Below are 115343 nucleotides of genomic sequence, written 5' to 3'. Positions count from 1 at the left end.
CAGCCATTGAACACGTTGGTGATGTATTGGCGATTTCCAGCGTGACCGGCGAAAACTATGTTGAAAAGCCCGGCCTGCATCGCACCTTACTGGGTGATGGCCTGGCAACATCGACTGCTGCTTTATTTGGCGGTCCACCAAACACCACGTATTCAGAAGTTACAGGTGCGGTTATGCTAACCAAAGCCTTTAATCCGGTGATTATGACGTTCGCAGCGGGTTTTGCTATTGTGCTGGCATTTATCGCTAAATTTGGCGCATTTTTGCAGACGATTCCGGCGCCGGTTATGGGGGGGATTCTGATTCTGTTGTTTGGTTCGATTGCTGCTGTGGGCCTGAATATTCTGGTTAAAGCGCGAGTGGATATGGGGCAGCAGCGTAACCTGGTGATCGTTTCCACGACGTTGGTGTTTGGTATCGGTGGTATGGCACTCGGAAACCTGGAAGGGCTGAGTCTGTGTGGCCTGGTGGCTATTGTGCTAAATCTGGTGCTTCCTCGAGGTGACGAAAGCGAAGACCTGCACGCTGAAGAAGAAATTGTAGAAGATATGGTGAAGTAACTTTTACTTCTGTAATTTTTAACATCGACCCCGGCTTAGCGCTGGGGTTTTTGTAGTTGCTCCGCCAGAAAGCGTTCAATCTCCTGCAACGTAGATAATCGGTGCTGCTCGGCACTGAGATGATGATCGCCACCTTCCAGTTCAAGATAACGCACGTCCTTGTCTTCATCTTCCAGTTCGTCTGCCATATTGCGACTGTGTTTCACTGGTACAACCCGATCTTTATCGCTGTGAATAAGCAATATCGGTATCTCGATATCTTCGGCAAAGTTAATCGGTGACGCTTGTTGTAGTTGTTTCTGATCGTGACCGAACTGTTTTCTTTCTATTTCTTTATTGGTGTATTTGCGTGCATCCCAATAAACCATCTCTAAATCAGAGACCCCGGCGATACTGATTGCACAACGATAGGTTTCCGGGTGTTTTACTGCGCCCATAAGAGCGGCATACCCGCCGTAGCTGCCCCCGAGAATACAAATTCGTGTGTTATCGGCATTGGCGTTCTCTACGAGCCAGTGGGCGGCGTCCTGCAAATCGTCTTGCATCGCCTGGCCCCATCCTTGTATCGCCTGGCGTTCGAAATCAAAGCCATAACCAGAGGAGCCGCGGAAATTTGGCTGAATAACGATATAGCCGCGGCTGGCAAGCATTTCAGACCAATAATCGTAACCTGAATAGTCTCGGGACATGGGGCCGCCATGGGGCAGTACCACCGCGGGCAAACGCTGGTCTGACTGGGTGTTAATAGGGCGGGTAACATAGGCCTCAATATTCAGACCATCACGCGCCTTAAAACGCACATGATGTTTGCCCGCATAATTCGTTTCATTAATTTGCGGATATCGTTCGGCAAGTTTTTTAATTTTTTTCTTTTTGCGATCACCGATATAGTAGCTTCCGGGATTGCTGTCTGAATTCGAACGCATAATGTAGAACCGCTCATCACGGGACGTATCGATGATGCTATTCGAGGCATTTGGAATAATCTTGTTCAGGCCACTTTGCAGTGTTTTATATTGTTTTTGCCAATAAATAACCGAACTCTCTGCAGAACTCTGACGAACGCCAACAACTTGTTGATTCTTTCCTGCATAAATCAATGAGCCATCAAAGTCATAATCCGGGTCAGAAAAAATTGGCTCAGATTGCTTTTCAGGTGCATCCATATTGACTTTAAATAATGCGTATTTCCCTTGGTAATCTGCCCTGATGTAAGCAATATTCGGCTCAGAGTCGAAGCCGATAAAGTCAATTTCCGGGTCTTCCAGCAGATTAAATCGCCAGATCGTTTTCCACTCCTCTTTTCCTGCGGGGCGATAAATATAAAAGGCTTCTGTACCTTTGATGGCAAACCCGAGTCGAACGTTGCCCTCGAGGTCGCTATACCACTCTTTTACATAAGATTTATGGTATTGAATCAAACGCTTCCTCTGGGTTTCGATATTGACTTTATACACTGCGGGTTTATTTGCATGTTTAAAATCCGCTTGGATCAATACATGTGCCGGGTCATCCGCCAGCACACTGATAATACCGTTGCTGAACTGTGGCAGGTGCTCAAAGCTCCGTGGCTTTAGCAGCGGAATGACTCCCTGATCTTTGCCGATAATATGTCTGAATAATCGCTTTTCAAGCGTCGCGACACCGTTACGATTTGAGGGATAAGAGATGCTCAATAGCAGGGTGTTGTTATTTGCCCAGAGATACCAGTCGAGTCTACTGGCGATATTGTCTGTCTTAACCACTGCGGTTAAATGATCATTTTCCATATGTTGTACTGCAAGAATCTGCTGGCCTGGTTGTCCGGCGAGAAAAGAAATAAAAGTGCCATCAGGGGATAATTGCGGTGCGCTAACGGCTGGGTACTGGGCATACACAGAAAGTGATAATGGCTGTGTCTGTTTGGCATAAGCCAGCGAACTGAGCAGACAAATAATCAGAACACTAAATTTGAACATGATGACAATCCCTGAATGATAGAATCTTCACTGATAAATATGTTTACAGGGCGCAAGGGTACTATTATTACAATCTGTTGATAAGAATAATTTTCAATAACCTGCATGCGCTACCATTCAGGGGTTGTGAAGCGACGGTTTAACCTCCATATATGGACAAACTAATACCGCTGGAGTTGGCATGCTGGGCTGGATCTTCTTTTTCTGCATTGTTGTTGTGATGTATCTGTTCTGGAACAAACAACAACAAGCACGGATATTAGCGTCTAACGTTGTGCGTAAACACTGTGAACTGCAGGGGCTGCAGTTGTTGGATGACACTCTTACTCTGGATGGTTATCAGCTTAAAAAACGTGGTGGTGGCTGGGCGCTGATGCGTTGTTATCATTTCGAGTTTTCCTCTACCGGGGATGAGCGTTATTCCGGCTCGATTTTGTTGGCTGGCCGCAGAGTTGAACAACTTGAGCTTGATACACACCGAATGCATTAACCGGATATCCAACGATGGAATATGAAATTCAGCATCAATCGGATGCAAAACGATTTGTTCTTATAAAAGATGGCAACGAGTGTGTACTTGATTACACACTGAACGGCGACCAGATTGATTTTACCCATACCTACGTGCCATTCCGCTTAAGAGGGCAGGGACTGGCAGAAATCCTGGTTGAGCAGGGAATAACCTGGGCGAAAGAGCAGGGCTATGAATTGCAGGCCAGCTGCTGGTATGTCAGCAAGTTTTTGTAGCAATTTATCAGCTCATACGACGGGTTACAGCTGGAAAAACTCCAGCATCCAGCGTCCCACTCGTTCCGCATCGGTTGGTTGTTCAAGAGTACTCATACCCTGCTGATAGGTCGGCTCACCAATCTTATCTTGTCGGCGTGGCAATAAGCGGGAAAGGTATTCTGCGTCGAACTCTGGATGCCCCTGAAACGCAAGCACGCGTTGATCAATATAGAAGGCAGCATTTTTACAGAATTCGCTTTCAGTCAGTCGTTTTGCCGTTGCTGGCAATGTTTCCACCTGATCCTGATGACTGTAGATCAGCCGAATATGAGATAAATCATCATTCAGCCACCCAGGGTGATTGATTACCTTGGTGGTGTGTACCCCCACGCCCCAACCTTTATCACTCTTTCTGGCAAAACCGCCGAGACTGTGTGCCAGAATCTGGTGACCAAAACAAATTCCGGCGATTTTCTCCCGGTGTTTGTATGCTCGTAAAATCCATGCTGAAAGCGGTGGAATCCATTCGAACAGGTCGTAAACTCCAGCTTTAGAGCCAGTAATTAAATAGGCGTCGCAGTCTCCCGGTGCAGGCAGTTCACCGTTTTGTACGTCATAGAACCGGTATTTTAGGCGACTCCCCAGAGAATCAAAAAAACGCTGAAACATCTTGCCATATGACTGATAGTCCTCCAGTAAATCATCGTACAGCGTATCGGTTTCCAGTATTCCCAGTCGTTTCATCTTCAGTCTCCTGTTTACGTTCCTTATCCGGAATGATCAGTGTCGGGTATCAGATGATGGTATTTGTGATGCTTTTACCAGTTTCTGAACGGACGGATCGTTACGCAGTGGTGTCAATATGCTCTCCAGTCCGTTGATACGTATTTCCAGAGCCAGACTCAATAACAAGCCCAGCCGTCCTTCTGGCATCCCCCGTTTATTCATCCACAATAAATATTCTTCGGGAATATCGATCAGTACTCGTCCCTGATACTTCCCATAAGGCATGGTGGTTGTAATCAAAGTAATCAGATCTTTTTTATCAAACATGTAAAAACCAATATGATTCAATCTGATGATATTCCATCGAATTGGCTGGCTTGGCAAGTTTTCCGATGAGCAAATGACTCATCATCCAATTGTCATTTTTTTATGATTATTACGTTAATTATCAAGCCGTTAGTGGATTCTGGTCTACACTTGCTGAAGTTAATTTTTAATCCGATTCCTAAGTATTTGCGATATGGATGGTAAGCCTCAACGTTTTGAAGATCTGAAACTGCTGCCGGGACAGGCATTACAGCTCGAGTTTGATGGTTATTCCAATGAACGCGATCGGGCATTGCTGGTTGGATATATGCCGGGGCGGTCCATCATTGTTTCCACGCCGGTAAAGAATGGTTCGCCACTGTCATTAAAAAACGGTATGTCGCTGGCTGTTCGCTTTTTTGCAACTCAGATTAACAGCGCCTGTGCATTTAAAACCGAAATCGTGCATGTTTCTCGTGCCCCTTTTGCTCATTTACATCTGGCAATACCAAAAGAACTTGTGCTGGGTGAAGTGCGCAGTTCCGTCAGGGCAAATGTAAAGCTTATTTGCTCAGTAATGTATGGCGCTGATTGCAACAACAAGACGGCGTCGAAAATCACTGATCTGAGTTTAGGCGGAGCGCGTCTGGAGTGTGCGTCGTTACCCGTCGAAGAAGGTCAGGAGCTCAGAATAACAGCACAGCTGACTGTGAGTGGCATCGACCGCATTATCACACTTATGGCGATTACCCGGTCCGTAAATGTTGAAGAAAAAACTGTATCTGTTGGGGTTCAGTTTACCGATATGAGCGATTCAGATCGAATTATGCTGCACGCTTATGTTTTATCGTACTTGAATAATTGAGCCGTTTTTCATGAAGTCTAATCAGCCCAATATCAATCTGCAGCACATCAGCTGGAACAAACAGGCCGTGACGGAGGTATTTGATGAACATCAGCGGTTAACGCCATTGCCCGATGAACTTAACTGCCAGCCTTTGGATCAATTACTGGAACGCTGCATCAAGGTGTTTCTGACCACGCGGTCTGAAGTGCTGGAAAGCGATCTCCGCAGTGCCATTTCACAGCTCAGCAGCCAGTTAGGGGCGAATTATGGTTTGTTGCTCATTTGTCCCGAAGAACATGCGGGAGAGCCTCTGACGATTCTCGGTGGCGTTCACCCGCCAACGGATTCGCAACGATGTGTTCACTCGCTGATAGGTAGTGCTGATCAATGGTGTCGGCTGATGAGCGAGCGCCGGGTGAAGGTCATCAATCGCCAACCGGATCTCGATCATTCTGAGCACTTCATTGTTGAAGCAATGGAGGCAGATACGGTGATTTCGGTGCCGATCACGGGACGAACTGAGGCGGCTGGCTGCTTATTTTTTTCCCTATCCGAGCGATGCGACATATCCGACAGTGAAGCATCGCTGTTATCCACATTTGCTCAGCTGTTCTTTTTGGTTCTGGATCGCAGCCGAATGGTTGAGCATCTGGAGCGACGCGAGCAATTACTGGAGCGAACTGAACGTTTGGCAAATATCGGTAGCTGGAGTGATGATGTTGTGAACAACAGCATTACCTTTACCAAACACGCCGCTGAGATTTTTGAAGTTGATCCGGATATTCAGAACATAACGCTGGATGATTATTTTAAGTTTGTGCATCCAGAGGATAAAGAACGCGTTGCCCGTGCATTGCAGCACAGCGTTAAAAGCGGCGAGCCTTCCGACATGATTTATCGGGTCATCACGGCTCAAGGTAATGAGAAGTACATTCACGGCCGGGGTGAGGTGCAACAGGATGATAATGGCAGGACCATTGCGCGCAGCGGTTCTGTACAGGATATCAGTGAGCAACAAGCGAAGGAGCGACGTTTAAATCAGTCGGCTGTTGTATTTGAGTCAACCATGGAAGGCATTGTCATCACCGATGCCCGATCCTGTATCGAAGCGGTGAATCCGGCTTTTTGCCAGATTACCGGTTATAAAGAGGAAGAGATTATCGGACGACCGATTTCAATCCTGAAATCGGGGCAATATGGCAGTGATTTCTACCGCAGTATGTACCGGGCTATTGATGAACAGGGCTATTGGCGAGGTGAAATCTGGAACCGTAAAAAGGGCGGGGAAATCTTTCCAGAATGGCTGACGATTACCGCTGTTCGTGATGATAATCATCGTGTCAGTCATTATGTCGGCGTATTCTCCGATATGTCGAAAATTAAGGAGTCGGAACAGCAGTTAGAGCATTTGTCTTATTACGACTCCATCACGAATTTACCCAATCGTGCATTATTACTCAGCCGCCTCGAAAATGCCGTGGATAAAGCGCGTGCCAGTCAGCGCAAAGTTGGCTTGATAGCCATTGACCTTGACCACTTCAAGCACATTAACGACAGTCTGGGGCATCCCGCTGGTGATCGTTTACTGCAGGATTTTGCCTATCGTTTGCGGCACCGGTTACGTGACACCGACACTGTTGCCAGATTGGGAGGCGATGATTTCATGGTGGTATTGGAGGATGTCGTTTCTCATGAGCAGGTGCAATCGGTCTCTGCCATTATTAAAGAGCTGCTTGAGAAACCATTCGATGCCGGGGTAGGTCAGGAACTCTACATCAGCGTTTCCATGGGAATCACCCTGTTCCCTGATCACGGTTCGTCGGTCACACAACTGCTGAGTAATGCCGATGTGGCGGTATTCAAAGCCAAACAGGAAGGCCGTAACCGATACCAGTTTTATACCAATGATATGACTCAGGCAGCAACCGACCGCCTTGAATTGGGTAATCAGTTGCGCAAAGCGCTGCAGCGAGATGATGAATTACAGCTCTACTATCAGCCTCAGATTTGCATGCACACGGGCCAGCTGATCGGTGCTGAAGCCTTAATGCGTTGGCATCATCCTGTTGAGGGGGTGATTTCACCGGGACGTTTTCTACCTGTTGCAGAAGATAACGGCTTAATGCCGGAGCTGGATGCCTGGGCACTGCGCTCGGCTTGTCGCACTCTCGCGTGTATCCAGTCTGATGACAATCATCCAATTTCGGTGGCGGTGAATATTACCCAGCCAACGTTCGTTGCCGGTGGGCTTGTGGAACTGTTGCAGCGTCTTCTTACTGAATACGCTATTGATGCCAGCTGGCTGGAGCTGGAGATTACGGAAGGCGCATTACTTGAGCCAACGCCTCAGGTTCTGGATACCATTGCCGGGCTGAAGTCGCTGGGTATCAGCCTGGCGATTGATGATTTTGGTACGGGGTATTCGTCGCTGGCTTATCTGCATCGTTATCAGGTGGATAAACTGAAGATTGATCGTAGTTTTGTGAATTCGATCGAAGAAGATGACGAGGGACGGGTGATCACCACTACCATTATCAGTCTGGCGAAGGGGCTGGGTTTGAAAGTACTGGCTGAAGGGGTTGAAACTGAGAGTCAGCTGATGTTTTTGCGCGATAATCAGTGTGAGAGTTATCAGGGATTTTATTTCAGCAGACCGGTGCCTGTTGCTGAGATGGCAGAATTAATGGGCCAGTAAACCTCTGGCCCATTACGATCACTCGTAGGTGCAGAAGTATGCGGTATCTGTCGCTACTTTCACCTGGAACGAGACATTGGCATCGAGATTAAAAGACTCGCCCTGACTAAAGGTCTGGAAGCTGTCGGCGCCGGGCAGTTTAACGTCCATGCTGCCAGATACAACGGTCATCACTTCTTTCTGGCTGGTACCAAACTCATAATCACCCGCTACCATCACGCCAACAGTGGCTGGAAGGGTTTCAGTTTGCAGGCCGATAGACTTTACTTTACCATCAAAATATTCGTTTACTTGCAGCATGTCTGTTGCTCCGGATAAATGAAAAGGGGGCGTATTATAGGGAGCTTGCGATGTTCTGTCTTGTATTATGCGCTAGCGAGTCGCAGCGGAATCTGAATTCTGAATTCTGAGCCTTGGCCGGGGGAACTGCAGACCATCAGCTGTCCACCGAGTCGCTCAGTGACCAAATCATAAATAATATGCGCGCCCAGTCCGCTGCCACCGTCGCTGCGACGGGTGGTGAAAAACGGCTCGAACATGTGCTGTAGTACGTCGCTGGTCATACCTTTGCCATCATCGCGATAGCCGATAATAGCTTGGTCTTTGAGTTTTCCGACGTCGATGATTATCTCGCCGCTTTGTTTTTCATCGTAGGCGTGTATCAGCGAATTCATAATCAGGTTGGTGAGTACCTGAGACAGAGCGCCTGGAAAGCTGGCAATGTGGATCCGCTCAGAGCAATTGACTGTAATCGTCACCGAACTGGTTTTGAAGTTAGGGCGCAACGAGGTCACAACGCTGTTGACGTAATCGCCCAGCTCAAAATCCCGATATTGTTCGCTGGCCTGATCGACGGCCACTTGTTTGAAGCGACTGATTAAATCGGCTGCACGTCTGAGATTATCAATGGTGATCTGGCTGCCCTCGTTGGCGAAGTCAACAAAGTCTGAAAATTCCTGTTTATCCAGCGTCTTGTTACGAAATGAGCTATTGATCTGATGCAATTGATCTTCGAGTGCTGTAACGGCGGTGACCGCGATTCCCAGGGGAGTATTTACCTCGTGGGCCAGGCCTGCGATCAACTCCCCAAGAGCTGCGTATTTTTCCATGTTGACCAGCTGCTTCTGAGTAAGTTTCAGCTGTTGCAGTGAGTTGATGGCTTCCTCTTTTTTGGCGTTCAGCTCTTCCGTCCGGAGCTGAACTTTTTCCTCGAGTGAGGCATTGAGTTGAGCGATTTCAGATTGACTATCAAGCAGCTCATCATTGGTTTCGGACAGCTGTTCGGTGTAGCGCTCGATTTGTTTGACCAGCGTATTGAAGGCTCCAACCAAGGGTTTGAATTCATTTTGAGTCTGATAATTCAGCGTATTCATCTGCATCTTGTGTGTCTCCGGGTTAACGCTTATCGAAGACTTGAGTAAAAACAGTATCTGGTCGAAGGGGCGAAATAGCAGTTCCAGCAGTAATGCGACGATGGCAACAAACATCACGGCGATCCCAATCCCGGTGGTCAGCGTATGTTGCGTTTGCTCGTCAACGATTTTTGCCAGGTCGCTATCCGGGACAATGACACCAAATACCAGTCCGGTATTGGTCAGCCCTGCGACAACTTGTTCCTTCTCACTATCTCCGCTGGAGAAGTGACTAATCTCTGAACGTTTCAAAGAGCCTAACTTGTCTTGCCACTGTCTCAACTTTTGATTGATTTGTATCGATTCCTGTTTGTTGTCAACGAGCAAAGAATCCGGACTACCTGGGTAGATCAAAAAAGTCTGGCTGTTGGGCGTGAGCTTCAGTTCGCTGAGATACCGGCGGATATCTTCCATCGACCAGTCCACGGTTGCCATTCCAATCGCCTGTTGCTGGTCGAACATCAGAGCATCAACGGTCGTCATCAGAGCTTCCGTAGCCGCTTCATCGAAGTAGGGTGGTGTCCAGAAGATATCCTGACCCAGGTTATGATTTTGTGATGCCTGATCAGGCAATGCCAACTGGTACCAGTCTTGTTTCGGGTAATTGTACTCATCGCTGTTAAGTTCCCAACTGAACATAACCTGACGTTGACTGCGATAGGCATAAGGTCCGAGTAATCGTATGTTGTTATCAAATTGATAGGGTTCGTACCAAATACCTCCACCAATTGCCTGCGGGAATGGCGTAAACGTATTGATCAGTAAATCGCTGAATTTCTTGTTTCTTTGTTCTTCAGTGAGGCGGTTGCGCTGCTGATAAATCAGTTCGCCAGCACGGGCAAGGCCGCGGGCGCTGCGCGACATTTCGGCGGCCAGGGCGTTGAAGTGATGCAAGGTGGAGGTGACGGAGCTGATGATTTGTTGTTGATTGTTTGCGAACACAGACTGACCAGCCTGGTGGCTGAATTGATAAACCAAGGCAACAAAACCAATCAGCTGAAGAGCGATAACACTCAGCAGAATTCGGGACTTAATACTCATCGATCTGCGGAATCTGCCTACAGTAAACTGATCTAAGATTAGCAGCTCCACCATTGAATTGCTTGTGAAGCTGGGAATTTGTTCCTGACTCGAGAGAATAGTGGGGCCATTACATGCTGACTCTAATGCTCTTCCCACTGTTGTAAGTAATGTTGAAGATTCCGTTGTGGATGACGTGGGTAATGCTCGTTCAGTAGGTCAATGTTGTTGACCCGATCGAGTCGAAAGCTGCGGTAAGCATCGCGACTCTCGCACCAGGCTAAAAATGTCCAGCGCTGACCCCAGAACAGCATACCCAGCGGCCAGACTGTTCGCTGGCTTTTGCTACCCTGAGCATCTTCATAATCCATGGTTACTTTTAACAGTCTTTCACAGGCATGGCGGATATTCAGATGCACCGTTTGCACCGGGTGTTCTTTCAGCACGGGCGGCACACAATACGGGCTGTTATCGGCGCGCATTAATTGCTGCTCAGGCAATACCGCGCGGATTTTCGCTTCTGCTCGTCTGGCTGCCTGTGCCAGCTCCTGATCAGTCCAGGCAGCGACCATGTGTGTGCCCAGTAAGATCGATTGCACTTCATCAAAGTCGAACATCAGTGGGGGTAACTGAAAGCCGGGCCTGAGACGGTAGCCAATTCCTGCTTCGCCTTCAACCGGAATGCCTGATACCACCAATGCCTGAATGTCGCGGTAAATGGTGCGGACTGATACTTCCATAAATTCCGCCAGCGTTTCGGCTGTTATCGCTGTCCGGCGGCTGCGCAGTAAGGTGACAAGTTGGAATAAGCGCTCTGATTTATTGGACATGATTCTGGCTCCGGAATTTCTCGCGCAAGTATGACGGATCTACTATGTCAGTGGATGTCAGTAGAGGAAATAGCTTAGCCAACATAAATTTACATAAATGGCGGGCGTTCGCAGGGTCTTTCAGGTATACTCGCCGCCCTTTTTGATTAACCCCAAGTCGGGCGTCGCCGTCATACAGGCAAGTCGGAATACCAAATACTGTTTATTAAGGGTGAGCGTAGACACGCTTTCACCCTCTGTTCAGTTGCAGATCCCTTGTGTGAGAGTGGAAACGGTTTAGCCCAGCTTCTTGAACACAGGTACAATATGACCGATTCAACCCCTACAGGCTTTGCGAGCCTGGGTTTACCTTTTCAGATTTTACGCAAACTGGAGGAGCTGGGCTATGAAGAGCCATCGCCAATCCAGGCCAGCAGTATCCCAACGCTGCTGGAAGGTCGTGATGTTTTAGGTATGGCCCAAACGGGGACCGGCAAAACGGCGGCGTTTTCTCTGCCGATTCTTGCCCGGACTCAACCGGATCTGAACGCTCCCCAGGTACTGGTATTAGCACCTACTCGTGAACTGGCTCAGCAGGTTGCTGAAGCTGTTAAGAGTTACTCCAAATATCTACCGGGTATTAATGTCTCTGCAATTTATGGCGGTACCGACTATGGTAGCCAGCTGCGTGAATTGAAGCGTGGTCCACAATGGGTAGTGGGCACGCCTGGTCGTGTGATGGATCATCTTCGTCGTGGCACGCTGAACCTATCGGATATCAAGGCCGTTGTGCTGGACGAAGCCGATGAAATGTTGCGCATGGGTTTCATCGATGACGTTAACTGGATTCTTGATCAGGCACCGAAGCAACGCCAGGTTGCGCTGTTTTCAGCAACTATGCCGCGAGAGATTCAGGCGGTCGCCGAAAAACACCTGACGGATCCGGTTCAGGTGAAAATCAAAGCAAAAACCACAACCAACGACAAAATTCGTCAACGTTACTGGTTCGTTGGCGGCGTGCATAAAAACGATGCGTTGTTGCGTATCAGCGAAGTGGAAGACTTCGACGCCATGATGGTGTTTGTGCGCACCAAACAGGCCACAGAAGAAGTGGCTGATTTCATGCAAGCCAATGGCTTCAAGTGCGCACCGCTGAACGGTGACATCCCCCAGCAGCTGCGTGAGAAAGCGGTTGAAAAGTTGAAAGCGGGTAAGTTGGATATTCTCGTTGCAACCGACGTTGCGGCCCGGGGTCTGGACGTTGAGCGTATCAGTCACGTAGTGAATTACGACATTCCTCAGGATACGGAATCTTACGTGCACCGTATTGGCCGTACAGGTCGTGCCGGGCGGGAAGGTGAAGCGATTGTATTTGTCCGTGGCCGCGAAAAGCGCATGTTGCGCGATATCGAAAAAGCCACTCGTCAGACCATCGAAGAGATGCCTCTGCCAACCGCGAAAGACGTTAATGCTAAACGCAAAGAGCGCTTTCAGGCCCGTATTGTGGATGCGATCCACTCAGATAAAAATCAGGTATTCCGAGACATCATTGAGTCTGTATTAACCGAAAACCCGGTTGAAACGTTGGACGTGGCTGCAGCAATCGCCAGCTTATTGCAAGGCAATAAGCCGTTGTTCCTGGATGAAAAAGCCGATAGCCGCATGATGGAACGTCGCGAGCGCGAACCACGCGAGAAGCGCGAGCGCGGTGATCGCAATGATCGTGATCGGTCGCCTCGGAGTAAGTCTTTGCCAGAAGAACAGGCGAAAGCTCTGAAGGGGCAGCCAGACGTTGAAATGCAGCGTTACATGGTTAACGTTGGTTATGACGATGGTCTGCGTCCGGGTAACCTGGTGGGTGCTGTTGCTAACGAAGCTGATCTGGAAAGCCGCTATATCGGTCATATTGAAATCCTGGAAAACTTCTCGGTGATTGACTTGCCGGCAGGTATGCCTGAGACAACCATGGCTGTGCTTAAGAAAGCACGTGTGTGTGGTCAAGCGCTGAACATGCGAGAGTATAAGGAGGCTGACGCGCCAAAAGGTGACGGAAAACGTAAGGATCGTGGTCCGAAGAAGCCTCATCGTGGTGGTAAGCCAGGCGAACGTGGCCGTTCTTCCGATCGTCAGAGCGAGCGCCGTGGTGGAGACCGTCGTGATAGTAAGCCTGGTGGTTTTAAGAAGCGTAAGCCCAGGGACCAATAACGTCCCTGATCGTTAAAAAAGGAGCCGGTTGGCTCCTTTTTTATTGTCTTCGAATGACTCAGTACTGACGATTAATCAGTTCGTTTGCTTTTTGAGCGGCACGTTTTGCGACAGAGGTACCCGGAAATTCATTGGAAATTTTACGGAAGTAAGAGAGTGCTTTACGGTTGTTACCATGGCGGTTGTATGGGCTCATATAAATCAGACCCAACTGGTAGAGTGCTTTTGCGCGCATTTCATCGGAAGAAGCGCGGTTATCATACAAGATCAGGTAAACCCCTTCTGCATCTTCCACGCGTTCATCCGTGATTGCACGCTCACTCATCGGCGTCAACTCGGCATCAAAGGGTGTTTCATCCCGAGCCAGCAGCTTCACCCTGTTGACCTGGGTCAATAGTTGTTTGGCGGTCAGTTGTACCGTTTCGTCGTGACGCCGTTGTAAAACCTGAAGACGTTTCTCCACGCGTGCCTTCAGACGTGAATCCGGGAATTCGATACGGTGCTGATTAAAATAAGCACGAGCCTTCTTGTCGTCGCGGAAGTCGTTGTAACGATTCATATAAATCAGGCCAATCTGATAGATCGCCAGAGATTTAATGTTGTTGCTGTAGTCCGGGTCGGCATAACCCTTCAGGTAGGTAGAGACTGCTGCGTCTGTTTTGCCTCGTGATATCGCCTGAACTGAAAATGTCAGCAGATCCGGCTCTTCAGCCAATGCTGCGGCGGCGCGTACTTTTATGTCTTCATCACGACGGGCAAGCTCATGGCCAACACCCTCTGCTACAAGAAGTGGTGTTGCGGCAGCGCAGCCGCCTAAAGCAGCGATAACACTAAGCAGTGCAATTAGTCGGATCATTATAGGTTCCCTGATCGATTTATTAATCTTTTGTGAAAATGCATGTCTAAGTGTAATTATCTGTAACGGGAATGAAAAGGTACGCTTGGGCCATACCGGAAAACTGTTGGATTTGAGTCTGTTGTCAGGTGGGGTATCAGACCAAGATCAGTATCTTGGCCTGAAGGATTGTATTTTTCCGTCAGATAAGGGTCATCGCAACGGCTGCCATCGCGCCAATTCCGCCACCAATCACTGCGCCGATGATCATGGCTTTCAGACTGGCTTGCTGTATCTGCTTTTGCAAATTTTGAGTTTGGCTGGCAATCAGTGCTTCATTTTCTGCTTTGTTCGTTCGAATAACGGTAACCAGATCGTCCGCTGCTTTTTTATTGACCTTATCGGCAACGGCCGCAGCAAGTCGCTGATTGAGCGGCAAGGTCGCCTTGTAGATCGTTTGCGGATCAAGCGATTGTTTCAACTCGGTTTGCAGGTTTTCATGTTGTTGGCGAACGTGAGACTGAATCTGCTCCAGCTGATGGAACTGAGCGCTTTGCAATTGTTGGGTTGAGCTGTCCAGTCCTGCAGCAATTTCTGCTTTCGCTTCTGTAATCGCCAGCTTCAGATGTTTCTGAACCAGCTTATCAACTTCAACCAGTGCGATTCCATCGGGCTGATTAGTTTCACGTTCATCATTGGCGGCCGGTTCATCGAGTGACTCGATAACCGCCATTACCGCCTCTTGATTGGCCGGTTTCGCCAGCACGCCTTCCGCTCCGTGAGAACGGGCAATATCGAAGTATTCCTCACCTTCTTTTGACGTGTACATAATGGTGGGTATGGTGGATGTCTTTGGGTTGGACTTGATCAGCTGAGTGGCTTCCAGGCCATCCATACCCGGCATCATATGGTCCATAAAGATGACATCAGGTTGTGACTTATCCAGAAACATGAGCGCGGCCTCAGCGCTTTCAACGGCTTCTGCTTTCACATTCATTCGCCCGAGCAGGCGCTGTAACATCATGCGAGCGGATTTGGAGTCGTCGACCACCAGAGCGTTTTTAATAGCCATTTCTGTTCCTGAAAATGTACTGATAACAGCAAAGTATAAGAACAATTCGAGTCAGACAGGTCAAGGGCCGATTCGGGTCAGCGGCAGTGGATGTGATGTTGGCCACAAACATGGATGTGGACAAAACCAGCGTGTTGGCAGGCGCAGTCCGTTCTCACCAACGTAACTACTCGCCGTCAGCAGATTATTATATAGTCGGGTTTCTATTTCCTACTCAAGAGAGTCAGATGCAGATTGTCCGTTCCCATGACCAACTCATTAAGACGGCTGCTTTCGCATCCATGGCGGTTGCCACTCTGCTGTTGTTGGTGAAGCTGGGCATATGGTGGTTAAGTGGTTCCACCAGTGTGTTGTCATCTATGCTCGACTCTCTGATGGATATCGTGGCATCGGTTATCAATTTCTTTGCAATACGGTATGCATTAATGCCAGCTGATGATGATCATCCGTTTGGGCATTCGAAGGCAGAGGGCATTGCTGCTCTGATACAAGCGGCTTTTATTGCAGGTTCAGTGACGATTCTGTTGTTACACGTTTCAGAGCGGCTCCTCAATCCCCAGCCTCTGCAGGCGTTACCCGAAAGTTTGGCCGTTATGCTGTTTTCGACATTGTTGACGCTGGTGCTTGTCGGTTATCAGCGCTGGGTGGTGAAACAAACCGGCTCGTTAGCGGTTAAGGCTGACTCGGAGCACTACGCCAGCGATATTCTTATCAATCTTGCGGTTGTGGTTGCCTTACTGGGTGCATATCTTGGTGTTGATTGGCTGGATCCGTGTATTGCTCTGTTAATTGCTCTGATTTTACTTCGCAGTGTCTACAGCATTGCCAAGCTGGCTTTGGGTGTACTGATGGACGAGGCATTGGCCGATGATCAGGAACGAGAGATTAAAGAAATCATTTTGTCGCAGCCCGGTGTGAAAGGGGTGCATGACTTAAAAACCCGGCAGGCTGGCAGTGTTCAGTTTATTCAGTTTCACCTCGAATTAGACGGGCAACAGCCCTTATTACAGGCGCATCAGGCGGGTGAAAAAGTGAATCTTGCCATCCAACAGTGCTTTCCGCGTGCAGAAATTTTAATTCATCAGGACCCGGTGTAGTTTTTAATATGACGTTAGTACGGCAAGGAACCGCTGCTGTTATCGGTGTGCTGATGAGCGCTTATGTTGCGGCCTTAACCGAGCCTGTTTATCTCGCACAAGATCTTGAGTTTGACCTTCCTACGGACCCGGAGGATGAGCTATCGAATGTCGAGGACATCCCTGTGTCCGAGGATGCGATGGATCGCTCTCGTGATTGGCTGGTGCGTTATCTTGATAGTATATCCGGAGATATCGATACGTTCTTTGTCGATACTTTTTTCAGTGAAGATATCACTACCGATGATGTCAAAGGCAGTCGTGCCAAGTTGTCGCTCTATACCCGGCGTGAGCTTGGTAAGCCGGTTGATTATAAATTCGGTATCAGCGTTAAAATGGTGTTTCCTAATACAAATGAGCGCTTGAATCTGCTGCTTGAATCGGATGAAGAAGCAGATGCCCGTGAGGCCGACCCGATTGAGAGTGTTGAAAATGTGGATTACACCGCGGCACTGCGTTTCATCATTAATGAATCGGATAAGTGGAAAACCAACGTTGATGCCGGAATTAAATGGGGTTTGCCACCGGATCCGTTTGTGCGTTTTCGTGCGCGTCGCTACAGCTATTTTTCCGAATGGGAAATGAAGATCACTCAGGTGGTGTCTTATTTCACTAAGGAAGGCTGGAGAGAAACAAGTCGGGTGCAGGGGAATTACCCGATTAATATCGAAAAACAGTTTCGTTTAAGTGCTCGGGCTGACTATTTACTGAACGATGATTATTTCACGCTGAGCTACGGAGCGGGTTTGTATCATCGCCTGAGTAAGAAAGCCGCACTGGGTTTTGTTGCCAGTGCTTCTGGCAATACGGAAAAAACAGCGACGTTCAACGCCTATGCAGCGGGGGTACGTTACCGCCGACAGATTTGGAAAAACTACGTATTTGCTGAGGTATCTCCGGAGTTTATCTGGACGTCGGAAACTGAATACGAGAGTACGCCGGTAATTATGTTCCGAATCGAAACCGTATTTTCAGAATGATAAACGCGCCTGATCAGGCGATTATTTTTCTGAAGGTCAGATTTATCCGGGCCAGGCTTTGTTTTTTCCGTTGTGGTAGCGCATGCTGCCAACGCTGTTGCATTCCGGCTTTCATCAACAACAAACTGCCATTGTTCAGCGGAATCTTAGTGTGCTGCCGGGTTTCACCGACTCTTCGCAGTGCAAAATCGCGACAATCGCCAAAACTTAACGACGCGATCACTGCCTCAGAACCCAGTTCAGGTTCGTCATCACTGTGCCAGCCCATATGATCCATGCCGGAGCGATACCAATTAGCCAACACGCTGTTAAATTTCACGTCGGAAATTTCATTAACTCTGTTCAGCAGTTGTTGGCAGGTTGTTGGCCATGGGAATGGAAAGAACGTTTTGCCTGAATAGCGATAACTGCAATGAGGATCTCCGATCCAACATTGCATACGTGGAATAAGGTGAGTTTTACCGTAAATACAAATCTCTTCTTGCTGCCAGTGAATTTCCTGGCGCAGCAATTGGTAGATCCGGTTAGCCTGAACAGCTGTGAACGCTGACGGGTAATAGGCCAGATCACCATCCAACAGATGCTGCGCCTGAGACTGCTTAATCCCAGGCACATCGTTATGATCAGGAGTCAAAGCGGCCAGCGAACAGTGGAGAGGTAAGGTAGCGCTCACCAGAGTCTGGCAAGATAACGACGATGGTTTTGTCCTTAAATGCCTCTTCTTCTGCCAGCCGAAGCGCAGCCTCCATCGCGGCACCGCATGAAATACCGGCCAGGATGCCCTCTTCAGCCATTAAGCGATGTGTCATTTCTATCGCTTCGTCGTTGCTGACGGTTTCAACGCGGTCAAGGATATCGATATCTAGGTTTTTCGGGATGAAATTCGCGCCGATCCCCTGGATTTTGTGTGGGGCTGGTTTAATCGTATCACCTTCACGAGTTTGGCTGATAATCGGTGAATCCGTCGGCTCAACGGCAACGGAAGTGATGGCTTTGTGCTGTTTGATGTAGCGCGAAACACCTGAAATGGTACCACCGGTACCAACACCCGCTACCACTACATCCACTTCACCATCGGTATCTTGCCAGATTTCCGGGCCGGTTGTTTTTTCATGAATTGCCGGATTTGCCGGGTTCTCAAACTGCTGCAGCATGATGCGTTGTTCCGGTGCTTCGGCCAGAAGCTCACCCGCTTTCTCGACGGCGCCGCGCATGCCTTTTGCACCTTCGGTTAATACCAGGTTTGCTCCCAGTGCTTGCATCACTTTGCGGCGTTCCAGGCTCATGGTTTCTGGCATAGCCAGAGTTACTTTATAGCCTCGTGCGGCGCCCACGAACGCAAGCGCAATACCGGTGTTACCGCTCGTTGGTTCAATGATTTCCATGCCGGGCTTCAGTTTTCCGTCCTGCTCGGCCTGCCAGATCATATTAGCGCCAATGCGACACTTTACAGATTGTGCCGGGTTGCGGTTCTCGAGTTTTGCGTAAACTCTGGGATGGTTGGTCAGTTTGCTGATACGCACCAATGGCGTGTTGCCGATGGATTGGCTGATGTCCTCGTAAACCTTCATAAATTCCTCAGTACTTTGTCGCGGATGTCATCTAGACTTAGTCAATGTCATCCTTTGTTGTCAGCTTGTGTGTATGATCTGGCACCGCATTTGGTCAGGGAGAGCCTGTGCTGAAATCCAGTCACCGGTCAGAAAAAAATAAAAGTGCTACCTTAAGGGCTGTTGAGGAACAGATCAACCGGCTGAATCAGGTTCTCAAGGCCAGTGCTCGTTCGTTGCGCTTCTCGTCAGACATCGAAAAACAATATCTGCGTCATCGTAATCGCGGTTTTCTTGATGCTGATATTAAAATTATTGCCGCAGGGTTGCTGGTCTATCTGGCCTTTGCCTGGTCAGACTTTTACATCGGTGGCGAGCATGCGTATAAGCTGTTGACGATTCGTTGCTGCATCACCGCCATTTTGTTTGCGGGGGTTATCTGGATTCCACGATCGCAGCTGGGGAGTTACATCATCCCGCTCACTGCTGTAGGTATTACCGTGGTGGGTGTATCGGTTATCTATTTTATTTATCTGCTCGAAGGCTTAGCCCGCTATGCCTATCACCTGGGGCTATTACCAATTCAAATGTTCGCCATGGTTTCCATGCGACTGAGCTACCGCAGCTTTTTGGTTACTTCGGTCTTTATGGTTCTGGTTTACATTCTGATTTACGGTCAGATCGATTTGTCGACAGACACCTCGGAAGCCGGTCGCATTATCATGTCGCTGCAGCCTTACTTTCTGACATTCTGGTTGGTGCTGGTGGTCATGGGAGGGTATTTAGCCTACGTCATGGAAGCTGCTTTCCGCAGTGACTATATAAAGAATCGTATTCTTGGTCTTGAGGCCGATCGTTTGCAGATTTTAACCCGTAAGTTGCAGTTACTATCAACTACAGACAGTATGACTCAAATCGCCAACCGCCGGCATTTTGAGCAGGTATTTGACTCCGAATGGCGTCGTTGTCAGAGGAATAATGAGTCGTTGGCACTGGTGATGATCGATGTCGATGCCTTTAAGGCGTACAACGATACTTATGGACACCAGAGGGGGGACGAGTGTTTACGACGAATTGCCGCCAGCATCTCAGATGGTTGTCGCCGTTCAACTGATTTATGTGCTCGGTACGGTGGTGAAGAATTTGTCATCCTGTTGCCACAGATGGAAGAGCAGGGCGCACTGGACCTGGCAAACAATGTACGCCAGGCGATTGAAGAACTGGCGATTGAGCATCGTAATAGTGAAATGGGGATCGTAACGATAAGCGCAGGTATCGCCTGCCAGAGACCACAGCCTCATGAACAGCCGGAAGATTTGATTCGCCTTGCCGACCAGCGCCTATATCAGGCAAAGAGTGCCGGTCGGAATGTTGTGCTGAATAACGAATAGAAGCCGCTGAGTCGTTGCCTCTATGCGTTATTCTTGGTCCGTTAGCTGGTTAATTCAGTCAGACTCTGATCTTTCGCTTGCCATAATTGTTGTACCCACTGTTGAAAACTCTGTCTGAACGCTTCGTCATTTTCATAGTCACCATGTCGCAATTCTTCGGGGATTGGTTTTTCTTCCACGAGCACAGTGCAGCGCTTCATCTTGCCTTGAAGAAAATCCCAGAATGTCGGAATGCCATCGGGGTAATGGATGGTGACGTCGATAATCGATTTAAATTGATCACCCATCGCGCTCATAGCAAAGGCCATTCCGCCACTTTTGGGTTTCAGTAGATATTTAAAAGGCGACTGCTGTTTTTCATGTTTGTGCTGGGTAAAGCGGGTGCCCTCAAGATAATTGACCACCGATGTGGGAATTTCTTTAAATTTTTCACAGGCCTGTCGGGTTGTCTCAAGGTCTTTACCACGCATCTCCGGGTGTTTTTCCAAATACGCTTTGCTGTAACGTTTCATAAATGGGAAATCCAGAGCCCACCATGCAGCTCCCATAATGGGTACCTTAATAAGCTCCTGTTTCAGAAAGAACTTGAGGAACGGCGCGCGGCCTTTTAGGGTATGTTGCAACAACAGAATGTCTACCCATGATTGGTGGTTGCTCACTACAAAATACCAACCGTGTTTGTCCAGGCCCTCGGGGAGTCGGATATCCCAGTCCATTTTTTGCGTCAGGCGCATCCAGCCGCTATTGCAATACACCCAGCAAATGGCGACGCCCGTCATCATTCGACTGATCACTTTGCGAATGGCAGAAACCCGGATGACTTTGCTCAATAACAATAACGCCATGAGCAGGGTTACCCAGAATAAAACGTTGATTAGCAATAACGTACTGGCAATGATGCCGGTTACAAGCGGTTGCATAACGCTGATTGTCCTTTCTTTATTGTTCTGTTTTTGTCTTTCTTTGCTGAGCCTGAATCGCGGTAAGCGCGATGGTGTAAACAATGTCTTCCACCAGAGCACCCCGTGATAAATCATTCACCGGCTTCGCCAAGCCCTGCAACATAGGCCCAATACTGATGACGTTGGCGCTGCGCTGCACAGCTTTGTAAGTTGTATTGCCGGTATTCAGATCGGGGAAGATTAACACAGTGGCCTGACCGGCTACAGCGCTGTCCGGCGCTTTCGATTTTGCCACGGATTTGGTTGTTGCTGCATCATATTGCAATGGACCATCAACCGTCAGTTGTGGTTGTGTCTGACGCACCAGTTCAGTTGCCTGGCGCACTTTTTCAACATCAGCACCGCTGCCGGACTGACCCGTGGAGTAGCTGAGCATCGCCACTTTTGGTGATATACCCATTGCTGTGGCCGATGCTGCACTTTGAATAGCAATGTCAGCCAGCTCGTGAGCGTTCGGATCGGGATTAACGGCACAATCGCCATACACCAGCACCTGATCTGGTAAGCCCATAAAGAATACGGAGGACACCAGTTTGGCACCCGGTGCTGTTTTAATCAGCTGCAGTGCGGGTCTGATGGTATTGGCGGTGGTGTGAACGGCACCACTGACCAGACCGTCTACATCGTCTTGTGCCAGCATCATGGTTCCCAACACCACTGTGTCTTCGAGCTGAGCGAGTGCCATCGGTTCCGTGAGCTGTTTGTGCTTTCTCAGTTCCACCATATGGGGCACGTAGTGCTCGCGAACATCGGAAGGATCGATGATTTGCAAGTCCTCAGGCAATTCAATTTCATGAGCGTGAGCAACCTGCTCAACTTTTTCGCGTTCAGCCAACAACACACAATCCGCTATGCCGCGACGTTGGCATATAGCTGCCGCCTGCACAGTCCTCGGTTCGTCACCCTCCGGTAACACGATGCGCTGTTTATCAGAACAGGCTTTGGCAACGATCTGGTAACGAAATGCCGCTGGCGATAGCCGACTTGGGTGAGGTGTACCGAGACGATCGAGCAGTAAGTCGCTGTTGAGATGATTGGTGACAGATTCCATGATCCGCTGAACTCTATCAACATCATCAATAGGAACGTGTGTGTCCATGCGGGACAATTGTTCAGCGGTTGTGAAAGTATCCAGTTCGGATTGTAAAATCGGTATGCCGGTTTTCAGAGCGTTTTGGCACAAGTCAATAATGCCCTGACTCGGCACCAAACCACTGGTCAGCAACAAGCCGGCTAACGGAGTACCATTGGTTGCGGCCATCGCGGCTGCAACGATAACGTCATCACGATCGCCCGGAGTTACCAGCAGGGTACCCGGTCGCAAAGTCTCAACCATATTGGGCAGGGTGCGAGCACAAAGCGCGGTACGTAATACGCGGCGTTTATCAAGGTCACCTTCGCTCAAAACTTTTGCTTTTAACGTACGGGCAATATCCAGCATGCGGGGACTCAGTAACTCAGCCTGCCATGGAATAACGCCTACAACCGGGCACCGCTCGGTACCCAGCTGCCAGCATTCCTCTTCACTGCACAGCGGGTGGGTGGTTACCTGAGTGGCAGTTTCAGCAGAGGGAATGCCAGACTGTAACGGAGCGCTACCAACTTTATTGATGATAGAACCCAATAGGTTTGCTTTATTACCGCCGTATATTCCGTATTGCAGTTTCAGATCCGAACTAATTTTGGCCGCGCTGCGGTCCTGGCCATTGGCAACCAACAGTACGTCAGCATTTAATGCTTTGGCCATCTCTGCGTTTAATTTGGCGGTATAGGGCTCCGACCGGTCCGGTGCCAATCCTTCTATCAGTACAACATCGCAGTCCTGAGCCACTTGATCATGCAGGGCAACAACGTCTTCCAGAACACGATCCAACAAGCCGTCACTGATGCGTTGTTGCACCAGATTCAGTTGCATCGGGTCTGGGGTTTGCAGGTGTAAAACAGTGCGAACCAGGTGAGTGGAACGCTCGCTGGAGGCATACGATGGCGCCACTGGTTTCACAAACCCCACTTTCAGGCCTCGCGCATCAAGGGCACGGATAAGGCCCAAGCTGATGGTAGTGAGGCCGCTTTCCAGGCCGGTTGGCGCTATTACAACATTAATCATGGTTCACCAGTTGGTAAGTGTCCTGAGCAATCATTCGTTCTTCATCGGTGGCAACCACCATCGCTAATGGTGATCCTGATACGGTAATTCTGCCTGCCTGATCACCATTGGCATTGTTTAAATCGTGATCGAGTCTGAAAGCGGCCGAGCGCCAGGCTGACAGAATGCGCTGGCGAACAACGTTGGCGTGTTCGCCGATGCCTCCAGTGAATACCATCGCATCAATACTTGGCAGTGAGGCGGCTAATCCAGCCAGCTGACGGGCAGCTCGGAAACAAAATACATCCACTGCGCGTTTAGCGTTGTGGTCTCCATCTGCTTCGGCTTGCAACAAGGTACGCATATCATTACTCAGGCCTGATAAACCTTTCAGGCCACTGTTGCGGTTGAGATCGCTGCTGACCTGTTCCAGTGTCTTTCCCTGATGATGCACCATGTAATCGATCATGCCGGGGTCGATATCGCCACTGCGCGAACCCATCACTAAGCCTTCCAGCGGCGTCAGCCCCATGGTGGTATCGACTGAACGCCCATTAGCAACAGCGCAAGCACTGCAGCCGTTCCCCAGGTGGGCAATGATCATATTTAGTTGGTTGGGGTCGCGATTTAACAGGCGAGCCGCCTCGGCACTGACATAGCGATAGCTGGTTCCGTGGAAGCCGTATCGTCGAACGCCGGCATTCTGGTACCAATCATAGGGCACCGCGTACAGATAGGCTTGTTCATCCATGGTCTGATGAAACGCAGTATCAAATACTGCAATATTGGGTAATTCCGGACGTAATTGCTGACACAGCTCGATACCTAACAAGTTCACTGGATTGTGCAGTGGCGCCAGATCCGATACCCGATGTAATTGGGCAATCGTGTCGGCGTCTAATAGCGTGCTCTCGCTGAACGTTTCACCACCGTGCACCACACGATGACCAATCCCCACCAGATGCTGAAGCTGGTTTTTGCACGTGTCTAAAAACGTAGATAGTGCCTCTTGGTGGGCACTGCCAGCGGGCAGCGAAATATGTTCGTTGATATCGCCTTTAATGGAGACAAGCGGTGATTGCTCGCCCAGCCTTTCTGCAAGGGCCTTGATGCTGGGTTGGCTTGCATTGGCATTTGGATAAAGGGCAAATTTAATTGAAGAACTACCACAATTAATGACGAGTACGGACTGATCCACTGATGGTCCCCAGATAAAACGTTGGCTGAAATTTCTTAATAGCAGAAGACTACTGATTTCCGGTTTTTGCAGCTATCGCTGCTCGAACCAAAACCGGGCTTAATGTAACAGCCTCAAGTCTGGTGGTAAATCAACACTGCCGTGTTCTCCCAGGTAAATATTTTACGGCATAAAATGCGAGGAGAGTGAATCATCACGGATGGTTGCCGGCTTCGCGCAGATTGATTTCCAGTCGCTGTAATATGGTATAGGCGCCGCGGCTGGCCGCCTCTGGAATCTTTCCCATTGAAAACTTAATTGCGTAAACGAAATCGCCATCTTGTTGTTCTGCCCGAATCACAGTCGCAGGCACCGATTGTAAACTGTGATCATCACTGGTCAGTGAGATCAGCAGGTCTTTACCTGTTTTCATTTTTATCGGAGAAACAATCGATACGCCGCCGAGAGAAAAATCCCGCGCAATAGCCTGATGCCTTTTTCCGGCGCGACCGAATAAATTCAGTTTACGTATTTCCAGTTTTAAGGGGGCGGCATCGTAGCGTTTGCGAAAGCGGCGTTCATTGTCAGCCATAAAACATTATCCCTGAGGTTGCTCTTTGTCCTGCGGTTCATCGTACTCGGCAAGCTTATTGTGGCGAATCATGGCACGAATTTCTTTAACGTATTCTTCACCGCGTTCGGAGTATTTTAGTAAACCTGCAGCCAGAGTCATACCGGTGCTATTGTTTTTGTCGTTCAACTCCTGCATTCGTAACTGGCGCAGCTCTGCGTAACTCGGATGACTGTTGAGGTTACGTATATAACTGACAACAGAACCATAGGGGCTATCGAATTTTGCCACCTCATGTGATGCGCCACTATTCCGTGACGTCGGAACCAGGCCGCAACCTTTACTAAAGCACCACTGACCGAACAGATTATTACCCTGTTTAGCGAAGCGAGAGGTACCCCAGGCGGACTCATTTGCCGCTTGTGCCAATACCAGTGATGGCGGAATAATATGCACTTTCTGGCTCAATTCCGTAAATTGCTGCGCCTTGTCACTCGCTTTGACCCGGTACTTCTTCAACAGTGCCTTCAGAGTCTTTTGCTCTGTTTCATCCAGCTCTGCTTTTTTACTCAATATCTCGATGGTGTTTCGTTCAAGCAACACATCTTTATTTGCCTGGGCGATCAGAGGTTTCAGAAAGCCAAAAAATGCGCGCTTTTTCTCTTTTACATCCTGAAAAGCAGCAAAGTCCGGTAGCTGCGGATTGGTGTGTGCAGTTGTTTTTGTTTCAGACTGAGGTGCGTTATCACACGCGGTTGAGGCCAGAAGTAACGACAATAGCGTCATTTTAATCAGAGACTGTTTCAGCATTTTTAGAATATGAAGTAGAGAGTGTGATCGCAGTATACCGGATTCGTTCATTAACCGCAGAGCTTCACATAGCACCGTTGTTTGATGCGGTTTTGGTGAGGCATTTAAGGGCGTGATAGCTTTGAATGAACGTATGTTTCTTATTAATTTGTTATTGTCTAGGCACTTTGTGTGTATTTTTATTAACAGCGCGCAAGTTTCGTGTATGCTGGCCGATAGCTGCAGAGGAACAGACAAAAAGAAATTCAACTATGTCTCAGCCAATTATTATCATTGCCGATCAGGCCCTGGCCGTTCAGGCTCAACTGGGCGACCTGTTGGCGGCAGAAGCGGACACCGTCAGTGTGATTCGCCAGGAGCAACTGGATTACTGGTTAAGCGAGCCGTCACACACCCCCGATTTATTAATTCTTCAGCGCGACTTCACTGAGGATATGCCAGCGCTGCTGAATCGTTGGCGCAGTCATCCGCAGACCCGTCATTGTGATGTTTTATTAATGGGTGAGGCTGACGAACGTTTTGAGGTCGAGGCTCTTCTTAGCGGTGCGGTCGACTACGTTCGTAAACCTATTAATCCGGTACTGGTATTGGCACGAGTGAAAGCTCAGTTGGGGCGCCGGCTCGAAGTTGCTCGGTTGGAGGCGTTGTCGACAACAGATAGTTTGACGAACATCGCCAACCGACGATATCTCGATCGGTTTCTTGCCGCAGAGTGGGGGCGTGCTCAGCGGGAAGCCGGTAATCTGGGGCTGATCATGATCGATATCGATCATTTCAAACAATACAACGATTTTTACGGGCATCCGGCAGGCGACGATGTATTGACTCGTGTTGCGGCCGCATTAAAAAGTTGTGCCCAGCGACCTCGCGATCTGGTTGCAAGGTACGGCGGCGAGGAGTTTGCCGTGGTGCTGCCGTCGATCCAGCTAGAAGGGTTAGAGGTCGTGGCGAAGCGCTTACAGCAGACAATCAATGACCTGAGGATAGAGCATCATGGCTCTTTGACGGCACCGCATCTTACATTGAGTCAGGGACTGGCCTGGAGTGAACCGAAGGCCGGGGAAGACTGGCATTTGTTGTTAGAGGCGGCGGATGAAGCACTCTACACAGCCAAATCGGCAGGGCGCGACCAATTCAGTGAAACCGTGGATCTGGCGGCTGTTCGTTTGCTGGTACCCGGTTGAGCGGTTGCTCAACTGTGCTGACCAGCCAGGTTAGATGCCATTTGGTTGAGTAGCTTGCGCAGTTTGACAGCGGTGCTGTGTCGATGCGTTATGCTGCTGGAAATTTGCTGAAACTCGATCAGTGTTTGTTGCAGCATCTCTTTGCTGGTTGTGATGACCTCATATTCGTAGTGATGATCCTGGATGCTGACTTTGGCCAACTCCATGTATTCTGCATTCAGAATCTGAATCAGGTTGAACACCTGATCTTTTTCCCGACAGCTGCTGGCTTCCCAATAACAATCCTCAAGCGTTTTCAACAGATCCCAAATCAGTGCGCTGGCTTGGGTGATGGTGATGAGACTCATACTTCCTCCGCGTTAGACAACCCTCCGTTTAAGGATAGCAGAGGGCTGATGGTACGGCTGAGTAATCAGGCCTTACGGCGTATGTATAACTTCTTACGCACCTTGGCGACCAGTTGGTCTTTCTCGTCAACAATGTTGACATCGTATACCGGCAGGAACTTCTCGCCTGAAGCCGTTTTTTGTTTAATCTCCTGCAGCATCTCATCTGTTAACAGAAAGTGAGCAAAGACGCGACCACGACCAGGGCGGACGAAATCGATTTCTGCGCTGGCGTCCCAGACAATGTACTCGCGGCCGAGATTATTCATCAGAAGTAACATGTAAAAGGGGTCGATCATTGAGAATAGGCTGCCGCCAAAATGGGTACCAACATAGTTACGGTTGTACCAGGTCAGGCGCATACTTACACGTGCTTCGCGGAAACCTTTATCGAGGTAGTCGACTTTAACTCCGGCACCCAGGTAAGGACCATAAATATTGATGATGCGACGAATGCCTGAGGCGGACGTTAGCCAGTCTTTGAATTTGTTAAACATACGTATTTCTGCGGTTACTGAATCGATTAAGTAAAAAAAAGCGCATCCCGGAACCGGGAAGCGCTTTGTATCAGATTTACAATCAGCTGTTAACTGTTTGGCTGAATTTCAGCCTTCAGTTTTAACAAAGTGTCGCAGATAGCGTTGGTTCATATCGTCTTTGCCCAGCAGAATCAGGGCGTCACAAACGTTGAAGTCTTTATCCAGAAATGGCTCGCCACAAACCTTAACGCCAATGCGTAAGTAGGCTTTTAACAATGGTGGTACCAGACTTTTACCATCCAGATCAACGCGCGTACTTGGCATCTGAATTTTTGGCTCTGCGCGCATATCTTCAGTGGTGAAGTGTTTTTCTCGCAGGTAGTCAATAACAGCGATGGCTTTAGAGTAGCCGTCTGCCAGTGAGATGCTGGCGCAGCCCATCAGGTAATCCATGTTATTGGCCGACATGTACTGAGCGATCCCCCCCCACAGTAAGCCGATTACTGCGCCGCTGCGATAGTCCGGAGCAACACAGGTACGACCAATTTCCATGTAACGTTTACCGGGCTTGATAATGTTCTTCAGATCGAATTCCGTTGCGGAATAAAAGCCACCGGTCTTTTCAGCCATCTCGTTGGTTAATATGCGACTGTAACCAACCACGCAGTTGTTATGGACGTCCTTTACGATCAGATGATGAACGGCATCGTCGAACGAATCTTTGTCGATTCCTTCTCCTGCGGTTGGCAGGTTGGCCCCCATGCCTTCTGCAAAAACACGATAACGAAGCTGCAGGGCCTGGCGGATTTCAGCCGGATCGGTAGTGATTCGGGCAACCAGTGGCGACTCACCGTGTTGCGCCTGTTGACTGGCGGTGGCTTGTTGCATAATCAGTCTCGTTTGATCATTTTGCGTGACACTAAATCAGGCGTGTGACAGTAGAGTTACAGAAGGGAAGTGACACGGGGGGTTAAAAATTTTGAACCTGAGACCCGACATTTGCTTTGAGCGCGCTATCCTAAGTGACAGGAGGGAGAGATGAAGCCACTGATTATTTTAATTTTATTGCTGAATAGCCTGTATTGTGTCGCTCAGCCATTTATCGGTACCAATCATGCCAGCCAGTTGATAGACGACGCGCTGAAAAGCAAAGATCTGAAATGGTTACCATTTCCAATGCCGTATTCAATTGTCCGCGCAGATAAAGGAAAGGATGCACGGTTTTTATCCGCCTTGTCCGACCATAAGTTACTGATGCGTAAAAAAGAAACACGAATGGCTACGGTCGAGGAGAACGGCAAACGCAAACGCAAGGTGCTTGTAAGCTGGATCTACGATTATCCGGCCTCAGATGGCGAGTCTCTGACGGACGAAGGCTTTTATTACGGTTATGGCCGTCTGAAGAACATTCTGGAATTGTCCAAGCCGTATCTTATTGGTGACTACTACTACGTTGAAGCGTATATCCAATGGTACGTGGATGACATGCAAGAATGGATCAAAGACTCGGCTTTTGACGACGCACGTACGTTACGTCGTTCGCGTGAATCGTTCCTTCGACCGTTCGAGAAACGGGTATTTCTGCAGTATGACGGCAACAGTTGGGCGTTTTGGGAGGGTAAGCCTGGTGAGCTGTAGCCAGACCGATTGTTCCTGAGTCGGTTGCTGAGACAGCTCAGAGCCAGGTTCGTATCCATAACCCGGGTGGTGTGGATACGCCCTGATCCTGGTGAATTACCCGGCCGTTTTGGTCCAACACATAATAGCTCGGGTAGCCTTGAACCCGGAACAGCTCAAGCGTGTTCGCGTCTCCGAGTAATACCTCTCCATCGAAACCCACGTCGTTGGTGAATTCCTCAACTTCCGCGCTTTCTTGCCAATCCTGAGCGATGGCGACCACACGCAGGTTTTTATCAGTCAGCAGATTGAGGCCTGGCATACTAATACGGCACATACTGCACCAGGGGGCAAAAAAGTAGACCAGTGTTTTCTCTTCGGCTGCTGGCCAGCTCAGTTCACCAGTCTCGACACTATTAAGCTGGGGTAAGGACAATTCGGGAATCTGGCTGCCATCGTCGAGTAAATGACTGCCCAGCCAGCTGCTGAGTGCAACAAAGCCGATTATCAGCAGACTCAGTTCTATCAGTCTGCCCAGCCATCTGCCGGTTTTGTCAGATGGCGCTGGAGAAGCGTTGTCTCTCTTGTTTAAGTAGCTCATTGCGTTGCAGATAATGATCGAATGCCATACAGGCGTTACGAACCACTAAACGTCCTCGGTCACTGATACGAATTCCGACATCATCCACCATCACAAGTTCATCGGCCAGCATCGGTTTTAACTCATTAATACTGCTACTGAGGTAGTCCCGGCTGTTGATATCGTATTTTTGATCCAGATCGTCAAATTGGATGTGCAAATGGCAGAGCAGTTCGGTAATCACCTCACGTCGAATTTTATCATCCTGATTTATACGGCGGTATTTTTGTGTGGGTAATTGACCTGCGGCAATAGCGCGTTCATATGCATCAACAGTAACCTGATTTTGCAGATAGTAATCGCCAATCTTGCTGATCGACGACACACCAAAGCCAATCAGATCACAATCACCGTGGGTGGTGTAACCCTGGAAGTTGCGGTGGAGGCTACCTCTGCTCTGCGCTACTGCCAGCTCATCATCCGGCTTAGCGAAGTGGTCCATACCGATGTAGTGGTAGCCAGCGCTGGATAACTTGGCAATGCAATGGCTAAGAATTTCAAGTTTCTGCTGGGCAGATGGCAGGTCATCGGTGTTAATGCGACGCTGCGGCTTGAAGCGCTCCGGAAGGTGGGCGTAGTTAAAGACCGATAAGCGGTCGGGACTGAGGTCTATGATGGTATCGAGCGTACGGTTAAAACTCGTCAGTGTCTGATGAGGTAAGCCGTAGATAAGATCCATGTTGATCGAGCGGAAACCGAGTTTTTGTGCTTCTTGTGTCACGGCGCGAATCATTCCCTCGGGTTGTACCCGGTTGACGGCAATCTGAACGCGTTCTTCCAGATCTTGCACGCCGAAGCTGATGCGGTTAAATCCAAGCTGGCGCAATACCGTTAAGGTTTTTGGCCGCAGTTCCCTGGGGTCAATTTCAATCGAATAATCCGCACCGCTGTCCGGACTGAAATCGAAATGTTGCTTGAGGAAGTTAATCAGTGTCTGTAATTGCTGGTCCGTTAAAAAAGTGGGAGTACCGCCACCAATATGCAATTGCTTAACCCGACGACGATTCCCCAGTAGTGCTTTTTTTGCAAGGATTTCCTGTTTGAGAAGCGCCAGATACGGAGAAGCCTTTTCGCGCCGCTTGGTTACCACCTTATTGCAGCCACAGTAATAACAAATGTGTGCACAGAATGGGATGTGGATGTACAGCGACAAAGGCTTTTCTTGATCTCGCTGAGCAAATGCCTGTTGTTCATGCCAGTCATCAGTGATGGGCAGGAATTCAACGGCGGTTGGGTATGAGGTATACCGTGGACCTGGGCGGTTGTAGCGTTGTATCAACAGCGGATCGCACGTCAAGGGTGAAGTCATAGTCATTTCCTCTATCCGGCTGGGTGGACGGTTTGAAGGGCCTTGGGTTGAATGACAAAGGAGTATGAATGTCTGATTTTTGGCCACCTTGTCCTGCGTCAATAGTGATACGGTTGTGGGGGGGGGATTTCAGACTATTGGTTATTTTTCAAAATTTTACGATCTTTTAGCATTCCCCGTGAAACCCGCTGCAGAGCGGTCTTTAATCCATGCCTTTCCTGTCGTTTACTAAACTTTGAATCAATTTGGCCGATAAGAAACTTGCTTTTGATAAAAATCGGTCGTTCTATGGCCGTATGTAAAGATAATTAAAATATTGTTCTGTTTTCGTGAGTTTTGCTGACAGGGCCTTAACAGGGGGAAGGTGAGATGCCAAAGAAACCGTTTACTACGGAAGAAATTGTCGCTCAACGTCAACGAATCATGGATAGCGCTTCCAGTGTGATGGCGGACGTTGGTTTTCATCATTTATCGATGCGCAAGCTGGCTTCGCAGCTGGGTATGACGGCAAGTAATATTTACAACTATTTTCCGAATAAAGAATCGCTGTTTATCCATACCCGCTGTCGTGGTTTCGAGTTGGCGTTTCTCGACATCAACGAGCAACTGCGCGTGGGTTACAGCCCGCAGCAGGGGTTGCTGAGCTTTGCCAGTAATCTGGTGGTTTTTGCCCAGCGTTTTCCTGGTTACTACCAATTGATGTTCCAACCGCCGCTATTGAGCCTGGAAGAATCCGATCTTGCGGATCAGGAAGTTCAATATCAGCTGGGCAGGTTGGTTGATGAATGGCAGCAGCATGCACAAACCTTGTTGGTTGATGCCATTCCAGAGCTGGTTGATCAGCCAGACTCGCGTCAGAAGCAAATGACTTTGTTGGTTGTGGCGTCATTACATGGTCTTATCGATACTTATCGTCATCGGGCATTACCAGCGCTGGTAGCGGAAACAGAACTGATTTCTAAAGACATGGTGGCTTCTCACGTGGCCAGTCTATTGGTGTCGTTGCGCTCGAATCTTGGGGTCCAAGCCGAGCCAGCAATCCTCAGCTAGTTTTGTTCAGCAAACCGACTTCTGCCCTCGGCCGGATCATTCCGTATCCGGCTTTCTCCCTTCAAGCTGATAAACAAATGCCAGGATCTCTGCGATTACCTGATACATGCTTTCGGGTATCTCATCACCCAGATCCAGTTGGCTTAGCCAGCGCAACAAGGACGCATTTTCGTATATCGGGACTTCATGTTGAAGCGCCAGACCGATAATTGCCTGGGCTAGTTCGTCCTCACCTTTGGCACTCACTGTTGGTGCCGAATGACCGTCATAACTCAGAGCAATTGCCTCACTGGAATTGAACAGGGTGTCGGGGATACCGGCTGTTTTCGCGTTGGGATCGTGTTGCATAAGAAGAACTCAGGTATGTAAATCCACCAGGCTGGTCTGAATTTGATTACGTTGCGCCTCTGCGAGGCGGCCATGCCGTGCATTCAGTGTTTCAACCTCAACACCCAGTTGCGACAGTTTACTGCGCAGAGGCTGAAGGTGTTTGCTCAGTTCTGCCAGGGTTGCGGCCTGCGTTGACCAGAAGGTAGCTGCCATTTTGGGCAGGGTCATGTCGACCTCAACATCTAACGGACCAAGTTGTGTCAGATCGAAATGAAGGTGAATGCGCCAGCGCTGTTTTCGCTCTTTCTGATCCGTTTTTTCTTCACCTGACTGCTCTTTGAATATCTGCATCCGAACTTCACTCAATTGCTGGTCCTGTCGCACCAGCAACGGGATATTCAACTGCCACTGATCTTGTGATTGCTGCAGACGTTGACTTTGTTCCAGTTCAATTTGAGCAAGCGCTCCCTGTAACAGGCGAAAACCTTCGGGTAATCGTTCTTGCAGGGTCGCCCCGAGTTGCTGCAGATTTTGCGTTGGCTCGTTGTTGGCTGTCCGGGTTGCGTTTATCTGATTCAGCCACATTTGCAGGCTTTTACTGAGAACGGCTTTCTGATCGCTGCTTTGCAGCTGCTGCAGTTGATCTGACATCAGGCTGAGACTGTTAGAAAAAACGGTACTGTCACTGTTACCGGTGACTTTAGCCGTTGCTGTTGTCACTGCCGACTCCAGTTTTTGCTTGGTTGCGGTCAGAAGGTCACTGACGCTCTGGCTAACTGAGGTATCCGCTCGTTGAAGACCGTCTGTACGGGTTGCCTGAGTTCCCGCGGCGCTACTTTGTGAGTCCGTTTGGGATGAGTCAGTGGTTGAAGATACGGTTGTCGCAGAGGTACCAACCGTTGCGGAACCTTGCTGCCACAGCTGTCTGAATAACGTTGTAGCCGATTGCGATGTCGCGGATTTCACTGGCTGAGCAGCCACACCCGAATCAGCCGCCGTTTTAGCGGTCTGATTAACCTCCTGTGCCACCTGAACCAGTAGCTTTGTCAGTTTGGCCTCATAGCTTAAGCCACTGTTCTGAATTTGCTGCAGGCTGCCATGGGCTTTGGTAGCGCTGGTTAGTTGTGTCAGGTACTGGTTGATTTGCTGCTTTACGTCGAGTGGAACATCGGGTTTGTTCAGTAGCTGTGTGATGGTTGGCAACAATCGAAGCAGAGGAGTAGTGCGGTTGCTTTGAGTTGTTCCGGCTTGCGTATTCGCGCTGATATCGGGCTGGCTGTTACTGGGGTTACCCTTTTCATACAACGTGGCTGTGGTGCTGGCTTTGCCCGCATGATGCAGGGTCAGCGGCAGTTTCTGCGCCAGCCATTGTTTCAGATCCTGAGTGTTGAGGTCTCTGGCCAGCTTAAGCGGCTGTCCTTTCTGTTCAGATTGCAATAGCAGGGCGGCGAGACGCTTAAGATTGGCTGCAATGTCGGCATTTGAGTGGTTGCTTGCGGTCTGAGCCGATTGGTGTGCGTTCAGCAGGGGAGTATTCGTAATGGTCTGCTGTGTTTTGCTGCCATCGACAGCGATGACCCGAATCTGTTTGATCGTTTCTCTGGCTGCGGTTTCTCTGGCTGTATTTTTCGCCTCAGTTTTTTCCGTCGGTGCGGACTCTCTGTCTGTCTGCTGGGTTTGGCTGCGCAGATTGTCGTCGCCGGTTTCAGTCACTTTCGATGATTTCTGGCTGGCGATGAGCAGTTGCAGTTTGAGTTCCGCATCTTCCGGCAATGGCTGCTCACTGAGTACTTTAAACTGTCGTCCATCGGCTTCCAGCGTGATCTTATACTGGCCATCGATAGGGCGCTCATCTCCCTTAACGACGCGCGCGGTGATCGCTTGCACACGCAGCTGTGGCGACTCTGGCTGGCTGCTCAGGCGTGCAGCATTCAGGGCGTTCAGTGAAATTAACGGCAGTGCATCGGACATAATTTTGACATCGGCCAAGGTTTACTCATCTTTACCCATGTTAGTTTGCGCGCCTTCGTCCATAAAGAGCGAATTTGTATATAATGCGCGCGCTTTACTCTTTTTGCGTTTTTGCGGCGCAAAATTGTCAACTTATTCTCAGCAAACGAGGGGTCAGTATGACCGCCCCAGCCAGCTACAATATCGATTTACAGACATGCCAGCTGTATTGCGAACGCGACGATCGTGTGCTGTTTGAGGGGCTCGATCTGCAACTGAATAACGGCGAATTATTGCAGCTGGTAGGACCCAATGGTGCCGGTAAAACCACACTATTGCGATTGCTGGCCGGACTCAACCGCGATTTCAGTGGTGAAGTGCGCTGGCAAGGTAACCATCTGGCTGATGTCTACAGTGAGTATGCCCAGCAGCGTCTCTACATGGGGCATCTCTCGGCGGTTAAAAAAGCCCTGTCTCCGCTTGAGAATCTTCGTTGGTTAACGGCTGCCTGGCAGTTGCCAGACGATGATTTGTGGCAGGCGCTGGATGAGGTGCAGCTTTACGGCTACGAGCAGACTCCGTGTCAGCAATTATCCGCTGGCCAGCAACGGCGTGTTGGTTTGGCCAGACTGGCATTGGCAGAGAAAGGTGTCGGCCCAATGCCGCTCTGGATTCTTGATGAACCCTTTACCGCGCTTGATAAAGCCGGTGTTGCCTGGCTTGAAGGCCGTCTTCAGCAGCATGTTGAGAGCCAGGGGAGTGTTTTGATTACCTCCCACCACGCGTTAGAAAATATTGCGTCCCTGCGTCAGTTAGAATTAGGGAGAATTTAGCGCATGAACATCAGGTGGCTGATATGAGTCTGGTTCTGGCAACGGTAAAACGCGATTTTCTGCTGGCCGCGCGTAATCCCGGTGAATGGCTGAATCCGTTGATGTTTTTCCTCATGGTCGCTGCGCTGTTTCCTTTGGCGGTTGATCCAGATCCTGAATTTTTAGGCAAGATTGCCGGTGGGGTAATCTGGGTTGCGGCGTTATTGGCCACCTTACTGTCACTGGATGCTCTGTTTAAGGCCGATGTTGAAGATGGCTCATTGGAGCAATGGCTTGCATCGGGAGAATCGCTGTACGCGATGGCATTGGGTAAAGCGCTGGTGCACTGGTGTATCAGTGGTTTGCCACTGACGATAATGGCGCCGCTGCTTGGACTGATGCTGAACCTGCCAGGTGATGCCTATTCTGCGCTGCTGGTCAGTCTTGCGGTCGGGACCCCGGTATTGAGTTTATTAGGTGCCGTTGGCGCCGCCTTGACCGCGGGTGTTCGCAGTGGTGGTTTGTTGCTCAGCCTGTTGATTTTACCGCTTTACATTCCGGTGCTGATATTTGCCGCCAGTGCGGTTTACCACGCTGGCATCGGTATGGCTTACAATGGGCAGGTTGGTTTTCTCGGGGCGATCCTGGCGCTGGCCATGTGCCTGTCCCCCTTTGCTGTTGCGGCGGCGTTAAAGCTGAATTTATCGCGTTAATGATTTACCGGATTGGATGAGATATGTGGCAGTGGCTGGTTCGTCTTTATCATCGCCTGGGTTCGCCCAAGTGGTTTTATGAAATTACCGAGAAGTGGATTCCGTGGTTATTAGCTGTTTCCGTGATTGGTGCTGCGGTTGGTCTGGTTTGGGGACTGGCTTATGCCCCGGCGGATTATCAGCAGGGTAACAGCTTCCGGATTATCTACATTCATGTTCCAGCAGCACTGCTGGCGCAGAGCGCTTATATGATGATGGCCGTTTCTGGCGCAGTGTTCCTGATATGGCGTATGAAAATGGCGGCCTGGGTTGCTAAAACCATTGCCCCCATTGGTGCCAGTTTCTGCCTGATCGCACTGCTTACCGGTGCGATCTGGGGTAAGCCAACCTGGGGGACCTGGTGGGTTTGGGACGCTCGATTAACCTCTATGTTGTTGCTGCTGTTCTTATATTTCGGGGCAATGGCAATTCAGCAAGCGATGGAATCTGCCGAAAGTGGTCACAAAGCGGCGGCTATTTTATCTCTGGTCGGGCTGGTGAATATTCCAATCATCAAATATTCGGTGGAGTGGTGGAATACGCTGCACCAACCGGCCACCCTGAAATTGACCGAAAAGCCGAGTATGGCAGTCGAGATGTTAATTCCCTTGTTGATTATGATTGTTGCCGTGTATGCATTTTTTGCGTTGCTGGTGGTGTTGCGAACCCGCAATGAAATTCTGCTGCATGAACGCAAGCGCAGCTGGGTTAAGAAGATTCTGGAGTCCTGATGCAGTTCGACAGTATTGCTGAATTTATTGCCATGGGTGGCCATGGTTTTTATGTCTGGTTGGCCTACGGTTTAACCGCAGCCATCATTCTGTTTAACGTTATGGCGCCCGTGATCGCCCGACGTAAATTAATAAAAGAACAGAGTCAGCGTTTACGACGTGAGCGCGGCCGCTCTGCAAAAAAAAGCCAGGTGGAGAGTAATGATGCACCCTCAGCGTAAAAAACGCTTAACCCTGATTATCTTTATGGTGTTGGGCATTGGCAGTGCCGTTGGTCTGTTGATGTATTCACTCAGTCAGAACATTAATTTATTTGTAACGCCTACCCAGATTGCCAACGGCGAAGCTCAGATTGGGCGCACCATACGCGCTGGGGGGCTGGTCGTTGAAGGCTCAGTAAAACGGGATGAGGACGGTCTGGGGGTGTTATTTAAAGTGACGGATGGTGCCGCTCAAGTACCGATTTTTTATGAAGGGATATTGCCGGATTTGTTCCGTGAGGGGCAGGGCATTGTGGCATTGGGAAAGCTCGATGAACAGGGCGTATTCCAGGCATCGGAGGTGCTGGCAAAGCATGACGAAAACTACATGCCACCTGAGGTAAAGGAAGCTCTGGAGAAAGCGCACGTTGATGGCGTGCAGGCAATTAATTCGGCGAGTGAATAAGGCGTTCCCATGACAGAGTTTCAGGCTATTGCTCCTGAGTTTGGCCAACTCGCATTGATTCTGGCGCTGGTCCTGGCGGTATTTCAGGTAATCGTACCGCTGGTGGGTGTGACTGCCCGGCGGGAGTGGTTGATGGCGTATGCCAGACCGCTGGCGACTGGTCAGGCGCTGTTCCTGGTAATGAGTCTGCTGGCGCTGGCCTATGGCTTTATCATCGATGATTTTTCTGTGGCTTACGTTGCTGCAAATTCCAATACGGCACTACCGACGGCCTACAAGGTGAGTGCAGTCTGGGGGGCTCACGAAGGCTCTCTGCTATTGTGGGTTGCGATGTTGGGTTGCTGGGGCCTGGCGGTTGCCTGGTTCAGTAAATCACTGCCGTTAGTGATGGTCGCCCGGGTATTGTCCATCATGGGCATGATTTCGGTTGGTTTTATTCTGTTTACGCTGGAAACCTCAAATCCGTTTGAGCGTGTTCTACCGTCACCGCCGCGTGAAGGTGGTGATTTAAATCCGCTGTTGCAGGACTTTGGCCTGATCGTACACCCGCCAACTCTTTATATGGGTTACGTCGGTCTGTCGGTTGCGTTTGCTTTTGCTTTGGCGGCGTTAATGGGTGGTCGGCTGGATGCCGCTTGGGCACGTTGGTCTCGTCCGTGGACAGTTGCTGCCTGGATCTTTCTGACTCTGGGCATTGCTTTGGGTAGCTGGTGGGCTTACTACGAGCTTGGCTGGGGTGGTTGGTGGTTCTGGGACCCGGTTGAAAATGCGTCCCTCATGCCCTGGCTGGTTGCAACAGCATTGATTCACTCGCTCGCGGTTACTGAAAAGCGTGGTTTGTTTAAAAGCTGGACTGTGTTGCTGGCAATTTTTGCCTTTTCATTGAGCTTGCTGGGGACCTTTCTGGTGCGTTCTGGGGTGTTAACGTCGGTACACGCATTTGCATCTGACCCGGAACGAGGGGTGTTTATTCTTGCCTTGCTGGGGATTTGTGTCGGTGGTTCGTTATTGTTGTACGCCCTGAAGGCACCAACGGTTGCTTCTGTCGGGCGTTATCAGTGGATCTCTCGAGAAAGCGCCTTATTGGCTAATAATCTGGTGCTGCTGGTCGCGGCTTTTGCCATTTTGTTGGGGACGCTCTACCCCCTGATCATTGACTTTATGGATATGGGAAAAATCTCAGTGGGTGCTGCCTGGTTCAATACGATGTTTGTGCCACTATCCGTTTTACTGAGCTTTTTGATGGGGCTCGGGTCGATATCACGCTGGAAGGCAGACAGTCTGCAACGTCTGCGAAAAGAGTCGAATATCGCCTTTATCCTTGCTGTGTTCCTGGCTTTTGCAACGCCTCTGATAATGGCAAGTGACATGAACTGGCAGGTGGTTATGGGAATGGCGGTTGGCATTTGGGTAATTGCTGCCACCAAATGGGACGTGTGGAAAAAGTCCCGTGGCCAGATTTCCCGCATTCCAAAATTAGGGCTGAGCTACCTGGGTATGGTGGTGGCACATATTGGTGTTGGTATCAGTGTGATTGGTGTCACTCTGGTTGCCAATTACAGTGTTGAAAAGTCGGTGCGTTTATCTCCGGGTGAAGTCGCCGAGTTCGCTGGCTACCGTTTTGAATTTGTAGAAAGTGGTAAGATTCAGGGACCTAATTACACCTCTCAGGCAACCCGCTTTAAGGTCTACGACGGCGATACACTGGTCGATACCATGACTCCGGAAAAAAGACGCTATACCGCTCGTGGCACCGTAATGACGGAAGCTGAGATTGATGTGAATCTGTGGCGCGATGTTTATGTGTCCATGGGTGAGCCATTACAAAACGGTGCCTGGGGCATGCGATTGCAGGTAAAACCTTTTATGCGTTGGGTTTGGTTAGGAGCCATCTTTATGTCATTAGGTGGACTGCTTGCCATGATGGATAAACGTTATCGCTTGAAAAAAGGCCGCAACCAGCAGAACAAGGTCAGATCTGATGCTCAAGCCACCACGCTTCGGGAGCAAAACGCATGAATCGCGCCTTGTTATTTGTCCCTTTGGGGATTTTTATTGCTATGGGTTTCTTGTTCTGGATTGGTCTCGGTAAAGAAGATAAAGACGTGCTACCTTCGCCATTGATTGGCAAACCGTTTCCAGAATTTGCGACCAAAGCTCTGGAAAGTGGTGCAAACATATCGGCGACCAGTCTAAACGGTCAGCCGATGCTGGTTAATATCTGGGCAACCTGGTGTCCGACCTGTAAAGCTGAACATGAGTTTCTTAACACGCTGGCCAGCCAGGGTATTCGTATTATTGGCGTCAATTACAAAGATGACGACTTTAAAGCCAAGCAATGGCTCAGTGCTTACGGTAATCCATATGAGTTTAATGTTTCCGATCCGGACGGCAAGCTCGGTCTGGATTTAGGGGTCTATGGCGCGCCAGAGACCTTTCTGGTGGACAGCGAGGGGATTATCCGGGCGAAACACATTGGCGATTTAAATCCGCGGGTGTGGCGAAAACTGAAACCCAAGTTTGACGCGATGCAATAGGAGAGTGATATGAAAATGTTGTTTTTGTGTTGTTCGTTGTTTCTGAGCGCGTTGAGCTTCGCGGTGATCGAAGGTCATAAATACCCTTTTGATAACCAGCAGGATACTGAACGCTTTAATCAGTTAGCAGAAGACCTGCGCTGCCCGAAATGTCAGAACCAGAATCTGGCGGATTCTAACGCTCCGGTTGCCCGAGATATGCGTGACAAGGTTTACGAACTGTTGCAGCAAGGTAAAACCAACGATGAAGTGGTTGGTTACATGGTCGATCGTTACGGAGACTTTGTACGCTACAACCCGCCGTTTCGTGCAGATACTCTGTTGCTTTGGTACGGACCGGGAATTATTTTCGGTTTTGGTTTATTAATTATCGTTTTTATTCGCCGGAGCCATAAATCGGGTGGTAGCAAACCTTTAAGTGATGAAGAAAAAGTGCGGCTGGAAAAACTAAAAGCTGCTGCGGGCAATGAGGAAAAAGGTCAGAAATTATGATTTGGGCAATTATTCTGCTGTTATTGCCGTTATTGGTCCTACTGATTAAACCTGTCTTTTACAAGCCGGATGTTCAGGTAGTGAGCCAGAGCGAAGAAAATCTGCGTTTATATCAGGAGCGTTGTACTGAGTTAGCAAGTACTGACTTAGACGATGAAACCCGCACCGCTTTGCAGCTTGAACTCGATCGTGAATTTCTGGCCAGCGACGCCGCGGAGCAACAATTGGAGGGGACCTCCAGTAGCAAAGACCGCTGGCTCTTATCTCTTTCTTTATTAGCGGCTGCGATTGCTGCTACGTTCCTGCTCTACCAGACATGGGGGGCATCGAACGAATTGAGAGCTACCGAATTACTGCGTAAAAGCGCTACCGCTGAATTGAGCATTCTGGAAAATCGGGAACTGGCACAGCGGTTAAAGATCGCGTCTGACAATCATCCGCAGGAAATAGAATGGAAGTATTTGCGCGGACGACTGCTGAACGCTGACGGCGAATTTGCTCAGGCGGCCGATGTTTTTGCTGATATTCTGGTGGCTTTACCCGAAGAAGCAAAAGTTGATCGCGCAACCACCATGACCATGTTAGCGCAGGCACGTTTTTTTGCCGCGGATCAAAAAGCTGACGAGCAGAATTATCAACTGATTCAACAGGCTCTGGAAATAATGCCAGACAATCGCCAGGCAATCGGATTGGCTGGTATTTTTGCCTTTGAGCTGCAGGCCTATAAGCAGGCCATTGGCCATTGGCGCAGTTTGTGGATGGGGTTGCCTGCCGGCCAGGAAGCGGCCTATCTGGAACAGGGGATTCGCCGGGCGGCTGCCAAGCTTGAAGAGCAGGGTGAACAGGCGGATCTGAGTTTCCTGCAGCGGCTAGAAATTAAAGTGCTGGTTGATATCTCAGCCGCAGCGAAACAGGTGGCAACGCCAACCGATGCAGTATTCGTTCTGGCACGCGCGGTTACTGGCCCTAAGGTGCCGTTAGCGGCACAGAAAATGACCGTAGCAGATTTACCTCAGGTAGTGACGTTATCGGATGCCCAGGCCATGATGGCGGGTATGAGCATCAGTAATTATGAGCAGTTAACGCTGGTAGCTCGGTTGTCGAAATCCGGCAACCCGATTGCTCAGCCTGGAGATTGGCAGATTGAAAAATCGCCAGTGAGTAACACAGAAACCGGGTTGGTTAAGCTGTTGATCAGTGAGCGGGTGAATTAACTTCTCTTGTTGTATACGAGGCCCTCTTCGGAGGGCTTTTTTGTGCCTGTCATCGAAGGAATAGGAGGCATACACTCCTTTGCAACCGCGTCGATACCTGGCTATGCAGTAATCCCTATATTGCTGTTTGCTGCCAGTGAGTTCAGTTTTCTCTGAGTGGGTACATAATGCGGAAAGTTGTGATAAGCGGTCTGATTCAGCCAATTCTCCTGTCAGATATGACCTTTTTGTAGCGATTGACTGAGCAAACGCGTTGTCAAGGGTGACACCCCGTTCGAAATCTGTACACTTCGCGCCAATTCTCAACCAACAGTATTTTTAACTGCGAAGATTGACCCATGATCCGTGAAATTATTCGTTCGATTTATCTGAATAAGAAGAACAAAAAACGCGCCGACTTCCGCCCGAAAAACTTCTTTGAAAGCACCAAGCGTACCTTCCGTGTGGGCTTCCGTGATATCGACTTTAATATGCACATTAACAATGCCCGTTATATGGTATTTATGGAGCGTGCTCGTTGGGATCACCCGGTACAAACCGCCAGCTGGGACAAAATGCTGGGAAGTAAACTTAATTTTATCGTTGCCGGCATTGAGATGGGCTATATTCGCGAAATTCGTCTGTTTAAGACCTTTGATGTTGAAACCCGCTACGTTGGCTGGGATGACAAGTATTTCTACATCGAACAGCGTTTTGTAGCCGACGGTAAAATCCACGCTTATGGGCTGGTGAAAGCTGTATTTATGCAGCGCGGTAAACTGGCTTCACCGTCTGCTGTTGCAACCCAACTGAATATCGGCAGTCCGGAAGAGCCACTGCCTGAACATATGGAGCAATGGCAAAAAATGTCGATTGCTAAGCGCGCGTACTCTGATAACCCGAACCTGGCCAGCGTAAAGCAAGAGAAAGATCTGCTTAAGAAAAGCGCCTGATTTATCCTCAAGCTATTTAATAAAAAACGCGGCGATCTGTTACCAGACGCCGCGTTTTTTATGGGTTGTGCCATTAATTAAAGTAATAACTCAGCCCCAGCTTGATACTGTTTGCCGGAACTTTTACACCTTGTTTGGTTTCCAGTTCTGTCAGGTTCAGAGCGGCCTCTGCATGCCAGTTTCTGTTGATGTGGTATTCCGTACTGAAATTCAGTCCCACTGTATTTTTGTAATGAATGAAGTTTGGTCCGTTATAGTCGGATTTAAAATATCGTTGCTTGCGCTTAATGTCGAAATTCAGCGAAGAAATCAGGTGCCAGTTTTTATCCAGACGGTAGCCTAAGCCGGTATTGAGAATATAACCTTTGTGACTTTGGTTATTCAGCAGTGTTATACGTGCCCCAGCTTTAAGTTTTACAAACCAATGTTCGTTGACCGGAACGTCCACACCTAAGAAGGTGTTAACACTGGATGGAACCTCGGGCTGTCGGTCGTTCCTGCCACCACTGAGGTGTTGGCCTGGTGATTCTACTTCGCTGTGCCAGAATATTCGGTTTCTGTTGAACCATGGCTTACTGAGGTTGATATCCAGGGCACTCTGATCGGTGCTTGTGAGTTTAATGGATCTGTAGGTTGGTGTAGGGAAGAAAATGACTTTTCCGTAAGGAAGCCAGCTGGTGCAGATACTGCCTTTCGACTCAGCGTATACGTAACCAGACGGAGCGATAATCACATAACGAGCTCGGACAGATAACTCCATGTGATGTTCGATGCGCTTATCACATACCGATAAATTATCACCGATCCCGCTGAAATCGATCGGAATAAAATCCTCATCAAGAATCGTTACCGTCGCAGCAAAAATCTCGTCGGCTATTGCGATGCTGTTAAGAGTAAAGTCCATACCATCTTCGATATCAGGCAGTTTGATGGCGTAAACTTTTATTTTCCTTCGCATTTCCGAAGGTAATGTCTGATACGAGTCGGCTGGCAGTTTTCCTTCGGTATAAGGAACAAAATTAAGCGTGGAGTAATCAGGAAACGTTCCCGGTAGGAAATTACCAGCATGGGAGGGCAGTATCAGCAGACAGCTGATGATCAGCAATATACGGGGTAAATTGAGTAACATTTTTTAGTCCTTGTAAATGTTCATTTTTATAATAGTGCTGATACCCAGTGCTACAAAGCCGATCTTGTTGAATTTTCTGGTGGATTATTATTTTTGTGAACTGTTGGAGCTTTGCTGAATTTTATCGGCACTGTTCAGTTAGTGTTAATAAATACCAACAATAGGATTAGTAAAATACTGAAGTTCAAAGAGAGTAATAAAGAAACCGCGCTGAAAGGTTCAAGCTCTGTAAGATAGGCAATGGTAACGGCAGCGAATCGTGATTTAGCACGATTCGTCACCGGTGGTATTCCTGTTTACTTTAATAACGACCCGGACTTTTCTCTACGATCTTGTAACTCGCATGGAGGCCATGACTGTCAGTACAATTAACAAACAAAACACGATTTGAACGATGGTTATCGACTGTTGCAGTATCAGGCTGATAAAAGCCAGGGTAAAGAATGGTTGCAGTAGTTGCAGTTGACTGATGCGACCAACGCCAGCTTGCGCTAATGCCTGATACCAGAACTTAAATCCCCATAACTGGCTGAATAACGCCAAATACATCAGTGCGGCAAAAGGCTGCCAGTCTACCGGGCGACGCAATTGTTCTGCTTCTAGTGCCCAGCTATAGCCCCAGGCCAGTGCCGACAGCGGCAGATAAATAACCAGAGTCCAGCAAATGGTTTGCCAGCCACCAATGATTTTGGCAGCTTTTGCTCCGGCACTGTAGCCGATGCCGCCGAGTAGCAATGTCAATAACAGCAATCCAAGGTGTTGCACTTCAAACTGAGGGAGTTGGCCCAGGTTAGTCACGACATAGAGCCCCAGCAGACCGCATCCCAAAGCGGATAGGGCCCAAAATTGAATGCCATTGCGTTCGCCATGCATAATGCTGGCAAATAGCGATGTCACCAGTGGCAGGCCGGCCAAGACAACGCCCATATCGGCTGCAGGAATGTGTGTAAGACTGATGCTCAAAGCATAAGGGAATCCAGCAATAACCCCGACACCCGCCAGCAGTAGCCAAGGAATAACGCGCCTTTCAGGGAAGTTCCAACCACTGATGTTTACAACAAACCAGGCTAATACCCCTGCAATCATGGCACGGCTGGCGGCAATAAATTCAGGACTGAAGGCCGTTAACGCCATCTGCGTCGCAGGCACGGTCAGAGAGAACAAGACAACGGCAAATAATGCATGACTGGCAGCACTGGCCTTTTTATCACAGCCACGGGTAGGCAGGTGGGATAAGCGGATATTATTCAATAAGCCTGTATTGTTCATAAGAGCCTCCTTTGGTCTGTAATAACTGTCAGAACAACGGGGCATAGTGTGAAACAGTTACGCTGTTGGCGGCAGCATCACAGTTGTGGAGAAGCAGCGGTACAGTTTCATGATTTTATACAACTGTACTGATTAAGATGGATTAAACTGTACTGATTGCCAGTACAGTTTTCTGGCTAAGATACCCGGCTTAGATATTGTTTGTTCAGACAGGAAACAACCATGTTGCAGCGTCAGGCTGACCAGCCCTTATATATCCAACTTGCCGACCAGATCGCCGAGGACATCCGCGTTGGCGTATATGCCGCGGGCAGTAAGGTACCCAGCGTTCGCAAGTTGGCGAATCAGCGTGGTGTCAGTATCTCAACGGTTACTCAGGCTTACGCCTGGCTGGAAGATCAGGGCTGGATTACGGCAAAGCCCCAATCCGGCTACTTTGTGCGCTCTGATACCGTACCGGACTTCTCAAACATTCCGCCGCTATCGCAGGGCGATGAACCGAAGGATGTTACTAAGGCAGAGTTCATCAATCTGATGCTGGCGCAGATAAATCGCCCGGCTACGGTGAATCTTGGAGCGGCGATTCCCCACATCAGTTGGCTACCACAACGCGTGTTGCAAACCCACATTCAGAAAGTCAGCCGCTTCCAAACGGCCGATGTAATGGATTATATGTTTTCACCGGGTTTGGAAGACCTGCGATCACAGATCGCAGTGCGGATGCGTGATGTCGGTGTGCGCAGTACGGCTGATGATATTGTCGTCACACACGGTTGTGCAGAAGCGCTGACACTCTGCCTGAGGGCCGTGACAGAACCGGGGGATCTGGTTGCGGTTGAGTCACCTTGTTATTACGGCTTCCTGCAAATTGCCAACATGCTGGGACTAAAAATCATTGAGATACCTACCGATCCACAGCATGGCATCAGTATCGACGCGCTGAAACTGGCGTTGCAGCAATGGCCAATCAAGGCCATTGAGGTGAGCAGTCGATACGCCAATCCTACCGGTTCAAGTATTCCACCGGCGAATCAGAAACAGCTCGTGGAATTGGCCAGCAAATACCAGGTACCGGTGATTGAGGATGATATCTATGGCGATATTGGATTTCCGACACCTCGAAGTCATTTCCAACCACTGAACTCGGTACTGAAAACCTACGATAAAGATGGTTGGGTCTTGTATTGTTCGTCTTTTTCTAAAACAGTCGCTGCCGGTTTGCGGGTTGGTTGGTGCATTCCAGGGAAATGGCGAAAGAAAGTGATGGAGCGCCAGACTTTTACCACTTTTTCAGCTGCCAGTTTATCGCAATACGCGATGTTATCTTACTTACAGAATGGTCATTATGACCGTCATTTGCGCCAGTTCCGGGCAAAAGCAGCGGCTAATATGCAGCGCTTTGTGCAGGCCGTTCGCCAGTATTTCCCTGAGGGAACGAAAATTAACGAACCTGCTGGCGGTTTCATATTGTGGTTAAGCTTGCCGGCTGGTACCAGTGCGATGGATCTGCACTACCGGGCGCTGGAGCACTCAATTGTCATCGTGCCAGGAGATTTATTTTCTAACACGGAGCATTTTTCTAATTATCTGCGTCTCAGTACAGCAGTTCCCTGGACTGATGAAATTGAGCAGGCAATCAAGCAATTGGGTCAGCTGGTCGCCGATCAGAAAAAATGTTCTCCAGCGCTTTAAATTGATTCAAAAACGGGGGGCTTCCGCCGGGGTCAGAATATTATTTTGCCGTAAGCTACTTGGATATCTTTGCTGTGACTTTATACTGTTTGGGTTCTATTTCCCTTAGGGATCACTTACTTCACGGATGTACGTTATGCGACTGATTATTCTCGTCTTATTATTGTGGTTACCAGCGTTGGTTCAGGCCAAGCCATATGATTTCCACCAATGTGGTGTCAATCGCGATGAGGCGATGACCAACCTGGCAACGGCATTGGTCGCTGATATCAGTTCACGTACGCGGCAGAAAATTACCAGTCGCCGCTTTCTTGGTATCGATTTGTCCAGTCGCGATGATCAGCATGAGCAGGAGGTCAGTACCACTCTGAAACTCACCGGCGTTAAAGTTGAGCGGGAAAATAAACAATACTGTGCTTATCTGAACCGCGATGATTTGTTACAGAGTGCCAAAAATTACTATCAGCAATCTCGTAATTATCAGATAAAAAACCTGCCGCAGCAGGTGCGTCCGCGAATCGATACGCTTGAACAATGGTTGCAAGATCTTGAACAGATTCGGTTACTCGGGATCTTATTCGCCTCTGAATTTCCCCAAGGTTGGCAAAAGAAGCTGCAGCGTCAGGTAAAAACACTGACAGACGAGCGCTCCGGGCTGCACCCGCAAGCGATTACAATTCGGGTTAATAACAAACGCAGCAAAATCTATTTGGCGGGTAAAATAATTCAGTCCGGTGAGGACCGTTACCTGCCGATTGGCGATTATCAATATCGTGTAACGACACCGGGTTTTTGTGAGGTGTCCGGAGAAGTAACACTGGATAGCCGTAGCGACGAGAAAGTTCAGATCGATCTGGATGATTATCGCTTACCCATGATGCAACTGGGTACGAATAAACCCAAGCAGGTTCAGTTAATGGTGGACGGTAAACGTCGTCAGGCTGGCGAGAGCTTTACCATTGAGCGTTGTGATGGGGAAATCAGCGTGGTGGCAACGTTCCGCGACGGTCGTACACAAAGCGAAGACCGCAGTTACAGACTCGAGCCCGGCGCTGATATAGAAGATTATTTCCGCTTTTACAGTGCTCGGGATCTGCGCGATCTGCAACAGCTGGCCGACCAGTTTAGCAGTGGCAGCCGTCTGGAAATTAAATACGGGTATTCCTACGTACCGGACGAGGTTGAGACGGTTGCAACTGATGAATTTGACGGCCTGCATCAGACGCGGATAAATTATTTATTTATGAATAAATGGCTGCGCCACGGCCCCGGTATTATGGTTGCTCAGGCAAAAGGTAAATACAGCGGCGATATTCTCTACAACCTTGGCTTACAATTGACGAATGTTGGCAAAGGCCAACCTCTGCATATTTATGGAACAGTGGCGTTTGTACCTTTTATTAATATGCAGCTGGGGGTGGGTTATCACGAATATGCCAGTGAAGATGGCGAGCGATTTATTCATAATTTTCCGGAAAAAGCCGAAGATGAGGACGAAGATTTTGCTCGGGATTTCCTGGTCGCCCGTTTAGGTGGTGGTCTGGATATCAGCTTGTCGAAATGGGTTGGAATCCAATTGTTTGCTGATCAGTCTTTTACTCAGGAAAAAACAGCTCAGGCCGGAATTGGTTTAACATTGAAAATGCCGTGATACATCTTCGCTTCAGTGTATTCAAAAAAAGCGCCGTAGTGAAAACTAACGGCGCTTTTTTATCGCTGCAATGCCACCAATATTAGTTGTTAGCGTGTAGCTCATTATTCAGCTCAATGGCTGTTTTGTTGGTCACACATTGCAGTGCCCCTGTGATGGAGTCGCGGCGGAACAACAGGTCCGATTTACCCGCCAGGTCTCGTGCTTTCACGGTTTCAACCACGGCTTTGTTGTCGTCCAGAACCTGAATTTTGCTGCCCGCTGTAATATACAGACCAGCTTCCACAGTACAACGATCGCCCAGAGGGATACCAATACCCGCGTTGGCACCCAGCAGACACTTCTCGCCCACAGAGATAATGATGTTGCCGCCGCCAGACAATGTGCCCATGGTGGAACAGCCACCACCCAGATCCGAGCCGTCACCCACTACAACGCCTGCAGAGATTCGGCCTTCAATCATAGAGACACCCATGGTGCCGGCATTAAAGTTCACAAAACCTTCATGCATGATGGTGGTGCCTTCACCGATGTAAGCGCCCAGACGAACACGAGCGGTGTGTGCGATACGAACGCCAGCAGGTACCACGTAGTCGGTCATTCGTGGGAACTTGTCAACGCTGTTTACGCTCAGCAGTTCGCCGTTCAGACGAGCTTGCAGTTGTGCTTGTGGCAGTTCAGCCAGATCGATAGCACCCTGGTTAGTCCAGGCAACATTTGGCAGCAGGCCGAACATACCAGATAGATCAACGCCGTGTGGCTTAACCAGGCGATGGGACAGCAAGTGAAGCTTTAGATAGACTTCTGGTGTCGTAGACGATTGTTCATCTTTTTCCAGAACGGTGATAACTACTGGCTTCTGGCTTTCAGTACAGGCACGGGCCAGGGCGGCTTGTGCGGCGTCGGCTCCTTCGATAGCGTCAGCAAACGCGGTCAGCTCACCGCCATCGGCTTCGATTGCCTGGTTGCCACCTTCGTAGCCCAGTGTTTCTTTAGCCGCTGCAACCAACTCTGCTGCGGGGTTTAACAGTGGCTGCTGATAAAAAACTTCTAACCATTCTCCGCTGCTGTTTTTAGTACCAACGCCGATGGCCAGGGCAAATGTGCTCATTATATATCCTCAAATAAAATACGTGATTCTTGTTAATTGATTGCTTCGCAGGCCAGTTATTCAACTGAACAGCTGCTGATATTCCTCGGCCTTAAACCCCAGTACTTTCTGGGAGCCGGTATCCAGTAGTGGACGCTTGATGATGGACTGGTTATCCAGCATCACGGTTCTCGCACTATCAAGGTCAATATTGTCTTTTACGTCTTCTGGTAGCTTACGCCAGGTGGTACCACGTTTGTTGACCAGCGCTTCAAAGCCCAATTCGGTCAGCCAGCTGTCCAGCTGTGCTTCACTTAAACCGTCTTTTTTGTAGTCATGAAACTGATAGTCAACGCCGTTTTCTTCAAGCCACTTACGGGCCTTCTTTATGGTGTCGCAGTTCTTTATGCCGTACATGGTGATCAAGGCGTATGTCCTCTAAAACTGTGCGGATTTCAATGTGCAAAACGGCGGCTATATTAGCAGAAGACCGGGGAGGTGTTTAGCGTGTTGCTACTGTGTCCCATTTTCGGCATTCGCTTGCCATTCACCCTGGTAAGTAATGGCTTCCTGCGCGAGCGTAGACACGGTCAAACCGATTGTCTGGTTTATTAGTAAATCAGGTTGCTAGTTGCAAGAATGCCTGGCGGACACAGGAAATTGTTCTAGCGTTAAACCAGTATTCAAGGATTGCCATTATGGAATATTTACGAAACGCCAATGTTAAGCAAAAGCTACTGCTACTGTTGATTGCCCCTCTTAGTGCCTTGATTGTGTTTGAAGGGTTGAATATTCAGCGTCATTATCAGGATTTGAATTCCATGAGTTCTGTCGTTGACTTGGCTGAGTTGTCTGGAATTAACAGTCAGTTGGCGCATGAACTGCAAAAAGAGCGCGGGATGTCGGCCGGTTATCTCGGAAGTGGCGGTCGCAAGTGGGGGGGCGAACTGAACGAGCAGCGCCTGCTTACTGATCAGTTATTGCATCAATGGCGCAACTGGGTCGCAAGGCATCAATATGACCGGCATTCTAAAGTGCTTGGGGAAATTCAGGCTGTCGAGCATAAGACCAAGGAACTCAGCTCTATCCGTCGTCAGATTACGCAACAATCCATCCCTTTGGCGCAGGTTTTAACCTTTTACACCGCAAATATTCGTCATCTGTTAAGTGTCCCTGCGTGGGCTACCCGCTACACCACTGATGGTGAAATGTCACGCCGATTACAGGCGTATTATAACTTTCTTCAGGGCAAAGAACGTTCTGGTATTGAACGTGCCGTATTGAGTAATACTTTCGCACAGGATGCATTTACCGGTAACTTATATTCCCGCTATTTGCAGTTAGTTATCTCTCAGGATACTTTTTTTTCGAGTTATTTATTATTTGCCGGCGACGAAAGTGCGCAACATTTTCGTACTTTTCTGAAAGGCCCGGAGCAGCAGGCGGTTGAGCGTTTTCGTCGTATTGCCAACGAGAATTTTCGTGAAGGCCGGTTTAATACCGATCCATCACAATGGTTCGCTGCGGCAACACAACGAATCAATCAGCTGAAGCAATTGGAAGATGCATTTAAAGACTCGATGGTGAGTTATGGCAGAGAGTCGATGAATAATTTAAAAGCCAGATTATCGACATCTATTATTTTGTCGTCCGGTATTCTGATTTTCTCTTTTGCGCTGGCATTTTGGTTGGCGCGGCTCATGTATCGCCAGGTTCAGGAACTGTCGCGTGTTATGTCACTGGCCGGAAATCAGCTAAAGCTGGATAGTCGTTGTCAGGTTTATATGAGAGATGAATTGGGTCAGACGGCCGATACGTTAAACAGCATGTTGGCAAATATCTCGACACTGGTAGGTAGCCTGGATAGGACGTCGCAACAGCTTGAGCTGATTTCGATTCAAAACCATTGCACAGTGTCATTGAGCAGCAAAGGCATGCAGGTTCAGAAGGAACAAACGGAGAAGGTCGTGGTTGGCGTTGGCCAGCTTGAGCAGGCCACGCGGGAGATTGCTGCCAACATCCAGACGGTTGCTGATCATACCTGTCAGGCTAACGAGGTGACTCAACGTAGTGGCGAGGTGGTTATTCAAAGTGTGTCGCACATTACCAACCTTAACGATCATATGGGGCAGGTGTCATCAACCATTCGAGAGTTGCATGAGAGCAGTGGTGCCATTGCTGATGTTCTGAATGTTATTAAGAGCATTGCTGAACAAACGAACTTGCTGGCGTTAAATGCCGCGATTGAAGCGGCCCGGGCCGGTGAGCAAGGGCGGGGTTTTGCTGTCGTTGCTGACGAAGTCAGGACACTGGCGCAACGTACTCAGGAATCAACGGCCGAAATTGAAAGCATCGTGGGCAAATTTCAGAGCGAATCAGAGGCGGCTTTCCGAGCCGTCGAGCAATCGCAGCATGCGGTGGGAGAAACCGTATCTATGTCTGGTGAACTTGAACAGGCATTGGTATCGATCCAGTCGGCAATTGGAGATATTCAGCATCTTTCTGATCAGGTTGCCGCTGCCGCAGAAGAACAGGTCGCTACCAATCAGGAACTTGCCAGTGCCATGCGGGAAATCGATAGCATTGCTGAACGTACGGTCGCGACGTCTGACTTTATGCGTAAGACGTCGCAAGAACAGAGAACCCTGGCAAAAGAGTTGAACAAGCAGGCTGACCGTTTCGATTTAGGTTTGGTCTGAAGACACGATTGATCACGCCAGGACCCGGCGAATGAAGGTTGCTACGTCTTCTAACTGTTGCTCGCTTACCTCATGTTGGATCGGGTACTCACGCCATACCGGAGTGAGTTCCTGTCCTTCCAACAACGACATTGCCTCTAAACCAAGCATTTGCGGCACCACCATATCCATTTGGCCATGACCAATAAATACGGGCAGACGTTTATTTTCTTTATCAATAAGCGGCTCTTGCGCCAGGTAAGTTGACAAGCAGACCAGCCCTCCCAGTGGCTGCCCGAACCCCAGTGCAGCCTGATAAGCAACAGCACCGCCCTGAGAAAATCCAGCGACCAGAATTCGTCTGCTACTCATACCCTCGGCGATCAGGTCTGAAATCAGATTCTGCACGGCAGTGACCGATTGCTGAAATTGATAAGGGTTAATTACCCGACGCGGCGAAGCTGCAAGGATGTCATACCAGGCGGGCATTTTCATGCCGCCATTAATGGTTACGGCCAGTTCTGGTGCATGCGGGTAAATGGCTACCAGGCCGGGAGCTGATGCCGTTTGGCGCAGCAACGGAGTGATTGGTGCAAAATCATAGCCACTGGCGCCCAGGCCATGCAGCCAGACGATGCAGCTATCCGTTTTTACATCCGGGTTGTGTCGGATAAAATCGAAAGTAATGGAGTCAGACATAGCGGGCCGCCAGTAAACAGTACTTTAGTATATCGCTTTTGATTAACTGAAATAACCGTTGAGTAGTGACTGGAAACAGATTGTCCGTTTCTTCATTTTTCATTACTTAGGTTGCCATCATTATTTTTACCGCGAGTTATACGCCTACCAGATAGCGGGTTGCATACGCCACCATCACACCCAGATAATTACCAGTGACATAGCCGATAATGGCGGCGGCAAATCCTGGTAAAATGATTTCTCGATTTTTCAACGCTCCTGCAATCACCGGAATAAAAGGTACTGACATAATGGCCGCCGAGGAGGTAATTAAAAACGTATCAGTATCAATTTTCAGGAGTTTGCAAATGATCGCCTGAATGATCAGAGAGCCAACCAGAATAAAGCCAATGTAAGCGAACAGATCCAGGTTTAGGTTGGTTAAAATGCTCGTATCAGTCATGGTACCCATGGTGAAACAGAACACCAGAATCAAATACATCCCCAGTTGAAAACTGTTTGCAAGTTGTCGTATCTGTGGAATAAATGATGCCGCCAACCCCAACGTTGTCAGGCTGATGATGGTTGCGGCCGATGACATGGATTTTGGTAACAGCGACGCCAGACCAACGGATAAGCCGACCACAACAGCAGAGCACAACAGCGCCAAAAATGTGTGTGCCATGGTGTCACTCTTTATCAGAACTTTATAGCTATTGGCGGTTTCATCGGCAATGTGCCCGAACTTTTCCTCATGGTCACTGTTTTCATGGCTGCCATTCGATTCAAACGGGCGCAGGAACAAACTGAATAATGGCTTCGCCAGAGTCATAACAAACATCAAATACAACGCCGACAGCAAAATATCATACGTTGTCATGGTCACAAATATATCCTGGTCGGCATCGATTGCCGTTTTGATGGCGGCCATGTTTGGACCGCCCCCGGTATAGGCCCCCACTGACATACCGGCAATTTGCCAGATATTCTGCAGTTGTCCGTTAAACAGCACGGCGCCAGCAGCACTCACAATCATCACGGCAAGTAATGCCACCCCCATACTTTTCATGGTGTCGCCAGCCATACTCAGAGAGTGTTTCACATCAATTGAAAAAACCAACAAGGGAAGTGCCAGTGCAATAGAAATTTCAGACACGTTTGTTTGCACCGCGGTAAGGCTGTCTTTACCCACCAGTGCCGGTAAATCCAGCCCTGCGCTGAGAGCAATGCCTAAACCAAACGATAATACGACAACCCCAATTTTATCGAGTAGCTGAAACCTCTGGCACATGATGATCAGCAACGCCGGTATTAATAAATAAGTAATGGCAGAAAATAGAGCAGACACGGTGTATATCCTCGATTAGTCGTTGTAATTATTGTTCGACGGGGGTTGTTAACGCCGATGCTGTGGAGTGGCTCGTTGTGCGTTCCGGGTAATTAAATACCGGCCAGTACTCACTGATATTCCCCTGGTCCATCACAGCAATGTCACCAAATTGCAGAAATACAGCTTCACTTTGTGTTGGCCGGAAGAACATATAATCTTCGCGTTGAATGGGATGCGTGGCAGATACGTCGTATAGCTCTTGATTACTCGAATGGCCGAGGATACTGGAGCGCACACTGTTTTTGGGGTAACACGGAGATGCCAACCAGTTACCGCCATAAATAAACAGCCCTCGTTTCGGTAACCAGCCTACACGGCGTAATAACGATGAAAGCCCAGACGCCATGGGTATTTCCGGATTGCTGATATCTTTCAATATTGGTGCTGCGATGTAGCATGCGGGCTGGTGATGATCGAGTGTAAACACATCGAAATCAGTGGGTTTTACCAATGCTGATGCGGTAGCAATTTCGTTCACTAAGTCCGGGTGTTGATACAGCGGATAAGTGCTGCTGCCGCCCGCGTTTAAGCACAATCGTTTTAATGTATCGTCACCCAGTGTGTTGCGAATCAGATTGGTGAATTCCTGATAGCGTTTCATTGCCAGGCGGAAGGCTTTTTTGTGTCCTCCTGCCATTGCGGGAATTTTCGTTACATGGGCTTCATAACCCATCATACCGGACAATGTCAGATTGGGGCTGGCATGAATTAATTTCAGGCTTTGTGCAAAGTCGTTGTCATCGCTGAAGCCACCACGATTGAGTCCGATGTTAATTTCCAGGTTAATGCGCAGCTGTAATCCCTGTTGTTCAGCAAAATCGCGATACTCCAGAAGCCGCTCTTTACTATCAACCAGCCACTGCAATTGTTTCTCTGCGCTAAAAGGTGAGTGTTTCTGGTTCAGCCACTGGTAAAAGTGACGGACCGCTGCCATTGGCATGGGCTTGCCCATTAATATGTCGGCCTGCGGGATATGCTTCACCACATGGATCAGAAATGGAACGTGGAAACTCATCAAACGATTAGTGCCAGTCCTGCGCATGATGTATTGCAATAACGGAATTGATGGCAGGGATTTGGCAACGATCCGGTAACTGAATCCGCGGTTAATCGCTTCTAATACATGGTCTATGTTGCGATCCAGACGTTGTTTATCGATGACCAGTGTTGGGTGGCAGATGCCTGCTTGTTGCAGCGTATTGGTCATGTCCCGGAAGTAGAGATCGCTCATGAAAGTTTCCGCAGTGTGCATGGGGTTCAGTCGTCTTATTATATTATCTGTACGTTTGTACCATAATGCTGGGTTAAGTGCTATTGCGAGGCAACTTTAAGCAGCATTTTTTGTCCAGAACCAGTAAGCTAGCGACTGTTTTTGATATGGCTCACTTCTCTCGTTGAAACCACGCTTTTATGTCTGATTTTGTCACTACCAACGATTCACCGGAAAACGGGCAGGGAGCTTCGCCCGACCCGGCCGTGGGGCAGAATCCTCAGCAGGAAATGCCATTTGCTCTGGTTCAGGGCGAACCCATGACCCAGTTGCCGCTGGACCTGTATATTCCACCGGATGCTCTGGAAGTGATACTGGAGCAATTCGAAGGTCCACTTGACTTGCTACTCTACCTGATCCGCAAGCAAAACCTCGATATTCTTGAGATAAATGTGTCAGAAATTGTTGAGCAGTATCTCGAATACATCGACATGATGAAGGCTCTGCAGCTTGAGGTTGCTGGAGAATATCTGGTGATGGCCGCTATGTTGGCGGAAATTAAAAGCCGTATGTTGCTGCCGCGAAACAAGGAAGTCGACGGTGAGGACGAAGAGGACCCTCGTGCCGAGCTGATTCGGCGGTTGCAGGAATACGAACGTTTTAAAAACGCCGCTGAGAATCTCGATGAACTGCCACGACTTGAACGTGACGTTTTTCTTCCCGACGTCGATGCGCCTGAGCGCATTCAGGAACGCATTCATCCCGAAGTCGATATGCAGGAAATCATGTTGGCGTTTGCGGCCGTGCTGCGCCGCGCTGAGCGATTTGAGCACCATGAAATTCAGCGAGAACAATTATCCACGCGGGAGCGGATGTCCGAGGTATTGGATAAATTAAAAGCGGGACATTTCACCACATTTAAGTCCCTGTTTGACCCGGAAGAGGGTAAACTTGGCGTCGTGGTGACGTTCCTTGCCATACTGGAACTGGTGAAGGAATCGCTGATCGATATCGTGCAGCAGGATACCTTCGGACCGATCCATGTAAAAAGTCGTGAGGCGATCAGCCCACACCGTCAGGCCCGGGATGATGCAGATGATGCCGTCAGCTGACCGTAATCCCGTTGAATAAGACCGTCGTGAGACACTCTTTATGGACGCTTTCGTATGAGCAGGCCCGCATTAAAAAACATTCTTGAAGCTGTATTGATGGCAGCCGGTGGTCCGGTATCGCTGGAGAGAATGCAATCTCTGTTCGATGATCATGAACAACCCAAAAGCACCGAATTGACGCAGGCGCTCACTGAAATCAAACAGGATTTGTTGGGGCGTGGTATTGAATTGATTGAAGTGGCCACGGGTTATCGCCTTCAGGTTCGCGCTGATGTGGCACCTTGGGTAGGTCGTCTGTGGGATGAGCGCCCGCAGCGATATTCCAGAGCGCTGCTAGAGACTCTGGCACTCATTGCTTATCGTCAACCGATCACCCGCGGTGATATCGAAGATGTCCGTGGTGTTGTTGTCAGTTCGCAGATGATGAAAACCCTGATCGAGCGCGATTGGGTGCGTATTGTGGGGTATCGGGATGTGCCGGGTCGTCCGGCTATGTACGCCACAACTAAAGAGTTTCTCGACTACTTTGGTTTAAAAACGTTGGATGACTTACCAAGTCTGATGGAAATCCGCGAGTTTGAAGACACCAATCGCAAGCTTGAGCTGGGTGATGATGCTGAGGCACGCAAAGAAACCCCGAAAGAGTACGACTTTACCTCCGAAGAAGATGTCGAGGAGCGTGGGGCTGGTGTCCTCGATGCGACTGAAGAAGATCTGGCTAAAGCTGCGGCGCTGGTGGATCGGGTGGAGGCTAATGTGTTTGCCCGACCGGATGATGAAGGCGATGAAGACGGTGCAGAGAGCAAACCCCAGGACCTTGGCGACTTGCTTAAACGTTTAGAAACGGTTGAGAAAGATCGCGATCTCAGTGATCTGGTTGATCAGCAGCAAGCATTGAATGACACCAAGGCGTCAGAGTCTATTGGCAACGATTCCATGGACGATCGACAGCTACTTGATGGACAAGTGGACGATAGTGCGAACCGGCAGGTGGCAGGGCAAGACGTTGTCGACGCAACGGCCGAGGTTCCGAAAACACTCGAAGATGCCCAGCGTGCACGTCTATTGGCTGAGCAGCAGGCGATCAAAGACAAGTTTATGGCAGAGATCGCTGCTGAGCAGGCGGCGCAAGCCTTATCCGTCGACCACACGCTTGAATCCGAAGAGCCAGCCGCCAAGGAGTCTCATTCAGGCGCTGTCAGCGAAGACGATGAGATGTTGGCTGCTGAAGCCCAAGCTGAAAAAGAACTGCTGGAAGCCGAAGCGCAGGAGCGCCTCTTGCAGCAAAAGCTTGAAGAGGAACGGTTGCGAGCAGAGCAGCAAGCTGAGCAAGAGTTGCTGGAGGCAGAGCAGCAAATGGCCGACCAATTAAATCGCGAGCAGGAACAACTGGAAGCGGAAGCCCGAGCAGAAGCTGAATTGCTGGGAGAAATGTCGGAGCCTTCTGCGGAAGAATCGAGCCAGACAGAACAGAATGAAGACGACGAAGGCGATCAATCGCCCTCTGGCCCCAGCTTGTTTGGCTGATGCTGGCAAAACAATCGCTGCGGCAAAACGAATTTTAAAGAAGAGACATTATGAGAGAACGTATTCAGAAATTATTGGCCCAGGCGGGTGTTGCATCGCGCCGCGAGGCTGAGCGCTGGATTGCTGAAGGCAAGGTAACCGTTAATGGTGAAAAAGCGACGTTAGGTGATCGAGCGCATCGCCTTGATGACGTTCGGGTAAGTGGTCGCCCGATTAAACTGGAAGAAGTGGGTCGCACGCGTCGCGTGCTGGCGTACAACAAACCTGTTGGTGAAGTGTGTTCACGCAATGATCCGGAAGGTCGCCCAACCGTGTTTGATCATTTGCCAAAAACCAAAAATGAGCGCTGGATTAACGTTGGCCGGCTGGATATTAATACCAGTGGTTTGTTGTTATTCACGACCGACGGTGACATGGCCAATAAACTGATGCACCCCTCTTCGGAAATCGATCGTGAATACGCCGTTCGGGTTCGTGGTGATGTTGATGAAGCCATGATTGAGCGTCTGAAAGAGGGTGTGATGCTGGAAGACGGTCCGGCCCGCTTTACCGATGTACAGTTTTTTGATGGCGAGGGCCAGAACAAGTGGTATCACGTGGTGGTGATGGAAGGCCGGAATCGTGAAGTACGTCGCTTGTGGGAAAGTCAGGGCGTTGAAGTCAGCCGTCTGAAGCGTGTGCGTTATGGCTGTATCTTTATGCCGGCGAATATTCCGGTCGGTACCTGGGTGGAGCTGAAACAGCGTGAAGTGAATGACCTAGCCGATTTGGTGGGTCAGGCTCGAAAGCGGACCAAGCGTTTAATTGGTAAAGAAAAAGAGCAGTTTGTACGTCAGCAAAAACGTCAGAAAATTCGCCAATCTGCAGAGAAACGCAAGAAAGCCTGATTTTTCGAGTTGTCAGAAGTAAAAAAAGCCCGATCAGAAATGCTTCTGATCGGGCTTTTTCATTTTGTCTGATTTAAATCGTTAAACGACTAATCAGAAGCTTTGACGCAGGCTAACAAGGAAAGCCTGTGTTTTACCGTCTTTACCGTAATCGGCTTCTTCAAACTCAAAGCCTGCCAGGCGATTGCCACTCAGCTTGTAGTATGCGCTGCCGAAAACGTTGCCATCCAGCTGACGCTGAGTTTTATCGTCATCTTCACCCACTGCATAGCCCAGATTCAGAGTCAGCTTTTCGCTGGTTTTGAAGGTTGCTGCCAGAGTGGTCGAAGTACGGCCGTCATCTTTACCTGTATCGCGATCGGCAACACGGTGCGCAAAGCCAAAGTCCAGTGCATCGTTAACGACGTATTTAGCACCTAGGCTGTAGATCATTGGTGCTGCAACATCGATGTTTGCATCTTTAGCTGCACGGCTTTCTTTAACGATAGACTTAATACCAACTGCGTTCAGGGTCAGGCCGCCGAAGGTCGCTGCACCACCTACGGTCACAGCTGTAACGCCGCTGTCGTTCAGTAATTTCTTGCTGCCGCCCTGAGTTAATGGCTCGCCATCAACAAGAACCGGGTTGCCGCCAGCTGTTACTGGTTTAGCGCCTACTGTGGTTTCACGGCCATCTTCTGCAATGTGTAGTGCAACGGTTGCTGTGAATGGGCTGGTAGAGAAACCGCCACCACCAAAGGTGTAGTTAACAGTGCTGTCGTTACGGTATCCGTAGCCAACAGATCCTGGCATCAGGGAAGTGATATAAAAGTAAGAGCCAACACCCTGAACTTCACTGCGGTGAGTGTTCCATGCGCTGTATTCAAAGAATGGAGACCATTGAGCGCCAACTTTAACGTGGTGATCGCCCTTAGACATGCCGAACCAACCCAGGCGAGTACGTGCAAAGCTGCCGCCATCGTCCAGTACGTTAATACGAGCTTCAACGCGGTATTTAGCTACCCAGCCATCATCCAGCTCTTCTTCGCCTTTTACGCCCAGGCGTGATTGAACGCCGTTTGCCAATGCAAATTCGCGATCGTCTGTGTTGCGGTTAGCTTGGTTGTTTGGATCATCTGAACCACCGTTTGCGAATACGTCAGTACCATTTTTCGCACTGCTGGAGTATGACTCCAGACCGATATCGACAAATCCATAGAAGTTAACGCTTGGGGTTGCAACCGCTTGTGAGGATAGGGCAGCAGTTGCCACGGCAATGGCCAGTGGAGTTTTATAAGACATATGTTCATACCTTGTTGTAATTCTTGTCGCAGGAATAAGCTGTTATCCCTACGAAATCCGACGTTACATTACAGTTTTTTGACTAAATGGCCAGTCTGTTTTCGAGGTCGTGTTTACTATTGGTATTTTCTGCCAGTCTGTTAAAAATAAACACTTGTTAATTTATAAGTATAACTACTTATTTTGATCGCGTGTTTCTACGATTATTTGATAAGTTAATGAATATAAAGGGAAATAATCATCATTATTGTTTCTCTATTTTCTATATTGAATGGATATTCAATATCATTATTGTTTGATCTGGAACAGATGGCAGAAGTCAAAGGGCCAATAGAAGAAGTGTAAAAAAATGTAGGTTGTCTTTTTTGGTCAGGAAACCGGGAGGTGTTTTTTGTCTGAAATTTTACGCTTTGAGTGCGGGGTGCCCGTGGCTCTTGTTCGGAAGCCGATGTAGCGAGCTTTCATGCTGTAACCAGTAGACAGAGTTCCAGCTTCCAGATACCCTGTTGCGCTCTTTGTCTTAGCCCGAATTCGCCATGTTTACCGCCACGTATGCGGAAGCAGGAATTTGGGATCTAAATTTTGTGTTTCACATGTGGCCTTTGGTAGGGGCCACCACTGCGAAAGGAAAGGTTCATGCCTGTAATTACTCTCCCTGATGGTTCGAAACGTGAGTTCGACCAACCCGTTACGCTCATGCAAGTTGCCGAAGACATCGGTCCTGGCCTGGCGAAAGCAACTGTTTGCGGTCGTATCCATGGCAAGCTGGTTGATGCTTGCGAACTGATCTCTGAAGATTCTGATGTCACCCTGATTACCGGACGTGATGAGGAAGGCCTCGAAGTGATTCGTCACTCCTTTGCTCACCTGGTTGGCCACGCGGTAAAACAATTGCACCCACACGCCAAAATGGCGATCGGCCCAGTGATTGATAACGGCTTCTATTATGATGTCGATTTTGAGCGCCCGTTCACACCGGAAGACGTTGCTGACATCGAAAAGCGCATTAAGCAGCTGATCAAGAAAGATTACGACGTTGTTAAGAAAATGACGCCGATTAAAGAGGCTCGTCGAATTTTTGTTGACCGTCAGGAAGATTACAAGGTCGAGCTGATCGATAACCTGATTGAGAGTGGTGAAACTGAAGTTGGTTTGTATCATCACGAAGAATATGTAGATATGTGCCGCGGCCCACACGTTCCGAACACCCGAGCATTGCGTGTGTTTAAGCTGATGCGTGTGTCTGGTGCATACTGGCGTGGTGATGCCAATAACCAACAATTGCAGCGTATCTATGGCACGGCCTGGAACGATAAAAAAGAGCAAAAAGCTTATCTGACGCGCCTCGAAGAAGCAGAGAAGCGCGATCATCGTAAGTTGGCGAAACAGTTAGATCTGTTTCATCTTCAGGAAGAAGCGCCGGGTATGGTGTTCTGGCATCCGAATGGCTGGACCATGTATCAGGTTCTTGAACAATACATGCGCAAGGTTCAAAACGATGCGGGTTACCAAGAAATCAGGACCCCGCAGGTTGTTGACCGTGTATTGTGGGAAAAATCCGGTCACTGGGAGCATTACTCAGATGCGATGTTCACCACTGAGTCCGAGAAGCGTACATACGCAGTAAAGCCGATGAACTGCCCGGGCCATATCCAGGTATTTAATCAAGGCTTGAAAAGTTACCGCGACCTGCCATTACGTTTGGCGGAGTTTGGTTGCTGTCACCGTAACGAGCCATCGGGTGCGCTTCACGGTATTATGCGTGTGCGTGGTTTTACTCAGGATGATGCTCATATCTTCGCCGCTGAAAACCAGATTCGTCAGGAAGCTTCAGATTTTATTAAGCTGACCCTGGATGTTTATAAGGATTTCGGCTTCGACGCCGTTGAGATGAAGCTATCGACGCGCCCGGAAGGCCGCATCGGAAACGACGAGCAATGGGATCTGGCAGAAGCTGCGCTTGAGGATGCACTGAATGATGCCGGTCTGGACTGGGATCTGCAGCCGGGCGAAGGTGCGTTTTACGGTCCTAAAATTGAGTTCTCTCTGCGTGACTGTCTCAATCGGGTTTGGCAGTGCGGTACGTTGCAGCTCGACTTTATGTTGCCGGGTCGTCTCGGGGCGCAATTTGTCGATGAAGACGGGGAGCGTAAAACGCCGGTGATGCTGCACCGTGCTATCCTGGGTTCTTTCGAGCGATTTGTCGGTATTTTGATTGAACATTATGCTGGTGCGATGCCGCCTTGGTTGTCTCCGCAGCAGGTTTCAGTTCTGAATATCACTGATAATCAGAGCGAATATTGCGAAAAACTGGCAGAAAGCCTGAAATCACGCGGATTCCGTGCGCAAGCGGACTTGAGAAACGAGAAGATCGGCTTTAAAATCCGCGAGCACACTTTGCACAAGGTACCTTACCTGTTAGTGGTAGGGGATAAAGAAGTTGAAGCAAACACCGTAGCTGTCCGTACACGTAAAGGTGAAGACCTGGGCGTGATGAGTATCGATGCCTTTATCGAACTGTTGGAAGGCGCTATTGCACAGCGCGGTCGGTTTGGAATGGAGAGCTGAGTTATCAGACGCGATAATAGAAGAGGCCGTCAAGAACCACGCGCGGCTATTAATGACAATATCCGTGCGACCGAAGTACGTTTAATCGGTGCTGACGGCGATCAGGTCGGCGTTGTAAATATTAAAGAAGCTTTAGCAGCTGCGGCGGAAGCAGAGCTGGATCTGGTTCAGATTTCCGATGGCGACCCGATTGTCTGTAAGATTATGGATTTCGGTAAAAAGCTGTACGAAGAAAAGAAACAGAAAGCTGAAGCGAAAAAACGCCAGCATCAGGTGCAGATTAAGGAAATTAAATTCCGTCCTGGCACTGAAGAAGGCGATTATCAGATTAAGTTGCGTAATTTAACGCGCTTTCTGGAGAGCGGTAATAAAGCCAAGGTATCATTACGTTTCCGCGGCCGTGAGATGGCACACCAAAACATTGGTATGGAACTGATGAAGCGTGTGGAAGCGGATCTGGCCGAACTGGGTACTGTTGAGCAGCACCCTAAAATGGAAGGTCGCCAGATGGTTATGGTTATCGCTCCCGTTAAAAAGAAGTAGTCTGGTTTTCAAAGAATGACATGCCCCGGTCTGATGTAACGTTCGACCGGGTGTTATGCGTTCTGCCAGGCGCTGCAGTAAGCTCATTTTTGAGTTTGCTGTTACTACGGCAGGTGTCGACACAGGGTCTTAGTTTCTGTGCGCACCATAACTTTGGAGTTCAAAAATGCCTAAGATCAAAACTAAGAGCGGCGCTGCGAAGCGCTTCAAAAAGACTGCGAACGGTTTCAAGCACCGTCAGGCTCACCGTAGCCACATCCTGACCAAGAAGAGCACTAAGCGTAAGCGTCACTTACGTCCAATGCTGCAATTACACGCTGCCGACAAAAAGTTGGTTGTGCGTATGTTACCTAACCTTTAATCGGTACTGTTCAGGAGATAAATTATGGCTCGTGTAAAACGTGGTGTTGTCGCTCGTCGTCGTCACAAGAAAATTCTGAAGCAGGCTAAAGGTTATTACGGTGCTCGTAGCCGTGTATTCCGTGTAGCTAAGCAAGCGGTTATCAAAGCTGGTCAATACGCTTACCGTGACCGTCGTCAGCGCAAGCGTCAGTTCCGTCAGCTGTGGATTGCGCGTATTAACGCCGGTGCACGTCAGAACGGTCTGTCTTACAGCAAGTTCATCAATGGCCTGAAAAAGGCGACTGTTGAAATTGACCGTAAGGTACTGGCTGATTTAGCAGTTAACGAAAAAGCAGCGTTTGCGGCTCTGGTAGAAAAAGCCAAGTCCAGCCTGTGATTTCGCCGACTTAATACAAGTCGGAACATCACTTCGATTGATGAAGATTTATAAATCTGAGTTGAAGCGAAGTACGAAATAGGGGAGTGGAGTCTTTCATTCCCCTATTTTTTTGTCGTTTTATCCGTGTCATCGAGATAACGACATCTTAGTCTTTGTTGACCCTAAACCATTGTTAAAACCAAGCAACGTGGAAACCAACATGGAAAACCTCGAAGCCCTGACAAAACAAGCCCTGGGCGCCGTCGAACAAGCGCATGATGTAGCTGCGCTGGATCAGGTCCGGGTTCAGTTTCTGGGTAAAAAAGGGGAAATTACCTCCCTGATGAAGAACCTGGGTAATGTCGCACCAGAAGATCGTCCGAAAATCGGTGCGGTGATTAACGAAGCCAAAACTCAGGTACAGAATGCGATTAACGCACGCAAAGAGGCGCTGGAAGCAGAAGCGCTGAATGCAAAGCTGGCGAGTGAGACCATTGATATTACTCTGCCTGGCCGTGCAGCACAGACAGGTGGTTTACACCCTGTCACCCGCACTCTGGAGCGAATTGAAAGCTTTTTTGCTGGCGCTGGTTATCAGGTTGCAGAGGGGCCGGAAGTGGAAGATGACTTTCACAACTTCGAGGCATTAAATATTCCGTCGCATCATCCAGCTCGCGCTATGCATGACACCTTCTACTTTGATGCACACACGCTGCTGCGTACGCACACTTCGCCGGTACAGGTGCGTACGATGGAAGCTCAGCAACCACCGATCCGAATTATCTGCCCGGGTCGCGTTTACCGTTGCGATTACGACCAAACGCACTCGCCTATGTTCCATCAGGTAGAGGGGCTGCTGGTTGATAAAGACATCAGCTTTGCTGATTTAAAAGGCACGCTGGAGCAATTTACGGCGGCCTTCTTCGAGCGTGACGTAAAAGTGCGTCTGCGTCCGTCTTATTTCCCGTTCACTGAGCCATCGGCTGAAATCGACATCGAGTGGGTTGTGGAAACACCGGAAGGCACCAAACACGGCTGGTTGGAAATCGGCGGCTGCGGCATGGTGCACCCGAAAGTATTTGAAGCCGTTGGCATTGACCCTGAACAATACAGTGGTTTTGCTTTCGGTATGGGTGTGGAGCGTATGGCGATGTTGCGTTACGGCGTGAACGATCTGCGTTTATTCTTCGAAAATGATCTGCGCTTCCTGCAGCAATTCAACTAAGGAGCACCTGTATGAAATTTAGCGAACAGTGGTTACGCGAATGGGTGCAACCTGCCGATTCAGAAGGCGCCTGGGGCACTCAACAATTATGTGATCAGGTCACGTTGGCTGGCCTGGAAGTGGACGGTGTTGAAGACGTTGCCGGTGAGTTTTCCGGTGTTGTGGTTGGCCAGGTGGTTCAGCGTGAACAACATCCGGATGCCGACAAGTTAAGCCTGTGTCAGGTGAGTGACGGCAACGAAACTTTCCAGATCGTATGTGGTGCACCGAATGTACGTGAAGGTTTGAAAATTCCTTTCGCCAAAATTGGTGCGGTGTTGCCAACAGAAGACGGCAAAGGTTTTAAAATCAAAAAAGCCAAGCTGCGTGGCGTCGAGTCTTTTGGGATGTTGTGTGCCGAGCAGGAGCTGGGTTTATCAGAAGCCTCTGATGGCCTGATGGAATTGCCGGAATCGGCCCCTGTGGGTGACGACTTCCGAGAATATCTGGGGTTGGATGACAAGATCATCGAAGTTGATCTGACACCTAACCGTGCCGACTGTCTGAGCATTGCCGGGTTAGCGCGTGAAGTAGGCGTTTTAAGTAAGTCTGACGTTCAGGGCCCTGCAATTGAAGCGGTTGCTCCGACGATTGACGATAAGGCCGCTATTGAAGTGTCTGCTACTGAGGGGTGCCCACGGTATTTAGGTCGTATCGTTAAAGGCGTGAACGTGAAAGCGGAAACACCACTGTGGATGATGGAAAAGCTGCGTCGTAGTGGCATTCGCTCTATCGACCCTGTGGTTGACATCACCAACTACATCCTGCTGGAACAAGGTCAGCCGATGCATGCGTTTGATCTGGCTCAGATCGATGGTGGAATTCGTGTACGTATGGCAGAACAGGGTGAAAAACTGACTCTGTTAGACGGTCAGGAAGTTGAGTTGAAGGACAATACTCTGGTGATTGCTGACCATAACCAGGCGTTAGCGATTGCCGGAATCATGGGCGGCGAACACTCTGGTGTAAATAGCGAAACCCAGGATCTGTTGTTAGAGGCGGCGTTCTTTAACCCGATTACCATTGCTGGCCGTGCCCGTTCTTACGGTTTGCACACGGATTCTTCCCACCGTTTCGAACGGGGTGTTGATTATGAGCTGGCGCGTAACGCGATGGAGCGTGCAACCGCTCTGGTTATCGAAGTCTGTGGTGGTCAGCCTGGTCCGGTCGTGGAGGCGCTAAGTGAAAAAGATCTGCCGGTTGCCGCGGATATCACCCTGCGTAATCGTCGTGTGAAGCAGGTTTTGGGACTGGAAATGGCACAGGACGAAGTGACTGAAATCCTGACGCGCTTAGGTATGGATGTCACTGTTAACGGTTCTGGCGACGATGTAAGCTGGACCGCGAAAGCACCAAGCTATCGTTTCGATATGGCGATTGAAGCTGACCTGATTGAGGAGTTAGCCCGAATATACGGCTATAACCGTCTGCCGGTTCGTACACCGAAAGCGCATACGCCGCTGGCAACTGCGCCAGAAGCAAAAATGGGCATTAAAGACCTGCGTCGCCAACTGGTTGCGCGTGGCTATCAGGAGGCGATTACATACAGCTTTGTTGAGCCTAAGATGCAGAAAGCCATGGACCCGGAAGTTGAAGGTCTTGCGCTACTGAATCCGATTTCAATCGAAATGTCGGTGATGCGTACTAACTTATGGGCGGGACTGGTAGGTGCGGTTTCCCATAACCTGAAGCGCCAGCAGCCACGTGTTCGTTTATTCGAAACCGGTCTGCGTTTTGTACCAGAAGGCAATGAGTTAATTCAGACACCAACGCTGGCTATGGCGGTTTGTGGTACCCGTATGCCGCAGTCCTGGAGTACTGAGGACGAGGCGGTTGATTTCTTCGATGTAAAAGGCGACGTTGAAACTCTGCTGGCACGTACCGGTGAAGCGGACGCTTACAAATTTATTGTTGCTCAACATCCTGCGTTACATCCGGGTCAAACTGCTCGAATCGAGAAAAACGGTAAGGCTGTTGGCTGGATCGGTGCCATTCACCCAAGTCTGCAGAAGCAGGTGGGTGTAAAACAAACCGTATATCTGGTTGAGCTGGATCAGGATGCGATTCAGCAAATGGCGGTTCCAGCCTTTGGTGAGTTATCGAAATTCCCTGAAATGCGCCGTGATTTGGCTCTGGTTGTTAACCAGGAGCAACAAGTTGAAGACGTGTTTGCGGCGATTCGCGCCAAAGCCGGTGAATACCTGACAAACCTCAACCTGTTTGACGTATATGTTGGCAAAGGTATTGATCCTGATAGAAAAAGTCTGGCTTTAGGCTTGACCTGGCAGCATCCTTCGCGCACTCTAACTGATGAAGAAGTGAACGATTCGGTGAATGCCGTGCTCGCTCACCTTGAACAAAGTTTGGGAGCAACGCTAAGGGGTTAGCATGACCGCTCTGACCAAAGCAGAATTAGCAGAAAAGCTGTTTGACGATCTTGGTCTGAATAAGCGTGAAGCGAAGGATATGGTGGATCTCTTCTTTGATGAGATCCGCGGTAGCCTGAGCCGAAACGAACAAGTGAAGTTGTCAGGATTTGGCAACTTCGACTTGCGTGACAAAAGCCAACGACCAGGCCGTAATCCAAAAACCGGTGAAGAGATTCCGATCTCTGCGCGTCGTGTTGTGACGTTTAAGCCAGGGCAAAAACTCAAAATTCGGGTAGAAGCCTATGCTGGAAGCGAGCCACAATAACGAACTGCCGCCTATTCCGGCCAAGCGTTACTTCACAATTGGCGAGGTCAGTGACCTGTGCGATGTGAAGCCGCACGTGTTGCGCTATTGGGAGCAGGAGTTTCCCCAGCTCAGTCCCGTCAAACGCCGTGGTAATCGTCGTTATTATCAACGCCAGGACGTTATTCTTGTCCGCGAAATCCGAGCATTATTGTACGAAAATGGCTACACCATTGGCGGTGCTCGCCAGCGTCTTTCTGAAGAAGGTGATTCGGGTGCCGTGGCGATGGATAAAGCGCTAATCAAAAATATGATCTCGGAGCTCAAAGAACTCGAAGAGTTACTGAGACCTGAATAACCAGTCTTAACCGTGGTTATAAAATCCTTCACATTTCAGACACTTAAGTTATACTGCTTCGCATCTGAGACTTGCTCTCAGTGGTATATCGGGATGTAGCGCAGCCTGGTAGCGCACCTGTATGGGGTGCAGGTGGTCGGAGGTTCAAATCCTCTCATCCCGACCATTCCCCGCCCGTAGCTCAGCTGGATAGAGCGTCGCCCTCCGGAGGCGAAGGTCAGAGGTTCGAATCCTCTCGGGCGGGCCATTCCGAACATCATAACCCGTTGTTATATAAGCAAATTATCAACGTATGTCATTCGCTGCGTCGGTTTTATCTTGCTTCGTATAGCCGTATCGTCTTCGCAATAAAACGCCAATTCTGTACAGAAAATCTCGGTTTTCGACTGTGAAATTTCGAAGGCTCAAATTGGTTTCCGAATGATTTCCGAATTCGTTTTAGGGCACTTCCGAATATCCAGCATGTAAATTCATACAGAACGTGATGAACATGACGACTATCTTGTCGAGTCGATGATGCTCGGTTTTCTGTCGTATACCGCCTGCATTTTTTTCGATTTGTGGCCACTGGCCTTGTCTTTGTGATCTGTCACACCTTTGGCTTTCAAGTCATGAAAGTTAAATGCTTCCTTCAATTTTACTGTAACGCCGTTTATCTCTAACCCTTCGGTCATTGCCTTGCCTCGTATCCGCCGCCAAGCACTGTTGAATGCTGTTTCGGATATGGCCAGTCCCTTTTTGTCTTTAAATAACAACCGGCTCCCTATGACAGTGGGGAGGTCTTTGTTAAGTTCTTTGATGCCTTCATAAGCTGCTATGAGTCGCGGTGACCACTTGGTGATTTCATTTGATGAACCCTTGCCACGTACCACGAAGATACCTTCTTCTAAAATGTGTTTCTCTTCGTCGAGTGCAAGAACTTCTGATTTGCGCATTCTGCAGAGGTACGCGAACTCCATTGCATAAGACATATATTTATACGCAGTTGTCATAGCTACTTCGGCAACCAGATCGTACTCCCAGTCCTCTGGGTATCTATCCCGTGGTTTTTCCGGAAACTTCGTAACCCCTTGAGCTGGGTTGCGGTCCATATGGCCACGTTCTTCCGCCCAATTAAATAGGCGGGAAAGAAAGCCGAGGTCACGGTTTGCTGTCACCGGTGAGTTAATACCCACTTTGTCCATAAACTGGCGTATGTGAGCCTTTTTAATATCCTTCGGCATCATCTTGCCAAACACCGGAAGAATTCTTTTGTTAATTCTGTACTCATCTTCCAGGCGTGTTTTGGGGGCTTTAGCCGCAAATTGTGCGCTGTCAGTATACTGACTCAGCAGCCACGATATGTTCTGCTTGATCAGGTCACCATGCAGTGCTTTGTTATAGGCTTCTTCTAACGCTGTCCTAACGTGTATGTCTTCAATTAATACGCCATCATTGCCTCGCTTGAAGCTCATTAGCTTCATGTAGCCAGTAGAGCCGTCAGGGTTGCGAGGTCGCCACTCATATGCAGACTTTCCACGCGATATCCTTGGGCCAATCTTATTTAGCCAGTCATCTTTAATTTTTCGATTTCTCGGTGCCATTAAATAGCTTCCAGATTAAACCCATTGGTCTCATTACTCTGCTTGCTGCCAGCGAGCAGAGAGTTGTTAAATACAGTCCAGGTTAGAACTGGCCTGCCATTACGATCAACTCCATACGGAATCTTCATCGAGGTCAGCGCCTCTCGCTGCTTTTTCGCAAGCTTATAGCCGGTGACCTTTTGAAGATCACTTTGGCTGAGTGCTTCATTCAGCGTTTGCGCTGCGTTCCTTTGCGTATCCAGTTGAGTCTCTGTCATTTTCCTGTCCGTTACTCTGAGCGGCCCTGTCATAACCGCTTTAAATTCAAAAGGTTAGGGTGGTTTCACCGGTGAAACTTTACGTTCTTTGCCCACGAGGTGCCGTCTATCGCCATGCTCGTAATGAAGTAGATGTTTGCTTTCTTGTTCACAATAATTTCTTCACGATCCGAGCCGGGATTTAGCACTTCCTTAGCGGTGTACTTTTTGAGTTTGCCTTTGTATTCACAATGGATTTCGTCACCGCACTTGATTTGCCCGGCTGTTGTTAGTCGCTTCATGAACCAATTCTCCTCAGCTTCCCGTTTTTAAGCCGGTACTTAACCGGATTTCCTTGCGGATCATTGATTACCAGCTTGATCCCGAATAGCTGACTAAAAATAAGATCGATCAGCCCGTAACCGGCGAGAAAGCAAACGATCAAAACGAGCGCAAATTCAAAGAAAGTATCAGTCATGCTGCACGCTCCTTTGGTGTTACCGATAGCTCAACAAAGGCGCTGCAGGCCATTTCGCGAAGTTCCAAGATTACCTGCTCTTTGATATGGCTTTTGGCGAAATCCATGGTGATCATGCCGCGTTCTCCTGCGCTGCCAAATAGTGATCAACATTCTGGTGAATGACTTCAAAATCAATTACCCAGACCCATTCGTTTTTTTCCCAGCTGTCGCCGTAGGCTGATTTCCATAGGGAGCCGAATGCACCCGAGGCTTTGCTATGTAGTTGTCCGGCGCCGTCATCCTCCTGTAGGTGTGTATATCCGTTGCAGGGTGGCCAGCCGTCATCGGGAGTAAATGAGTAGCATTTAATTCCCTCTGCGATTGCATCTTGTTCGGAAATATCCTGAATGCGCTCAATACGAACACCGGTAACTTTCAGGGTCAGTCGGCTGGCCCAGCGCGGCATGTGGATTGAGGGTGTGATTTTGCTGGTAACTCCCATGTCTGCATCGCAATATTCCGTAATACCATCGGTTGCTGGGTAGATCGGTTCGTATCCATGCCCGGTTTTGTAATCGGGTTGTTCGCCATATTCGTGACTAAATCCGTCAGCAAAAATCGGCTGAAATGATTCGCGAACGTAGATAAGGTCGCCGATTTCCCATGGAGAAACGCAGTTTATAAAACTGGGATCGTTACTGGTCACCTCTTTTAAATGACTGATGCGAACCATCTGCTGGCATTTGTGAGATGGAAACCAGTAGTCGCCTTCTGATTTGGGTGTTTCTTCTGGTTGCTGCTTCATTGGCCGCCGTGTCTGGATCTTGTTTCCAGTCAATAAGGCTTTGACCATTTCTGTGTTGAATAGCATTGGGTGTGCTTTCACGCTGCCACCTCCTTAAATGCAGCATCTTCAAACTTCACGACAAGGCGCGGGTTGTTCGGGTGATCCTCTGGTACGTCATGCTTACGAACCAGATAACAGGCCACGGAATGAGTACAGATGCCGGTGATAAATCCTTCGGTGATTTCTGTGCCAACTTCGAATGGCGGCTTGATGTTGTTTTTATCAACCCACTTTTTAAGCTCTTCTTGATGCACCTTGTCAACTTCATGTTGCATTAGGTCGAGAGACTCAACCATTTCTGGATTTGGGTCGTAGCAGAAACGATTGTCTAATTTTTTGGCAATCTCATATCCATCCATATGACGGCGAAAAACAACGGAGATATGTTCAGCTAATTCGCTCTGGTTGAGATGCGTATTATTGCCCCATTTGCAGACCTCAGCTGCAACGCATTGCGCCGCCTTTGCTTTGCCTTCTTCAGAGATCAACGGACGTATCGGAGTGTTGTTTTTCATGCCGCAGCCCCCAGTGCCTTGCGGATATCCTCAACGGTATCGATTGGCACAATGTCAGTGGTTTTAACTGGAGCTTTGATGAACTCGCCAGCTTCTGGCAGTAACTCCAGTAGGCGGGTGTCTGTTTTTTGAGGAAGAATAACGGCTTCCAGATCGGTAACTAACTTCGCACCGCGCTTATTGAATTCAGAGATCTTTTTCTCAATGTCGCGATACTCAGGCAGTAAGGGGTGCTCTTCGTGAATAGTGACATCATCATCGTAACGAAGCTTAGAAGTCTGCAGGTAATGGGTCAGCCGAACACTTGCCCGGTTGCTTTTGCCAGCAACAATCCATACCTCATTACGCCCGTGATCTGCTTTAACAACTGGATAGCGGAGGTAGTCAGAGTAGCGATTCTTGCCAGTTCTGAAGTGAGCTGATGGGGTAACGCCATAGCTAAAGCTCTGTTCAATTTCTTCTTTGGTGAGCTTTTTTTTCAGAGAGTCATTCAGCGCTTTATGCTCAAGATCAAACGCTTCAGTGATGAAGGCGTCGATCTCTGCGCACAGCTTTTCACCTTCTTCTTTGAGTGCCTTTGAGGCCAAGCCGATGATGATTTTCTGTTTCATGGTTTTGTTTAATTGCATGGTCTTTGTCCTGTCCTAAATTCCGGTTTAATTAATCCACTGAGATGTAGTCTTCGTGTGTGATTTTGTGCAGGTCCGGGAATCTGGTTCCGGTGCAGTAGAGTTTGTACAGGTAGCCAATAACGCCGTATGTGCGCGTAGCGCCGCCAAGATCAGCAGTGATGTGACGCTCGCTGGCATCTTCGATGTATCCGATGTACCACTCGTTTTTATTTAAGTGATCGTAAAAGGTGACCTTGAAGTGATCTTCAACTATCAACTCAATGACTGTGTCGTCACGCCCGTTCCATTCAATAGGAAGGTAAGGGCCGTCTTCAAATTCAACCCCCTCACTTTCGTGGTTAAAATAGCGTCCGACTTCATCAAGGAATTCACGTGGCTTAATCTCTTTCGGCACTGGCTGGAGTATTTTATCCAGGTTGGCTTTGATTCCTGCGACGGCAGATTCGTTTAGCTTCTGCTCCACAAGTGCCAGCACCTGATTGTTGACGAAGTTCGAATATTCAGGGAAAGAAACTCGCTCGATTGCATTACAGAGTGACGCATTAAGTTTTTCCTCTACGGCCCGTCCGAAGTCGCTGTGCGAGCGTAGGGTGGATTTAAGAATTTCTTCAATGGAACTCTCTAGTTGGTTATCGATCAGTTCCTGAATTTTTCCTGATTCGGTCATCTCGGTCATGCGGCTTACGATCAAATCGTTTAGTTCTTTCATTGTTTTCTTCCTGTCCTATGTCCTAAATTTGTCCGGCGTTTTGCAGCATCCTGCCGCCATCCCGGTGCCGGAACCGGGTTGGTGCATAATTCGTTTTTTTGGTAATGCGCTGGTGGTTAAGCGACGAGTGCCGTCGCGTGATTGGTTAGCGCTTTGAGTAGGGCGGCTTTGCATTCAGCCGGTGTTCTGCCTTCCACCAGGATTAACTTGCCGCTGATCGTTCTACATTCGGCGCTGTAGGTGGTTGGGTGTTGCTGGTGGTGTTCTGCGGTGATCAGTCCACCAGCATCATCAAAAGATTCGTCATCTGCCGGCGGAAGGGTTATGTCCTGCAGGTCGTCTTCAATCAGCTGGTCACGGCCCCGCAATCGAACGGTGCGTGTAATGCGTGTATTAAGGCGGCTGCTGTTCCTGCGTGCCTGCCAACCGTCGATACCGGCCATCATATTTACCAACACGCAGATAACGAGCATGGCGGCCGTGCTGGTCAGTACGCCTTGGCGGATTGCTTCCGCCACCAGCTTGGCTTTGTTGCCACGGCTTAGGCCAAATTTATAGAACAGAGTTTGAATGGTGCCATTTACGACTGATCGGCTTATGCCGCGATGTTCTGCGCATTCGTCGTAGGTCATACCGTTGGCCATGTCTTCAATGACTTGTGCCTGGCGGTAAGGTAGTCGTGTTGCCTGCCATGTGTTCTGCATTGCCCTGTCCATATCTCAATAAACTGAGATTATCTTAATCTCAGATAATTGAGATTATAAGAAAAAATTTTCTATTGAGAGTTTTATGGTGATAGAGAATGTTTATTTGGGCACAAAAAAACCCGCTGAAGCGGGTCTTTAGAGTTATGGGTGTGAGTTAATTGACTTGAGAGAATCGGATATCTGTCACAGCTATGTCCGCGTTGCCTTCGTCCCATGCCTTCAACTTGCTTTTCAGTGTATAGTATTTGCCATCTTCCATTTCTTCGATATAGCCGGGCTTTAGAGGCGCGGCTCCGATTGTGTAGTCATTTACCAATACGGGGAGGTAGGTCTCTTCATGAATAGGCTTGCCGTCTTTGTCGTTATATTTAACGGTAACCTCGACTTTATCGAGCGTTTTATCGCCTTCATTTTTAATGGAGAACCTTACAGCCGGTAGATCTTTTTTGGAGTAGGTATCAATGCGTTTGGCTGTAAACTCCACAATTTTAACTTTTTGACGATAGCTCTTTCTTTCTGTGGCCTCGCGAATCTTCGACTTCAGCTTGTTTATTCGGTCAGTTGCGTAGTCCACGCCCTCCGTACCTTCAGTTTGCTTGGCAAGAGATTCGTAGGTTGTTATTGCTTCTGCGTATTTCTCTTCGCGTTCGAGCTTTCTTGCCTCATTGGCAAGCTTCATGAATTCGTCTCTTTTTTTCTGTCTGTCTTCAAACTCTTTTTGGAATGCCTCTGTTTTGGCTTCTTCATTAGCAAAATCGGCAAGAATTTGTTCAGCTGTTTTTCCGTGGAGGTTAAGTAGCGAGAGTGGCTCGCCCTCTGGTTTCTCAACTCCTAGTGATTCGAGCATATCTGCGAGCTTAATTTGGTGTCCTATCAGACCACCTGCCTTGTAATACTTTATTGCTTTGTCGATACGATCTGCATCTGCGGGAGAGAGGCCTTCTTTTAGTTTGCTTAGCGATTCGATTTTTGTGATATCGCTAGTGGCATCATATGCTGGAGGCTCGATGCAGCCGCTCAGTGCGACGGCTATCGAAGAGATGAGTAGAAGTTTTTTCATGTTGGCTTCCCTGTTGATTTTCATAATATCGAAGTATTAAACCATCTCACTTTCCGACACCTCTTTGAGGTGTTGAATCCAGTAAGATTCTGAAATGATGCTGATTGGGGCACCTTTGCTGTCGCGGTAATCCATGGCTTTTATGATTTTGGCTCCGTATGTTTGCTGCTTCCAGTCTGGAGTTACTTGGTTGCCAATAACCAGGTAATCAATCTTTTTTGTAACGCCTTTGGAGCTTACGCCTCCCAGCGCTTCAATTGCCTGCTGGCATTCAGCTCGGGTTCCGTAGTCAAAAGTCCCGGTAAAGCAGAAGACCTTGCCGGTCATTGTCAGCGGTGGCAAAGGTTCGCATAACGGTAGCATTGATGGCTGCTGGCTATTGTCGATGCTTGGAGAGGGTGCGCCAGTGAATTCTAACAGCAGTTTTAGGAGGTCATTTTGTGATTCTTTAGAGTTATCGCCAGTCGTAATATCAATGAGCTTTTCATAGACTTTCGATACGATGGGATCATCAAGTAAGTGCTCTCTGGCATTAAGCCAGCTGACTAAAAACTGAACTTCATCGGCAGTTACTATGCCGTCTGCAAGAATTCCAAGGCAGAGACCATACAGTTCGTCAACATTGGCCTTCCGCATTCGTGGTTCATTAAATCGTGTAGTGTCCATACCAGTCCTGTCCTATTGGGTGGTGTTAGTCCCACAACACCGAGTGCCAGAATACTCTGCCGATTATCCTGATCTTTTTGGTGTCGTAGCTTTGAAGTATTTCGTCTGGGTATTCGTCGCGGTTGTAACTCACAATCCGGAGGCCACCGCCTGGCAGGTTGTAAAGCCGCTTGATGCGTAGCATTCCCTCATGGTCTAGGGCGTACATCTTGCCATCAACAATGCTGGTTGCTTCGGTGTTAATTCCAACCGTTGAACCGTCTGGCAATACTGGCTCCATACTGGTGCCGGTTACCTTTACGCATACTGCGCTATAAGGCGATACGCCGGATTTTCTCAGGGTGGATTTGGAGAAGCGAATAACCGGACCGGTTATTTCATTTACCTGAAGGCTGCCAGCACCTGCGGCCAGTTCAACATCGTTATAGAAGGGAACTGCTACTTCGTCGCTTTCAATGGGGGTTTTGCTATCCCAGGCTGACAAAGTCCCTTCGATCTGGCCGTTGCTTGGCGGTGGAGACTGAGACTCTTCGCCAGTTAGCAGCCATTGGGTTGAGCACTGTAGTACCTCTGCCAGAGCTGCAATGTATTTTTCGCCAGGCGCATTCACACCATTGACCCACTGACTAACCCCGCCGCTGGAAGCGCCGGTGTGCTTTGTAATGTCTACGCCCTTAATGCCGAGTTCGGTCATTCGGGCTTTGATGCGCTCTGATATACCCATTCTCAATATTCTAAGAGTTGACGATCTCAGAATCTTGAGTGTAACATCTCAAAAAACTGAGATTTAGGATCAAAAATGCTTAAGCATGACGTTATCGCGTTCTTTGGAACCGGCGTAGAGGTTAAGCGAGCACTCGGTCTGAGGTCCACTGGCACTGTTAGCCAGTGGCCTGAACTTATTCCCGAGAAGCAGGCTTTAAAAATCGAACGCCTTACTCAGGGAAAGCTCAAGTATGACCCTGAGCTTTATCAAACCGCACGACCTTAACCCGGACAGGGACAGGACAGGAGGCTAAGGCCGCGCAGTGATTTGAATTATGCGCGGCCTTTAATTGGGATTAACGATGAAAAAACACCTGAATAAATATACAGGTAAAGATTGGGTAGGCGGATTGGTCGAAGTATTCGTACCGGTTGGCTCAGTCTTGATGATGCTGGCGGCACTGTCGCTGGCTGATGACTTTATATTGCGCTGTTTAGGCGCGGCTAGGGGAATTTATGGCTGATGATATTGATCGCGCACAGGAGCGCCAACAAATGGAAATGGAGCAGCTGGTGGCTAATCGCACTCAGTACCAGGGCGTCAGTGCTGAATTCTGTGAAGAGTGTGGCGCAGACATTCCAGCGGCTCGCCGTGAAAAGGTTCCGGGTGTGCAGCTCTGCGTGAGCTGCCAGACCTTGGAAGAAAACCGCAGCCGGCATTACCGGTAGGACAAGATTCAGGACAGGGCAGGAATATGAGCATTATCAGGCGCGGAGCGCCGTTAGAGCGGAACTTCTACATACTGGATAAAGCAATCTCTGAAGACTCCCGGCTAACCTGGGAAGCGCGAGGATTGCTTATTTTTCTGCTGGGCAAGCCAGACGGTTGGGAAGTCAATATTCAACACTTGGTTAGTGAGAGTTCAGCAGGCCGTGATCGTGTTGCCCGCATTCTTAATGAACTGAAAACCATTGGCTATGTGATCTGCGAAAAGATTCGTGGTGAAAAAGGCAAAATGGCAGGCCATAAATACACCGTGTATGAACACCCTCAAATCGCTGCGGATTCACCAGAACCGGAAAAGGCGGTTACGGCCAAATCACCGAAACCGGATTTACCGAAACCGGAAAACCCGGACACGGTAAAACCGCTTACGGATTCGCCGGATACGGAAAAACCCCAACAAGTAAGTAATGAATATAAACAAGAACTGAATTACCAAGTACCAACAACAAACACCCCCGCGAAGCCTGACCCGCTGCTGACAGATCGGGACGAGGTGACCATGGCCGATGACTGGCAGCCAAAGCCGGAAACCATCGGCCGAATCGAAATGCAGTTAGGTATCCCGCCGGAGTTCTGCCAATCGCTGATCCCCGAGTTTCGGATTTTCTGGCTGACGGAACACCGAACCCCAGAGCGCAATCGCACTTGGGACACTGCGTTCCTGGGTCAGGCCAAACTCCAGTGGGAAAAATCCAAAACGAAACTGGCCCAGATGGCTAAACAACCAAGCTGGAACCTTTTAGACCATGATTTCAGCAGCTGGCATGCACTGGCTACCGGTGATTTCCATATCGACCGCGACCACCTGCAGGGCTGGCTAACCCAGTGCCAGCTACGCCGCATGGCTGTCAGTGTGAAAACCATTGAGCATTTCGCGGAGCATCTTCGGGAGGCCGAGCGCCTGACAGCGTTGCCGGTGAGCATGCTGGTTGAGGAAGTGTTCGCCAATGGTTGGAGTCGGTTTGAGGCTGATTGGTTAATTAACAAGTTTGGTCTGTGTCAGGCCGAGCAGGATCGAATTAAATCAATGTCGACAGCGGCATAACAGGACGAGGACAGACAATGGTAGCAACCAATATCCAAACACCGGCCGCACGAGCGACCGACCCGAAATCGAGCCATATTGCCGCGGCTGAAATGAATAAAACTGGTAAGCGTCAGACCCATATAAAGCAGTTGGCAGAGGTAGTGGCTAGTAATCCGGGAAAAACCAGCGCTGAGCTGGCTTTTATAGTTGCCGATGCTCACCCGCACTTAACTCGCCATGAAGTAGCTCGCCGGTTACCGGATGGTGAAGGGCAGGTATTTACCCGTGGTGAGGCTCGCAAATGCACTCAAACCAATCGCTTATGTATCACTTGGTGGCCTACTGAGGCAGCCAAGGCTGAATACTGCATCGATGGGGGGATTCAGAAGCAATGAATATTATCGCTATGGATGGCCGTTCGCCTGAACACGTTAAGCCAAAGCCTACCCAGGGCCGTTGGGGTTTTGATGCTGAGCCAGGCCCGTGCGCCGGCTGTGAGTTTCGCTCTCACTGCGCTGGCAGTGTGGATGCAGTAACTGGCGTGAAGCGTGTTGCAGCTGATACCTGTGATGCCTATCGCGCATACAGCAACCGAAAGACTTATCAGGATAAGTGTCAGACCCCTTACCGGGTTAAGCATGGGCGGAATGCCAATCAGAGGAAAGATCAATGCCTCTGTTCTTGAGATCACACTTTTCAGATGACTTTTATCTCAGGCTTATTCAGGAGCAAAGGCAGATTGCTAAGTCGGTGTCAGAGGCGAAGCGCCGACTTTTGAAGTTTGGCCGCCAGCTCGGCCGTATCGGCCCTGAATATTTCTTTCGGTCGCCATTAGCTAATGCGATTAATTCTGTGAATCAGCGTTGCAATGTACCGGGAAAATATTTGGATTGCCGGCCAGAGATGTATTGGCAGACTTCCAGATCAATCACCAGCTTTGAAGCAAATTTTTTATCAGATTCTGATGTGGATTTTGTTTTCTCCAGATCAATTAATTACGAGGCCTTATCCAAGTGGGCAGATCAGTAAACAAAGTAACCCTTATTGGCACTCTGGGCCGAGATCCAGAAGTTCGCTTTATGCCAAATGGCAATCCTGTGGCGAATATCTCACTGGCTACCGATGAAAGCTACACCGACAAGCAAAGCGGGCAGAAGGTAGATCAAACCGAATGGCACCGGATAACCATTTACGGAAAACTGGCTGAGATTGTTCAGCAGTATTTGAAGAAGGGCAGTAAAGCCTACTTTGAAGGAAAGCTTCGCACCCGTGAGTGGGAAAGGGACGGCGTCAAACGCTACACCACGGAGATTATCGCTAACGATATGCTGATGCTGGATAGTCGAGCGGATGGGCATGGAGTCCAGGGCGGTCAATCCTTCCATGGACTGGCACCGCACCAGAACTCACAACCACAACATAACGCCGCCAGCCATAATGCGGGAATAAGCCAGACGGGTGATTTATCGATGGGTCAGGCTGGTGGCCCGCAGCAATACCGCACTGCCACCCAAGATCATGCCGCCAGCCATAATCCGGGAATAAGCCAGACGGGTGATTTATCGCAACAAGCACAGCCGGGCGCAAATCAGCCCCCAAGATCGCCGCAGCCGTCTAACGCCTTTGATGATTTCGATGATGACATACCTTTTTAAACGCGGGGTGAAGAATGCGCGCCCTGGTTCGTAAAGTTGATCAGGATAGTTATGGCCGGGCTGTGATTATGCTGGTGTTGGATGACTCACCGGAAGCTGTGCGCCACCAGCTGGCCCAGCAGCCTCTGAATATTGATGCGATGACCCGCGCACAGCTGATTGAGCAGAAGGGACCACCAGTACCAGTAAATAAACCGAAGGGCGGTCAGCTGTGTAAGTGGTTGGCAGCCCGTGAGCGTGAGCAAAAGTTCCAGAAGTTTCTGCAGCAGCGATACGGCCGCAATGCAACAACGCCAGAGTTGGCAGAGAAAGCCGTTAAAGACTTGCTGCAGTTCGGTAGCCGCACTCAACTCGATAACGATCCCGCTCTTAACAAGCGGTTCCGTAATGAAATCATGCTGGAGTACAACAAATGGTTAAACAAGTAGAAGCCCGACCACCAGCCCCGGTGGTGCCGGGTGGTCGGCTGGTGGTTGGTATTGACCCGGACCTGGTTAAATCTGGCGTGGCACTGGCGAAAGACGGCCAGTTGATCAGCCTGCTGGCAGAGCCATTCCCGCAGTTGTTAAAACACGCCCAGGAGCTGGTGGATAGTAATGCTCTGTTTGTTGTTGAGAACGTCGAACACGATAAAACCACATATCGCCGCGGCAAAACGAATGCTAAGACTCATGCAGCCATTGCCCAGAAGGTAGGGCAGGTGAAAGGGGTCGCCCGTGTGCTGGTTGAGTGCCTGCAGGATATGGGTGCAGACATTCACCTGGTTAAGCCGCTAACCGGTCCAGCTAAGCGCAAAGCCAAAGATGATGCGCAGTATTTCAATCAGATCACCGGCTGGCAGGGCAATAGCAATCAGGATAAGCGTGACGCTGGTTTGTTGGCGTTGTTCGCGGTGCCGAAGGGGGTGCTAAGTGTTCAAGTCTAAACGCAGAAAAGAGCTTGAGGCTAGGGAGCGTGAGCTGCTCTGGCTGCAGCAAAAGATTGACGAAATGAAGTGGTGGTGTGCCGCTGACAGCCCAGAGATTGGCCATGCGATGCTGCACTTGCAGGATTGCAGAGAATCAACCAGCTGCTTCAGGAATCGGTTGCGTCTCGGCCATTTGGATATCGAGGCCTTTTCAGAGGCAGTGTCAGCTGATAAAGGCCGCTAATAGCCATGCAGTATAAGTCATGCTAATGGCGGATATTTACAAGCACTATTTTAACTGGGTGTTGCAGTTAACGGAAGATCCTGTATATTCGAATCATGGGCAAGCGGGTAAAGGGTGCACTGAGTCATTCAGATGATTGGCCGCGAAGAAGAATTAACTATGATCAAAGGATAGGGGTAAAAAACGATGAATGGTCCGCTCTGTAATTGGTTTATTGCCCGTAAAGATGAGGTTCCTTTTCAGCGCTTTATTTGGGAGCGGTATCGGATGGATGCCTTTAATCCAGATATGACTGAGGAGGCGATCAAGACACTGTTGCAATTCGACAGTCTAACTCAGCTCGACAATGATATTAAGTTGAGTCAGCGATTTCGCAATGAAATTATTATGGAGTACAGCAAATGGTTGAAAAGCTAGATGCCAGTCCGTCAAAGGATTTAATTAAGAGTAAAAATTTTTTGGATCAAGCCAAATCAAATATTGAGAATTCGATTTACGAAGTTGCCACGGAATCGGCGGTTTTTTTGATGCACAACATCCAGCCATCAATTCAGAGTTTAGGAGGTGAGGCAGAGCTGGCTTTATCGTTTGCGAATTACTCTTCTGATAGCTTCTATGAAAAAACTGGAATCGATGTTGATTTGAATTTAAGAAGCCGACAATACACCGCGCAGGAGCTAGTTGAGTTGTGGGTGCAAGATTCAAAGATTTGTGAGGCTGGTCAGGTAGGTATTGAAATAACCCGCAAAGCCGATTTTTTAGAGGAGATCGTCAGAGGATTGAGGGTGGCTGCCGAAGGAGCACTTTGTAATGACGACTTCTGAGGTTTTTAGAAGTGTTTTAATTGCCAACTCAATACCTCGCCCACAAATGCTGGAGGCGTACTGGTATCTTGAGGACTTAATAGCCATGGAGCAAGGGCGTCCATTTACACCAAAAGATTTCTGGTCGCATGAGTCCAGGAAGTGCGGTATTTGTGGGCGGTTCGTAGATACAACACCATTCGGCGAGATTCCATTTGTATGTGTGAATTCAAAGTGCAATCAGCTAAAGGAATTTTGGAATATTCATGGGGATATAACAGCCTTTAGAAATCACGGTGGTAATAATGGTAATCATATCGATAAGAGATCTCAGTTTCTTAGATATCGAATTGGCCAATCGTACTCATCGTCAAAGCTATGCGAAATCCCTGAGTTAGAACGATCTTCATTTTTAGTGAGGGTTATGAATGATTGGGTAGAAAAAAATGGCTAACTCAAAAAGTACGCACCACCTAACCGGTAAGCCCAGCAATAACCGCCTGCCGGATGATAAAAAACTCAAGCGCCGCGCATTCGCGGAAGCGGATGGACCGTGGGCAGAATACACTGCCGCAGCCGAACAGCAGGGTATGAAAACCCAGGAATGGATGCGCAAGGTTTTGCGAGAGGCGCTCAGTCATGAACGATAAGTGTTCAAAGTATATCTATAGAGTTTGTTATGTTCACGACGATGGCATGGGGTTTAAGGATGTTGAGCTAGAAGAGGAAGGTAAAGGCCCTGAACTGGGGAGAGCATTACGAAACCAGCTGGAGTGTAAGCCCCAGAGAATAGTAATATTGGATAGTAAGCTTCTGAGATTAGAAGAGATGGCGAGCATTGGGTAAAAGAGTCTCGATCAACTAAGTAAATAAGGCCGCTAATGCGGCCTATTTTTTGGGTTGGCGCTACACCTTATTAATTCTGTCGATGAGCCAGTTAATAAACGAGCTACAGGCAGGGTATAATTCTGTAAGGGTTTCAGATGCCAACTCTTTTATGAGGTATCCAACAATTACTGTTAAAAGCGCCGGTTGTTTGATCTTTCTCTGTTTGCCTTTCATTAAAATTTCTCCACATAAATTTTATGAATGTATTGAATTCATAAAAGAAACTGGCGGAGTGGCGTTACTCACAGTAAGTTCTTGGTAAGCGCTACACACTGTGGGAGACACTCCGCATCGTGTACTTGAATAAGGGGTCATTGGCGTGACCTCTTGTTCTTCCTTGTAGTAACTCCTTGGTCTACGATTTTTTATTCTTGCATCTGTATTGATAGCTCCTTAGTGAGTTTGTCTTTGCAGCGCCGCAATAAAAGCACAAATTAAAATACCTGTCAGTACCCCCCTGTACGCCAGTGAGCGCGGCTGAATTTAACCCCCACCTATAAGAATATTACTTTTGATATACACCTTGTCAGGACTCAGGACAGACAGGGCAATATTAAATGGGTATTAATTCAGTATGGAGCGCTCGCAATGCAATTCTCGAAGCGTATTCAATAGAAATGCAATCCACCAGCGGATTTGATAGCGCTGGCGGTCCATCTTCCACAACCACCACACATAAAATCGCCAATAAATACGAAGCGGCTAAAGTTATTGCAGCGGTCGAAAATCAATCAGAATTAAAGGGCTGGTTGATCTGGGCATATGGCCCGGCTGTTATGGCTTCACTGCAGTCAGTTCAGGAGTCAGCTGTGGCGCTTGTTGGTGATTCCGTTGATTTGACGAATGGCCGGAATCAAGTACAGGCGGTCAAAATACGTGCACAGCTTCTGGTTTATCTCCATATGGAGAATTATCGCGCTTTGGCAATCACTGGCGTCAGAAAGTACCGCAAGGCTGATCACTTTAATAAGGCTATGCGGCGATTGACTTCGGGCGCTATCGGCTTAGATACCAAAAACAGAAACTACGCCCGTGACTTTGGTTTTATTGCGGGCTTGGTTGAGCAGCGTTGCTCCGATTTGGATCGACAGGGATTAGGTAAAGTTGCCCAAGCTCTGATAAATATTCGAAGTTTACGCGGTGATCAGCATTACTGGCAGCCAGCGCCATTCGCTGCAGCATCCTAAAGCTATTGCATGGATCGGAAGTTCACGCCGTTGGAGAAGAAAAGGCGTCAGCAGTTTAGTCAGGAGGAGTGGAGTCGCTGCGGAGCATGTAGCGGCTCTGGCTTTGTTCCAAAGGTTTTTACTAGCAGCGATGAGACCGCTTGTATTGAGTGCAACGGTATCGGCTGGATTCCGCCGGATGGTGAGAAGCTCTCAGAGTGTGAGGCCATTGTGTTTCTGCGATTGGCGCTTAATCGGAAAGATCGTGGTTTAAGGTTTGCTCATTTTGAACTGAGAAACCTTCGACCTGAAACTGATCCAGAACATCAGTTGGTTGAGTTTTATAGACAGCCAGGCTACAAAGGGGATTGATATTTTTAAGGGCATAAGTACTGTATTTAATACCACCTGTAATTAAATTCAGTATGAGGGTTGACTTATGACGCACTTTTATGGCTAAATTTCCATACTGGCGAAACAACGCCTAAACACTTTAAAAGACAGAAAGCCCGGTTATTTAACGATAACCGGGCTTTTTTTATTCCGGTCTGTCCTGACCTGATGAAAAGCCCCGGTCGTCCGCCGGGCACCTAATTAATGATTTTTATGCTTACTAATATTGATCCATCAGTACTGATAGCTGCTGCGACTTTAATTGTCTCAGTTATTGTTCAGCTAATTGGCTTTGGTCGTGTTATGGGGCGAGTGTCTATGAGGCTTGATTCACACCAGGAGCAACATATTCGCCACCAGACTCGACTTGATGAACACGCACAAATTATTAGTAAGCATGAGAGAGATTTGGCAGTAATTAAAGATCGTACAGCAAGGTCTGAGCATGTGTGATTGGCATTGGAAGAACTTTTCCCGTAAAGAGTTGCAGTGCAAAGAAACTGGCGAGTGCAATATGTCGCCTTCGTTTATGGACCGCCTTCAGGCTCTGCGTATTGAGTTTGGTAAGCCAATGGTGATAACCAGCGCCTACCGTTCCCGTCGTCATTCTGCTGAAAAGAATAAGCGCCGTCCTGGGACTCATTCGCTGGGTTGTGCTGTTGATGTTGCTGTGTCTGGTGAAGATGCAATTCAATTAATTCTATTGGCTCGCGTGCACGGATTCACCGGTATTGGTGTTAATCAGAAAGGTCCGCGCAAAGAACGTTTTATTCACTTGGATGATGCTGCCAAGCAGTCTTGGCGTCCGCGTCCGCATATCTGGAGCTACTAATCATGGCAAAAACTCTGACTATTGTGGCGATGCTAATGCTCGCCGTATCTGTTCTGTTTGGTTTTATTGAGCCCGGCACTGCCGTTGTGCTGTCTGTTGTCGGTGGCGTGCTGATGTACGCAATTGAGCGCAAGGTGAGCGCCTGGGGCGTGATGGTGCTGTGTGCTTTGTCTGGTGGGGCAATGGCTGTCACTGTGCCTGGTAGCACTACTGATTGGCTGACACTGCTCTACACCGCAACCATCACATGGCCTGGCTGGCCAGCTGTTGGCCTTGGCTTATCGGCCACTCATGCAATCGCGTTGCTCTGGGTGAACGTAACAGACACACCAGACGATGACGAGGCATATGGACGCTTTTATAAAAAGTATATTGAGCCAGCCGCAGGCATCTTTAATGGTGGCAAGGCGAAGCAGCAGCCATTCAGTAAGCGCTGGAGCTAATGAGTCTTAAACCTTGTGCACATACTGGCTGCGGGGCGCTCGTTCCCGCTGGGCAGCGCTGTTGCGAGAAGCACAGCAAGTTGCGAGCAAAGCAGGCTGACGAGGGCAGAGAGTCTGCCCATCAGCGTGGCTATACAAGCCGCTGGCGTAAAGCTGCAAAAGCCTTCCTTGATGCCAACCCATTATGTGTTCACTGCCAGGAAGAAGGCGTAGTAATGGAAGCCACACTGGTTGATCACATCATCCCGCATAAAAAGGACTGGTCATTATTCTGGGATAAAACTAACTGGCAGCCGCTGTGCAAGAAGCACCACGACCGCAAGACAGCCACTGAGGATGGTGGCTTCGGTCGCTCCCGTGGCTCTTCCAGATAGGGGGGCGGGTCGAAAGTCTACAGCCTGTGCCACAGAGACCGTTGGCCTCAGTCGAATTTTTATACCCGCGAAATTAAAAGTTTTTCCGTAACGCTTTTTCAGTAGTTGAGAATTATCTATGCCAGGTGGCCGAGGAAGAAAACCGAAGCCGAAAGCCCAGAAAGAGCTTGCCGGAAACCCTGGGAAGCGGGCGATTAATCAGAACGAACCTGAATTTGATCAGCTGCTAAATATTGATTGCCCGGAATGGATCACTGATGAAATTGCGATTCAGTGCTGGAAGTCTTATTGCCCCCAGCTTTGTCAGTCTGGTGTTTTGACGGCAGCCGATGGTCACAATCTGGAAATGTTCTGCATTGCTTACGCCACTTGGCGTCATGCGGTTGCAGAGGCCGGTCGTGAAATCACGATCATGCAGGAAAACGGAACGGTCAAAAAAAATCCTGCGCTATCGGCGGCAAACGAAGCAATCAAACAAGTTCAGTCGCTGGGTGCCTCGCTCGGTTTGGACCCTGCCAACCGTACAAAGATTGTTGTACCAGCTGGTAATAAGCCGAAGGAGAATAAATTTTCAGCATTGCTGGATATGATGAACAAAAAGTAATGGCATGGCGACTTTTCACAATGTTAATGCGGCGAATAAATACGCCCGCGACATCGTTGGTGGAAAGATTCCGGCATGCAAGTGGGTAAAAAATGCCTGTCAGCGTCACCTGGATGACATCAAAAAGCAGAGTAAGACTTACCCGTATTACTTTCACAAGCCAACCGCTGAAGCGGTTTGTCTATTTATTCAGTCATTGCCGCACACCAAAGGCAAGTGGGCGTCTAAGCGTGAAGACATAACGCTCGAACCCTGGCAAAAGTTCATTTTTGCTGTGTTGTTTGGTTGGAAGCGCAAGAAGGATGATACCCGTCGTTTCCGTGAGTTTTACGGATGTGTCCCCCGTAAAAATGGCAAGTCAGTTCTGGCTGCTGGCACCGGTAATTTTATGTTCACCCTGGATGGTGAATTCGGTGCAGAGATTTATGCAGGCGCTACCACTGAGAAACAGGCGTTAGAAGTATTTAAGCCAGCCAAGATCATGGTTCAAAAAACCATGGAGCTGGTCGAAGCGTTCGGCATTGAAATAAATGCCATGAATATGAACCGGTCAGACGATGGTTCAAAGTTTGAACCGGTTGTCGGTAATCCGGGCGATGGTTCCAGCCCCAGTTGCTCGCTGGTGGATGAATTTCACGAGCACAAAACGCCGGATTTATATGAAACCATGCTGACCGGTATGGGTGCCCGAGAGCAACCTCTGATGTTCATCATCACAACCGCCGGGACTAACATTGCCGGGCCTTGTTATGACAAGCAGCTCGAAGTTCAGAAGATGCTCGATGATGTTCAGCCGAATGATGAACTGTTCGGCATCATTTACACCATCGACAACGAGGAAGACTGGGATAAACCAGAAAGCCTGTACATGGCCAACCCGAATATAGGGGTTTCGGTCAAGGAAGATTACTTACTAAGCCAGCTGGAAAACGCCAAAAACAACCCGAGCCGCCAGGTTATTTATAAAACCAAGCACCTGAACATCTGGTGTGGTGCCAAGGCTCAGTGGCTGAACATGGTTAAGTGGCGTGAGTGTGGCGACTCATCGTTAAGAATCGAAGATTTCAAAGACGATGAGTGTTACGCATGCATCGATCTGGCCGCCAAAATTGATATGTGTGTGCAGTTGCGGTTATTCCGGAGAGAGATTGACGGCGAGCTGCATTACTACGTTTTCCCGAAGTTCTACCTGCCAGAAGAAACGATCAATAACACCAAAGAGAAGGCCAATAAAAACGCCTATCAGCGCTGGGTTGCTTCGGGTGATTTATGTGAAATGGCCGGTTATGAAATCGACTTTACGCTGTTTGGTGACGAAGTACAGGAAGACTGTGAAGGCTTGAATCTGCAGGAAGTGGTCTATGACCCTTGGCGTGCTGCTCAGCTTGCGCAGCAGCTCGAAAAAGAAGGCATGACCACGGTTGAATACCGCAACACTGTGCAAAACATGACGCTGGCGATGAAAGAAATGGAGGCCGCTGTCATGTCTGGCCGGTTCCATCACACCGATCACCCGGTTCTGAATTGGATGGCCAGCAATACGGTGAACAAGGTCGATAAGAAAGAAAACTATTTTCCTGATAAAGAAAGCAACGAGAACAAAATTGACGGAATCGTTGCCTGCATTATGGGTGTTGGTCGGGCTATGTATGAGCCTGAGAGCAATGAAATGAACATGGATTTTGTGAACTGGTAATTATGTGGCCATTCGGTAAGTCAAAAACAGCGGTATTGTCTGATCAGCTGGCAGCTACCCAGTCGCAATTATCGTCTGCGATGGACCAGATTCAGGAATTAAATAATTCCGTGACGGTTACCTCTGGCGATGTTGAATCCATGATGGATTTGTTAAATTCCGGTGCCAGCGCACATGGTGAGCCAGTAAATCGTAATACCGCAATGAAGGTATCTGCGGTTTACGCTTGTGTTCGGCTAATAGCTGGGTCAATCGGTTCATTACCGGCTCATATTTACGAACGTGACGGTAAGAAAAAAGAAATAGCCAGTAATCACCCGTATTACAAAGCATTGCATGATTCGCCAAACCCAATGCTTACCGCGGTGGTTTTCTGGGAGTGTGTTGTTACTTACATGCTGCTGAATGGCAACTCTTACGCACTGATTGGACGCAACCGCAACGGCGATATGATCTCCTTAACGCCGCTGAAATCAGAACGTGTTGTACCTGATACCAAAAATGGCCGGCTGATTTATGGTGTCGTTTTCGACGATGGCATACAAGCAACTTATGACCAAGACGATATTCTCCACACTCCTAATATTGGTTGGAATGGGAAAGAAGGGTTAAGCACTTTAAGAAGCGTTCTACTAAATGCTGTTGGCGGCGCTCTGGCTGCAGATAAATACAGCGCTACATTTTTTGCCAACGATGCTACACCGCGCGGTTATATCAAGTTCCCTGAAAATCTGAACAAAGACCAGGCGAAAATTATTCGTGATTACTGGTTTGACCATCATCAGCACCCAGATAAACGCCACTTACCCGCGTTTATCCCCAGTGGCGGTGAATTCAAAGAAATCACAATGAAAGCTGAAGATGCTCAGCTCTTACAAACCCGCTCTTTTAACGTCGCTGATATTGCCCGGATTTTCGGTGTTCCACCCCATATGATCGGCCACATGGAAAAGTCTACGGCATGGGGCACGGGGCTGGAGCAGCAAAGTATCGGCTTTCTGATTTTCACGCTTCGTCCACTTCTTACGCGAATTGAGCAGGAAGTTAACCGCAAGATTATTCGCAGTGATAAGTATTTCTTTCGCTTCAATGTCGACGGGCTTTTACGCGGTGACATTAAAAGTCGTTATGAGGCGTACCAGGTTGGTCTGGGTGGCAACCAGCAGCCAGGCTTCCTGACAGTAAACGAAGTACGCGAACTCGAAGACCGCGCGCCAATTGATGGCGGCGACAAACTTTACAAACCATTAACAGGTGAGACTGATGGCAGCAATGATGAACCGCCTTCTAAACCTTCTGAATCAGAATAAAGAACGCGCCAAGCCGCTGGAGGTTAAAAACGAGGGTGATACAACCCACGTTTACCTGTTTGATGCTATCGGTGGCTGGTGGGGCGTTGAAGCAGAGTCATTTATTAAAACTCTGAACGACATTTCCGACAGCAATATTGTTTTGCACATAAATAGCCCAGGTGGTGATGTGTTCGCCGCCCGTGCGATCGCAACGGCTATTAAACAGCATTCTTCCAATATCACTGCCCAAATTGACGGGCTTTGTGCCAGCGCCGCAACCTACATTAGCGCGGCATGTAAATCGGTATCTATGGCTGATGGCGGTTTCTATATGGTCCACGAGGGCTGGACGCTGGCCATAGGTAATAAACGCGATCTTAGTAAAACCATAGCACTGCTGGAGAAGGTCGATAACAGCATTGTTAATGACTACCAAAAGAAAACAGGTGCTGATCGTGACCAGATCGTTGACTGGATGGAAGAGGAAACCTGGTTCAGTGCTGAAGAAGCAAAAGAGCATGGTTTTATCGACTCCATTATCGACGAAGAAGCAGGCCCAAATAACGCGGCCAATTGGAATTTATCAGCTTACGCCAATGCACCTGCGGCACTGGTCAAAAATAAAGTTACCGATAACAAATCGGATGATGACGACTTCGATATCGAAGAAAACAAAGAATTCCTAGCCAAGTTGAAACGCCAAACTGAGGCGCTTGCCCTGGCTCACCCTGGTTAGCGGCTTCCCGCAAACCACCTATCTCAGCCCGCTTTATGCGGGCTTTTTTATACCTGTCCGAAAATACGGAGAAATATTATGCCTAAGAGCATTCAAGACCTGCGGGAAGAGCGCAAAAACATTGCAGCTCAGATGATTAATCTGGTTGAGAACAAACCGGAAGATCAGAAATGGACTGCTGACGATCAGAAAAAATATGATGATTTGAAAGCTGCCATTGAACCACTGGATCAGCAAATTGCTGCCTTTGAAGAAACGTTACAGCTTTCTCAGTCCGTACAGGATCAGATCGGCAATATTGCTGCTGAGCAGAACATCTCAATTGATGAAGCCACTCAGCGCGAAAGCAAGCGTAAAGAGTGCCTGAATGCATGGATGCGTGGCGGTGTTGATAACCTCACCAGTGAACAGCGCGAATTTATGGCCTCTGAAGTGATCCGCGTTCAAAATGAAATGGGTGTTGGCCAGGCTCAAAAAGGTGGCGCATTAACCCATCGTGAATTTGCTACTCGCCTGCTTGAAGCGATGAAGAAGTTTGGTGGCATGCGTAGCGTGGCAAATATTCTGCCTACGGCAACCGGCAACCCAATGGATATGCCAACCACCGATGCAACCAGCGAAGAAGGCGAAATCGTTGGCGAAAATGCCCAAGCCGGTGAAGGAGATACCGAATTCGGCACCATCTCCATGGGTGCGTTTAAATACAGCTCTAAATCAATTGCGATTCCTTTTGAGTTGCTGCAAGACAGCGATATTGATCTGGAAGCGTATATTCTGCGCCTGCTGGCTATGCGCCTGGCTCGAATTCAGAACAAGCATTTCACCATCGGCACCGGCTCTGGCCAGCCAAAGGGAATTGTTACTGCAGCGCAAGTCGGAAAGACTGCCGCTTCCCCAACAAAGATTACGTTTGGCGAGCTTAATCACCTGATTCATTCGGTGGACCCAGTCTACCGTGAGGGTGGTAATTGCGGACTGATGTTCAATGACATTACTCTGCGTGATCTGAAAGACGAGAACGACGCCCAGGGCCGTCCGCTGTGGTTGCCAGGTCATGAAGCAGGTGACCCTGATCGTATTTATGGTTATGGCTACACCATTAACCAGCAAATGGATGGTGTTGGCGCAAACAATAAGCCGGTGCTTTTTGGTGATTTTAATCACTACACCATTCGAGATGTTGCGCAGGTGCAGATGTTCCGCATGGACGACAGTAAGTTCACTCTGAAAGGTCAGGTTGGCTTTGTCGGCTTCCAGCGCTCTGACGGCAATTTGCTCGACGTTGGTGGAGCGGTTAAAGCATTGCAGTGTGCTAGCACGCTGTAATCGCTCCTGAACAAAAGGACTCATTCTGAGTCCTTTTTTGTTTCCATAAATCACGAGTAATAATCATGTCCAAGAAAAACAAAGCGGGTGAAAACTCGGTTCGTATTACCAGTATTGTCGTTTTGGGAGGCGTGACTTATCAGCCAAACGATTTGGTCCATAGCATTCCGGATGCTGAATTAAAAGAACTTGTCGACACTGGCAAGGCGCTGGATTCAGAAGCAAATATTGCTTATTGCCTGGAAGTGCTGGGCATCAAACCAGTGAAGTGTGGTGATCCACGCTACGTTGAAAAAACCGCGGATAATGCTGACGAGGCCCTGTCAGAATGATCCCTCTCGCCCTGGTAAAACAGCACCTGCGGGTGCTGCACAATCGTGAAGATGAGCTAATCGAGTCATATATCGATGCAGCGCTGCAAGCTTTTGAAGATTTCACCGAACGAAAGCTCTATTCGGACCAGGGCGCCCTTGATGCTGATAGCAAATCGCCGGAACACACGGCAGTGATAAACACCGGTATTCTACAGGGTGCCTTATTGCTGATCGGCAATTACTACACCTACCGCAATACAGGTGCAGACTTTCCGAAAGGAACAGAACGCCTTTGGCAGACGTATAAGGTTTATCGAATCGCATGATCGGAACATTCGACACCTACGCTGTTATCGAAAAACCGGTAACGAAGAAGAATGAGCTGAACGAGCCAGAAGCTACATGGCAAGAATTCGAGCCATGCTGGTGTTCCAAAAAATTGAAGAGTAGCAATGAAAGCTTTGCCTCTGATCATTTAACCAGCAGATCAGTGTATGAGCTAACCATGCACTATATCCCCGGCATAACCGACGATATGCGCGTAAATATCGACGGTGTTTATTTCAATATTACAGGCCACGACAGTCCGGGCCGTATTAAAACTGTTCTCACCGTTGAGCAAACCAGCTATGACCGAGGAAATTAAAATCGATGGCCTTGATGAGCTGGATAAAAAGTTCAAAGAGCTTGATGTAATTACCGGGCAAAAGGTTTTACGTCGGGCTTTGATGTGGGCAGCTACGCCCATGCACAAAGCCATGAAGGAAAGTGCGCCAGAAGGTACGGATACCGAGTACCTGGAACGAAAAAATAAACAGAAAAAGCCCACCAGTCTGAAAGACGGCACCAAAAAATGGTCCGAAAAAGCAGATGGTGAACATAGCGCCACGGTCAACGTCGGCTATCGAATGCGCCGTCATTGGTATGCCGGTTTACTTGAATTGGGAACCCGCCATATTGCACCGAAAGGCTGGATGCGACGCGCAGCAAATCAATACTGGCAGGAAACAGTGGTTCGCTTCAAAAAGCGCCTGCGGTGGCATTTCAAAAAGCTGGAAAAATAACCCGTGCTGGAATTATTCGTACAAAACATGCTGACTACGACTGCACCGGCCAGCGTAGCTTCTGTTGTGGGCAATCGGGTCTATGTTGGCATTATTCCCAAAGACTGCACATACCCAGCTGTTCGTTACACCGCTATTGATTTCTCACCTGGTGAGCGCACCAGCTCAGGCAAACAGCATTCAACCAAGCAAGCACTTTTTCAGATTGATATTTACGGTAACTCGTATCTTGATGCTGCCCTTATTGCCAATGCAATCAACGAACATTTTGATGGCTACCATGGCACTGTTGACAGCGCATACGGTAATTACGTTATTCAGCTGGTGGAAGTAACCAGTCAGCGCCCAGACTTCGAGTCTGACTTAGAAATTCATTCACAAACAATCGAACTGACGATCATCTATCAGAGGGTATAAGCATGTCAGATACAAATATCGGCGCCGAAAATGTGACGCTGAATTATGAAGGTTCAACACCTGACACTTTCGATCAGGTAGCGGGCGACCTGTACGATCCTTTGCCCGAACTCGCACTGTCACGTGAATCGCTCGACGATACTCATACCGGTTCTAAATGGGAGCGCTCGAAGGCTGGTATGCGCAAAGCTGGCGGAATGCAGTACAAACTGAAAACCACAGCGGCAGGCTTGGCAACCATCAAGGAAGATTTTAAAACAGGCAAAGAACGCAGTTGGCAGTTTGTCGTGCCATCTGATTCTGCAGATGCAACTGGTGGCAAGGAAACATTCGAATTCAAGGCATGGATTTCTGAATTAAAAATCCTGCCATCCATGAAAGACGAGACCTTCGTTGTGTTCTCGTTCAACGTTAATGAAGTGAAGGGCTATTAATTATGAACCTGCGTGATTCGGTTTTGGCTGGTATTAAATCAAACCAAAAAACGGCTGTTGTTCCGGTTCCGGAATGGGGTAAAGGGCTGGAAATTACAGTTCGTGAGCTGTCGCTGCGCGAGCGAGATAAGGTTCAGGAAGTAACCGACGAAAAAGGCGGTGCATACAGCCTGGTGTCCCCTGTGGTAATGGGCTGCCTCGATGATGAAGGCGGTCAGTTATTTCAGGAGTCTGATGTAGAAACTCTGATGGATAATGGCGTAGGACCAATCGAACGCCTTTATGATGAAATCATGGTGCTGTCAGGTGTTGAACTGAAGAAAGTCGATGGTGATTCCGAAGCGGTAAAGCCTTCAGAGAAAACCCCAGACTCTGGCACGACTTCCGACTGATGCACCAGCTCGGCATTCGTACTCATGCCGAGTTAACAGATATACCAGCATTCGATTATGACTGCTGGCGTTATTTCTTTTCGGTTGAGCCAGCCGGATTTGTTGCTGAAAACTGGCGTGCGGGCGTGATGACAGCGTCCTTATTCAACGCAACCCTGCAGTTAAAGGGCGGTGATGGGTTAACGCCGTATGATTTATATCCAGACCCACATAAAGCACTGGAACCTCTCAGGCCGGTAAGTGCTTCAGCGTTTAAAAAACACTTATCAAACGTCAAAAAGACAATGGCATAGCCTATGGGCATCAAAGCTAAAATTGCATCGCTGGTTGTTAGTCTCCATGCGAATTCAGCCACGTTTAATAACGAGCTGAAGAAAAGCAAAAAAGAGACTCACCAGTGGGCGAAAGAAGTAAAAGGCTATGCCAAGGTTGGCGCCGGGGCGATTGCTGCCAGTGCGGTCGCTGCAGCTGGTGGGCTAACGGTACTCACAAATCGCGCCTTCGATAATATCGATGCGCTGGCAAAGCATTCCGACAAAATCGGCTCTACCACCAAGGCGCTCGCAGGATTACGACACCAGGGCGAACTGAATGGCGTTGCTCAGCGTGCTTTAGACGTAGGCCTGCAACGCTCTACGCGTCGGATTTCGGAAGCTGCGAAAGGAACCAGTGTCGCATCGGCTGCACTGGCAGAGCTGGGGTTAAATGCCCAGGAATTAAACAAGCTGTCACCCGATCAGCAGTTTTACAGAATTGCTGATGCCATGGAAGGTATCGAGAATCAAACTGACAAGGTTCGCCTTGGCTTTAAATTGTTTGACTCCGAAGGTGTTGGCCTTATCAACGCCATGCGTGGTGGCTCTGAAGAACTGGCCAAAGCCGCTCGTGAAGCAGAACAGCTGGGCGTTGCTGTGAATCGTGTTGATGCGGCTAAAATCGAAGCTGCGAACGATGCCAGCTACAAAGCAGGCATGGCAATGCAGGGCTTGGGTAACACCATAGCCATTAAAGTAGCGCCATTAATCACCATATTAAAAACAGAATTTGTGGAAGCTGCGAAAGAGAATAACGGCTTTCGTGACCAGGTGAATGCTGGCATGAAAATCGTTGTCAAAGCGGTTGGCTTTGCAGGAAACGCAGTGCGCGGGATGCAACTGGTCTGGAAGGGGGCTCAGCTGTTAGTTGCTACCTTTACAGCAACTACGCTTCAGAATCTCGAAACAATTGCCCAGAAGGTGGTGAGTGTTGCCAATATTCTGCCAGGCATTAACGTTAAGTTAGACGAAAACTCCGGTATTTCTGGCCTGGCGAAAGCCAGTGCGGCTCATGTCGCAGTGCTGAAAGAAGAATTGCACGAACTAGCCATGAAAAAGCTGCCATCGGAAGGCGTTCAGGAATGGTTTGACGAAGTTCAGGCCAAGGCTGAAGCGGCTGGTAAGCAGATTGCAGCGGCAAACAAACCCACGGTGGCTTCAGCCTCAATAGAAAGCGTTGATTTTTCAACTGGCAGCGAGGCGGAAAAAGTCGCGGCTGAATTAAATCGCGGTAACGAACACTTTATTGCTGCTTACGAACGCCGCCAGGAAATTATCGATAATGCTCTGGCAGCTAAGCAGGTTAGCGAAGAGCGTCATTTCGAAATAAGCAAATCCAACTGGACTAAATACCAGCAAGCAATTGCTGACTCTGAAGCCCAAACCCGCGCTGCAAATATAGCGGGCGGTAAAACCTTCTTCGCCAATCTGGCCACCTTAACGAAAGCGGGTAGCAGTCGATTGGCAAAAATAGGCCGCGCAGCGGCGCGTATAAATATTGCCATTAGCACCAGCGAAGCCGCGATGAGTTCTTACAAGTGGGCGGCTTCTTGGGGTGGCCCTGCCGCAGGCGCCCTCGCTGCCTCCGCTGCTGTTGCTGCTGGCCTTGTTCGAATGCGCGAGCTGAACAAAGGGACTATCTCTCAGGGCGGGTCCGGCGGTGGTCTATCTGGTCAGACTACCTTCGATCAGGCGCTCCCTAACTCTGCCGCAACCATTTCCAGTGTCCCTGACTCTGCACTTCGCCGCACGCAGGAGAATCGCCCGCACATCGAGAACTATTACGCTCAGGGCGCCATTCAGGCCATCGATACGCAAAGTTTTGATGATCGCATCCGCGATAGTCGCCAGGCTGTTGCAGAGGCCACTGAAGAGCATTTACAAGAATACGGTCACAGCCTGACAGGATCATGATGGAATACCCAAAAGAACCGGGCGCAAAGTCTATTTCGATTCGGCTTATATCAGATATTACGGTGAACGATGTAAAATCAGGCCGGTCGCAGGCAATTGAAAGCGGCCCTGATAAGTTAGCTGTAACAGTCTCGTATAATCAGGGAACGTTTGATGAAACGGGCGCTGCAGGCGGTTACGAATTGCAGGCGCTTTGGTCCTTTCTTGCTCGGTGTCGCGGTCAGTTTAATGCGTTCAATTTTCTGGTTGATCAAGTTTTCAAAGATGCTGGCGGCCACGGTGGTTCTGGAGTGGTTGAGGTAACGGTAAATAGTGGTTTTGAAGTTAAATTAGCTTCACTGCCAGCGGCTAAAACTATTCTTAAAGCGGGAAACCTGATTCAGTTTGGAAATTCGCCACGCGCATATATCTTGGCTCAGGATTTAAAAACCAGTGCAGCCGGAAAGGCAACAGCGAAACTCGTTAGCCCGCTAATCATGCCGTTACCGGCCAATACCTCAGCAATCACTGAGCAAATAAAACTCCGCATGCGCCTCGATAGCAATACCGCCGCATTAACTCTATCTCCCGGCCGTATCCACTCCATAAAATCTGTTGGTCTCATAGAAGTAATCGAATAATGAGAAATTTACCCGAAGCCGTCACTCAGCTATTGGCGAGCGGTCAGGTCGTGCTTGCCGTTCTAATAGAGTTTCAACTTGATCAGCCATTATATATCAGTGCCAATGGCCGTTACTTCGAACATTCAGGGAAAAATTATATTCCCGGATTAGTTAAAAATATCCCGAGTATCAAGTCTGATTTTTCTCTTTCCGCTAACTCAATGTCGCTTGTGTTTTCGGATTGTGATGACGAACTCCTGGGTGTAATGCGTAATAACGGACATTACGACAAAAAAATCGATATTCACCTGGCCATCATTAATCCGACTGATTACTCCTTAGCGCACGTAATCCCCAGTATTTACCGTGGTTATTGTCACGATATGAAGCCCAGTGAAAATGGCAGTTTGGCAGTGGTTTTTAAGAATCATATGCACAAGTTTAACCGTAAATCTAATCGTAAAACGAATACTGCGAGTCAAAGCAGAAAATACCCTAATGATCATATCTTTGATGAATTAGCTGGCTCCGGCGCGGGGGGATCATGAGTTTACTGAAAACAGGTTTTAACCAGCTTATTGAAGATGGTAACGAGCAGCCAAAAAGCGATGCTTCGCTCCCGTTAGAAACCAATGCTATTCCGGTGATATATGGGCGCCCAGGTTGGCAAACAGCCTTGCCGGTTAAAATAGGTTATCGCAATCGTGCTGCTGCAGAGTCTTTAAACGTCGTGTATGTCGTATCTGAAGGGGTTCAGCGTATTCCTGACGCTATAACCATGTCAGGTTATTTGGATGCATACTCGGATAAATATAAGAATGGCGATATAGCAAAAAACCTTGCTTCGATATCTGAAAAAGCTACTGGTGACTCCGAGGACGGATATGGTTTTAAATTGGCCAAATCCGGTAAATATTACCATGGTTTTCCTGCGGGCTGGAGATTCAGTAAAGACGATGAGTATTACTCTGAAGGTCAGGCACTGGCATTGTTGCGCCTCGAGTTTAATATCCGCGACTCGCATAAGTATACTTCCGGGAATCTTCCTGAAGTTCAGTATTTACCGAATGGCCAGATGCTGCATGATCCGCGTATCGAATGGAATTCTGACAGAAATTATTTGATTCCCACTGATGACGGGCGCGGTCCCGGAAATACTCTTGCTGGGTGGCCAGACTATATCAACCACTCTATCAGTCACCAGGTGCCGCGCTCCCATCTTGGTGGCGTCCTGAAAGGGTGGTCGTCAGAAAACCATCAATTCTACAAAGAGATTAGTGCTGATCGAGTCGGTGCTGGCTTTCGTGTTTGTGGTTATGGATACGATGGTACACCAGATGAAACAGAGCTTGGCGACACTCCTGATAATAATCCGGCGTTGGTAATCATTGACTATTTAACGGCAGATTATGGTGCGGGTATTCCCGTATCAGATATAAACCTGCCTTCCATTATCGATGGTGCAAATTATTGCGACGCGCTGGCTCCCACGTTTGCCGGTGGACCGCAGCAGCCACAAATGTCTTGCGACATTGCTATCGATACTGGCAATTCAATTCGAGACAATCTGAGCGAGTTGTTAAAGACCTGTCGAGGTCGTTTGGCCTGGATCGATGGTCAATATCATTTGAACATTCGAAAGGCGGCCACTGCGCCAGCGTTCGCCATTACGAAAGATCAGATCAAAGAGCGAAAGTCACTCGAATATGGCGTAAAAGACAAACGTTATAATCGCGCTATAGGCACCTATGTTGAACCGCGTAACCAGTACAAACAGAGACAGGTTATTTACCCGCCTGCGGAGGCTCAGCAGTTTAAGGACTGGGTCGAGTCTGATGGGGGAGTAAACGAGAAAGAGATCAATTTGGTAGGCTGTGCCGATATCTATCGTGCGGCTGACTTGCTGAGTTCAATCGTTAAAGAATCTCGTGCAGGAATCAAGGCCACTTATGTTTGCACGCTGGAGCTTCTGGCCGTTACCGTCGGTGATGTTGTAACCGTCACTGACGACAAATTCGATCAGATGCGGTTCTGGGTAGAAAGCGCTGAAATTGATTTAAAAAATGGCTTGGTATTGCTGGGCCTGTTAGAGCATGTCGATTCTGCATATGACCACCTGACGCATGGTCATGAGCTGCCAGCTGCCGGTACAGAGCTGTTGCCAGATAGCCGCGTAGTAAGTTCTGTTACCGGTTTGACGTTCTCAGCGGGCAGTTTCAATACGAATAAATCGGGCGTTTTAAGCTGGACCGCACCAGAAGATGCCCGAATTACCGGGTATTTGGTTGAGGTCGTAAAGAGTGGATCATCTGAACCTGTTTTTTCTGCGCCGGTAAACGGAACAGCAATACAAATTCCCTATCTGACACCGGCTGACTATATTGCCCGAGTGGTAAGCGTCACCGATGTAACAAGGAGTAGGCCCGCTTCAGTGTCGTTCAGTCATGACGTACCTGAACTGCCTGCCGTTACTGGGCTAACGTTGCTGGCGCCATTTTCGGGGCGCTCTGCTGAGCTGCAATGGAATGACATTGCACTCGATGCTTTCGACAAATATCGGGTTCGCGTCCTTGATCCTGAAAATAGGGCAGAAATATATCGCGCCACTGCCTCTCAGCCGCGCTTTGAATATGGCTATGAAACCAATCTGAAAGTTGGCCTACGTCGGCGCTTTGTCGTGGAAGTAGCCGCAATTTCGATTTCTGAAGCCCTGAGCCAGCCCGCTGAAATAACCGTCGAAAATCTGAAACCGGTGGCGCCGACGCTTTCTGTGACTGCCGAGGTTAACAGTGTGTCCGCTGTGTGGGTAAACAATCAAGCGCCGGACATTGTGGGGACCCGACTTGGTTGGAAAAAATCGGGTGGTTCCTGGGCTTATGTCGATATGGAGCGAAGCGCAACGCAGTATCAGTTTGAAAATTTGGATAGCGATGCAGATTATGACTTCCGGATTCTATCTCGTGATGCGTTCGGCTCCGGAGAGTGGAGCGGTGTTAGAACTGTTTCGACCAAATCGCCATTAAAGCCCAGCTCCTTTCGTGTGACGCCCGGAGTAAATGAAGCGAGTCTGGTATTGACTGCGCCAGTCGGTTACCAAGGTATAACAATTTGGTACGGGAATGATGCCAATGCTGCAGGTGATCCGATCTACTCCGGGTCTGATACCAGCATCAAATTACCGGGCCTGCAGTCTGGTGCCAGTTACCGTATTTACTACAAAGCGTTCGATGCTAAAAGGCGATTGGGTGAGCTGGTCGGCCCGCTGAGCTTTACCACGCAGCGCCTGCTGCCTTCTGACGTTTCAGGCTTAAGCCCCTGGGCAACCAAAACCGACCCTATCGACAAGTCCTGGATATCGGACAAGCTGGCCGGGGATGCGATACCGTCGGAAAAAATCGAGAATTTAATTGCGGCTAAATTAACTTCCGGCCTGATCACCGCAACCATCGGCATTCAGTCCGGGGGCAGTATTGAAACCATTAATAACGGTTTCAAAACCGGTATTGGTGTGTATGAGGCAGACGGGGTTATATACACCTTTATCAGTGCCGATTCTTCCGGGAATATTAAAACCGGCATCACCGCCGATGGTGTTCTGAAAGCCACCGGGGCAGAGATTGCTGGCAAGGTAACCATCGGAGCCGGTTCTACAGGCTACGCCGCAATTTTGGATAAACCCGCCACTCTGGCCGACATTAACGCGCAAGAGGCTGAAGGTCTTAAAACGCAAACCGCCGTCATTCTGATTAACCAGGAGATTAAAAACGGCGCCCTGCATGGCAATAATGGGGAAGCGGTTATCTGTGCCACCAATACCGCTGGCACCCCTGACATTACGCGTGATGGCACCATTCAATTGGGCGGGCAAGCGTTGGCAATCCCACGCAGCCCTGCGGTGGGGGTTCAATGGACCATAAACACGAACCGAGCAGCACGGGGTTGGATTGTTTGGAACCGGTCTAGTACGGAATTTCTCGGTTACCAGGGCAAGCCAGCCAACGTTGTTTTTGCGGTGTTCTCTGATCAGGGTTGGAAATACGATAACAACACAGACTGGATTGAATTCGAGCCAAACGAGGAGATGTGGATCATTGGCGAAATGACCTGTTCCCAGGGCGATAAAATCCAATCCGCCGAGATTTACCGCGAGGCCAAGCCCATTGCGCGGGTGTCTGAAATCGGCGCCACTCGTAACACCGGCGCACTGGCTGATCGTGACGACGTGGACTGGAGCAATGACGTTAAGGGGAGTAACAAACCGGCAGACAACGCCACCCGTAACACCGGCGCACTGGCTGATAAAGATACTGTCGATTGGGCAGATGACGTAAAAGAAAAGCCCCAATTTACGGGCTTTTATGATGCGTTTAACGGCGATATTGGCCGTTGGCAAAATTACCAAGGCAGCGGCGAATTCAGCGTGCAAAGCGGTGATGGTGCAGGTGGCAAAATACTGACCATTGGCAACAACGACGGTGACGATCAGCGGCGGCTGATACACCAGGAGATCATCCCGTTTAACCCTGAAAGCTTGTATCGTGTTAGGTGCCGTATTCGTCGCACCGCAGGTGATGCCAAGTGCTTTATCGGTTTGGCTGGCGTTAATGAAAATGGTGGTTTCGTTAATACTCACGGCTTGCCTGAGTTCAACGTTCAACATTATTTTGCGGCCGCTAATCGTGAGCCGAACGACTGGGAAGTATTCACCGGATATTTAAAAGGCTACGCGCCAGTAGGTGAAAAGGCGATAACCCACAACCGCGACGAGATAAGCGCGCCCGGTACTCTGCACGCTGACTGCGTTGGAATCAGGCCGTTTATTCTTGTCAATGCTTCGGGTAAATCAGGCACTTACGAAGTCGATTATTTTTCTGTTGATGTGATCCCGGACGATATGCTCTGGAGCAGTATCGGTGGCGATAACAAACCGGCAGATAATGCGACCCGGAACACTGGCGCCCTGGCTGATAAAGATTCCCTAACCGCCGACGAAGTGGGCGCCGATCCGGCAGGCGCTGCTGATACCGCACGCCTGGCGTCGTTTAAAGATGATTTTGATCGATACGACGGGGATGTTGTGCCTGATGGTGTTATACACCGCATACCCATTCGCAATAACACCAGCAGCGTAAAACAGTGGCATAAAATCGCAGAATGGAAGACAACGACCGTTCATGGTGCGCTGTCGATTGCGGGCAGTATTCGTTCTGGCAAGTCTGGCCGTTACCAATACCAATACCATTTTAATATTAGCTTGGTGGCTAATAATCCAATCACGTCAGTATCAAGAAATTTCACAACCCAGGGTTCTACTGGCGACCGTTCGTTACGGGTTTATTATGAAGTGGTTAATGATGAATTAACCGTCAATATATACAGTTTTATTCCTGCGGCCTGGAATGGTTTGTATATCTCTGCTGATGTTTATTACCGCAGTGGAGTACTGAAACTGTGGCAACGCGAACAGCCGCTGGGGCAAGAGTTTACCCCGAGTGGAAACCTTGTTGATGTAATTGAAAATCGCGGCGTTACCGACAACGCCGACGTTACCGATTATCAGCAGATTGATGACAATATCGCAGCAGCGGCCATTCAGGTAAGCAACGCGCTTTCTAAAACAAATTGGACGTATTCTGGCAGCTGGCATATCGACAGCAAAGCCGATGCTTTCGAGTTCGTTTTTAGTCAGATACCACAATTATACAAACCGTATTTACGTCTGGCGATTCTGCAGAATGATCTGGAAAGTAATATCGATATTTCCTTAAACGATCATAAATTTACGGCAGCAAATGGGCCTGATGCAAAAACTGAATGGCTGGTTTTTGATGTTCCGGACGACCATATAAAAACAACCAGCGATAACGTTATTAAAATTGGCCACAACGGAACCGGCCCGGATGACTGGGGTTATATTTACCAGGTTAAGTTGCTGGTCGATCAGAAAAAAATGGCACTCGACGGTGTTTCATGGAGTGATATCGATAGTCGCCCCGGAAGCCTGGCCGAGCTGGATAGTACCGCCAGTGATAAGCTAAGCGGCATTGCAGACAACGCCACCCGTAACACTGGTGCCCTGGCTGATAAAGATTCCCTAACCGCCGATGAAGTGGGCGCCGATCCGGCTGGCTCTGCCGAGGCCGCCAGAATCGCGGGGCTATCGGATGACCTGGACCGCTTCGACGGCACTCAGGTGCCCACCTACACGTTAAACCGCATCCCTTTTCGGGTGAATACGACCAGCATTAGCCAATGGTACAAAATGGCAGAATGGCGCAGCTCTGGACCTAACCAGGCTTTATCGATTACCGGTTCCGCTCGTTTTGGCGGTTCTACCCGATATCAGTACCAATGCCATTTTAATTTAAGCGTTATCACTGGTGGGGCTGCAAACAGTGTTGCCGCCGCGCGTTTTGAAACTCAAGGGAATACCGGCCTTTATTTGCGAGCCTACTACGAAGAAACCGCAACAGAAACAATCGTTACGCTGTACGGCGTCATTACCGGCATGTGGCGGGGCGTGTATCTATCTGCAGAGGTGCAGGCGCGGGGAGGCAGGTTATTGGCCTGGCAGCGTGAGAACCCGTTAGGCCAGTCGTATGCGGCGGCAGGTACTCAAATTGTGCGCAGGGAAAACCGGGGCGTTGTTGATAATGCCGACCCAACAAAAACCGTTATTGATGGCGGGCTGGTCACCACCGGCGGGGTGCAGTTAGATGGCGATAACGCGTTTATCAAGGCAGCGAAGGCAAACGCCGACGACTTAACCGCAGGGGTGTGGCTTGGTCTGGTTGGTGGCAAGCCGGAAGTGCATATCGGGGATGCCATCAGCAGTTTGCGCTATACCACCCAGACTGGCCTGGCGGTAAAAGGCCGTGTAGAGATTACAGGAGGCAGCGGATATGCCGCGCTGGAAGATAGCCCGAACAACTTACAGGATTTGGACAGTTCAGCCAGTACAAAACTGGGTGGAATTGCTGCAAATGCCACTCGTAACACTGGTGCATTGGCTGATCGTAACGACGTGGACTGGACCACTCACGTAAAGGGCAACAATAGACCGGCAGATAATGCCACTCGTAACACTGGTGCATTGGCTGATCGTAACGACGTGGACTGGACCACTCACGTAAAGGGCAACAATAGACCGGCAGATAATGCCACCCGCAACACTGGTGCATTAGCTGATCGTAACGACGTGGACTGGACCACCCACGTAAAGGGCAACAATAGACCGGCAGATAATGCCACCCGTAACACTGGTGCGCTGGCAAATCAGAATACGGTGGTATGGGGTAATCAGATTGCGGGGCGCCCAGCAGACGAGGATCTGCTGAACTACCGCTCACAGGGAGGCGTTACCCGTATCGCGGCGCCCGGAGGCGCCACTTTTTCCATAAATAGCTTTCAGGTTGGCGCAATCAAAATCCAGCTACCCCAGGGTTTTACGAATACGATGCTGAAATTTGTGGTTGATGTTTTTAACTACCGCAGCGGCGAGTCGTTTTCGGTCGAAATAGCCGGTTATAACTATGGTGCCGGCGGCGGTGTCTGGGTTCATTGTAGCAGCAAGGTTAGTGGTACTAAGTCTGTTCCAGTCAGGTTTGGCCATGAAGGTGGTAAATGCTGCGTCTGGCTGGGGAATACCGACACCACCTGGCGATATCCAAAAGTGATGGTTAGAGATTTTGTCGCCGGTCACACCAATTATGGCGCCGCTAACTGGAAATCAGGCTGGGTTTTGTCGCTGGTAACCAGTCTGGGAACTTCTCAGATTCACCACACCGCGAACTTGGGCGGGGCTGATTGGGATAATGTGTCAGGCGCTAATCGACCGGCAGACAATGCCACCCGTAACACCGGCGCTCTGGCTGATCGTGACGACGTGGACTGGAACACCCACGTAACGGGCGCTAATCGACCGGCAAGTAATGCAGACGTTACCAAAACCGTAATTGATGGCGGGCTGGTCACCACTGGCGGTTTGCACTTGCAGGGCGGTAATGCGTATTTACGCGCCGGGAAACTCAGCCAAGCTGATACCAGCTCCGGAATCTGGCTGGGTATGGTGGCGAGTGTGCCGAAAATGAACATTGGTAATGCAACGGAGTACCTGCAGTTTGATGGCGTAAACCTGAAGCTGAAAACACCGGACCTTGATCTGATCGCAGGGGTGGCGACATTTAAAGGCAATCTGAATGCCGCGAATGATTCTTTTAGAGTGGCCCGTCAGTCACATTCCACGATTACCACGCCGAACGGCACATCGAGGGCAATTGCCGTCATTGAAACCAGTTTAGACAATACGGCGGGTATTATTGCTTATTCGCGCGAACAGTACGGCGGCTATTTTGAGAGCTACAACGGCGACGGCGTGCGGGGCATATCAATGAATAACGACGGCGGGAAGTTTACCAGCTCTGACGTAAGGCGAACCGGTGTTACTGCAGAAAACAAGGACGGTGGCGTCGGTTTGCTTGTCGAGTCAAACGGGGCATATAAACCCCAGGTGGTTATCAATCCGGCCCAATTAAGTAGTAGATTGCCGCCGGTGGTTCCGGGTGGTCTAACTTGTGACCATAAACACTGGTATGGCGCCGTCAAGGGCAACAACGGTGTATGGAAGTGGCGCCGATTTACAACCGGTTCAAGTTCAACATTTCACGACGGCGGGTCATCCCGCAGAACGAGCGATTAATAGGAGATATTCATGTCTGACGTAGAAACAAACGAAGCCGCAGAGGTGGCGCCGGTGGCTGCGGAGCCGTCGTTAATGCAGCAGCTGGAAGCAAAAATACAGGCCGCTGACGCTCAATACCGCGAACTGTGCGTTCAGGAAGTGGCGCTTGAGCATAACCTTAAAGCCGTGAAGAAAGAGCGCCGCGCATGCGCCCAGAAGCTTTCCGCGTACCGAGAAGCCGCAGATATGATACCGCCGCCGACAGCCATTTCCGATGCTTAGTGATAGATGTAGTTTTAACTATTCAGGTGATATAATTGCCAATAGTTACAATAAACGGTCATTACAGGAGGTAATTATGAAGCCGGTTGTACTTTTTCTTTCCCTTTCTTTGGCGGCGTGTGGCGCCGATTCCAATTCTAACCAAGGCACAACAGCTGCTGATGTTACGCAAAAGCAGGGCGTGATCAGCGCTTACTCTGCCGACCTGAATGTGGCCGGTGTAGTGGCCTATTCCCATTTGAGTTACGCCGGTTATTTTGAGTCGAGCGGCGGCGACGGTGTGCGCGGTGTATCGATTAATAACGACGGCGGCAAGTTCAGCACGCAATCGCGGCACCACGGCGCGGTACGGGTTGAGAATAGCCGTGGGCCTCAAATTGTTTTTAGCGGAGAGATGACCAACGCGTTACCACTGGACGCCCCCCAGGGATCGTTAATGGTAGTCAAAAACGGTGACCGAATGCGCCTGGCGTTTTCGCCGGAGGCGGGCGAATGGGAGTATGTGACAGATTAGTCCTGCAGACTAAAAAACAGCGCCCGAAGCGCCGCCCGGCGTTTCGGTGAAAGGTTTGACAGCAAATTAGCGTCCATAAGGTCGGCGGGCGTTAAGTGGTTTGTACCATCCTGCCCGCTTGCATGCCCATGCAGAATAAAATCACTCGACCATTCCATAGTTTTCGTCATTGCTATCAGCAAATCCATACTGAAACTATCGCCACTTCGTATCCTTGAAATCCTCGTTTCTGAGCATTTCCACATAGTAGCTAACTGCTTTGGTTCCTTACCGGATTGGCGTATCAGTGCGTCAATCCTTTGTCCGCGCGCCTTACAACTGCGGCTCATGATTAGAAAAATAGCTAATTTTGCGTCTGGCGCAAAAGAAACTTTGATAATTGCGTGTGACGAAAATGTCTTTATCAATTACCTGTTATTATGGTTTTTGTTAGCAACAAATAGGCGCTATATGTCTATGGTGGGGTACGCCACACATAATCGGATGCCTGGCAGCCGTCGGCTTCTTGGTGCTAATTGCACGAACTTAAGTAAATATTGTAGACAATGGAGAACTGGAACGATGTCTATTTTGAACCTCGGAGGTGTTTGTCTAGGTCAGTTTGACGATTCTAGAAGGCGAAAATATGCTCTCAGAAGCTGCGATTTGCAGCGGGAATTGTTGCCGTTAAGGAGTCAACCACATGAATGATTCGATGCAGAATGATCAGCCTACTTTAGAGGAGGACGCTATCTATTCTATTGATCTGGTAGTTGAATTCCTGCCTGGGCACAGGATTCAAACACAGGGATCAGTTGAATTTAGTTGCAGCGATGTGGCCAGCGCTTCACTGGCTCACGTTCAGAAAACATACCCTTCCGCGCAATTAAGAAAGAACACATTCATAGACCCTACTACCGAGATGCGGAACCATTTTAAGGTTGTAGAGCAGCGCACGGAGCAGTTGAGAAAATCAGCGCTATAAGTCGCCTAAACGAGAGTGCCGGATTCAAGAAGTGCCGGCACAATATGATTGAAGTTCTTTAAGCTTGAGCGCTTCCTAGCACCTCAAATTTTCCGAATATCCAGTAGTTGGGAGCTGTCAAACCCCTTGTTTTAAAAGAAATTTGATACGGAAAAATGAAGGTAAGATATTGAAATAAAAGCCATTTTTTACTGTATGGGGTGCAGGTGGTCGGAGGTTCAAATCCTCTCATCCCGACCAATCCCCGCCCGTAGCTCAGCTGGATAGAGCGTCGCCCTCCGGAGGCGAAGGTCAGAGGTTCGAATCCTCTCGGGCGGGCCATTAGATATTTCCCCTCGGCCCCTGTTATCCGGGCAAAATCTCAACGTAACGCATTTCAGGTTCTTCCCTGATCCACAAGCTCGGACATCTTACCGGCTTGTGTGCAGCATCAGCGATTTTCCAAACGGTTAAAATCTAATAACCCAGCATTTAAAGGATCCTGTTTAAAAAACGCGTTGTGCACCTGATCACTGTGGTGCCAGAAGCTGCTATTGGTTCTCCTTACGCCGTAATAGTCAACGAAACGGCGATAGTCCTCTTCATCTTCCATTGTCCTGAGATCAGCGACAAAATCAGGGAGACGAAATGCTGAAACGCGATACATCGCCCCCGGGTAAGAACCGAGAACGCCTGGCACCAGAGTCAGGTAATCTTCCTCGAACAGACGGTTATCATCTTCGGTGAGAAGACCATTAATATTACTGTGCCCACTATTTCGGATAATACTGAAGAGTTGCTGCTGACCGAGATAACCATCTACCATGAGCAGCGACATTTCCGGCATCAAATTGGCCGTTATTCCACGTACATTATTGATCGAAGAGACGATGCTTAATTGTTCTGGTTGGAGTTGCTGCTGCAGAGAGTATTTTTCGTCCAGGGCCGCCCCCAGACGCCGTTTTAATTGCTCAAATAATTCGGCTTTCGGATTATCCGTGGTGTAGTGAATATCCGGGTCTCGAATCATCTGTTTTCCGTGGGTAACCAGAAATTCTTTCACTTCTTCACTGGTATCGCGGTACCAATAATCAGCCAGTTCAATGCGATGTTTCTGTGGCAATAATGCCAGGAAATTGAACTCACCCTCCATTCTCAGAAAATCCATATAGAGTCGGGTTAATAATTGATGGCCAATATTTCCATACACATCAAACTCGGCCACTAACAGGTAATGAATACGTTCGAGTAACGGATAGGTAATCACCCAGGCTGTTTTTGGGTTTTGGCCAGCTAATCCTTTTACAACGGTTGAGCTGTCAAAATGTCGGAATACGGTCAGAGCGGCATTGGGATTTCGTTTTTCACCATCCCAGATCAGGCTGGTATCAAACTTGTCGGTTGGCTCGGAATACTTCTTCAGAATTTCGCGCTTGGCTTTCAGATACTGGCCTTGTAGATAGCTGTACTTTAACCAGTTGGTGACAATGCCAGAATTGCTTTCAGCTTCACCGGGCAGGCGCAGATTACTACTTTGTTGATCCAGAAACTCAGCGACGTATTCGTCGTCTTCGTTAGATGGGTCACTGAAAAATACCCAAAAGTGATCGTCGATCACGTTCAGTGCTACCTGTCCGCGACATACTGGTCCTTTGATGTAACCCATAATGGTGTATTGGGCTTCCTGCAGCATAAAGCGATAGCGCGAACCTACAGGTAAATCACGAAAAGCAATAAATGGGTTCGCTGCGACGTGAGTGTCGTAACCTGGTAGCTCTTTGACGGTGTAGTCTGGATCGATAAAGAGTGCGGTCAACCAGTCCATACGCGCCTGATTTAAGCGATAGGGCATATGATTTTTAGCGACGATGCTGGCCGGATTTAATTGTAAGCGATAATAAACCCGCTTTACTGCGGGGTCGTCATACGGACGGCGAGTCGCAATCGGTTTAATCGGCAAGCCGGGTGGGGTCGCTGAACGTACTAATTTAAAGAAAAATTCTGGTCGATGAACCGGTTCCGCTTTGGTGAATAATGGCACGTCAGAGAAATATAAATTTCCCAGATACCAGTGTTCATAAATATAGCGGCTGGCGAGCTGCTGCTTCAACGAGTTCTGATTGAGATATTGTTCCCATTGGTCACGCTGTTCAGCGATCGCAATGGGCAATTCTGCTGGTAGTGACATGGGTGCCCCATTTTTGATCCAGTCAGACAAGGTATTGTGTTCGTTTTCGTTGAGTGCCGGAAGTGCATAAGGCATTCCCCATAACGGATGTTGTTGGGCGAACTCATTAAAGTCCTGTCTTGTTGCACATTGCTGTTCCCGATCGAGACCAAGAGTGATGTCATCGCTGAGCAGGGAGCTATCATCGTCGCTGGCGTCAGGATACGCCTGTTTCAGTGCCAGCATCTGATACATTACAGAGTTCTGACTATTAATGGCTGCTGTCTGGCTGCGTTCATTGAGGATGGTATGAAAACCACGCCCTCGCCATTGCTCTGTAGACGTGGCATCAATGCCCAGGCGATTGGGTGTTGAGGCAAGAATACGTGTGCCGTTATAAACCAGCTCGGGGTTTGCTCCACGCATGATGCCCTCTGGTGAGTTCAACTTCAGCTGACAAGGTGCATCGTAGCAGCCATGGCAAACGACACAGCGATTTTCCAGGATGGGTTTAACCTGTTGGTTAAAGTGCTGAGCATTGGCATTGTCTGCCGGTAGGCGGCGGTCGGTGATGAATGTTTTGCCATACAGTGCATCAAGGTCTTCCGATAAGATAGCGACGCTGCTGCAACTGGCAAGAAAGATAATGAGCAGTATCAGACGCACATTATGCAGTGATTTGGCAACCCGTGACCATATTGATAGAAACATAAAAAAACTCCGCCATACAGTCGTTGATTTTAACAGTTTATCAACGCTGAGCAGAGTTCAAAAAAGTAAAATAAAATCCTATCAGTGCAACACTCAGGTAAATCGTGAACAACGGCGGTGCAGGGAATGGATTTGGCATTTGGGCGTTAAACACATTGGGTGTTTCAATGCCCGGATAATGTCAGCAGTCAGAGCCGTCAATGCGCTGAAGCAGCTGGACCAAACGCTGATCGGGAATCTCTTTAATATAATCGTTCATATACAGCAGAGTCTGTTGTCTGACCTTACTGAAATGAAATTTCAGGTAGGCTTCAAGAGGCAGCGGCAGTAGCAAAGGTGCTGTATTAATAACAAGCCGGTATATCAGTGGCCGTAACACCGGAGTGACTATAATGCCGGCGATTGTCTGCTGCCATCGTTGTGATAAGCGTGTGGGTAAAAAGAAGCGTTGTGCGCGCGTCAGCTCTGTGAGTAATGCCGGGTTTCGAGATAAACGTTTTAAGTCCCAGTCGGCAGCCTCCAGAGCGCACAAAAACGTCATTAAAAATGCTGACGGTACTTTTGAGTCTGCAATGGCAGAGTGGCTGACCCTGGCCTTGATCTGGCTGTTGCGAAATAGTGCAGTTAACTGCTGAGCGAGACACTCGGTATTGCTAGAAATCGGCATTGCAAGGGGGGGTAAATAATAAGCGATTCCATTTTTCGCGGGTTGCTGACTGCGTTGAGGGTTACGATGGTCTATCAACGGTGTCTGATAGGCAATCAGGCTGATCAGTCCCTCGGCGAGCGGTACACCTGGTAAATGATCGGACAGAATCGCAAAATCTTCGGTACTGGGTTGCAGCATCAGTACCGGAGTTTTCTGATTGCAGCAGCGTTTAATTTGCGCGAACGGTAAATTTCGCAGGGCTGTCGATGGAATACTGAGAATAATTACATCGAAATCATGATGAGTATGATCTGGCCAATCGGTTAGGAGTTTGTAATCCCTGAAAACGATCGGTGTTTCCAGACTTTTGTCCTGGTTCAGATGATATAAGGTCATCCCCTGAGACAGCTCGGCCTGATATTTCTCTTTAATGAGAAACGTAACCTGGTGGCCTTGCTGCTGAAAATGACAGCCATATACCTGACCTACTGCACCTGCGCCAACAATCAGAATGTTCATGTAAAAATCGATACCCTTGAGTCAGGTTATACGGTACCAAATATGGCACTTATGGAAAGGGAATCGGCAGACAGATGAGTGGGCAATTGCGCAGTATAAGCGGCTTAAATTGCCCGGTGTGAAGCGTGCCCGCAGTCAGGGGTCAGGCGTAATCGTAAGGACCGCCTTTTTCCAGTGCTGTTTTATAGCTGGGTAATGCATGGATCTGGTCAACGTAACGAGCGACATGAGGAAATGCCTCGCGGGTTGCGCCTCTTGTGAGTGCCGCTTCCAGTGGGAAAATCATCTGATAATCTGCGGCAGTCTTGTGCTCACCGCATAACCACTGTTTATCCGCAAGATGGTTATTGATATACCCCAGATGCTTCTGCATGTTTGGACCGGCATAGGCTGCCATTGCTTTATCTGCGATAGTGCGAGCAATCGGTTTGATAAAGAATGGCATGGGTGCGGTTCGTACTTTTTCAAACATTAATGCGATCAACAGCAGTGGCATTAATGATCCTTCAGCATAATGTAACCAGTATTGGCTTTGCCATTTGGTATCGCTCTCTGTGCTTTGCGGAAGCTCGGTAGCACCGTAGGTTTGCATCAGGTAATCAATAATCAGACCGGATTCCGCAATGGTTTGCTCGCCATCGGTGATGACCGGTGATTTGCCAAGCGGGTGAACAGCTTCCAGTGCTTTGGGGGCGAGTGATGTTTTTTCATCACGTTGATAGTGTTTTATCTGGTAGTCGACGCCAAGCTCTTCCAGCAACCAGATAATACGCTGCGAACGAGAGTTGTTCAGATGGTGCAAGGTGATCATAGATTATCCCCAAAGTGATGATGTGTTCTTTATGTTACCGGGAGGGAAGGCAAGTTCCGAGAGGGAAAATGGGTCAAGATGGAAGTGGTCAGTGTCAGATTTCCAACAACCGCAGATGTAACTCCCGTATTGCATTTCTTTATTGGGTCACATCTGCAGTTTATGACGATTATTTTATTGGTGACGGAATACGATGAGTCATAGCGTAAAGCAGCGGCACAATCCCCAACGTGAGTACAGTCGCGAATCCCAAACCAAAGCAAATGACAACCGCCATCGCACTGAAGAAGGGATCGACCAAGAGCGGTAACAGACCAAGAATTGTGGTGAGCGCTGCCATGGTAACCGGGCGCAAGCGACTGATGGAGGCATCAAAAACTGCGTCATATGGCACTTTTCCTTCGGCGATTTCGAGACGAATCTGATCGACCAAAACAATACCATTTTTGACGATCATACCGGATAAGCTCAGGAAGCCAAGTAAGGCCATAAAACCGAACTCGGCTCCCAGTATCAGCATGCCCGCGGTTACACCAATAATTGCTAACGGTACACAAGCCCAGATAACCAACGCACTGCGTAATTCGTTAAATAACAGCACGGTAATAATAAACATAATCAGATAGCCTAAGGGCAGAGAGGCGAATACGCTGCTTTCAGCATCTTTTGATGCTTCGTATTCACCGCCCCAACTGAGTTCATAACCTGGTGGTAAAGGTATCGCTTCGATCTGAGGCGCAACGCGTTTAAATAACGCATTTGCAGTGAGACCGGAGCCAAGTTCCGGGTCAGCATAGACCTGAATCGTCCGTTTTCGATCGCGGCGGGCAATAATCGGATCGTCAAACACCAGATCAAAACGCTCAACAATTTGCTGAATCGGAATGTAGCGATTAAATATCGGGCTCCAGATTTGTAAGTCCATCAAGCTGTCGATATTGAGTCGTTCCACCGCTGGTGGGCGCAGAATAATAGGTTTTAATTTAGTACCTTCCCGGTAAAGACCAACCGTTTTTCCGGCGACACTCATCTGCAACAAATCATCGAGATCCTGTCGGGAAATTCCGGCGCGACGCGCGTTATCCTCAATAAATAAGGGTCGTATTACTTTCTCACGTTGTCGCCAGTTATGTCGAACGTTGTCGCTGTCTGGATCATTTAACAGAATTACCTTTGCCTGTTCTGCCAGTTGACGTAACTGTGCCTGATCCGGGCCGGAAAAGCGTGCTTCAATTTTAGCATTCGTTCCCGGACCAATCTGCAGACGCTTAAATTTAACAAAAGCATTCGGCATGTGGCGTTGCGTCCAGACTCGTGCATCATCAATTAATGCAGGGATTTGTTCCCTTTTCTCAGTTCGAATCATTACCTGAGCATAGGCGTAATATTGTCTCTCCGGTGCATAGGTCAGCATAAATCGCAACTCTCCCTGACCAACCGTTGATGAAGTAAATTCAACGCCTGTTTTATCATGGAAGTATTGTTCCAGAGATAATGCCTGTTGTTGGGTAGCATGAATATCACTGCCTTGCGGCAGCCAGATATCAACCAGAAACATGGGTGTATTGGATGGAGGAAAAAAGCTCTGCTTAACAAAACCAAAGCCATAAATCGCAATCACTAAAGCAACCACCATGCTGATCATGGTTGTTACACGATTGTGCAGAAAGGAGCTCAGCGCATGGCGATAGACGTCATACAACCAACCCTGGTAAGGCCGGGTACTATTTTGTCGATCTGCATCCCGTGATTCTTGTTTGGCAAACATCAGATTGCATAAAAAGGGGGTGATCGATAGCGCTGTGAACCAGCTGAGCATGAGAGAGATCAGCAGTACATAAAATAATGAACCGACAAATTCGCCAGTAGAATCTGGTGATAAGCCAATGGGGGCAAATGCGGTAACTGCAATTATGGTTGCACCTAATAATGGCCATTGTGTTTGTTTGACGATAGCCGTAGCGGCCTGTAAACGGCTTTGACCTTTTTGCAGCCCCACCATAATTCCCTCGGTAATAACCAGCGCGTTATCGACCAACATTCCCAGCGCAATGATCAATGCTCCCAATGAAATCCGGTGCAATTCTATGTCAAAAAATTTCATGGCTATAAAGGTTCCGAGAATGGTCAGCAACAGCACGGAACCAATAATTATTCCGGCTTTTGCACCCATAAAAACAAACAGTACAGCAATCACAATGATGACCGAAATCAGTAGGTTGAGAACAAACCCTGTTGACGATGCATCCACTTCGGCTGGCTGGTCGTAGAGAGTATGTAACTGAATACCCAGGGGACGATTCTGATCCAGGAAATTCAGTTTCTGACGCAGAGCTTTTCCAACTTCAACAACGTTTACACCGCGGTTAAACGCTATTCCCATGTGCAATGACCGAGCACCTTTAAAATTCGTCAGATGATCCGGAACATCAGCAACGCCCTCTGAGATGGTGGCAATATCTTTTAAATAGATCAGCTTTTCCGAACCGGGCTTACTGACTAATAGCTCCCCCATTTCCTGGGTGGAAGAAAATTCTCCGGTCGGATGGATGCGAATGTATTCACCCGCATAGCGAATATGCCCGGCGTCCTGAACGACGTTCTGAGTCGTCAACAAACTGTACAAACGGGACACTGGAATACCGAGATTGGCCATCCGCTCGCGTGAAATATCGATAAATACC

The 115343-nt window shown here is 48.9% G+C and carries 118 protein-coding genes, 3 tRNA genes and 1 pseudogene (2 of these 122 cut by a window edge); 76 read left to right on the top strand and 46 right to left on the bottom strand.

What is annotated here, in order from left to right:
- A protein-coding gene (locus MK185_07110; GenBank protein MCH2040386.1) for a uracil-xanthine permease family protein crosses the window boundary here: on the top strand, positions 1–560 show its final stretch. Its footprint begins 718 nt before the window's first position; 560 of the gene's 1278 nt are visible here — the last part of the coding sequence; the start codon falls outside the window, past its left edge; it ends in the stop codon at positions 558–560.
- Between the two features lie 35 nt (positions 561–595).
- Here the strand turns inward: MK185_07110 and MK185_07105 are convergent, their stop codons facing one another.
- A complete protein-coding gene (locus tag MK185_07105) occupies positions 596–2518 on the bottom strand; it encodes a S9 family peptidase (GenBank protein ID MCH2040385.1) in 1923 nt (640 codons plus the stop codon).
- Between the two features lie 181 nt (positions 2519–2699).
- Between MK185_07105 and MK185_07100 the strand changes: the two genes are divergently transcribed.
- Positions 2700–3008, top strand: a complete 309-nt coding sequence (locus MK185_07100) for a DUF3301 domain-containing protein (protein ID MCH2040384.1) — start codon at positions 2700–2702, stop codon at positions 3006–3008.
- A 14-nt stretch (positions 3009–3022) separates the two neighbouring features.
- A complete protein-coding gene (locus tag MK185_07095) occupies positions 3023–3265 on the top strand; it encodes an N-acetyltransferase (GenBank protein MCH2040383.1) in 243 nt (80 codons plus the stop codon).
- A 24-nt stretch (positions 3266–3289) separates the two neighbouring features.
- Here MK185_07095 and MK185_07090 read toward each other — a convergent pair whose 3' ends face one another.
- Both MK185_07090 and MK185_07085 read right to left on the bottom strand, forming a co-directional pair.
- On the bottom strand, positions 3290–3991 hold the full coding sequence (locus tag MK185_07090) for a hypothetical protein (protein MCH2040382.1): 702 nt from the start codon (positions 3989–3991) through the stop codon (positions 3290–3292).
- Positions 3992–4027: 36 nt separating this feature from the next.
- A complete protein-coding gene (locus tag MK185_07085; GenBank protein ID MCH2040381.1) occupies positions 4028–4300 on the bottom strand; it encodes a DUF3820 family protein in 273 nt (90 codons plus the stop codon).
- 193 nt (positions 4301–4493) lie between these two features.
- Between MK185_07085 and MK185_07080 the strand changes: the two genes are divergently transcribed.
- Complete coding sequence (locus tag MK185_07080; protein MCH2040380.1) at positions 4494–5144, top strand: flagellar brake protein; 651 nt, start codon at positions 4494–4496, stop codon at positions 5142–5144.
- Positions 5145–5154: 10 nt separating this feature from the next.
- Positions 5155–7821 carry an EAL domain-containing protein gene (locus MK185_07075; protein ID MCH2040379.1) on the top strand — a complete coding sequence of 889 codons (2667 nt, stop codon included), beginning with the start codon at positions 5155–5157 and terminating at the stop codon, positions 7819–7821.
- An 18-nt stretch (positions 7822–7839) separates the two neighbouring features.
- Here MK185_07075 and MK185_07070 read toward each other — a convergent pair whose 3' ends face one another.
- The 3 genes from MK185_07070 to MK185_07060 all read right to left on the bottom strand — a co-directional run bounded on the left by MK185_07070 (position 7840) and on the right by MK185_07060 (position 11083).
- Complete coding sequence (locus MK185_07070; protein ID MCH2040378.1) at positions 7840–8121, bottom strand: pyrimidine/purine nucleoside phosphorylase; 282 nt, start codon at positions 8119–8121, stop codon at positions 7840–7842.
- Positions 8122–8186: 65 nt separating this feature from the next.
- On the bottom strand, positions 8187–10274 hold the full coding sequence (locus tag MK185_07065) for an ATP-binding protein (GenBank protein ID MCH2040377.1): 2088 nt from the start codon (positions 10272–10274) through the stop codon (positions 8187–8189).
- Between the two features lie 122 nt (positions 10275–10396).
- The gene (locus tag MK185_07060) at positions 10397–11083 is read right to left on the bottom strand and encodes a YafY family transcriptional regulator (protein ID MCH2040376.1); all 687 of its coding nucleotides are present in this window, start codon (positions 11081–11083) and stop codon (positions 10397–10399) included.
- Between the two features lie 306 nt (positions 11084–11389).
- On the opposite strand from MK185_07060, the gene MK185_07055 reads away from it, so the two are divergent.
- The gene (locus MK185_07055) at positions 11390–13267 is read left to right on the top strand and encodes a DEAD/DEAH box helicase (protein ID MCH2040375.1); all 1878 of its coding nucleotides are present in this window, start codon (positions 11390–11392) and stop codon (positions 13265–13267) included.
- A gap of 58 nt (positions 13268–13325) precedes the next feature.
- On the opposite strand, the gene MK185_07050 is transcribed toward MK185_07055, so the two are convergent.
- Together MK185_07050 and MK185_07045 are read right to left on the bottom strand one after the other, a co-directional pair.
- Positions 13326–14123, bottom strand: coding sequence for a hypothetical protein (locus tag MK185_07050; GenBank protein ID MCH2040374.1), 798 nt, complete (start codon positions 14121–14123; stop codon positions 13326–13328).
- Positions 14124–14304: 181 nt separating this feature from the next.
- Positions 14305–15174: a response regulator gene (locus MK185_07045; GenBank protein ID MCH2040373.1), complete on the bottom strand. Its 870-nt coding sequence runs from the start codon at positions 15172–15174 to the stop codon at positions 14305–14307.
- A gap of 227 nt (positions 15175–15401) precedes the next feature.
- On the opposite strand from MK185_07045, the gene MK185_07040 reads away from it, so the two are divergent.
- Positions 15402–16271 (top strand): cation diffusion facilitator family transporter, encoded by an 870-nt coding sequence (locus tag MK185_07040; protein MCH2040372.1) that lies wholly within the window; start codon positions 15402–15404, stop codon positions 16269–16271.
- Positions 16272–16279: 8 nt separating this feature from the next.
- Positions 16280–17290, top strand: a complete 1011-nt coding sequence (locus MK185_07035; GenBank protein MCH2040371.1) for a hypothetical protein — start codon at positions 16280–16282, stop codon at positions 17288–17290.
- Positions 17291–17303: 13 nt separating this feature from the next.
- On the opposite strand, the gene MK185_07030 is transcribed toward MK185_07035, so the two are convergent.
- A complete protein-coding gene (locus MK185_07030) occupies positions 17304–17924 on the bottom strand; it encodes an alpha-ketoglutarate-dependent dioxygenase AlkB (GenBank protein ID MCH2040370.1) in 621 nt (206 codons plus the stop codon).
- On the bottom strand, positions 17914–18861 hold the full coding sequence (cysK, locus tag MK185_07025; protein MCH2040369.1) for a cysteine synthase A: 948 nt from the start codon (positions 18859–18861) through the stop codon (positions 17914–17916). The genes MK185_07030 and cysK overlap by 11 nt, the downstream gene beginning before the upstream one ends.
- A gap of 107 nt (positions 18862–18968) precedes the next feature.
- On the opposite strand from cysK, the gene MK185_07020 reads away from it, so the two are divergent.
- Positions 18969–20231, top strand: a complete 1263-nt coding sequence (locus MK185_07020) for a GGDEF domain-containing protein (GenBank protein ID MCH2040368.1) — start codon at positions 18969–18971, stop codon at positions 20229–20231.
- 41 nt (positions 20232–20272) lie between these two features.
- Here MK185_07020 and MK185_07015 read toward each other — a convergent pair whose 3' ends face one another.
- From MK185_07015 to MK185_06995, 5 genes are all read right to left on the bottom strand, one after another.
- On the bottom strand, positions 20273–21151 hold the full coding sequence (locus tag MK185_07015) for an acyltransferase (GenBank protein ID MCH2040367.1): 879 nt from the start codon (positions 21149–21151) through the stop codon (positions 20273–20275).
- A 19-nt stretch (positions 21152–21170) separates the two neighbouring features.
- Complete coding sequence (gene pta / locus MK185_07010; GenBank protein ID MCH2040366.1) at positions 21171–23300, bottom strand: phosphate acetyltransferase; 2130 nt, start codon at positions 23298–23300, stop codon at positions 21171–21173.
- On the bottom strand, positions 23293–24477 hold the full coding sequence (locus MK185_07005) for an acetate kinase (protein MCH2040365.1): 1185 nt from the start codon (positions 24475–24477) through the stop codon (positions 23293–23295). Before MK185_07005 ends, pta begins: the two co-directional genes overlap by 8 nt.
- A 193-nt stretch (positions 24478–24670) precedes the next feature.
- Positions 24671–25048 carry a PilZ domain-containing protein gene (locus tag MK185_07000; protein MCH2040364.1) on the bottom strand — a complete coding sequence of 126 codons (378 nt, stop codon included), beginning with the start codon at positions 25046–25048 and terminating at the stop codon, positions 24671–24673.
- Between the two features lie 6 nt (positions 25049–25054).
- Entirely contained in the window at positions 25055–25837 is a 783-nt protein-coding gene (locus tag MK185_06995; protein MCH2040363.1) for a glucosaminidase domain-containing protein, read from the bottom strand.
- Between the two features lie 251 nt (positions 25838–26088).
- Here MK185_06995 and MK185_06990 point away from each other — a divergent pair, with 251 nt between their 5' ends.
- Positions 26089–27021 (top strand): diguanylate cyclase, encoded by a 933-nt coding sequence (locus MK185_06990; GenBank protein ID MCH2040362.1) that lies wholly within the window; start codon positions 26089–26091, stop codon positions 27019–27021.
- 8 nt (positions 27022–27029) lie between these two features.
- Here MK185_06990 and MK185_06985 read toward each other — a convergent pair whose 3' ends face one another.
- The 3 genes from MK185_06985 to MK185_06975 form a co-directional block, all read right to left on the bottom strand.
- Positions 27030–27368: a hypothetical protein gene (locus MK185_06985; protein MCH2040361.1), complete on the bottom strand. Its 339-nt coding sequence runs from the start codon at positions 27366–27368 to the stop codon at positions 27030–27032.
- A 65-nt stretch (positions 27369–27433) separates the two neighbouring features.
- The gene (locus MK185_06980) at positions 27434–27904 is read right to left on the bottom strand and encodes a DUF4442 domain-containing protein (protein MCH2040360.1); all 471 of its coding nucleotides are present in this window, start codon (positions 27902–27904) and stop codon (positions 27434–27436) included.
- Between the two features lie 108 nt (positions 27905–28012).
- Positions 28013–28774 (bottom strand): GNAT family N-acetyltransferase, encoded by a 762-nt coding sequence (locus MK185_06975; protein ID MCH2040359.1) that lies wholly within the window; start codon positions 28772–28774, stop codon positions 28013–28015.
- Positions 28775–28924: 150 nt separating this feature from the next.
- Here MK185_06975 and MK185_06970 point away from each other — a divergent pair, with 150 nt between their 5' ends.
- On the top strand, positions 28925–29524 hold the full coding sequence (locus MK185_06970) for a hypothetical protein (protein ID MCH2040358.1): 600 nt from the start codon (positions 28925–28927) through the stop codon (positions 29522–29524).
- Positions 29525–29561: 37 nt separating this feature from the next.
- Here the strand turns inward: MK185_06970 and MK185_06965 are convergent, their stop codons facing one another.
- Both MK185_06965 and hemN read right to left on the bottom strand, forming a co-directional pair.
- On the bottom strand, positions 29562–30104 hold the full coding sequence (locus MK185_06965; protein MCH2040357.1) for a TlpA family protein disulfide reductase: 543 nt from the start codon (positions 30102–30104) through the stop codon (positions 29562–29564).
- Complete coding sequence (gene hemN, locus MK185_06960) at positions 30058–31452, bottom strand: oxygen-independent coproporphyrinogen III oxidase (GenBank protein MCH2040356.1); 1395 nt, start codon at positions 31450–31452, stop codon at positions 30058–30060. Before hemN ends, MK185_06965 begins: the two co-directional genes overlap by 47 nt.
- Positions 31453–31821: 369 nt before the next feature.
- Here hemN and MK185_06955 point away from each other — a divergent pair, with 369 nt between their 5' ends.
- On the top strand, positions 31822–32502 hold the full coding sequence (locus tag MK185_06955; GenBank protein ID MCH2040355.1) for a TetR/AcrR family transcriptional regulator: 681 nt from the start codon (positions 31822–31824) through the stop codon (positions 32500–32502).
- Between the two features lie 36 nt (positions 32503–32538).
- On the opposite strand, the gene MK185_06950 is transcribed toward MK185_06955, so the two are convergent.
- Complete coding sequence (locus MK185_06950; GenBank protein ID MCH2040354.1) at positions 32539–32850, bottom strand: EscU/YscU/HrcU family type III secretion system export apparatus switch protein; 312 nt, start codon at positions 32848–32850, stop codon at positions 32539–32541.
- A gap of 9 nt (positions 32851–32859) precedes the next feature.
- The gene (locus MK185_06945) at positions 32860–34821 is read right to left on the bottom strand and encodes a flagellar hook-length control protein FliK (GenBank protein ID MCH2040353.1); all 1962 of its coding nucleotides are present in this window, start codon (positions 34819–34821) and stop codon (positions 32860–32862) included.
- Between the two features lie 140 nt (positions 34822–34961).
- Here MK185_06945 and ccmA point away from each other — a divergent pair, with 140 nt between their 5' ends.
- The 10 genes from ccmA to MK185_06895 all read left to right on the top strand — a co-directional run bounded on the left by ccmA (position 34962) and on the right by MK185_06895 (position 42918).
- Positions 34962–35615 (top strand): cytochrome c biogenesis heme-transporting ATPase CcmA, encoded by a 654-nt coding sequence (gene ccmA / locus MK185_06940; protein MCH2040352.1) that lies wholly within the window; start codon positions 34962–34964, stop codon positions 35613–35615.
- A 23-nt stretch (positions 35616–35638) separates the two neighbouring features.
- Complete coding sequence (ccmB, locus tag MK185_06935) at positions 35639–36307, top strand: heme exporter protein CcmB (GenBank protein MCH2040351.1); 669 nt, start codon at positions 35639–35641, stop codon at positions 36305–36307.
- Between the two features lie 23 nt (positions 36308–36330).
- Positions 36331–37077 carry a heme ABC transporter permease gene (locus MK185_06930; GenBank protein MCH2040350.1) on the top strand — a complete coding sequence of 249 codons (747 nt, stop codon included), beginning with the start codon at positions 36331–36333 and terminating at the stop codon, positions 37075–37077.
- Complete coding sequence (gene ccmD / locus MK185_06925) at positions 37077–37298, top strand: heme exporter protein CcmD (protein ID MCH2040349.1); 222 nt, start codon at positions 37077–37079, stop codon at positions 37296–37298. The genes MK185_06930 and ccmD overlap by 1 nt, the downstream gene beginning before the upstream one ends.
- On the top strand, positions 37282–37743 hold the full coding sequence (gene ccmE, locus MK185_06920; protein ID MCH2040348.1) for a cytochrome c maturation protein CcmE: 462 nt from the start codon (positions 37282–37284) through the stop codon (positions 37741–37743). Before ccmD ends, ccmE begins: the two co-directional genes overlap by 17 nt.
- A gap of 9 nt (positions 37744–37752) precedes the next feature.
- Positions 37753–39762 carry a heme lyase CcmF/NrfE family subunit gene (locus MK185_06915; protein ID MCH2040347.1) on the top strand — a complete coding sequence of 670 codons (2010 nt, stop codon included), beginning with the start codon at positions 37753–37755 and terminating at the stop codon, positions 39760–39762.
- Positions 39759–40280, top strand: coding sequence for a DsbE family thiol:disulfide interchange protein (locus MK185_06910; protein MCH2040346.1), 522 nt, complete (start codon positions 39759–39761; stop codon positions 40278–40280). Before MK185_06915 ends, MK185_06910 begins: the two co-directional genes overlap by 4 nt.
- Before the next feature lie 9 nt (positions 40281–40289).
- Entirely contained in the window at positions 40290–40772 is a 483-nt protein-coding gene (locus MK185_06905) for a cytochrome c-type biogenesis protein CcmH (GenBank protein ID MCH2040345.1), read from the top strand.
- A complete protein-coding gene (gene ccmI, locus MK185_06900; GenBank protein ID MCH2040344.1) occupies positions 40769–41986 on the top strand; it encodes a c-type cytochrome biogenesis protein CcmI in 1218 nt (405 codons plus the stop codon). Before MK185_06905 ends, ccmI begins: the two co-directional genes overlap by 4 nt.
- Before the next feature lie 338 nt (positions 41987–42324).
- Positions 42325–42918 (top strand): thioesterase family protein, encoded by a 594-nt coding sequence (locus MK185_06895; GenBank protein ID MCH2040343.1) that lies wholly within the window; start codon positions 42325–42327, stop codon positions 42916–42918.
- 73 nt (positions 42919–42991) lie between these two features.
- On the opposite strand, the gene MK185_06890 is transcribed toward MK185_06895, so the two are convergent.
- Together MK185_06890 and MK185_06885 are read right to left on the bottom strand one after the other, a co-directional pair.
- Positions 42992–44047, bottom strand: a complete 1056-nt coding sequence (locus tag MK185_06890) for a hypothetical protein (protein MCH2040342.1) — start codon at positions 44045–44047, stop codon at positions 42992–42994.
- Positions 44048–44371: 324 nt separating this feature from the next.
- Complete coding sequence (locus MK185_06885) at positions 44372–45316, bottom strand: DMT family transporter (protein ID MCH2040341.1); 945 nt, start codon at positions 45314–45316, stop codon at positions 44372–44374.
- Positions 45317–45538: 222 nt separating this feature from the next.
- Between MK185_06885 and MK185_06880 the strand changes: the two genes are divergently transcribed.
- Complete coding sequence (locus tag MK185_06880) at positions 45539–47008, top strand: PLP-dependent aminotransferase family protein (GenBank protein ID MCH2040340.1); 1470 nt, start codon at positions 45539–45541, stop codon at positions 47006–47008.
- A gap of 136 nt (positions 47009–47144) precedes the next feature.
- Complete coding sequence (locus MK185_06875) at positions 47145–48659, top strand: hypothetical protein (protein ID MCH2040339.1); 1515 nt, start codon at positions 47145–47147, stop codon at positions 48657–48659.
- Positions 48660–48741: 82 nt separating this feature from the next.
- Here the strand turns inward: MK185_06875 and dapD are convergent, their stop codons facing one another.
- Positions 48742–49770, bottom strand: coding sequence for a 2,3,4,5-tetrahydropyridine-2,6-dicarboxylate N-succinyltransferase (dapD, locus tag MK185_06870; GenBank protein MCH2040338.1), 1029 nt, complete (start codon positions 49768–49770; stop codon positions 48742–48744).
- Positions 49771–49830: 60 nt separating this feature from the next.
- Positions 49831–50175, bottom strand: a complete 345-nt coding sequence (locus MK185_06865) for an ArsC family reductase (GenBank protein ID MCH2040337.1) — start codon at positions 50173–50175, stop codon at positions 49831–49833.
- A gap of 272 nt (positions 50176–50447) precedes the next feature.
- Here MK185_06865 and MK185_06860 point away from each other — a divergent pair, with 272 nt between their 5' ends.
- Entirely contained in the window at positions 50448–52448 is a 2001-nt protein-coding gene (locus MK185_06860) for a methyl-accepting chemotaxis protein (GenBank protein ID MCH2040336.1), read from the top strand.
- Positions 52449–52460: 12 nt separating this feature from the next.
- On the opposite strand, the gene MK185_06855 is transcribed toward MK185_06860, so the two are convergent.
- The 3 genes from MK185_06855 to MK185_06845 all read right to left on the bottom strand — a co-directional run bounded on the left by MK185_06855 (position 52461) and on the right by MK185_06845 (position 55726).
- Positions 52461–53126: an alpha/beta hydrolase gene (locus MK185_06855; protein ID MCH2040335.1), complete on the bottom strand. Its 666-nt coding sequence runs from the start codon at positions 53124–53126 to the stop codon at positions 52461–52463.
- A 136-nt stretch (positions 53127–53262) separates the two neighbouring features.
- Complete coding sequence (locus tag MK185_06850; protein MCH2040334.1) at positions 53263–54453, bottom strand: DUF819 family protein; 1191 nt, start codon at positions 54451–54453, stop codon at positions 53263–53265.
- A gap of 28 nt (positions 54454–54481) precedes the next feature.
- Positions 54482–55726 (bottom strand): DSD1 family PLP-dependent enzyme, encoded by a 1245-nt coding sequence (locus tag MK185_06845; GenBank protein ID MCH2040333.1) that lies wholly within the window; start codon positions 55724–55726, stop codon positions 54482–54484.
- Positions 55727–55995: 269 nt separating this feature from the next.
- Between MK185_06845 and MK185_06840 the strand changes: the two genes are divergently transcribed.
- The 3 genes and pseudogenes from MK185_06840 to MK185_06830 all read left to right on the top strand — a co-directional run bounded on the left by MK185_06840 (position 55996) and on the right by MK185_06830 (position 59231).
- Positions 55996–56817 (top strand): segregation/condensation protein A, encoded by an 822-nt coding sequence (locus tag MK185_06840; protein MCH2040332.1) that lies wholly within the window; start codon positions 55996–55998, stop codon positions 56815–56817.
- A gap of 54 nt (positions 56818–56871) precedes the next feature.
- Positions 56872–57390 (top strand): annotated as a pseudogene (scpB, locus tag MK185_06835) (SMC-Scp complex subunit ScpB).
- Positions 57391–58394: 1004 nt separating this feature from the next.
- Positions 58395–59231 (top strand): pseudouridine synthase, encoded by an 837-nt coding sequence (locus MK185_06830; GenBank protein MCH2040331.1) that lies wholly within the window; start codon positions 58395–58397, stop codon positions 59229–59231.
- 93 nt (positions 59232–59324) lie between these two features.
- Here MK185_06830 and MK185_06825 read toward each other — a convergent pair whose 3' ends face one another.
- Positions 59325–60512: a porin gene (locus tag MK185_06825; protein MCH2040330.1), complete on the bottom strand. Its 1188-nt coding sequence runs from the start codon at positions 60510–60512 to the stop codon at positions 59325–59327.
- 636 nt (positions 60513–61148) lie between these two features.
- Here MK185_06825 and thrS point away from each other — a divergent pair.
- The 10 genes from thrS (at position 61149) to MK185_06775 (ending at position 68886) form a co-directional block, all read left to right on the top strand.
- Entirely contained in the window at positions 61149–63080 is a 1932-nt protein-coding gene (gene thrS, locus MK185_06820; GenBank protein MCH2040329.1) for a threonine--tRNA ligase, read from the top strand.
- Between the two features lie 3 nt (positions 63081–63083).
- The gene (infC, locus tag MK185_06815) at positions 63084–63623 is read left to right on the top strand and encodes a translation initiation factor IF-3 (protein MCH2040328.1); all 540 of its coding nucleotides are present in this window, start codon (positions 63084–63086) and stop codon (positions 63621–63623) included.
- 166 nt (positions 63624–63789) lie between these two features.
- Positions 63790–63984 (top strand): 50S ribosomal protein L35, encoded by a 195-nt coding sequence (rpmI, locus tag MK185_06810; protein ID MCH2040327.1) that lies wholly within the window; start codon positions 63790–63792, stop codon positions 63982–63984.
- A 24-nt stretch (positions 63985–64008) separates the two neighbouring features.
- Positions 64009–64362 (top strand): 50S ribosomal protein L20, encoded by a 354-nt coding sequence (gene rplT / locus MK185_06805; protein ID MCH2040326.1) that lies wholly within the window; start codon positions 64009–64011, stop codon positions 64360–64362.
- Positions 64363–64564: 202 nt separating this feature from the next.
- Entirely contained in the window at positions 64565–65569 is a 1005-nt protein-coding gene (gene pheS / locus MK185_06800; protein MCH2040325.1) for a phenylalanine--tRNA ligase subunit alpha, read from the top strand.
- Positions 65570–65580: 11 nt separating this feature from the next.
- A complete protein-coding gene (gene pheT / locus MK185_06795) occupies positions 65581–67995 on the top strand; it encodes a phenylalanine--tRNA ligase subunit beta (protein ID MCH2040324.1) in 2415 nt (804 codons plus the stop codon).
- A 1-nt stretch (position 67996) separates the two neighbouring features.
- Positions 67997–68302, top strand: a complete 306-nt coding sequence (gene ihfA / locus MK185_06790) for an integration host factor subunit alpha (protein MCH2040323.1) — start codon at positions 67997–67999, stop codon at positions 68300–68302.
- Positions 68280–68639 carry a MerR family transcriptional regulator gene (locus tag MK185_06785; protein ID MCH2040322.1) on the top strand — a complete coding sequence of 120 codons (360 nt, stop codon included), beginning with the start codon at positions 68280–68282 and terminating at the stop codon, positions 68637–68639. The genes ihfA and MK185_06785 overlap by 23 nt, the downstream gene beginning before the upstream one ends.
- An 89-nt stretch (positions 68640–68728) precedes the next feature.
- A tRNA-Pro gene (locus tag MK185_06780) sits at positions 68729–68805 on the top strand.
- A gap of 4 nt (positions 68806–68809) precedes the next feature.
- Positions 68810–68886 (top strand) — tRNA-Arg (locus MK185_06775).
- Positions 68887–69136: 250 nt separating this feature from the next.
- Here MK185_06775 and MK185_06770 read toward each other — a convergent pair.
- The 12 genes from MK185_06770 to MK185_06715 all read right to left on the bottom strand — a co-directional run bounded on the left by MK185_06770 (position 69137) and on the right by MK185_06715 (position 76778).
- Positions 69137–70222 carry a hypothetical protein gene (locus MK185_06770; protein MCH2040321.1) on the bottom strand — a complete coding sequence of 362 codons (1086 nt, stop codon included), beginning with the start codon at positions 70220–70222 and terminating at the stop codon, positions 69137–69139.
- Positions 70222–70479, bottom strand: a complete 258-nt coding sequence (locus MK185_06765; protein ID MCH2040320.1) for a DUF4224 domain-containing protein — start codon at positions 70477–70479, stop codon at positions 70222–70224. Before MK185_06765 ends, MK185_06770 begins: the two co-directional genes overlap by 1 nt.
- Before the next feature lie 65 nt (positions 70480–70544).
- Positions 70545–70760, bottom strand: coding sequence for a hypothetical protein (locus tag MK185_06760; protein ID MCH2040319.1), 216 nt, complete (start codon positions 70758–70760; stop codon positions 70545–70547).
- The gene (locus MK185_06755; GenBank protein ID MCH2040318.1) at positions 70757–70936 is read right to left on the bottom strand and encodes a hypothetical protein; all 180 of its coding nucleotides are present in this window, start codon (positions 70934–70936) and stop codon (positions 70757–70759) included. The genes MK185_06760 and MK185_06755 overlap by 4 nt, the downstream gene beginning before the upstream one ends.
- Positions 70937–71048: 112 nt before the next feature.
- Positions 71049–71804, bottom strand: a complete 756-nt coding sequence (locus MK185_06750) for a hypothetical protein (GenBank protein MCH2040317.1) — start codon at positions 71802–71804, stop codon at positions 71049–71051.
- Positions 71801–72280 carry a hypothetical protein gene (locus MK185_06745; GenBank protein MCH2040316.1) on the bottom strand — a complete coding sequence of 160 codons (480 nt, stop codon included), beginning with the start codon at positions 72278–72280 and terminating at the stop codon, positions 71801–71803. The genes MK185_06750 and MK185_06745 overlap by 4 nt, the downstream gene beginning before the upstream one ends.
- Positions 72277–72909 carry a hypothetical protein gene (locus tag MK185_06740; protein MCH2040315.1) on the bottom strand — a complete coding sequence of 211 codons (633 nt, stop codon included), beginning with the start codon at positions 72907–72909 and terminating at the stop codon, positions 72277–72279. Before MK185_06740 ends, MK185_06745 begins: the two co-directional genes overlap by 4 nt.
- A 31-nt stretch (positions 72910–72940) precedes the next feature.
- Positions 72941–73621 (bottom strand): hypothetical protein, encoded by a 681-nt coding sequence (locus tag MK185_06735; GenBank protein ID MCH2040314.1) that lies wholly within the window; start codon positions 73619–73621, stop codon positions 72941–72943.
- A 116-nt stretch (positions 73622–73737) separates the two neighbouring features.
- On the bottom strand, positions 73738–74325 hold the full coding sequence (locus MK185_06730; protein ID MCH2040313.1) for a hypothetical protein: 588 nt from the start codon (positions 74323–74325) through the stop codon (positions 73738–73740).
- 157 nt (positions 74326–74482) lie between these two features.
- Positions 74483–75388 (bottom strand): hypothetical protein, encoded by a 906-nt coding sequence (locus MK185_06725; protein MCH2040312.1) that lies wholly within the window; start codon positions 75386–75388, stop codon positions 74483–74485.
- A gap of 36 nt (positions 75389–75424) precedes the next feature.
- Positions 75425–76054: a BRCT domain-containing protein gene (locus tag MK185_06720; protein MCH2040311.1), complete on the bottom strand. Its 630-nt coding sequence runs from the start codon at positions 76052–76054 to the stop codon at positions 75425–75427.
- A 25-nt stretch (positions 76055–76079) separates the two neighbouring features.
- Positions 76080–76778, bottom strand: a complete 699-nt coding sequence (locus MK185_06715; GenBank protein MCH2040310.1) for a transcriptional regulator — start codon at positions 76776–76778, stop codon at positions 76080–76082.
- Between the two features lie 343 nt (positions 76779–77121).
- On the opposite strand from MK185_06715, the gene MK185_06710 reads away from it, so the two are divergent.
- The 38 genes from MK185_06710 to MK185_06525 all read left to right on the top strand — a co-directional run bounded on the left by MK185_06710 (position 77122) and on the right by MK185_06525 (position 108144).
- The gene (locus MK185_06710) at positions 77122–77283 is read left to right on the top strand and encodes a hypothetical protein (protein MCH2040309.1); all 162 of its coding nucleotides are present in this window, start codon (positions 77122–77124) and stop codon (positions 77281–77283) included.
- A 37-nt stretch (positions 77284–77320) separates the two neighbouring features.
- Positions 77321–77488, top strand: a complete 168-nt coding sequence (locus MK185_06705; protein ID MCH2040308.1) for a TraR/DksA C4-type zinc finger protein — start codon at positions 77321–77323, stop codon at positions 77486–77488.
- Positions 77489–77514: 26 nt separating this feature from the next.
- Positions 77515–78591, top strand: coding sequence for a DnaT-like ssDNA-binding domain-containing protein (locus tag MK185_06700; GenBank protein MCH2040307.1), 1077 nt, complete (start codon positions 77515–77517; stop codon positions 78589–78591).
- Between the two features lie 17 nt (positions 78592–78608).
- Positions 78609–78968 (top strand): hypothetical protein, encoded by a 360-nt coding sequence (locus MK185_06695; GenBank protein MCH2040306.1) that lies wholly within the window; start codon positions 78609–78611, stop codon positions 78966–78968.
- Positions 78965–79258, top strand: coding sequence for a hypothetical protein (locus MK185_06690; GenBank protein ID MCH2040305.1), 294 nt, complete (start codon positions 78965–78967; stop codon positions 79256–79258). Before MK185_06695 ends, MK185_06690 begins: the two co-directional genes overlap by 4 nt.
- A gap of 328 nt (positions 79259–79586) precedes the next feature.
- On the top strand, positions 79587–80228 hold the full coding sequence (gene ssb, locus MK185_06685) for a single-stranded DNA-binding protein (GenBank protein MCH2040304.1): 642 nt from the start codon (positions 79587–79589) through the stop codon (positions 80226–80228).
- Between the two features lie 14 nt (positions 80229–80242).
- Positions 80243–80656, top strand: a complete 414-nt coding sequence (locus MK185_06680) for a hypothetical protein (protein ID MCH2040303.1) — start codon at positions 80243–80245, stop codon at positions 80654–80656.
- Entirely contained in the window at positions 80641–81153 is a 513-nt protein-coding gene (locus MK185_06675) for a hypothetical protein (GenBank protein ID MCH2040302.1), read from the top strand. Before MK185_06680 ends, MK185_06675 begins: the two co-directional genes overlap by 16 nt.
- Positions 81140–81379: a hypothetical protein gene (locus tag MK185_06670; GenBank protein ID MCH2040301.1), complete on the top strand. Its 240-nt coding sequence runs from the start codon at positions 81140–81142 to the stop codon at positions 81377–81379. The genes MK185_06675 and MK185_06670 overlap by 14 nt, the downstream gene beginning before the upstream one ends.
- Positions 81380–81565: 186 nt before the next feature.
- Positions 81566–81796, top strand: coding sequence for a hypothetical protein (locus tag MK185_06665; protein ID MCH2040300.1), 231 nt, complete (start codon positions 81566–81568; stop codon positions 81794–81796).
- The gene (locus MK185_06660) at positions 81781–82203 is read left to right on the top strand and encodes a hypothetical protein (protein ID MCH2040299.1); all 423 of its coding nucleotides are present in this window, start codon (positions 81781–81783) and stop codon (positions 82201–82203) included. The genes MK185_06665 and MK185_06660 overlap by 16 nt, the downstream gene beginning before the upstream one ends.
- Positions 82190–82636, top strand: a complete 447-nt coding sequence (locus MK185_06655; protein MCH2040298.1) for a hypothetical protein — start codon at positions 82190–82192, stop codon at positions 82634–82636. The genes MK185_06660 and MK185_06655 overlap by 14 nt, the downstream gene beginning before the upstream one ends.
- A complete protein-coding gene (locus MK185_06650) occupies positions 82629–82832 on the top strand; it encodes a hypothetical protein (protein ID MCH2040297.1) in 204 nt (67 codons plus the stop codon). Before MK185_06655 ends, MK185_06650 begins: the two co-directional genes overlap by 8 nt.
- A gap of 795 nt (positions 82833–83627) precedes the next feature.
- Complete coding sequence (locus MK185_06645; protein MCH2040296.1) at positions 83628–84257, top strand: hypothetical protein; 630 nt, start codon at positions 83628–83630, stop codon at positions 84255–84257.
- A gap of 817 nt (positions 84258–85074) precedes the next feature.
- A complete protein-coding gene (locus tag MK185_06640; GenBank protein ID MCH2040295.1) occupies positions 85075–85461 on the top strand; it encodes a D-Ala-D-Ala carboxypeptidase family metallohydrolase in 387 nt (128 codons plus the stop codon).
- 2 nt (positions 85462–85463) lie between these two features.
- Positions 85464–85904, top strand: coding sequence for a hypothetical protein (locus MK185_06635; GenBank protein MCH2040294.1), 441 nt, complete (start codon positions 85464–85466; stop codon positions 85902–85904).
- An 80-nt stretch (positions 85905–85984) separates the two neighbouring features.
- Positions 85985–86278, top strand: a complete 294-nt coding sequence (locus MK185_06630) for an HNH endonuclease (GenBank protein ID MCH2040293.1) — start codon at positions 85985–85987, stop codon at positions 86276–86278.
- Between the two features lie 118 nt (positions 86279–86396).
- The gene (locus MK185_06625; GenBank protein MCH2040292.1) at positions 86397–86882 is read left to right on the top strand and encodes a phage terminase small subunit P27 family; all 486 of its coding nucleotides are present in this window, start codon (positions 86397–86399) and stop codon (positions 86880–86882) included.
- 4 nt (positions 86883–86886) lie between these two features.
- Positions 86887–88578, top strand: coding sequence for a terminase large subunit (locus MK185_06620; GenBank protein MCH2040291.1), 1692 nt, complete (start codon positions 86887–86889; stop codon positions 88576–88578).
- A 2-nt stretch (positions 88579–88580) separates the two neighbouring features.
- On the top strand, positions 88581–89888 hold the full coding sequence (locus MK185_06615; protein ID MCH2040290.1) for a phage portal protein: 1308 nt from the start codon (positions 88581–88583) through the stop codon (positions 89886–89888).
- Positions 89842–90606 (top strand): Clp protease ClpP, encoded by a 765-nt coding sequence (locus MK185_06610; protein ID MCH2040289.1) that lies wholly within the window; start codon positions 89842–89844, stop codon positions 90604–90606. Before MK185_06615 ends, MK185_06610 begins: the two co-directional genes overlap by 47 nt.
- A 78-nt stretch (positions 90607–90684) precedes the next feature.
- Entirely contained in the window at positions 90685–91932 is a 1248-nt protein-coding gene (locus MK185_06605; GenBank protein ID MCH2040288.1) for a phage major capsid protein, read from the top strand.
- A gap of 65 nt (positions 91933–91997) precedes the next feature.
- The gene (locus MK185_06600; GenBank protein ID MCH2040287.1) at positions 91998–92264 is read left to right on the top strand and encodes a hypothetical protein; all 267 of its coding nucleotides are present in this window, start codon (positions 91998–92000) and stop codon (positions 92262–92264) included.
- Entirely contained in the window at positions 92261–92572 is a 312-nt protein-coding gene (locus MK185_06595) for a head-tail connector protein (GenBank protein ID MCH2040286.1), read from the top strand. The genes MK185_06600 and MK185_06595 overlap by 4 nt, the downstream gene beginning before the upstream one ends.
- Positions 92569–92892, top strand: a complete 324-nt coding sequence (locus MK185_06590) for a phage head closure protein (GenBank protein MCH2040285.1) — start codon at positions 92569–92571, stop codon at positions 92890–92892. The genes MK185_06595 and MK185_06590 overlap by 4 nt, the downstream gene beginning before the upstream one ends.
- Positions 92876–93310: an HK97 gp10 family phage protein gene (locus MK185_06585; GenBank protein MCH2040284.1), complete on the top strand. Its 435-nt coding sequence runs from the start codon at positions 92876–92878 to the stop codon at positions 93308–93310. Before MK185_06590 ends, MK185_06585 begins: the two co-directional genes overlap by 17 nt.
- Positions 93311–93313: 3 nt before the next feature.
- Complete coding sequence (locus MK185_06580) at positions 93314–93727, top strand: hypothetical protein (GenBank protein ID MCH2040283.1); 414 nt, start codon at positions 93314–93316, stop codon at positions 93725–93727.
- Between the two features lie 2 nt (positions 93728–93729).
- The gene (locus MK185_06575) at positions 93730–94161 is read left to right on the top strand and encodes a hypothetical protein (GenBank protein MCH2040282.1); all 432 of its coding nucleotides are present in this window, start codon (positions 93730–93732) and stop codon (positions 94159–94161) included.
- 2 nt (positions 94162–94163) lie between these two features.
- Positions 94164–94553 carry a hypothetical protein gene (locus MK185_06570; protein ID MCH2040281.1) on the top strand — a complete coding sequence of 130 codons (390 nt, stop codon included), beginning with the start codon at positions 94164–94166 and terminating at the stop codon, positions 94551–94553.
- Positions 94553–94846, top strand: a complete 294-nt coding sequence (locus MK185_06565) for a hypothetical protein (GenBank protein MCH2040280.1) — start codon at positions 94553–94555, stop codon at positions 94844–94846. The genes MK185_06570 and MK185_06565 overlap by 1 nt, the downstream gene beginning before the upstream one ends.
- 3 nt (positions 94847–94849) lie before the next feature.
- The gene (locus tag MK185_06560) at positions 94850–96781 is read left to right on the top strand and encodes a hypothetical protein (protein ID MCH2040279.1); all 1932 of its coding nucleotides are present in this window, start codon (positions 94850–94852) and stop codon (positions 96779–96781) included.
- Positions 96778–97401: a hypothetical protein gene (locus tag MK185_06555; GenBank protein MCH2040278.1), complete on the top strand. Its 624-nt coding sequence runs from the start codon at positions 96778–96780 to the stop codon at positions 97399–97401. The genes MK185_06560 and MK185_06555 overlap by 4 nt, the downstream gene beginning before the upstream one ends.
- The gene (locus tag MK185_06550) at positions 97401–97931 is read left to right on the top strand and encodes a hypothetical protein (protein MCH2040277.1); all 531 of its coding nucleotides are present in this window, start codon (positions 97401–97403) and stop codon (positions 97929–97931) included. Before MK185_06555 ends, MK185_06550 begins: the two co-directional genes overlap by 1 nt.
- A complete protein-coding gene (locus MK185_06545) occupies positions 97928–106081 on the top strand; it encodes a phage tail protein (protein ID MCH2040276.1) in 8154 nt (2717 codons plus the stop codon). Before MK185_06550 ends, MK185_06545 begins: the two co-directional genes overlap by 4 nt.
- Positions 106082–106093: 12 nt before the next feature.
- Positions 106094–106345 (top strand): hypothetical protein, encoded by a 252-nt coding sequence (locus MK185_06540; GenBank protein MCH2040275.1) that lies wholly within the window; start codon positions 106094–106096, stop codon positions 106343–106345.
- A gap of 76 nt (positions 106346–106421) precedes the next feature.
- Positions 106422–106859, top strand: a complete 438-nt coding sequence (locus tag MK185_06535; GenBank protein ID MCH2040274.1) for a hypothetical protein — start codon at positions 106422–106424, stop codon at positions 106857–106859.
- A 682-nt stretch (positions 106860–107541) separates the two neighbouring features.
- The gene (locus tag MK185_06530; GenBank protein ID MCH2040273.1) at positions 107542–107823 is read left to right on the top strand and encodes a hypothetical protein; all 282 of its coding nucleotides are present in this window, start codon (positions 107542–107544) and stop codon (positions 107821–107823) included.
- 244 nt (positions 107824–108067) lie between these two features.
- Positions 108068–108144, top strand: a tRNA-Arg gene (locus tag MK185_06525).
- Positions 108145–108253: 109 nt separating this feature from the next.
- On the opposite strand, the gene MK185_06520 is transcribed toward MK185_06525, so the two are convergent.
- The 4 genes from MK185_06520 to MK185_06505 form a co-directional block, all read right to left on the bottom strand.
- Positions 108254–110680: a fatty acid cis/trans isomerase gene (locus MK185_06520; GenBank protein MCH2040272.1), complete on the bottom strand. Its 2427-nt coding sequence runs from the start codon at positions 110678–110680 to the stop codon at positions 108254–108256.
- A 181-nt stretch (positions 110681–110861) separates the two neighbouring features.
- Complete coding sequence (locus MK185_06515; GenBank protein MCH2040271.1) at positions 110862–111848, bottom strand: hypothetical protein; 987 nt, start codon at positions 111846–111848, stop codon at positions 110862–110864.
- 142 nt (positions 111849–111990) lie between these two features.
- Positions 111991–112659: a glutathione S-transferase gene (locus MK185_06510; protein MCH2040270.1), complete on the bottom strand. Its 669-nt coding sequence runs from the start codon at positions 112657–112659 to the stop codon at positions 111991–111993.
- Positions 112660–112828: 169 nt separating this feature from the next.
- Positions 112829–115343 carry the 3' portion of an efflux RND transporter permease subunit gene (locus MK185_06505; protein ID MCH2040269.1) on the bottom strand. The gene runs 563 nt beyond the window's last position, so the window shows 2515 of its 3078 coding nt (coding positions 564–3078); its start codon lies beyond the right edge, outside the window; the stop codon is at positions 112829–112831.

This window comes from Saccharospirillaceae bacterium (genome assembly GCA_022448365.1).
Taxonomy (GTDB): Bacteria; Pseudomonadota; Gammaproteobacteria; order Pseudomonadales; family Oceanobacteraceae; genus Bacterioplanoides.
Note: the sequence above shows the minus strand (reverse complement) of the source record. Positions and strands in the feature narration are given on the sequence as shown.

What these genes read in the sequence shown, in the direction of transcription:
- MK185_06565 (MCH2040280.1), top strand. Translation starts at nt 94,553, where the DNA reads ATGCACCAGCTCGGCATTCGTACTCATGCCGAGTTAACAGATATACCA.
- MK185_06965 (MCH2040357.1), bottom strand. Translation starts at nt 30,104, where the DNA reads ATGAGCTACTTAAACAAGAGAGACAACGCTTCTCCAGCGCCATCTGAC.
- ccmB (MCH2040351.1), top strand. Translation starts at nt 35,639, where the DNA reads ATGAGTCTGGTTCTGGCAACGGTAAAACGCGATTTTCTGCTGGCCGCG.
- ccmI (MCH2040344.1), top strand. Translation starts at nt 40,769, where the DNA reads ATGATTTGGGCAATTATTCTGCTGTTATTGCCGTTATTGGTCCTACTG.
- MK185_06545 (MCH2040276.1), top strand. Translation starts at nt 97,928, where the DNA reads ATGAGTTTACTGAAAACAGGTTTTAACCAGCTTATTGAAGATGGTAAC.
- MK185_06770 (MCH2040321.1), bottom strand. Translation starts at nt 70,222, where the DNA reads ATGGCACCGAGAAATCGAAAAATTAAAGATGACTGGCTAAATAAGATT.
- rpmI (MCH2040327.1), top strand. Translation starts at nt 63,790, where the DNA reads ATGCCTAAGATCAAAACTAAGAGCGGCGCTGCGAAGCGCTTCAAAAAG.
- MK185_06700 (MCH2040307.1), top strand. Translation starts at nt 77,515, where the DNA reads ATGAGCATTATCAGGCGCGGAGCGCCGTTAGAGCGGAACTTCTACATA.
- MK185_06665 (MCH2040300.1), top strand. Translation starts at nt 81,566, where the DNA reads ATGAATGGTCCGCTCTGTAATTGGTTTATTGCCCGTAAAGATGAGGTT.
- MK185_06680 (MCH2040303.1), top strand. Translation starts at nt 80,243, where the DNA reads ATGCGCGCCCTGGTTCGTAAAGTTGATCAGGATAGTTATGGCCGGGCT.
- MK185_06830 (MCH2040331.1), top strand. Translation starts at nt 58,395, where the DNA reads ATGAGAGAACGTATTCAGAAATTATTGGCCCAGGCGGGTGTTGCATCG.
- MK185_06555 (MCH2040278.1), top strand. Translation starts at nt 96,778, where the DNA reads ATGATGGAATACCCAAAAGAACCGGGCGCAAAGTCTATTTCGATTCGG.
- MK185_06955 (MCH2040355.1), top strand. Translation starts at nt 31,822, where the DNA reads ATGCCAAAGAAACCGTTTACTACGGAAGAAATTGTCGCTCAACGTCAA.
- MK185_06705 (MCH2040308.1), top strand. Translation starts at nt 77,321, where the DNA reads ATGGAGCAGCTGGTGGCTAATCGCACTCAGTACCAGGGCGTCAGTGCT.
- MK185_06715 (MCH2040310.1), bottom strand. Translation starts at nt 76,778, where the DNA reads ATGGGTATATCAGAGCGCATCAAAGCCCGAATGACCGAACTCGGCATT.
- MK185_06980 (MCH2040360.1), bottom strand. Translation starts at nt 27,904, where the DNA reads ATGTTTAACAAATTCAAAGACTGGCTAACGTCCGCCTCAGGCATTCGT.
- MK185_06970 (MCH2040358.1), top strand. Translation starts at nt 28,925, where the DNA reads ATGAAGCCACTGATTATTTTAATTTTATTGCTGAATAGCCTGTATTGT.
- MK185_06885 (MCH2040341.1), bottom strand. Translation starts at nt 45,316, where the DNA reads ATGAACAATACAGGCTTATTGAATAATATCCGCTTATCCCACCTGCCT.
- MK185_07085 (MCH2040381.1), bottom strand. Translation starts at nt 4,300, where the DNA reads ATGTTTGATAAAAAAGATCTGATTACTTTGATTACAACCACCATGCCT.
- MK185_06655 (MCH2040298.1), top strand. Translation starts at nt 82,190, where the DNA reads ATGACGACTTCTGAGGTTTTTAGAAGTGTTTTAATTGCCAACTCAATA.
- MK185_06845 (MCH2040333.1), bottom strand. Translation starts at nt 55,726, where the DNA reads ATGAGCGATCTCTACTTCCGGGACATGACCAATACGCTGCAACAAGCA.
- MK185_06755 (MCH2040318.1), bottom strand. Translation starts at nt 70,936, where the DNA reads ATGACTGATACTTTCTTTGAATTTGCGCTCGTTTTGATCGTTTGCTTT.
- MK185_06910 (MCH2040346.1), top strand. Translation starts at nt 39,759, where the DNA reads ATGAATCGCGCCTTGTTATTTGTCCCTTTGGGGATTTTTATTGCTATG.
- MK185_06880 (MCH2040340.1), top strand. Translation starts at nt 45,539, where the DNA reads ATGTTGCAGCGTCAGGCTGACCAGCCCTTATATATCCAACTTGCCGAC.
- MK185_06950 (MCH2040354.1), bottom strand. Translation starts at nt 32,850, where the DNA reads ATGCAACACGATCCCAACGCGAAAACAGCCGGTATCCCCGACACCCTG.
- MK185_06855 (MCH2040335.1), bottom strand. Translation starts at nt 53,126, where the DNA reads ATGTCTGACTCCATTACTTTCGATTTTATCCGACACAACCCGGATGTA.
- MK185_06690 (MCH2040305.1), top strand. Translation starts at nt 78,965, where the DNA reads ATGAATATTATCGCTATGGATGGCCGTTCGCCTGAACACGTTAAGCCA.
- MK185_06640 (MCH2040295.1), top strand. Translation starts at nt 85,075, where the DNA reads ATGTGTGATTGGCATTGGAAGAACTTTTCCCGTAAAGAGTTGCAGTGC.
- MK185_06765 (MCH2040320.1), bottom strand. Translation starts at nt 70,479, where the DNA reads ATGACAGAGACTCAACTGGATACGCAAAGGAACGCAGCGCAAACGCTG.
- MK185_06625 (MCH2040292.1), top strand. Translation starts at nt 86,397, where the DNA reads ATGCCAGGTGGCCGAGGAAGAAAACCGAAGCCGAAAGCCCAGAAAGAG.
- MK185_06905 (MCH2040345.1), top strand. Translation starts at nt 40,290, where the DNA reads ATGAAAATGTTGTTTTTGTGTTGTTCGTTGTTTCTGAGCGCGTTGAGC.
- MK185_06675 (MCH2040302.1), top strand. Translation starts at nt 80,641, where the DNA reads ATGGTTAAACAAGTAGAAGCCCGACCACCAGCCCCGGTGGTGCCGGGT.
- MK185_06710 (MCH2040309.1), top strand. Translation starts at nt 77,122, where the DNA reads ATGAAAAAACACCTGAATAAATATACAGGTAAAGATTGGGTAGGCGGA.
- MK185_07050 (MCH2040374.1), bottom strand. Translation starts at nt 14,123, where the DNA reads ATGATCCGACTAATTGCACTGCTTAGTGTTATCGCTGCTTTAGGCGGC.
- MK185_06930 (MCH2040350.1), top strand. Translation starts at nt 36,331, where the DNA reads ATGTGGCAGTGGCTGGTTCGTCTTTATCATCGCCTGGGTTCGCCCAAG.
- dapD (MCH2040338.1), bottom strand. Translation starts at nt 49,770, where the DNA reads ATGAGCACATTTGCCCTGGCCATCGGCGTTGGTACTAAAAACAGCAGC.
- MK185_06860 (MCH2040336.1), top strand. Translation starts at nt 50,448, where the DNA reads ATGGAATATTTACGAAACGCCAATGTTAAGCAAAAGCTACTGCTACTG.
- MK185_07000 (MCH2040364.1), bottom strand. Translation starts at nt 25,048, where the DNA reads ATGGCTGACAATGAACGCCGCTTTCGCAAACGCTACGATGCCGCCCCC.
- MK185_07100 (MCH2040384.1), top strand. Translation starts at nt 2,700, where the DNA reads ATGCTGGGCTGGATCTTCTTTTTCTGCATTGTTGTTGTGATGTATCTG.
- MK185_06635 (MCH2040294.1), top strand. Translation starts at nt 85,464, where the DNA reads ATGGCAAAAACTCTGACTATTGTGGCGATGCTAATGCTCGCCGTATCT.
- MK185_06745 (MCH2040316.1), bottom strand. Translation starts at nt 72,280, where the DNA reads ATGAAAAACAACACTCCGATACGTCCGTTGATCTCTGAAGAAGGCAAA.
- MK185_07045 (MCH2040373.1), bottom strand. Translation starts at nt 15,174, where the DNA reads ATGGCTATTAAAAACGCTCTGGTGGTCGACGACTCCAAATCCGCTCGC.
- MK185_06740 (MCH2040315.1), bottom strand. Translation starts at nt 72,909, where the DNA reads ATGCAATTAAACAAAACCATGAAACAGAAAATCATCATCGGCTTGGCC.
- MK185_07065 (MCH2040377.1), bottom strand. Translation starts at nt 10,274, where the DNA reads ATGAGTATTAAGTCCCGAATTCTGCTGAGTGTTATCGCTCTTCAGCTG.
- pheT (MCH2040324.1), top strand. Translation starts at nt 65,581, where the DNA reads ATGAAATTTAGCGAACAGTGGTTACGCGAATGGGTGCAACCTGCCGAT.
- pheS (MCH2040325.1), top strand. Translation starts at nt 64,565, where the DNA reads ATGGAAAACCTCGAAGCCCTGACAAAACAAGCCCTGGGCGCCGTCGAA.
- MK185_06535 (MCH2040274.1), top strand. Translation starts at nt 106,422, where the DNA reads ATGAAGCCGGTTGTACTTTTTCTTTCCCTTTCTTTGGCGGCGTGTGGC.
- MK185_07095 (MCH2040383.1), top strand. Translation starts at nt 3,023, where the DNA reads ATGGAATATGAAATTCAGCATCAATCGGATGCAAAACGATTTGTTCTT.
- MK185_06650 (MCH2040297.1), top strand. Translation starts at nt 82,629, where the DNA reads ATGGCTAACTCAAAAAGTACGCACCACCTAACCGGTAAGCCCAGCAAT.
- MK185_06550 (MCH2040277.1), top strand. Translation starts at nt 97,401, where the DNA reads ATGAGAAATTTACCCGAAGCCGTCACTCAGCTATTGGCGAGCGGTCAG.
- MK185_06995 (MCH2040363.1), bottom strand. Translation starts at nt 25,837, where the DNA reads ATGCTGAAACAGTCTCTGATTAAAATGACGCTATTGTCGTTACTTCTG.
- pta (MCH2040366.1), bottom strand. Translation starts at nt 23,300, where the DNA reads ATGATTAATGTTGTAATAGCGCCAACCGGCCTGGAAAGCGGCCTCACT.
- MK185_06730 (MCH2040313.1), bottom strand. Translation starts at nt 74,325, where the DNA reads ATGCAGAACACATGGCAGGCAACACGACTACCTTACCGCCAGGCACAA.
- MK185_06985 (MCH2040361.1), bottom strand. Translation starts at nt 27,368, where the DNA reads ATGAGTCTCATCACCATCACCCAAGCCAGCGCACTGATTTGGGATCTG.
- MK185_06610 (MCH2040289.1), top strand. Translation starts at nt 89,842, where the DNA reads ATGGCAGCAATGATGAACCGCCTTCTAAACCTTCTGAATCAGAATAAA.
- MK185_06840 (MCH2040332.1), top strand. Translation starts at nt 55,996, where the DNA reads ATGCCATTTGCTCTGGTTCAGGGCGAACCCATGACCCAGTTGCCGCTG.
- MK185_06725 (MCH2040312.1), bottom strand. Translation starts at nt 75,388, where the DNA reads ATGAAAAAACTTCTACTCATCTCTTCGATAGCCGTCGCACTGAGCGGC.
- MK185_06645 (MCH2040296.1), top strand. Translation starts at nt 83,628, where the DNA reads ATGGGTATTAATTCAGTATGGAGCGCTCGCAATGCAATTCTCGAAGCG.
- MK185_06990 (MCH2040362.1), top strand. Translation starts at nt 26,089, where the DNA reads ATGTCTCAGCCAATTATTATCATTGCCGATCAGGCCCTGGCCGTTCAG.
- MK185_07070 (MCH2040378.1), bottom strand. Translation starts at nt 8,121, where the DNA reads ATGCTGCAAGTAAACGAATATTTTGATGGTAAAGTAAAGTCTATCGGC.
- MK185_06825 (MCH2040330.1), bottom strand. Translation starts at nt 60,512, where the DNA reads ATGTCTTATAAAACTCCACTGGCCATTGCCGTGGCAACTGCTGCCCTA.
- MK185_06540 (MCH2040275.1), top strand. Translation starts at nt 106,094, where the DNA reads ATGTCTGACGTAGAAACAAACGAAGCCGCAGAGGTGGCGCCGGTGGCT.
- MK185_06520 (MCH2040272.1), bottom strand. Translation starts at nt 110,680, where the DNA reads ATGTTTCTATCAATATGGTCACGGGTTGCCAAATCACTGCATAATGTG.
- MK185_06975 (MCH2040359.1), bottom strand. Translation starts at nt 28,774, where the DNA reads ATGCAACAAGCCACCGCCAGTCAACAGGCGCAACACGGTGAGTCGCCA.
- MK185_06510 (MCH2040270.1), bottom strand. Translation starts at nt 112,659, where the DNA reads ATGATCACCTTGCACCATCTGAACAACTCTCGTTCGCAGCGTATTATC.
- MK185_06915 (MCH2040347.1), top strand. Translation starts at nt 37,753, where the DNA reads ATGACAGAGTTTCAGGCTATTGCTCCTGAGTTTGGCCAACTCGCATTG.
- MK185_06875 (MCH2040339.1), top strand. Translation starts at nt 47,145, where the DNA reads ATGCGACTGATTATTCTCGTCTTATTATTGTGGTTACCAGCGTTGGTT.
- MK185_06600 (MCH2040287.1), top strand. Translation starts at nt 91,998, where the DNA reads ATGTCCAAGAAAAACAAAGCGGGTGAAAACTCGGTTCGTATTACCAGT.
- thrS (MCH2040329.1), top strand. Translation starts at nt 61,149, where the DNA reads ATGCCTGTAATTACTCTCCCTGATGGTTCGAAACGTGAGTTCGACCAA.
- ccmD (MCH2040349.1), top strand. Translation starts at nt 37,077, where the DNA reads ATGCAGTTCGACAGTATTGCTGAATTTATTGCCATGGGTGGCCATGGT.
- MK185_06735 (MCH2040314.1), bottom strand. Translation starts at nt 73,621, where the DNA reads ATGAAAGAACTAAACGATTTGATCGTAAGCCGCATGACCGAGATGACC.
- MK185_06595 (MCH2040286.1), top strand. Translation starts at nt 92,261, where the DNA reads ATGATCCCTCTCGCCCTGGTAAAACAGCACCTGCGGGTGCTGCACAAT.
- MK185_07015 (MCH2040367.1), bottom strand. Translation starts at nt 21,151, where the DNA reads ATGCAACCGCTTGTAACCGGCATCATTGCCAGTACGTTATTGCTAATC.
- MK185_06695 (MCH2040306.1), top strand. Translation starts at nt 78,609, where the DNA reads ATGGTAGCAACCAATATCCAAACACCGGCCGCACGAGCGACCGACCCG.
- ccmE (MCH2040348.1), top strand. Translation starts at nt 37,282, where the DNA reads ATGCACCCTCAGCGTAAAAAACGCTTAACCCTGATTATCTTTATGGTG.
- MK185_06575 (MCH2040282.1), top strand. Translation starts at nt 93,730, where the DNA reads ATGTCAGATACAAATATCGGCGCCGAAAATGTGACGCTGAATTATGAA.
- MK185_06515 (MCH2040271.1), bottom strand. Translation starts at nt 111,848, where the DNA reads ATGAACATTCTGATTGTTGGCGCAGGTGCAGTAGGTCAGGTATATGGC.
- MK185_07075 (MCH2040379.1), top strand. Translation starts at nt 5,155, where the DNA reads ATGAAGTCTAATCAGCCCAATATCAATCTGCAGCACATCAGCTGGAAC.
- MK185_07090 (MCH2040382.1), bottom strand. Translation starts at nt 3,991, where the DNA reads ATGAAACGACTGGGAATACTGGAAACCGATACGCTGTACGATGATTTA.
- MK185_07055 (MCH2040375.1), top strand. Translation starts at nt 11,390, where the DNA reads ATGACCGATTCAACCCCTACAGGCTTTGCGAGCCTGGGTTTACCTTTT.
- MK185_07040 (MCH2040372.1), top strand. Translation starts at nt 15,402, where the DNA reads ATGCAGATTGTCCGTTCCCATGACCAACTCATTAAGACGGCTGCTTTC.
- MK185_07105 (MCH2040385.1), bottom strand. Translation starts at nt 2,518, where the DNA reads ATGTTCAAATTTAGTGTTCTGATTATTTGTCTGCTCAGTTCGCTGGCT.
- ccmA (MCH2040352.1), top strand. Translation starts at nt 34,962, where the DNA reads ATGACCGCCCCAGCCAGCTACAATATCGATTTACAGACATGCCAGCTG.
- MK185_06570 (MCH2040281.1), top strand. Translation starts at nt 94,164, where the DNA reads ATGAACCTGCGTGATTCGGTTTTGGCTGGTATTAAATCAAACCAAAAA.
- MK185_06760 (MCH2040319.1), bottom strand. Translation starts at nt 70,760, where the DNA reads ATGAAGCGACTAACAACAGCCGGGCAAATCAAGTGCGGTGACGAAATC.
- MK185_07035 (MCH2040371.1), top strand. Translation starts at nt 16,280, where the DNA reads ATGACGTTAGTACGGCAAGGAACCGCTGCTGTTATCGGTGTGCTGATG.
- MK185_06660 (MCH2040299.1), top strand. Translation starts at nt 81,781, where the DNA reads ATGGTTGAAAAGCTAGATGCCAGTCCGTCAAAGGATTTAATTAAGAGT.
- rplT (MCH2040326.1), top strand. Translation starts at nt 64,009, where the DNA reads ATGGCTCGTGTAAAACGTGGTGTTGTCGCTCGTCGTCGTCACAAGAAA.
- MK185_06720 (MCH2040311.1), bottom strand. Translation starts at nt 76,054, where the DNA reads ATGGACACTACACGATTTAATGAACCACGAATGCGGAAGGCCAATGTT.
- MK185_06615 (MCH2040290.1), top strand. Translation starts at nt 88,581, where the DNA reads ATGTGGCCATTCGGTAAGTCAAAAACAGCGGTATTGTCTGATCAGCTG.
- MK185_06530 (MCH2040273.1), top strand. Translation starts at nt 107,542, where the DNA reads ATGAATGATTCGATGCAGAATGATCAGCCTACTTTAGAGGAGGACGCT.
- MK185_06895 (MCH2040343.1), top strand. Translation starts at nt 42,325, where the DNA reads ATGATCCGTGAAATTATTCGTTCGATTTATCTGAATAAGAAGAACAAA.
- MK185_06890 (MCH2040342.1), bottom strand. Translation starts at nt 44,047, where the DNA reads ATGTTACTCAATTTACCCCGTATATTGCTGATCATCAGCTGTCTGCTG.
- MK185_07080 (MCH2040380.1), top strand. Translation starts at nt 4,494, where the DNA reads ATGGATGGTAAGCCTCAACGTTTTGAAGATCTGAAACTGCTGCCGGGA.
- MK185_06605 (MCH2040288.1), top strand. Translation starts at nt 90,685, where the DNA reads ATGCCTAAGAGCATTCAAGACCTGCGGGAAGAGCGCAAAAACATTGCA.
- MK185_06560 (MCH2040279.1), top strand. Translation starts at nt 94,850, where the DNA reads ATGGGCATCAAAGCTAAAATTGCATCGCTGGTTGTTAGTCTCCATGCG.
- ihfA (MCH2040323.1), top strand. Translation starts at nt 67,997, where the DNA reads ATGACCGCTCTGACCAAAGCAGAATTAGCAGAAAAGCTGTTTGACGAT.
- MK185_07060 (MCH2040376.1), bottom strand. Translation starts at nt 11,083, where the DNA reads ATGTCCAATAAATCAGAGCGCTTATTCCAACTTGTCACCTTACTGCGC.
- cysK (MCH2040369.1), bottom strand. Translation starts at nt 18,861, where the DNA reads ATGAAGGTTTACGAGGACATCAGCCAATCCATCGGCAACACGCCATTG.
- MK185_06620 (MCH2040291.1), top strand. Translation starts at nt 86,887, where the DNA reads ATGGCGACTTTTCACAATGTTAATGCGGCGAATAAATACGCCCGCGAC.
- MK185_06590 (MCH2040285.1), top strand. Translation starts at nt 92,569, where the DNA reads ATGATCGGAACATTCGACACCTACGCTGTTATCGAAAAACCGGTAACG.
- hemN (MCH2040356.1), bottom strand. Translation starts at nt 31,452, where the DNA reads ATGACTTCACCCTTGACGTGCGATCCGCTGTTGATACAACGCTACAAC.
- MK185_06785 (MCH2040322.1), top strand. Translation starts at nt 68,280, where the DNA reads ATGCTGGAAGCGAGCCACAATAACGAACTGCCGCCTATTCCGGCCAAG.
- MK185_06585 (MCH2040284.1), top strand. Translation starts at nt 92,876, where the DNA reads ATGACCGAGGAAATTAAAATCGATGGCCTTGATGAGCTGGATAAAAAG.